The organism is Alteromonas sp. S167, assembly GCF_036864375.1.
Taxonomy (GTDB): domain Bacteria; phylum Pseudomonadota; class Gammaproteobacteria; order Enterobacterales; family Alteromonadaceae; genus Alteromonas.
In genome coordinates this window covers 403,701-519,043 of record NZ_JAZETR010000002.1, presented here as the reverse complement: position 1 = coordinate 519,043, position 115,343 = coordinate 403,701, and the positions used below count along the sequence as shown (strand labels likewise).

Annotated in this window: 103 protein-coding genes (2 of these 103 cut by a window edge); 47 read left to right on the top strand and 56 right to left on the bottom strand. The window is 44.4% G+C overall.

What is annotated here, in order from left to right:
- Positions 1 to 46 carry the 5' portion of an FAD-dependent oxidoreductase gene (locus tag V7R35_RS05505; protein WP_334013711.1) on the bottom strand. It extends 1,370 nt beyond the left edge of the window, so 46 of the gene's 1,416 nt are visible here — the first part of the coding sequence; the start codon lies at positions 44 to 46; the stop codon falls past the left edge of the window.
- A 13-nt stretch (positions 47 to 59) separates the two neighbouring features.
- Positions 60 to 4,526 carry a glutamate synthase large subunit gene (gene gltB / locus V7R35_RS05500; protein ID WP_334013710.1) on the bottom strand — a complete coding sequence of 1,489 codons (4,467 nt, stop codon included), beginning with the start codon at positions 4,524 to 4,526 and terminating at the stop codon, positions 60 to 62.
- Between the two features lie 627 nt (positions 4,527 to 5,153).
- Between gltB and V7R35_RS05495 the strand changes: the two genes are divergently transcribed.
- The 4 genes from V7R35_RS05495 to V7R35_RS05480 all read left to right on the top strand — a co-directional run bounded on the left by V7R35_RS05495 (position 5,154) and on the right by V7R35_RS05480 (position 10,282).
- Positions 5,154 to 5,456 (top strand): hypothetical protein, encoded by a 303-nt coding sequence (locus tag V7R35_RS05495; RefSeq protein ID WP_334013709.1) that lies wholly within the window; start codon positions 5,154 to 5,156, stop codon positions 5,454 to 5,456.
- A gap of 122 nt (positions 5,457 to 5,578) precedes the next feature.
- On the top strand, positions 5,579 to 7,933 hold the full coding sequence (arcB, locus tag V7R35_RS05490; protein ID WP_334013708.1) for an aerobic respiration two-component sensor histidine kinase ArcB: 2,355 nt from the start codon (positions 5,579 to 5,581) through the stop codon (positions 7,931 to 7,933).
- A 136-nt stretch (positions 7,934 to 8,069) separates the two neighbouring features.
- Positions 8,070 to 8,633, top strand: a complete 564-nt coding sequence (locus V7R35_RS05485; RefSeq protein WP_334013707.1) for a PH domain-containing protein — start codon at positions 8,070 to 8,072, stop codon at positions 8,631 to 8,633.
- Positions 8,630 to 10,282 carry a PH domain-containing protein gene (locus tag V7R35_RS05480; protein ID WP_334013706.1) on the top strand — a complete coding sequence of 551 codons (1,653 nt, stop codon included), beginning with the start codon at positions 8,630 to 8,632 and terminating at the stop codon, positions 10,280 to 10,282. The genes V7R35_RS05485 and V7R35_RS05480 overlap by 4 nt, the downstream gene beginning before the upstream one ends.
- Before the next feature lie 44 nt (positions 10,283 to 10,326).
- Here V7R35_RS05480 and V7R35_RS05475 read toward each other — a convergent pair whose 3' ends face one another.
- The 6 genes from V7R35_RS05475 to V7R35_RS05450 form a co-directional block, all read right to left on the bottom strand.
- Positions 10,327 to 11,571: a diguanylate cyclase gene (locus V7R35_RS05475; RefSeq protein ID WP_334013705.1), complete on the bottom strand. Its 1,245-nt coding sequence runs from the start codon at positions 11,569 to 11,571 to the stop codon at positions 10,327 to 10,329.
- A gap of 85 nt (positions 11,572 to 11,656) precedes the next feature.
- Positions 11,657 to 12,838, bottom strand: coding sequence for a 2-methylaconitate cis-trans isomerase PrpF (prpF, locus tag V7R35_RS05470; protein WP_334013704.1), 1,182 nt, complete (start codon positions 12,836 to 12,838; stop codon positions 11,657 to 11,659).
- 625 nt (positions 12,839 to 13,463) lie between these two features.
- On the bottom strand, positions 13,464 to 16,055 hold the full coding sequence (acnD, locus tag V7R35_RS05465; protein ID WP_334013703.1) for a Fe/S-dependent 2-methylisocitrate dehydratase AcnD: 2,592 nt from the start codon (positions 16,053 to 16,055) through the stop codon (positions 13,464 to 13,466).
- An 18-nt stretch (positions 16,056 to 16,073) separates the two neighbouring features.
- A complete protein-coding gene (prpC, locus tag V7R35_RS05460) occupies positions 16,074 to 17,198 on the bottom strand; it encodes a bifunctional 2-methylcitrate synthase/citrate synthase (RefSeq protein ID WP_334013702.1) in 1,125 nt (374 codons plus the stop codon).
- A gap of 252 nt (positions 17,199 to 17,450) precedes the next feature.
- Complete coding sequence (gene prpB / locus V7R35_RS05455) at positions 17,451 to 18,326, bottom strand: methylisocitrate lyase (protein WP_159626627.1); 876 nt, start codon at positions 18,324 to 18,326, stop codon at positions 17,451 to 17,453.
- A gap of 65 nt (positions 18,327 to 18,391) precedes the next feature.
- Entirely contained in the window at positions 18,392 to 19,054 is a 663-nt protein-coding gene (locus V7R35_RS05450; protein WP_334013812.1) for a GntR family transcriptional regulator, read from the bottom strand.
- 701 nt (positions 19,055 to 19,755) lie between these two features.
- On the opposite strand from V7R35_RS05450, the gene V7R35_RS05445 reads away from it, so the two are divergent.
- The 3 genes from V7R35_RS05445 to V7R35_RS05435 all read left to right on the top strand — a co-directional run bounded on the left by V7R35_RS05445 (position 19,756) and on the right by V7R35_RS05435 (position 22,794).
- Complete coding sequence (locus tag V7R35_RS05445; protein ID WP_334013701.1) at positions 19,756 to 22,020, top strand: TonB-dependent receptor; 2,265 nt, start codon at positions 19,756 to 19,758, stop codon at positions 22,018 to 22,020.
- 127 nt (positions 22,021 to 22,147) lie between these two features.
- Positions 22,148 to 22,444: a hypothetical protein gene (locus V7R35_RS05440; protein WP_334013700.1), complete on the top strand. Its 297-nt coding sequence runs from the start codon at positions 22,148 to 22,150 to the stop codon at positions 22,442 to 22,444.
- Between the two features lie 17 nt (positions 22,445 to 22,461).
- Positions 22,462 to 22,794 carry a hypothetical protein gene (locus V7R35_RS05435; protein ID WP_334013699.1) on the top strand — a complete coding sequence of 111 codons (333 nt, stop codon included), beginning with the start codon at positions 22,462 to 22,464 and terminating at the stop codon, positions 22,792 to 22,794.
- Between the two features lie 12 nt (positions 22,795 to 22,806).
- On the opposite strand, the gene V7R35_RS05430 is transcribed toward V7R35_RS05435, so the two are convergent.
- The 10 genes from V7R35_RS05430 to V7R35_RS05385 form a co-directional block, all read right to left on the bottom strand.
- Positions 22,807 to 23,412: a response regulator transcription factor gene (locus V7R35_RS05430; protein ID WP_334013698.1), complete on the bottom strand. Its 606-nt coding sequence runs from the start codon at positions 23,410 to 23,412 to the stop codon at positions 22,807 to 22,809.
- Between the two features lie 26 nt (positions 23,413 to 23,438).
- Positions 23,439 to 24,617: a sensor histidine kinase gene (locus V7R35_RS05425; RefSeq protein ID WP_334013697.1), complete on the bottom strand. Its 1,179-nt coding sequence runs from the start codon at positions 24,615 to 24,617 to the stop codon at positions 23,439 to 23,441.
- A 13-nt stretch (positions 24,618 to 24,630) separates the two neighbouring features.
- Positions 24,631 to 24,960 (bottom strand): DMT family transporter, encoded by a 330-nt coding sequence (locus V7R35_RS05420; protein WP_334013696.1) that lies wholly within the window; start codon positions 24,958 to 24,960, stop codon positions 24,631 to 24,633.
- A 72-nt stretch (positions 24,961 to 25,032) separates the two neighbouring features.
- Positions 25,033 to 25,692 carry a DUF7010 family protein gene (locus V7R35_RS05415; RefSeq protein ID WP_334013695.1) on the bottom strand — a complete coding sequence of 220 codons (660 nt, stop codon included), beginning with the start codon at positions 25,690 to 25,692 and terminating at the stop codon, positions 25,033 to 25,035.
- Positions 25,693 to 25,828: 136 nt separating this feature from the next.
- On the bottom strand, positions 25,829 to 27,238 hold the full coding sequence (locus V7R35_RS05410; RefSeq protein WP_334013694.1) for an MFS transporter: 1,410 nt from the start codon (positions 27,236 to 27,238) through the stop codon (positions 25,829 to 25,831).
- A complete protein-coding gene (locus tag V7R35_RS05405) occupies positions 27,222 to 27,809 on the bottom strand; it encodes a BON domain-containing protein (protein WP_334013693.1) in 588 nt (195 codons plus the stop codon). Before V7R35_RS05405 ends, V7R35_RS05410 begins: the two co-directional genes overlap by 17 nt.
- A gap of 63 nt (positions 27,810 to 27,872) precedes the next feature.
- On the bottom strand, positions 27,873 to 28,469 hold the full coding sequence (locus V7R35_RS05400; protein ID WP_334013692.1) for a phosphoheptose isomerase: 597 nt from the start codon (positions 28,467 to 28,469) through the stop codon (positions 27,873 to 27,875).
- A 37-nt stretch (positions 28,470 to 28,506) separates the two neighbouring features.
- On the bottom strand, positions 28,507 to 29,583 hold the full coding sequence (locus V7R35_RS05395) for a glycosyltransferase family 4 protein (RefSeq protein ID WP_334013691.1): 1,077 nt from the start codon (positions 29,581 to 29,583) through the stop codon (positions 28,507 to 28,509).
- A 139-nt stretch (positions 29,584 to 29,722) separates the two neighbouring features.
- Positions 29,723 to 30,064 carry a YraN family protein gene (locus tag V7R35_RS05390; protein ID WP_334013690.1) on the bottom strand — a complete coding sequence of 114 codons (342 nt, stop codon included), beginning with the start codon at positions 30,062 to 30,064 and terminating at the stop codon, positions 29,723 to 29,725.
- 5 nt (positions 30,065 to 30,069) lie between these two features.
- Complete coding sequence (locus V7R35_RS05385) at positions 30,070 to 32,073, bottom strand: penicillin-binding protein activator (protein ID WP_334013689.1); 2,004 nt, start codon at positions 32,071 to 32,073, stop codon at positions 30,070 to 30,072.
- Positions 32,074 to 32,265: 192 nt separating this feature from the next.
- Between V7R35_RS05385 and rsmI the strand changes: the two genes are divergently transcribed.
- Positions 32,266 to 33,102 (top strand): 16S rRNA (cytidine(1402)-2'-O)-methyltransferase, encoded by an 837-nt coding sequence (rsmI, locus tag V7R35_RS05380; RefSeq protein ID WP_334013687.1) that lies wholly within the window; start codon positions 32,266 to 32,268, stop codon positions 33,100 to 33,102.
- Positions 33,103 to 33,244: 142 nt separating this feature from the next.
- Here the strand turns inward: rsmI and nspC are convergent, their stop codons facing one another.
- The 4 genes from nspC to V7R35_RS05360 all read right to left on the bottom strand — a co-directional run bounded on the left by nspC (position 33,245) and on the right by V7R35_RS05360 (position 37,358).
- Positions 33,245 to 34,375, bottom strand: a complete 1,131-nt coding sequence (gene nspC, locus V7R35_RS05375) for a carboxynorspermidine decarboxylase (RefSeq protein ID WP_334013686.1) — start codon at positions 34,373 to 34,375, stop codon at positions 33,245 to 33,247.
- 135 nt (positions 34,376 to 34,510) lie between these two features.
- Positions 34,511 to 35,713 (bottom strand): saccharopine dehydrogenase family protein, encoded by a 1,203-nt coding sequence (locus V7R35_RS05370; RefSeq protein WP_334013685.1) that lies wholly within the window; start codon positions 35,711 to 35,713, stop codon positions 34,511 to 34,513.
- A gap of 159 nt (positions 35,714 to 35,872) precedes the next feature.
- Positions 35,873 to 36,283 carry a hypothetical protein gene (locus V7R35_RS05365; protein WP_334013684.1) on the bottom strand — a complete coding sequence of 137 codons (411 nt, stop codon included), beginning with the start codon at positions 36,281 to 36,283 and terminating at the stop codon, positions 35,873 to 35,875.
- Positions 36,284 to 36,437: 154 nt separating this feature from the next.
- Positions 36,438 to 37,358, bottom strand: coding sequence for a 1-aminocyclopropane-1-carboxylate deaminase/D-cysteine desulfhydrase (locus tag V7R35_RS05360; RefSeq protein WP_334013683.1), 921 nt, complete (start codon positions 37,356 to 37,358; stop codon positions 36,438 to 36,440).
- A 194-nt stretch (positions 37,359 to 37,552) separates the two neighbouring features.
- On the opposite strand from V7R35_RS05360, the gene V7R35_RS05355 reads away from it, so the two are divergent.
- Together V7R35_RS05355 and V7R35_RS05350 are read left to right on the top strand one after the other, a co-directional pair.
- Positions 37,553 to 38,023 (top strand): chalcone isomerase family protein, encoded by a 471-nt coding sequence (locus V7R35_RS05355; protein ID WP_334013682.1) that lies wholly within the window; start codon positions 37,553 to 37,555, stop codon positions 38,021 to 38,023.
- A gap of 66 nt (positions 38,024 to 38,089) precedes the next feature.
- A complete protein-coding gene (locus V7R35_RS05350) occupies positions 38,090 to 38,641 on the top strand; it encodes a DUF3833 domain-containing protein (RefSeq protein ID WP_334013681.1) in 552 nt (183 codons plus the stop codon).
- Between the two features lie 299 nt (positions 38,642 to 38,940).
- Here V7R35_RS05350 and V7R35_RS05345 read toward each other — a convergent pair whose 3' ends face one another.
- The 3 genes from V7R35_RS05345 to V7R35_RS05335 all read right to left on the bottom strand — a co-directional run bounded on the left by V7R35_RS05345 (position 38,941) and on the right by V7R35_RS05335 (position 40,281).
- Positions 38,941 to 39,252: a hypothetical protein gene (locus tag V7R35_RS05345; RefSeq protein ID WP_334013680.1), complete on the bottom strand. Its 312-nt coding sequence runs from the start codon at positions 39,250 to 39,252 to the stop codon at positions 38,941 to 38,943.
- 182 nt (positions 39,253 to 39,434) lie between these two features.
- Entirely contained in the window at positions 39,435 to 39,779 is a 345-nt protein-coding gene (locus tag V7R35_RS05340; protein WP_334013679.1) for a hypothetical protein, read from the bottom strand.
- A 118-nt stretch (positions 39,780 to 39,897) separates the two neighbouring features.
- Complete coding sequence (locus V7R35_RS05335; protein ID WP_334013678.1) at positions 39,898 to 40,281, bottom strand: hypothetical protein; 384 nt, start codon at positions 40,279 to 40,281, stop codon at positions 39,898 to 39,900.
- 800 nt (positions 40,282 to 41,081) lie between these two features.
- Here V7R35_RS05335 and V7R35_RS05330 point away from each other — a divergent pair.
- On the top strand, positions 41,082 to 42,989 hold the full coding sequence (locus V7R35_RS05330; RefSeq protein WP_334013677.1) for an endonuclease: 1,908 nt from the start codon (positions 41,082 to 41,084) through the stop codon (positions 42,987 to 42,989).
- Between the two features lie 27 nt (positions 42,990 to 43,016).
- On the opposite strand, the gene V7R35_RS05325 is transcribed toward V7R35_RS05330, so the two are convergent.
- From V7R35_RS05325 to aceK, 3 genes are all read right to left on the bottom strand, one after another.
- Positions 43,017 to 44,420 (bottom strand): sensor histidine kinase, encoded by a 1,404-nt coding sequence (locus tag V7R35_RS05325; RefSeq protein ID WP_334013676.1) that lies wholly within the window; start codon positions 44,418 to 44,420, stop codon positions 43,017 to 43,019.
- Positions 44,417 to 45,097 (bottom strand): response regulator transcription factor, encoded by a 681-nt coding sequence (locus V7R35_RS05320; RefSeq protein WP_334013674.1) that lies wholly within the window; start codon positions 45,095 to 45,097, stop codon positions 44,417 to 44,419. Before V7R35_RS05320 ends, V7R35_RS05325 begins: the two co-directional genes overlap by 4 nt.
- A gap of 172 nt (positions 45,098 to 45,269) precedes the next feature.
- A complete protein-coding gene (gene aceK, locus V7R35_RS05315; RefSeq protein ID WP_334013673.1) occupies positions 45,270 to 47,000 on the bottom strand; it encodes a bifunctional isocitrate dehydrogenase kinase/phosphatase in 1,731 nt (576 codons plus the stop codon).
- Between the two features lie 214 nt (positions 47,001 to 47,214).
- Here aceK and V7R35_RS05310 point away from each other — a divergent pair, with 214 nt between their 5' ends.
- The gene (locus V7R35_RS05310) at positions 47,215 to 47,613 is read left to right on the top strand and encodes a response regulator (RefSeq protein WP_334013672.1); all 399 of its coding nucleotides are present in this window, start codon (positions 47,215 to 47,217) and stop codon (positions 47,611 to 47,613) included.
- Positions 47,614 to 47,694: 81 nt separating this feature from the next.
- Here the strand turns inward: V7R35_RS05310 and arsB are convergent, their stop codons facing one another.
- The 5 genes from arsB to V7R35_RS05285 all read right to left on the bottom strand — a co-directional run bounded on the left by arsB (position 47,695) and on the right by V7R35_RS05285 (position 51,333).
- A complete protein-coding gene (gene arsB, locus V7R35_RS05305; RefSeq protein WP_334013671.1) occupies positions 47,695 to 48,708 on the bottom strand; it encodes an ACR3 family arsenite efflux transporter in 1,014 nt (337 codons plus the stop codon).
- Positions 48,709 to 48,719: 11 nt separating this feature from the next.
- Positions 48,720 to 49,469: an arsenical resistance protein ArsH gene (arsH, locus tag V7R35_RS05300; protein WP_438823446.1), complete on the bottom strand. Its 750-nt coding sequence runs from the start codon at positions 49,467 to 49,469 to the stop codon at positions 48,720 to 48,722.
- Complete coding sequence (locus V7R35_RS05295; RefSeq protein ID WP_334013670.1) at positions 49,469 to 49,936, bottom strand: arsenate reductase ArsC; 468 nt, start codon at positions 49,934 to 49,936, stop codon at positions 49,469 to 49,471. Before V7R35_RS05295 ends, arsH begins: the two co-directional genes overlap by 1 nt.
- A 120-nt stretch (positions 49,937 to 50,056) precedes the next feature.
- The gene (locus V7R35_RS05290; protein ID WP_334013669.1) at positions 50,057 to 50,389 is read right to left on the bottom strand and encodes a metalloregulator ArsR/SmtB family transcription factor; all 333 of its coding nucleotides are present in this window, start codon (positions 50,387 to 50,389) and stop codon (positions 50,057 to 50,059) included.
- Positions 50,390 to 50,712: 323 nt separating this feature from the next.
- Positions 50,713 to 51,333, bottom strand: coding sequence for a hypothetical protein (locus V7R35_RS05285; protein WP_334013668.1), 621 nt, complete (start codon positions 51,331 to 51,333; stop codon positions 50,713 to 50,715).
- 139 nt (positions 51,334 to 51,472) lie between these two features.
- Here V7R35_RS05285 and V7R35_RS05280 point away from each other — a divergent pair, with 139 nt between their 5' ends.
- On the top strand, positions 51,473 to 52,342 hold the full coding sequence (locus tag V7R35_RS05280) for an EamA family transporter (RefSeq protein WP_334013667.1): 870 nt from the start codon (positions 51,473 to 51,475) through the stop codon (positions 52,340 to 52,342).
- Positions 52,343 to 52,437: 95 nt separating this feature from the next.
- Here V7R35_RS05280 and V7R35_RS05275 read toward each other — a convergent pair whose 3' ends face one another.
- Complete coding sequence (locus V7R35_RS05275; RefSeq protein WP_334013666.1) at positions 52,438 to 53,226, bottom strand: glycosyltransferase family 25 protein; 789 nt, start codon at positions 53,224 to 53,226, stop codon at positions 52,438 to 52,440.
- A 242-nt stretch (positions 53,227 to 53,468) separates the two neighbouring features.
- Here V7R35_RS05275 and V7R35_RS05270 point away from each other — a divergent pair, with 242 nt between their 5' ends.
- Positions 53,469 to 54,854 (top strand): serine hydrolase domain-containing protein, encoded by a 1,386-nt coding sequence (locus V7R35_RS05270; RefSeq protein WP_334013665.1) that lies wholly within the window; start codon positions 53,469 to 53,471, stop codon positions 54,852 to 54,854.
- A 56-nt stretch (positions 54,855 to 54,910) separates the two neighbouring features.
- Here V7R35_RS05270 and V7R35_RS05265 read toward each other — a convergent pair whose 3' ends face one another.
- Positions 54,911 to 55,687 carry a hypothetical protein gene (locus V7R35_RS05265; protein ID WP_334013664.1) on the bottom strand — a complete coding sequence of 259 codons (777 nt, stop codon included), beginning with the start codon at positions 55,685 to 55,687 and terminating at the stop codon, positions 54,911 to 54,913.
- Between the two features lie 289 nt (positions 55,688 to 55,976).
- Between V7R35_RS05265 and V7R35_RS05260 the strand changes: the two genes are divergently transcribed.
- A complete protein-coding gene (locus V7R35_RS05260) occupies positions 55,977 to 57,212 on the top strand; it encodes a sensor histidine kinase (RefSeq protein WP_334013663.1) in 1,236 nt (411 codons plus the stop codon).
- Positions 57,209 to 57,853, top strand: a complete 645-nt coding sequence (locus tag V7R35_RS05255; protein ID WP_334013662.1) for a response regulator transcription factor — start codon at positions 57,209 to 57,211, stop codon at positions 57,851 to 57,853. The genes V7R35_RS05260 and V7R35_RS05255 overlap by 4 nt, the downstream gene beginning before the upstream one ends.
- 67 nt (positions 57,854 to 57,920) lie before the next feature.
- Here V7R35_RS05255 and V7R35_RS05250 read toward each other — a convergent pair whose 3' ends face one another.
- Together V7R35_RS05250 and V7R35_RS05245 are read right to left on the bottom strand one after the other, a co-directional pair.
- Complete coding sequence (locus V7R35_RS05250; RefSeq protein ID WP_334013661.1) at positions 57,921 to 59,078, bottom strand: S-(hydroxymethyl)glutathione dehydrogenase/class III alcohol dehydrogenase; 1,158 nt, start codon at positions 59,076 to 59,078, stop codon at positions 57,921 to 57,923.
- Between the two features lie 143 nt (positions 59,079 to 59,221).
- Positions 59,222 to 59,410: a hypothetical protein gene (locus V7R35_RS05245; RefSeq protein WP_334013660.1), complete on the bottom strand. Its 189-nt coding sequence runs from the start codon at positions 59,408 to 59,410 to the stop codon at positions 59,222 to 59,224.
- 164 nt (positions 59,411 to 59,574) lie between these two features.
- Between V7R35_RS05245 and V7R35_RS05240 the strand changes: the two genes are divergently transcribed.
- The 5 genes from V7R35_RS05240 to ung all read left to right on the top strand — a co-directional run bounded on the left by V7R35_RS05240 (position 59,575) and on the right by ung (position 66,304).
- Positions 59,575 to 60,453 carry a LysR substrate-binding domain-containing protein gene (locus V7R35_RS05240; protein ID WP_334013658.1) on the top strand — a complete coding sequence of 293 codons (879 nt, stop codon included), beginning with the start codon at positions 59,575 to 59,577 and terminating at the stop codon, positions 60,451 to 60,453.
- Positions 60,454 to 60,746: 293 nt separating this feature from the next.
- A complete protein-coding gene (thrA, locus tag V7R35_RS05235) occupies positions 60,747 to 63,212 on the top strand; it encodes a bifunctional aspartate kinase/homoserine dehydrogenase I (protein ID WP_334013657.1) in 2,466 nt (821 codons plus the stop codon).
- 65 nt (positions 63,213 to 63,277) lie between these two features.
- Positions 63,278 to 64,228: a homoserine kinase gene (gene thrB / locus V7R35_RS05230; protein ID WP_334013656.1), complete on the top strand. Its 951-nt coding sequence runs from the start codon at positions 63,278 to 63,280 to the stop codon at positions 64,226 to 64,228.
- 94 nt (positions 64,229 to 64,322) lie between these two features.
- Positions 64,323 to 65,609, top strand: a complete 1,287-nt coding sequence (thrC, locus tag V7R35_RS05225) for a threonine synthase (protein ID WP_334013655.1) — start codon at positions 64,323 to 64,325, stop codon at positions 65,607 to 65,609.
- A complete protein-coding gene (ung, locus tag V7R35_RS05220) occupies positions 65,606 to 66,304 on the top strand; it encodes a uracil-DNA glycosylase (protein ID WP_334013654.1) in 699 nt (232 codons plus the stop codon). The genes thrC and ung overlap by 4 nt, the downstream gene beginning before the upstream one ends.
- Before the next feature lie 56 nt (positions 66,305 to 66,360).
- Here ung and V7R35_RS05215 read toward each other — a convergent pair whose 3' ends face one another.
- The 3 genes from V7R35_RS05215 to tal all read right to left on the bottom strand — a co-directional run bounded on the left by V7R35_RS05215 (position 66,361) and on the right by tal (position 69,573).
- Positions 66,361 to 66,537, bottom strand: coding sequence for a DUF3545 family protein (locus V7R35_RS05215; protein WP_012519516.1), 177 nt, complete (start codon positions 66,535 to 66,537; stop codon positions 66,361 to 66,363).
- 369 nt (positions 66,538 to 66,906) lie between these two features.
- Positions 66,907 to 68,556 carry a glucose-6-phosphate isomerase gene (pgi, locus tag V7R35_RS05210; RefSeq protein WP_334013653.1) on the bottom strand — a complete coding sequence of 550 codons (1,650 nt, stop codon included), beginning with the start codon at positions 68,554 to 68,556 and terminating at the stop codon, positions 66,907 to 66,909.
- Positions 68,557 to 68,613: 57 nt separating this feature from the next.
- On the bottom strand, positions 68,614 to 69,573 hold the full coding sequence (gene tal / locus V7R35_RS05205) for a transaldolase (RefSeq protein ID WP_334013652.1): 960 nt from the start codon (positions 69,571 to 69,573) through the stop codon (positions 68,614 to 68,616).
- A gap of 326 nt (positions 69,574 to 69,899) precedes the next feature.
- Here tal and yaaA point away from each other — a divergent pair, with 326 nt between their 5' ends.
- Both yaaA and V7R35_RS05195 read left to right on the top strand, forming a co-directional pair.
- On the top strand, positions 69,900 to 70,676 hold the full coding sequence (yaaA, locus tag V7R35_RS05200; protein ID WP_334013651.1) for a peroxide stress protein YaaA: 777 nt from the start codon (positions 69,900 to 69,902) through the stop codon (positions 70,674 to 70,676).
- A 233-nt stretch (positions 70,677 to 70,909) separates the two neighbouring features.
- A complete protein-coding gene (locus V7R35_RS05195; RefSeq protein ID WP_334013650.1) occupies positions 70,910 to 71,263 on the top strand; it encodes an RNA recognition motif domain-containing protein in 354 nt (117 codons plus the stop codon).
- Positions 71,264 to 71,329: 66 nt separating this feature from the next.
- Here the strand turns inward: V7R35_RS05195 and msrA are convergent, their stop codons facing one another.
- Positions 71,330 to 72,046: a peptide-methionine (S)-S-oxide reductase MsrA gene (gene msrA / locus V7R35_RS05190; RefSeq protein WP_334013649.1), complete on the bottom strand. Its 717-nt coding sequence runs from the start codon at positions 72,044 to 72,046 to the stop codon at positions 71,330 to 71,332.
- A 242-nt stretch (positions 72,047 to 72,288) separates the two neighbouring features.
- Between msrA and V7R35_RS05185 the strand changes: the two genes are divergently transcribed.
- The 3 genes from V7R35_RS05185 (at position 72,289) to V7R35_RS05175 (ending at position 75,368) form a co-directional block, all read left to right on the top strand.
- Positions 72,289 to 72,924, top strand: coding sequence for a glutathione S-transferase family protein (locus V7R35_RS05185; protein WP_334013648.1), 636 nt, complete (start codon positions 72,289 to 72,291; stop codon positions 72,922 to 72,924).
- A 77-nt stretch (positions 72,925 to 73,001) separates the two neighbouring features.
- Positions 73,002 to 74,834 carry a DUF885 domain-containing protein gene (locus tag V7R35_RS05180; protein ID WP_334013647.1) on the top strand — a complete coding sequence of 611 codons (1,833 nt, stop codon included), beginning with the start codon at positions 73,002 to 73,004 and terminating at the stop codon, positions 74,832 to 74,834.
- 198 nt (positions 74,835 to 75,032) lie between these two features.
- Positions 75,033 to 75,368 (top strand): VOC family protein, encoded by a 336-nt coding sequence (locus V7R35_RS05175; protein ID WP_334013646.1) that lies wholly within the window; start codon positions 75,033 to 75,035, stop codon positions 75,366 to 75,368.
- On the opposite strand, the gene V7R35_RS05170 is transcribed toward V7R35_RS05175, so the two are convergent.
- From V7R35_RS05170 to V7R35_RS05150, 5 genes are all read right to left on the bottom strand, one after another.
- On the bottom strand, positions 75,365 to 77,386 hold the full coding sequence (locus V7R35_RS05170) for an NADPH-dependent 2,4-dienoyl-CoA reductase (RefSeq protein WP_334013645.1): 2,022 nt from the start codon (positions 77,384 to 77,386) through the stop codon (positions 75,365 to 75,367). The genes V7R35_RS05175 and V7R35_RS05170 overlap by 4 nt on opposite strands.
- Positions 77,387 to 77,618: 232 nt before the next feature.
- The gene (locus tag V7R35_RS05165) at positions 77,619 to 78,059 is read right to left on the bottom strand and encodes a DUF4426 domain-containing protein (RefSeq protein ID WP_334013644.1); all 441 of its coding nucleotides are present in this window, start codon (positions 78,057 to 78,059) and stop codon (positions 77,619 to 77,621) included.
- 125 nt (positions 78,060 to 78,184) lie between these two features.
- Positions 78,185 to 78,721, bottom strand: coding sequence for a YggT family protein (locus V7R35_RS05160; protein ID WP_334013643.1), 537 nt, complete (start codon positions 78,719 to 78,721; stop codon positions 78,185 to 78,187).
- Positions 78,722 to 78,741: 20 nt separating this feature from the next.
- Positions 78,742 to 79,563 (bottom strand): pyrroline-5-carboxylate reductase, encoded by an 822-nt coding sequence (gene proC / locus V7R35_RS05155; protein ID WP_334013642.1) that lies wholly within the window; start codon positions 79,561 to 79,563, stop codon positions 78,742 to 78,744.
- Positions 79,564 to 79,677: 114 nt separating this feature from the next.
- Positions 79,678 to 80,364: a YggS family pyridoxal phosphate-dependent enzyme gene (locus V7R35_RS05150; RefSeq protein WP_334013640.1), complete on the bottom strand. Its 687-nt coding sequence runs from the start codon at positions 80,362 to 80,364 to the stop codon at positions 79,678 to 79,680.
- Between the two features lie 27 nt (positions 80,365 to 80,391).
- Between V7R35_RS05150 and V7R35_RS05145 the strand changes: the two genes are divergently transcribed.
- The 3 genes from V7R35_RS05145 to V7R35_RS05135 are packed head-to-tail and all read left to right on the top strand — an operon-like array spanning position 80,392 to position 82,913.
- Complete coding sequence (locus V7R35_RS05145; RefSeq protein WP_334013639.1) at positions 80,392 to 81,435, top strand: type IV pilus twitching motility protein PilT; 1,044 nt, start codon at positions 80,392 to 80,394, stop codon at positions 81,433 to 81,435.
- Between the two features lie 8 nt (positions 81,436 to 81,443).
- Entirely contained in the window at positions 81,444 to 82,556 is a 1,113-nt protein-coding gene (locus tag V7R35_RS05140; RefSeq protein WP_334013638.1) for a PilT/PilU family type 4a pilus ATPase, read from the top strand.
- Positions 82,557 to 82,592: 36 nt separating this feature from the next.
- A complete protein-coding gene (locus V7R35_RS05135) occupies positions 82,593 to 82,913 on the top strand; it encodes a putative signal transducing protein (RefSeq protein ID WP_334013637.1) in 321 nt (106 codons plus the stop codon).
- A 69-nt stretch (positions 82,914 to 82,982) separates the two neighbouring features.
- On the opposite strand, the gene ruvX is transcribed toward V7R35_RS05135, so the two are convergent.
- The 4 genes from ruvX to V7R35_RS05115 form a co-directional block, all read right to left on the bottom strand.
- Entirely contained in the window at positions 82,983 to 83,414 is a 432-nt protein-coding gene (ruvX, locus tag V7R35_RS05130) for a Holliday junction resolvase RuvX (protein ID WP_334013636.1), read from the bottom strand.
- Entirely contained in the window at positions 83,407 to 84,009 is a 603-nt protein-coding gene (locus tag V7R35_RS05125; protein ID WP_334013634.1) for a YqgE/AlgH family protein, read from the bottom strand. Before V7R35_RS05125 ends, ruvX begins: the two co-directional genes overlap by 8 nt.
- 42 nt (positions 84,010 to 84,051) lie before the next feature.
- Positions 84,052 to 85,005 (bottom strand): glutathione synthase, encoded by a 954-nt coding sequence (gene gshB / locus V7R35_RS05120; RefSeq protein WP_334013633.1) that lies wholly within the window; start codon positions 85,003 to 85,005, stop codon positions 84,052 to 84,054.
- A 131-nt stretch (positions 85,006 to 85,136) separates the two neighbouring features.
- Positions 85,137 to 85,865, bottom strand: coding sequence for a 16S rRNA (uracil(1498)-N(3))-methyltransferase (locus V7R35_RS05115; RefSeq protein WP_334013632.1), 729 nt, complete (start codon positions 85,863 to 85,865; stop codon positions 85,137 to 85,139).
- Positions 85,866 to 86,692: 827 nt separating this feature from the next.
- On the opposite strand from V7R35_RS05115, the gene V7R35_RS05110 reads away from it, so the two are divergent.
- Positions 86,693 to 87,535, top strand: a complete 843-nt coding sequence (locus V7R35_RS05110) for a mechanosensitive ion channel family protein (RefSeq protein ID WP_334013631.1) — start codon at positions 86,693 to 86,695, stop codon at positions 87,533 to 87,535.
- Between the two features lie 86 nt (positions 87,536 to 87,621).
- On the opposite strand, the gene V7R35_RS05105 is transcribed toward V7R35_RS05110, so the two are convergent.
- Positions 87,622 to 88,422: a M48 family metallopeptidase gene (locus V7R35_RS05105; RefSeq protein ID WP_334013630.1), complete on the bottom strand. Its 801-nt coding sequence runs from the start codon at positions 88,420 to 88,422 to the stop codon at positions 87,622 to 87,624.
- 247 nt (positions 88,423 to 88,669) lie between these two features.
- On the opposite strand from V7R35_RS05105, the gene V7R35_RS05100 reads away from it, so the two are divergent.
- The 5 genes from V7R35_RS05100 to prsR all read left to right on the top strand — a co-directional run bounded on the left by V7R35_RS05100 (position 88,670) and on the right by prsR (position 96,250).
- Positions 88,670 to 89,212, top strand: a complete 543-nt coding sequence (locus V7R35_RS05100) for a hypothetical protein (protein ID WP_334013629.1) — start codon at positions 88,670 to 88,672, stop codon at positions 89,210 to 89,212.
- A gap of 242 nt (positions 89,213 to 89,454) precedes the next feature.
- Complete coding sequence (locus tag V7R35_RS05095) at positions 89,455 to 91,257, top strand: choice-of-anchor I family protein (RefSeq protein WP_334013628.1); 1,803 nt, start codon at positions 89,455 to 89,457, stop codon at positions 91,255 to 91,257.
- Positions 91,258 to 91,526: 269 nt separating this feature from the next.
- On the top strand, positions 91,527 to 92,651 hold the full coding sequence (locus tag V7R35_RS05090; protein ID WP_334013627.1) for a beta-ketoacyl-ACP synthase III: 1,125 nt from the start codon (positions 91,527 to 91,529) through the stop codon (positions 92,649 to 92,651).
- Positions 92,652 to 92,773: 122 nt separating this feature from the next.
- Positions 92,774 to 94,837 carry an XrtA/PEP-CTERM system histidine kinase PrsK gene (prsK, locus tag V7R35_RS05085; protein WP_334013626.1) on the top strand — a complete coding sequence of 688 codons (2,064 nt, stop codon included), beginning with the start codon at positions 92,774 to 92,776 and terminating at the stop codon, positions 94,835 to 94,837.
- 51 nt (positions 94,838 to 94,888) lie between these two features.
- On the top strand, positions 94,889 to 96,250 hold the full coding sequence (prsR, locus tag V7R35_RS05080; RefSeq protein WP_334013625.1) for a PEP-CTERM-box response regulator transcription factor: 1,362 nt from the start codon (positions 94,889 to 94,891) through the stop codon (positions 96,248 to 96,250).
- A 57-nt stretch (positions 96,251 to 96,307) separates the two neighbouring features.
- On the opposite strand, the gene V7R35_RS05075 is transcribed toward prsR, so the two are convergent.
- The 4 genes from V7R35_RS05075 to V7R35_RS05060 form a co-directional block, all read right to left on the bottom strand.
- Positions 96,308 to 96,628 carry a GFA family protein gene (locus tag V7R35_RS05075; RefSeq protein WP_334013624.1) on the bottom strand — a complete coding sequence of 107 codons (321 nt, stop codon included), beginning with the start codon at positions 96,626 to 96,628 and terminating at the stop codon, positions 96,308 to 96,310.
- 4 nt (positions 96,629 to 96,632) lie between these two features.
- Positions 96,633 to 98,768 carry a diguanylate cyclase gene (locus V7R35_RS05070; RefSeq protein ID WP_334013623.1) on the bottom strand — a complete coding sequence of 712 codons (2,136 nt, stop codon included), beginning with the start codon at positions 98,766 to 98,768 and terminating at the stop codon, positions 96,633 to 96,635.
- Positions 98,769 to 98,966: 198 nt separating this feature from the next.
- Positions 98,967 to 99,329 carry a ribbon-helix-helix domain-containing protein gene (locus V7R35_RS05065; protein ID WP_334013622.1) on the bottom strand — a complete coding sequence of 121 codons (363 nt, stop codon included), beginning with the start codon at positions 99,327 to 99,329 and terminating at the stop codon, positions 98,967 to 98,969.
- Positions 99,289 to 99,984 (bottom strand): AAA family ATPase, encoded by a 696-nt coding sequence (locus V7R35_RS05060; RefSeq protein WP_334013621.1) that lies wholly within the window; start codon positions 99,982 to 99,984, stop codon positions 99,289 to 99,291. The genes V7R35_RS05065 and V7R35_RS05060 overlap by 41 nt, the downstream gene beginning before the upstream one ends.
- Positions 99,985 to 100,240: 256 nt before the next feature.
- On the opposite strand from V7R35_RS05060, the gene V7R35_RS05055 reads away from it, so the two are divergent.
- From V7R35_RS05055 to V7R35_RS05030, 6 genes are all read left to right on the top strand, one after another.
- Positions 100,241 to 100,981 (top strand): glutathione peroxidase, encoded by a 741-nt coding sequence (locus tag V7R35_RS05055; protein WP_334013620.1) that lies wholly within the window; start codon positions 100,241 to 100,243, stop codon positions 100,979 to 100,981.
- A gap of 113 nt (positions 100,982 to 101,094) precedes the next feature.
- Positions 101,095 to 102,138 carry an alpha/beta hydrolase gene (locus tag V7R35_RS05050; RefSeq protein ID WP_334013810.1) on the top strand — a complete coding sequence of 348 codons (1,044 nt, stop codon included), beginning with the start codon at positions 101,095 to 101,097 and terminating at the stop codon, positions 102,136 to 102,138.
- A 156-nt stretch (positions 102,139 to 102,294) separates the two neighbouring features.
- Positions 102,295 to 102,936, top strand: a complete 642-nt coding sequence (locus V7R35_RS05045) for a hypothetical protein (RefSeq protein WP_334013619.1) — start codon at positions 102,295 to 102,297, stop codon at positions 102,934 to 102,936.
- A gap of 332 nt (positions 102,937 to 103,268) precedes the next feature.
- A complete protein-coding gene (locus V7R35_RS05040) occupies positions 103,269 to 104,504 on the top strand; it encodes a TolC family protein (RefSeq protein ID WP_334013618.1) in 1,236 nt (411 codons plus the stop codon).
- 23 nt (positions 104,505 to 104,527) lie between these two features.
- Positions 104,528 to 106,297, top strand: coding sequence for an efflux RND transporter periplasmic adaptor subunit (locus V7R35_RS05035; RefSeq protein WP_334013617.1), 1,770 nt, complete (start codon positions 104,528 to 104,530; stop codon positions 106,295 to 106,297).
- Complete coding sequence (locus V7R35_RS05030; RefSeq protein WP_334013616.1) at positions 106,290 to 109,490, top strand: efflux RND transporter permease subunit; 3,201 nt, start codon at positions 106,290 to 106,292, stop codon at positions 109,488 to 109,490. Before V7R35_RS05035 ends, V7R35_RS05030 begins: the two co-directional genes overlap by 8 nt.
- 85 nt (positions 109,491 to 109,575) lie before the next feature.
- Here V7R35_RS05030 and V7R35_RS05025 read toward each other — a convergent pair whose 3' ends face one another.
- The gene (locus tag V7R35_RS05025; protein ID WP_334013615.1) at positions 109,576 to 110,790 is read right to left on the bottom strand and encodes a dipeptidase; all 1,215 of its coding nucleotides are present in this window, start codon (positions 110,788 to 110,790) and stop codon (positions 109,576 to 109,578) included.
- 423 nt (positions 110,791 to 111,213) lie between these two features.
- Between V7R35_RS05025 and V7R35_RS05020 the strand changes: the two genes are divergently transcribed.
- The 6 genes from V7R35_RS05020 to V7R35_RS04995 all read left to right on the top strand — a co-directional run.
- A complete protein-coding gene (locus V7R35_RS05020; RefSeq protein ID WP_334013614.1) occupies positions 111,214 to 111,987 on the top strand; it encodes a SapC family protein in 774 nt (257 codons plus the stop codon).
- A 158-nt stretch (positions 111,988 to 112,145) separates the two neighbouring features.
- Positions 112,146 to 112,970 (top strand): porin, encoded by an 825-nt coding sequence (locus V7R35_RS05015; protein ID WP_334013613.1) that lies wholly within the window; start codon positions 112,146 to 112,148, stop codon positions 112,968 to 112,970.
- 363 nt (positions 112,971 to 113,333) lie between these two features.
- Positions 113,334 to 113,792, top strand: a complete 459-nt coding sequence (gene mraZ, locus V7R35_RS05010; protein ID WP_334013612.1) for a division/cell wall cluster transcriptional repressor MraZ — start codon at positions 113,334 to 113,336, stop codon at positions 113,790 to 113,792.
- On the top strand, positions 113,789 to 114,730 hold the full coding sequence (gene rsmH / locus V7R35_RS05005; RefSeq protein ID WP_334013611.1) for a 16S rRNA (cytosine(1402)-N(4))-methyltransferase RsmH: 942 nt from the start codon (positions 113,789 to 113,791) through the stop codon (positions 114,728 to 114,730). Before mraZ ends, rsmH begins: the two co-directional genes overlap by 4 nt.
- A complete protein-coding gene (gene ftsL / locus V7R35_RS05000) occupies positions 114,727 to 115,062 on the top strand; it encodes a cell division protein FtsL (protein WP_334013610.1) in 336 nt (111 codons plus the stop codon). Before rsmH ends, ftsL begins: the two co-directional genes overlap by 4 nt.
- A gap of 23 nt (positions 115,063 to 115,085) precedes the next feature.
- Positions 115,086 to 115,343, top strand: partial view of a penicillin-binding transpeptidase domain-containing protein gene (locus V7R35_RS04995; protein ID WP_334013809.1) — the start only. 1,527 nt of this gene lie beyond the right edge of the window; 258 of the gene's 1,785 nt are visible here — the first part of the coding sequence; its start codon is at positions 115,086 to 115,088; its stop codon lies off the right edge, out of view.

Genomic DNA, 115,343 nt, shown 5'->3' with positions numbered 1-115,343 from the left:
GATCGATACGTTCAACATCGACAAATTGATATACGTTCTTTGCCATAAACTAAATCCTCCTACTGGGCCTGAATGCGTAATTCAGCACTTGAACGACTGATGTGGCCAAGCAAGTTTTTCACATCGCTGGTTTTCGGTTTAATCAACTTGAAGCGTTTCAATGTGTCAGCAAAATTTGTCAGTAACGACAACGAATGCTCACTGCCTGTTTCTTCATAATGTTGATTAATTAAACCACGTAAGTGTTCAGCAAGAATGGCTTTATCTTCTATCGTCATAACATCAACAAGCTCAGCGTTTACACGGTTGTCAAGGTCGTCGCTATCATCCATAAGATAAGCAAACCCACCCGTCATGCCGGCACCAAAGTTAACGCCTACTGAGCCAAGTACAGCCACTATACCGCCTGTCATGTATTCACAGCCGTTGTCACCAATGCCTTCTACTACGGCAATGGCACCAGAGTTACGTACACCAAAGCGCTCGCCAGCTCGGCCTGCAGCAAAAAGTTTGCCGCCCGTTGCGCCATAAAGACAGGTGTTGCCCATAATTGCACTGTCGTGCGCATCAAATGAAACATTGCGCGGCGGGTGGATAACTAGCTTGCCGCCCGTCATACCTTTACCCACGTAGTCATTTGCATCACCTTCAAGGTGCATATGCAAACCACCTGCGTTCCATACACCGAAACTTTGGCCAGCAGTACCGGTAAGCTCTACTTTTATCGGTGTATCTTCAAAGTCGTGGTTACCGTGATATTTCGCAATTTCGCCCGACAATAATGCACCTACAGAACGGTCGGTATTGCGAACCGCATATTTAAGCGTTACAGACTTGCTGTTAGCTACTGCTTGCTGACCGTCTTTCAGCATTTGTGCATTTAACTCACCTTTATCAACAGGCGTGTTAGTGGTTTCAGAGCAGAACAAGCGTGTGTGTTCACCTGCTTGAGGTTGTGCTAGCAGAGGCGACAAATCTAAGCGATTCTGTTTAGCCGTAATGCCATCAAGCACTTTAAGCAATTCAGTGCGACCTACCAAATCGTCGAATTTCTTAATACCTAAAGAGGCCATTAACTCGCGTACTTCTTGTGCAATAAACTTGAAGTAGTTCATTACCATTTCAGGAAGGCCAATGAAGTGGTCGTCGCGCAGTTTCTGATCTTGCGTTGCAACACCAGTTGCGCAGTTGTTTAAGTGACAAATACGAAGGTATTTACAGCCAAGTGCAACCATTGGGCCTGTACCAAAACCGAAGCTTTCAGCACCTAAGATGCCGGCTTTTACTACGTCTAAGCCCGTTTTCAAACCACCGTCGGTTTGTACGCGCACTTTGTGACGCAAGCCGTTTTCGATAAGCGCTTGCTGCGTTTCAGACAAACCAAGTTCGAACGGGCTACCTGCGTATTTAACCGATGTTAATGGGCTTGCACCTGTACCGCCGTCGTAACCTGAAATAGTGATAAGGTCGGCGTAGGCTTTCGCAACGCCTGTGGCAATGGTGCCTACACCTGGCTCAGACACCAGCTTCACAGAAATAAGCGCCGTTGGGTTAACCTGCTTCAAATCGAAAATTAGCTGAGCTAAATCCTCAATTGAATAGATGTCGTGATGTGGTGGCGGAGAAATAAGGGTTACGCCTGGTACAGAGAAACGCAGTTGCGCGATGTACTTGTTCACCTTATCACCCGGCAGCTGACCACCTTCACCAGGTTTTGCGCCTTGTGCTACTTTAATTTGAATAACGCTAGCGTTAACCAAGTAATGCGGTGTAACACCGAAACGACCAGACGCTACTTGCTTAATCTTTGAGTTTTTCTCAGTACCGAATCGAGACGGGTGTTCACCACCTTCTCCCGAGTTAGACTGGCCACCCAAACGATTCATAGCAATAGCCAACGCTTCATGCGCTTCTGGGCTTAGTGCACCAATAGACATTGCTGCGGTATCAAAGCGCGGGAATAGGTTTTCCGCGGGCTCTACTTCGCTAACATCAACTGGGTCGCAGTCTGGATTTAGCGCAAGCAAATCACGAATATGTGCAGGGGCACGCTCGTTGACTAAGTTTGCATACACCTGATAGTCGTCGTAATTACCCGATACAACCGCTTTTTGTAACGTGCTCACTACGTCTGGGTTGTACGCGTGATACTCGCCACCATGAACGTATTTAAGCAAGCCGCCGTGGTCTACAGACTTACGCTTAAGCCATGCTACACGGTTCAAGTTAACCAGGTCTTGCTGGAAGTCGTCAAAGCCGGCGCCTTGAATGCGCGAGGTAACACCGTTAAAGCAAAGCTGCATCACTTCGTTATTAATACCAATCGCTTCAAACAGCTTAGAGCTTCTGTAGCTTGCAACGGTACTGATGCCCATCTTCGACATGATTTTGTACAGACCTTTATTGATACCCTTACGGTAGTTCAACGTGGCCTGCATTGGCGTGATATCAAGCTCACCTTTTTCGCATAGCTGCTCAATAGTTTCATAAGCAAGGAATGGGTAAACGGCGGTAGCACCTAAACCGATAAGCACGGCAAAGTGATGCGGATCGCGTGCACTTGCGGTTTCAACAACAATGTTGGCATCGCAGCGAAGTGATTTTTCAACTAATCGACGCTGTACGGCGCCAACCGCCATTGCCGCAGGTATCACTAAGCGATTTTGCTTAATATTTCTGTCTGACAAAATAACGAACGCGGCGCGTTTATTTTTCACCAGCATTTCAACTTCATTACACACGCGTTCGATGGCTTTCTTTAAGCCTTCTTGCGGTGCATATTGCAATTCAACAATTTCAGAGTAGTAGTTCTCTGGGTTAAATTCGCGAAGCTGTTTAAGGTCGGTATACATTAAAATTGGCGAGTCGAACAATACGCGGTCAGCGTAACCCGAGGTTTCGCTAAATACGTTCTGTTCTCTACCAATACAGGTTGCCAACGACATTACGTGGTTTTCACGTAGAGGGTCAATTGGCGGGTTCGTTACCTGTGCGAACTGCTGACGGAAATAATCATACACCGTACGCTGGCGCGACGACATTACCGCCATTGGCGTATCGTCACCCATAGAACCTACAGCTTCTTGACCGTCTTTTGCTAATACCTTAACAACTTGCTGAATTTCTTCGTAGCTGTAAGCGTGAAGCTTGTGGTAAACCGCCATGGCATCATCATCGAACACACGCTTACCAATAAGCGATGCATCGAGTTGTTCAATGGGTGTTAGGCGACGAATATGTTTATCTAGCCACTCTTTATAAGGGTGACGCTCTTTTAGGTCATCATCTATTTCGTTCGAACGCCAAATTTTGCCCGTGTAAGTATCAACGGCAAGCATTTCGCCAGGACCAACGCGGCCCTTTTCAATAACATCGATTTCTTGGTAATCCCAAATACCGACTTCTGACGCAAGGGTAATAAAACCATTTTTAGTGATAACGTAGCGAGCAGGGCGTAGGCCGTTTCTATCGAGGTTACACGCAACATGACGACCGTTAGTTAATACGATACCGGCAGGGCCGTCCCACGGCTCCATGTGCATCGAGTTAAACTCGTAAAATGCACGTAAGTCGTCATCCATGGTTTTGTTGTTTTGGTACGCTGGCGGCACTAATAAGCGCATAGCACGGAATAAGTCCATGCCGCCCGCTAGAAACAACTCGAGCATGTTATCTAGCGATGAAGAGTCTGAGCCTTCTGTGTTTACAAAAGGTGCAGCGTCTTTTAAATCTGGAATGAGCGGTGTGGCGAATTTTGCAGCACGCGCCATTGCCCAGTCGCGGTTTCCTTTAATGGTATTAATTTCACCATTGTGTGCAAGGAAGCGGAAAGGCTGGGCTAGCGGCCAGCGTGGCAATGTGTTTGTTGAGAAGCGCTGGTGGAACACACAGATAGCACTTTGCATGCGCTCATCAGCTAGGTCATGGTAAAACGCTGGTAAGTCTTTAGGCATTACCAAGCCTTTGTAAATTGTTACAAGGCCAGATAAGCATGCTACGTAGAAATCAGGATCTTCTTCAAGGCGTTTTTCCGCACGACGTCGAATCATATATAAACGACGTTCTAGGTCGCGTTTACGCCATCCTGCAGGTGCGTTTACAAACACCTGTTCTATTTGTGGAACACCCGTGAGGGCAAGTTCGCCAAGTACTGAGCGGTCGACAGGCACTTCGCGCCAACCCACTACTGACAACGTTTCTTTTTCTAGTTCTTCATTAAGTACTTCACGCGCAGTTTGCGCCAGTACAGGGTCCTGATTTAAGAAAATCATGCCCACGCCGTACTTTTTGCTGAGTTTCCAGCCATTTTCGTCGGCAATTGCATGGAAGAACGCATCCGGTTTTTGCAGCAGTAAACCACAGCCATCACCGGTTTTCCCATCGGCGGCAATACCACCACGATGCTGCATACGGTCAAGGCCGTGTATTGCAGTTGTTACCAATTCGTGACTGGCTTCCCCGTGAGTATGAGCAATTAAGCCAAACCCACAGTTGTCCCGGGAATCATTGGGATTATATAAACTCATCTCTTTACTCCTTCAACCTTTTGACTGGGCAAGGTATGCGTTGCATGTAGATGCGCTGAGGTTTGCGTATCACAACATGGTTAGACGTCTATTGTGCCCAAACGCGTTATTGCGTGTGGCCTGCGCCTTTCTTGTCGTTTATTTATTATTAGAGGATTCCAGTCTTTCCGCATTTTTATGCATTATTGCGATGCGGGCCGTACAAAATACCCACATAAAAATTTAAAATCAATCGCTAAAAGAAGAAGTGATCTAGAGAATTAGTATAACCTCTATTAAATTGTTTTAAATCAAAGTCTTATAATCATTAAATCTATTTTGTAAGCAATATGTTATTAAGTTATTAACGAAAAGATGTGTCCTTTATTAAATGATAATCACTCTCAATAAAAATGTCTTGTTGAATAACTATGCTCTTAATTCGGCGTTTTATGTTGTCAATGGTGGGTTGTGATGTATTTTTATTAAAATGTAAAGAACAGGTTCCATAGATCTTTTAATAATAGCCTGCTGTATAAAATTTGCACTAACGTGAAGCTTTGTGAAGTATTCTAAAAAATAATTATGCACGCAAGCTTCACAAACCACACAAAGTGAAATGCGCCAACTGACTAAAAGGACTTGCACATGGCATCTTCCTACGATGAACATGTTTTTACACCAAGGCAATCAAAACGGCATTTATTCAAAAAATCTTGCCCGCCAGCTTATTGTAAAATAGCAACGCTTGGTGTTGCGTCTTTATCGCCTAGAATAGCGCCACATGACTCTGCAGAATTACTTGCCGATAGTATTCGTTTTGGTGAAATACTTTATATTGCCGAACGTCAAGGCGAATGGGTAAAAGTGATGAGTAAGATATCTGGTTGGGTTCCTGCGAGTAGTATTTATGAAGTCAATGAAAAGCGTTTTGGGTTTTCTATAACTTGAGAGAACGAACGCCTTCAAAGGACTATTCATGCGTTAACCTTCATAAATGAGCACTGATGGCCGTTTGTGAATATCTTAAAGCCTGATAGGATACAAATATATTAGGTTTAAGTTAGACATACATGCATTCAGACTCACCCAATGATTCTTGGGCAATTCGCTTTGCTCAGTTTGTTCAACGCTTTGGCACGCTAAAGCTCAGTATCCTTTTTGTTGTTTTGTCGCTGTTCTTCACGCTTGGCGGTTCTTACGTTATTCGCGTAAGCATGGGTAGCCAAGTGCAACCCGACGACTTTATCAGCGCTGTTGTGCTAACAATGCTCTCAGCGCCTTGGGTACTGTACTTTTTTAGTGAACTTATAAAACAGCTTGAAAATTCACGTACCAACTTAAAAGAAGTGGTAAGTCAGCTTGAAAGCCTGCGCGAAGAAGATGTGTTTTTGAATCGAGAACTGCAAAGCAACATTCGTCAGCTTAACCACGAAATTGAGCAAAGAAAGCAAGCACAGGAAGAGCGTGAAGCCTTATTTAAAGACTTAGAAAAAGAAATTCAAGACAAGTCAGAACAAGAAGCGCAAGCGAGGCGCTTATCAACGCTGCTACGCTCTATTATTGATGCGTCGCCTGACCTTATCTACTACCGCAACGAAGAAGGCCGCTTTGCTGGTTGTAACCGTATAGCGGAGCTTATGACAGGAAAAACCGAGCAGGAGCTTCTTGGACTAACGCCGAAAGACGTTTACGAGGAAGACTTGGCTCGCCAAATTGTAGCTAGTGACCACGAAGTACTAGAAAGCAATGCCAGCATTACCGAGGAATTATGGCTGCGCTTCGCCGACGGCAGACGTCGTTACTTCGAAATGAAGCGAGTACCGTTTTTCGATAAAGAAGGTAACCGTTTAGGACTACTATCGTTTGGTCGTGACATGACCGAACGCAAGCAAGCCGAAAATGCAGCGGCAAAAGCCAGCACGGATAAAACGCGTTTTATTGCTACAATTAGCCACGAGTTAAGAACGCCGCTAAACGGAATTGTTGGGTTAAGCCGCATGCTGCGCGATACCGAATTAAGTGACGAACAATTTAGTTGGGTAAGTACGATTTACGCAAGTGCGATAACGCTGGGCAACATTTTCAACGACATTATCGACCTAGATAAACTAGATCGTGACAAACTTGAGCTAAGCCTTAAAACAGTATCGCTAAAAGACTTTACAGAAGAACTTAGCAGTATTATTCGCTTACTAGCAGCAGATAAACAGCTTGAGCTTAAAACAACCATTAACGAGCCTTTACCGCGTTTAGTGGAAGTAGACGGTACTCGTTTACGCCAAATTCTGTGGAACATCTTGTTTAATGCGGTGAAGTTCACGCAAAAAGGGCACGTTAGTTTATCGGTATCGGCAGCAAAGCCTGATGGCGATAAATCGTATGTCACTTTCATTATTGAAGATACAGGTGTAGGTATACCTGAAAGTGAAATCGACAAGATTTTTGCCATGTATTATCAGGTCGACCACCCCGACCATCAGTCGGCAACAGGCACCGGCATTGGGCTGGCCATTTGTAAGCAAATGGTAGATTTGATGAAAGGTGAAATTCATGTTTCAAGTCGAGTAGGCAAAGGTACCCGCTTTGAAATTGTACTACCAGTGCAAATATCGAATAGCCCAATGAAGGTAGCGCAATTAGAAGTTACAGGCTTAAACATTTTGTTAGTTGAAGATATTGAGCTGAATGTAATGGTGGCAAAAGCCCTGCTTGAAAAGCTAGGTCAAAAGGTTGATGTTGCCATGACAGGTCAAGAAGCAATTGATAAAGCCCGTGCTAATCAATACGACCTAATTTTGCTTGATATACAGCTACCTGACATGACGGGCTTCGACGTAGCAAGCACGCTTATTGAAGAAGACCTTGTTATGCAAACGCCTATTGTTGCGCTTACCGCCAACGTTATTAAGAAACGTGACGAGTACTTAGAAAACGGCATGGACGACGTTATTGCTAAGCCAATCAAAAAGTCCCGTGTTATTGAGGTGTTTAATGAACTGTTCCACGCGCCTCCTGCACCACTTGAGGTAGATGGAGAGCTGGACCGCCCTGAGCCCGACAAAACATTAAGTAACATTTTAGACATGGACTTATTGCAGATGTTAGTGGATACCATAGGGGATGAAATGGTGCGTGCTAGCGTAAAAGTGTTCCAAGAGAAGATGCCAGAGTACATGGAGATTTTGCAGCTAAGCTTAAGTGCTGATGAAAAGTCAGATGTATGCTCTGAGGCGCACAAGATTAAAGGTGCAGCAGGCTCAGTTGGCCTAGCTAGAGTTCAACGCATTGCTAATCAGATTCAACAGGGCGATCACCCAACATGGTGGGAGAACGTTCACGATTGGGTTGAAGAGCTACAGATGGCGGTACAGCACGATATGAAGGCACTTCACGATTGGCTGAACGAACAACAAGTTGATGACTAACGCGAAGCCTTGCGTTACAACTTTCGAAGCTTTTTTAAAAAATTTGAAAAACGCTAGCGAAAAAGAGCAATAGAAAAGGGCGTAAGCCCTTTTTTGTTGTTCACTAAAACAGCGTGACAAAATAGGAGCAAAAATAATGCACAACGAAATGATTTCAGAAGGAAGTGCTACGGTGTTCTCTAATAAACACATTCAAACAAGCGAGTTACCTCGGCTTCAAGAATTAGCGTTAACCCCTATTTCAAGACGCTATCGCATAATCAATCTGTCGGCAATAAGCGCAATTGCACTTGTATTGCTATCAATTGTAACCGCACTTCGCTTTCAACCTTTGTTTGAGCTACCCGAAGATTTGGTGTTTGCTTACCCTTTCATCTGCAGTGTAATTTTCGGCTTGGCATTTTTATGGGCCACCTATCATTTTTTCGCAGACACAAAAATTACTTACGCGGTAAGAGAGCAGGATGTCAGTAAGCAGTCTGGGCTTATCTTTCGAAAGCTTTCTTGCCAACCAATATTACGCGTACAGCATGTTGAGTTGAACCGTGGACCTCTTGAACGTTGGGCGGGTCTAGCATCACTTCAGGTGTTCTCGGCGGGTGGTGAGATGTACACCTTCGAAATACCAGGTTTGGAATTAGAGAAAGCGCAGAAAATCAGGCAGTTCATTCTTGATCATAAAGACGTGAGTGCACGATGATGGATGAACCAGCAGCCGCGTTAGACAATGCAACACCTCAAAGTATTGTAAAGGTAGAAACGGGCGATGAATGGCAGCGCTTATCACTTATTGCTATCGTGTATTTTACCGTACGTAACATTATGGGAATGGCGCAGGGGCTTATTTATCTTATTCCTGCGATGGCGGTAACGTTTAACATTCTAGATAACCTACAGTCGCCAAAAACTTATGCTGCTATTGCGGGTGTGTTGTTACTCACATCGCTTAGCGGCGTTGTAAGCTTTTTTATGTATAAGTTCCGTGTGTACAACCAGCATGTTGAAATTCATAATGGTGTGTTCCAGCGTCGCTATACTAACTTGCCGCTGTGGCGTATACAAAATGTAAAAATAGAACTCCCGTTTTACTACCGTCCCTTCGGTTACGCGCTAGTCGTGTTAGACACTGCAGGCAGTGGTAAAGAAGAAGCTAAAATTGTGGCTGTTCCGCTGTCTTATGCTCACGCATTAAAGAAACGCGTTTTGTTTGAGAAAGAAAACCACAACGCCAATGAGCAAAGCACTGACCCAAATTACATTGTAAATGCAGGCTCGGCAGATGCACTGGCGTCGGTGGACACGGTAAAGCGTGATGATGCAGCTTCACAGTTAGACGAAGACCCCAGCGAGGAAGTATTGAATCGTCGTTCTATTGGCGACATTGTAATTCACGGTGTAACCAATAATCGCGTATGGATTATTTTAGGTGCGGCGGCTCCATTCTACGACGATGTGTTTGGTTTTATCTCTGAATGGTTGGCCGAAAAAGGGCTGCAGTTAAATCAAATTGTGGGCGAACAAACCATAGCATGGTGGCAGTTTGGTCTTTATGCCTTTGTGGTGCTTATGATGATAATGGCAGCCATGGCGCTATTAAGCGTTGGTGGTGCATTGTTTACGTTTTACGGCTATACGTTGTCGCGGTCAAACGATCGTTACATTCGTAGAAGTGGCCTTTTGAATAAGCTAGAAGTAAGCATGCGCGCTTCACGCATTCAAATGATTACTGCAAAGCAAGACTGGCTAGATAAGCTGCTAAAGCGCGTTAATTTGTATTTTGAGCAAAACAGTACCGCAGGGCAGCAAATTCAAGAATTGATGTCGCCAAACAAACTCATCGTGCCCTCAGTAACAGAGGCGGAGTCTGTTGCGTTAAGTCGCGAAGTATTCCCACACTGTAATTTTCAGCAGCAAACCTACAAAAGCATCAGCAAGCGCTTTATTTTGTTTTGGCTTGCTGCAGCTTGGGCAGGGCCCTTCTTGCTTGCATTTGTAGTAGGAGCATTAACAGCGCATTTAGATATTATGCTGATATCTACTGCAGGTTTTTGTTTTGTTAGCTTGGTATTAGTACTTCGATGGTGGCGATGGGGAATTGCGTCTGACAATCGCTATATTTACGTAAGAAGAGGGCGAATAGGTGTGGATTACCTGTGCTTCGAGCCTTACAAGGTGCAGCAGGTAATGATAAAGCAAAGCGTATTTATGAAGCGAAAGAAACTTGCCACGATAAAGTTCGTGTTGGCATCTGGTGCGGTTACGGTACCATTCTTACCGGAGGAGTATGTAAATACACTCGCTGATAGCGTGCTGCATGAAGTAGAGTCTACACGTAAATCGTGGATGTAAACGTGTAGGCTATGCCTACGCACTTACACCAACTTGTAAAGATACTACGCAGCGGTTTCGTCGCGAGCGATAATTTGGTCTTTGCCTGCGTGTTTTGCTTTGTATAAACGCGCATCGGCCACTTCAAGCTGTGATTCCAAACATTTATGCTCTTCGGCACATACCCCAATGCTGCACGTGATATTAAATTTGTGGTGAGTAAATGTAGTGTTGCGCACCGCATCCATAAAGGCAGAAAGCGCGGCTAGATACACTTTAGCAGAGCGCACTGATACGACAGTAAACTCTTCACCGCCATAACGCACAATTAAGTCATCTGGGAAGTAATTTTTTAATAGCGCTGCGAACTCTTGGAGTAATACATCGCCGGTCTTATGACCGAGTGTATCGTTCACATTTTTGAAGTTATCTGCATCAATCATCGACACAATCACTTTGTCGCTTGACGTTTTATTAGCGAAAAGTTCGTCGGCTTTTTCATACAAAAAGCGTCGGTTGTAGACTTTGGTAAGCGGGTCAAGGTTTGCTGAGTCGCGAATGGTTTGAATCATTTCTTGTGATTCTAAGTTTTGCATTACTCGGCAGTAAAACTCTTCGTGATAAAACGGCTTTGAAAGAAAATCGTTAGCACCGCTTTTAATAAACTTCGATGTTAATACACTGTCACCTGTGGCAGACAAGCCAATGAAGATTAAGTCCTGCATACGTCTTTCATGACGAATAGCCTTAACTAATTCATAGCCGTCCATATTCGGCATGCGGTGATCAGCAATCACCATTTTAATATCGCGATGCTGCTCTAATTCCTCAAGGGCTTCAAGACCATCGCTTGCTTGGTGCACTTGAAACTGAAATTTACTTAACAGCGAGCAAATGTGATTTCGACTGGTTTTAGAGTCTTCTACTACTAACACTTTAGTGGTGAGGTTTTTACGAAGTCTATCGACTAGTTTAGACACTTGTAGGTAAGAGTAGCGAGATTCTTTGGTGATGTAATCGAGTACGCCTTGGTCGAGCAGCTGAGCACGAGTGAACTCATCGAAGTTCCCCGTTAACACAATGGTAGGCACGTTGTATGACAACGCAAGCTCTACGCTTTCACCGTTGGGGGCATCAGGAAGATTAAGGTCGACAATAGCAGCAAGGTAGTCAGTACCGCTTTCTAGTGCACTTCTAGCCTCTGCAAGGTCTTCGCAAAGGTCGCATGTGAAATGAGGATTATCCTCAATCAGCTTATTAACTATCTTTCTAACAGTGATACTGTCTTCAACTACGAGAACTTTATACATGCGAACTACTCAATTAGCGTGGGCGCTGATGATAACTAAGAATAGACAAAAAAGCCCTCGTTAAGAGGGCTTTTTATACTTATGTTTAAAGTTGTTCCGGCGGGACCCGAACGTTTCCTTCCATAAGTACACGTGCGCTTCTGCTCATTACTGCTTGGTTGATATTCCACTTGTCGTTCTCAAACGCAGCCTTTGCACCTACGCGAAGTGTGCCAGAAGGGTGTCCAAATGTGACTGATTCTCTGTCTTTTCCGCCCGCGGCCAGGTTGACCAAGGTTCCCGGAATAGCTGCTGCTGCAGCAATAGCGACCGCAGCCGTGCCCATCATGGCGTGGTGCAGTTTGCCCATAGACAGCGCTCGCACTAACACATCAATATCTGAACCCAGCACGTCTTTTCCGCTAGAGGCTTTATAGCCCGTTGGCGGGGCAATGAACGCGACCTTAGGAGTATGCTGGCGATTTACGGCTTCGCTTACATCATTAATCAAGCCCATTTGAACCGCACCATGCGCACGAATAGCTTCGAATTTAGCCAAAGCTTCAGAATCGCTGTTTATGTCGTCTTGTAGTTCAGTACCGTTGTAGCCAATGTCTTCAGCGTTAATAAAGATGGTAGGAATGCCTGCGTTAATCATGGTTGCCTGAAGTGAGCCAACCCCCGGTACTTCAAGCGTGTCCACCAAGCGGCCTGTTGGGAAAATAGCACCTTCACCATCGGCTGGGTCAACAAAGGCCACTTCAACCTCTGCGGCAGGAAAGGTAACACCATCTAGTTCAAAATTACCTGTCTCTTGTACCTCACCGTTGGTAATAGGCACTTTTGCGATAATGGCTTTATTGATATTGGCTTGCCAAATATTGACGGTGGCAATGCCGTTTTCAGGAATTTTACTTTTATCAACAAGACCATTGCTAATGGCGAAGGCCCCAACAGCTGCGGTTAGATTTCCGCAGTTACCGCTCCAGTCTACAAAAGGTTTGTCGATAGCAACTTGCCCAAACAAATAATCGACATCGTAACCTTCACGCTCACTTTTACTCAAAATCACGGTTTTGCTGGTACTTGAAGTAGCACCGCCCATACCGTCGGTTTGTTTTCCGTAAGGATCGGGGCTGCCGATAACACGCAAAAGCAATGCATCACGCGCTGGGCCAGGCTTTTGCGCTGCTTCTGGTAAATCGGTTAAGTTAAAAAACACACCTTTACTGGTACCGCCACGCATGTAGGTAGCCGGTACTCGAAGTTGTGGCGCATACTTTGTCATGTTTTTTCCTTTCGTCGGTATGAGTGCGTTGAGACTCCGTTGAAACACGCCGTAAATACATCCTTGTAGGCTCTCGGGGCGCGTCCATGCGCCCCGAAGGTTTCAACGTAGCCTCAACGCTCTCTTCAATTAAAAACCATTTTGTTTGGATAGAGGCAAAATGGGTTGCAATTTGAAACACGCTGTGACCACATCCGTGTACGCTCCCCAGCCGCATCCTTGCGGCTGGAGGGTTTCAAATCACAAACAGCTTCCACCCAAAAGTAATAAACTCTTTCGAGAGGGGAGGTCTAAGCCCCGAAGGTTTCGACGAAGCCTTTACACTCTCTCTAAACTAAAAAAGCTAACAAAGATATAGGGGAGAGATGAGTTAGTTTCTGGACTCTCAACTCGCATGGATGCGAGGTGGGAGCCTACAGGGACGTATTTATGGCGTGCCCTGTGGCTAACTTATCTCCCAGCTAAGTTAACTGATGCAATAATGGCTGAGCTTAAGTGGGGGGAGGTGGATCAGATTCAGGGCCTTCAACTCGCAAGGATGCGAGTTGAGAGCCTACAAGGACGTATTCACGGCGTGCCCTGAAACTGATTCACTTCCTCCCACTAAAAGGTCTTCCTAGCACAATCAGTTAGCTTCAGCTTCCAAGAAGTCCTTGGCGAAGCGCTGTAATACGCCGCCTGCGCTGTAAATAGAGACTTCTTCTGCGGTGTCTAAGCGACAGGTTACCGGTACTTCTAGCTGCTCACCGTTTTGACGGTTAACAACTAATGTAAGCGTTGCACCTGGTGAAGGTTCGCCGCTTACGTTGTACGTTTCTGTACCGTCTAGCTCAAGGGTTTTACGCGTTGTGCCTGGTTTAAACTCAAGCGGTAGCACGCCCATACCAATAAGGTTGGTGCGGTGAATACGCTCAAAGCCTTCAGCTACAATGACTTCAACACCGGCAAGACGTACGCCCTTAGCTGCCCAGTCACGTGATGAACCCTGACCGTAGTCAGCGCCTGCAACAATGATCAATGGCTGTCTGCGGTTCATGTAGGTTTCAATAGCTTCCCACATGCGCATTACTTGGCCTTCAGGCTCAACGCGCGCAAGAGAGCCTTGCTTCACTTCTCCGTTTTCAAGCACCATCTCGTTGAACACTTTCGGGTTCGCAAGGGTAGCGCGTTGCGCGGTTAAGTGATCACCACGGTGCGTGGCGTACGAGTTAAAGTCTTCTTCAGGTAAGCCCATTTTGTGAAGGTATTCACCGGCTGCACTGCTGGCTAGAATGGCGTTTGAAGGCGACAAGTGATCGGTAGTGATGTTGTCACCTAAAATAGCCAGCGGACGCATACCTTTCATGGTGCGCTCGGCATCCATTGCGCCTTCCCAATAGGGTGGGCGGCGAATGTAGGTGCTCATTTCACGCCAGTCATAAAGTGGGTTAATGTCTTTGCCGTAGTCAACGCTTAAGTCGAACATTGGCTCGTACACTTTTCTAAAGTGCTCTGGCTTTACTGACTTCGCTACAATTGCATCAATTTCTTCGTCGCTAGGCCAAATGTCTTTAAGCGTTACTGGGTTGCCGTCTTTGTCGGTACCTAATACGTCTTTTTCAATATCAAAGCGAATAGTACCGGCAATAGCGTACGCTACTACTAGTGGCGGCGATGCCAAGAATGCTTGTTTAGCATAAGGATGAATACGGCCGTCGAAGTTACGGTTACCCGACAATACTGCTGTAGAGTAAAGGTCGCGGTCGATGATTTCTTGCTGAATTTTAGGGTCTAGTGCGCCGCTCATGCCGTTACAGGTAGTGCAAGCAAAAGCTACTACGCCAAAACCTAAATCTTCCAACTCGCTCATTAAGTTAGCTTCTTCAAGGTAAAGCTTAACGGCTTTAGAGCCTGGTGCTAGCGAGCTTTTAACCCACGGCTTGCGGGTTAAACCGCGCTGGTTTGCGTTGCGTGCAAGCAGGCCGGCCGCAATAACATTACGCGGATTAGATGTATTGGTACAGCTGGTGATAGCCGCGATAATAACCGCGCCATCTGGCATTTTGCCTTCTTCTTCGTCCCACTTCGCAGCAATACCGCGAGTTTCTAAGTCGCTGGTAGGCAAGCGAGCGTGAGGGTTAGAAGGGCCTGCCATATTACGACCAACGGCAGAAAGGTCGAACGTAAGCACGCGCTCGTATTCTGCTGTTGCTAAGTCATCTGCCCACAAACCAGTGTGCTTGGCGTATTGCTCGACCAATGCAATTTGCTTTTCTTCACGCCCTGTCAGGCGCAAGTAATCAATGGTTTGCTGGTCAATGTAGAACATGGCGGCAGTGGCGCCGTATTCCGGTGTCATGTTCGAAATGGTTGCGCGGTCGCCCAGTGTCAGGTGCGATGCACCTTCACCATAGAATTCAAGATACGCGGAGACTACGCGCTCTTTACGCAAGAATTCAGTTAATGCTAATACGATGTCGGTCGCGGTAATGCCAGGCTGTGGTTTGCCCGTTAGCTCAACACCTACAATATCAGGCAAACGCATGTAAGACGCACGGCCCAGCATGACGCTTTCCGCTTCAAGGCCGCCAACGCCCACAGCAATTACACCAAGTGCATCAACATGCGGCGTGTGGCTGTCGGTACCTACTAGTGTGTCTGGGAAGGCTACGCCATCGCGAGCTTGAATAACCGGTGACATGCGCTCCAAGTTAATCTGGTGCATAATGCCGTTACCCGGAGGGATAACATCCACGTTTTTAAATGCGGTTTTTGTCCAGTTGATAAAGTGGAAACGGTCATCGTTGCGTCGGTCTTCAATAGCGCGGTTCTTTTCAAACGCGTCTTTTTCAAAACCAGCGTGTTCTACCGCTAGCGAGTGATCCACAATCAGCTGCGTTGGAACTACTGGGTTAACCTTGGCCGGATCGCCGCCTTTTGCTGCAATAGCATCGCGAAGCCCCGCTAAGTCTACCAGTGCCGTTTGGCCCAAGATATCGTGGCAAACCACGCGGGCAGGAAACCATGGAAAGTCTAAGTCGCGCTTGCGGTAAATAAGCTGTTTAAGCGAATCAGTTAGCATTTCAGGCGCGCATTTGCGCACTAAGTTTTCGGCCAGTACACGCGACGTATAAGGCAGCTTAGCGTAGGCGCCTGGTTCAATAGCATCTACCGCTTCACGGGTATCGAAAAAATCGATCCCCGCGTTTGGAAGCGGTTTACGGTAATCAATATTCATAAAACCCCAACCTTAATCTTAAGCGCGTTCGCTAATAGCTGGCACTGGGCGTAGATCTTCGCCTGTGTATTCTGCTGATGGACGGATAATACGGTTGTCAGCGCGCTGTTCCATAACATGTGCCGCCCAACCTGTTAGACGAGACATTACGAAAATTGGCGTAAATAGCGGCGTAGGAATGCCCATAAAGTTGTAAGCAGACGCATGGAAGAAATCGGCGTTACAGAATAGCTTCTTCTCGCGCCACATCACTTCTTCACAACGAACAGACACAGAATAAAGCACGTCGTCGCCCACATCGGCAGCTAGTTTCTCAGACCATTGCTTGATAATTTCGTTACGCGGATCTGACTCAGAGTAAATCGCGTGACCAAAGCCCATGATTTTCTCTTTACGCTCAAGCATGCCCATCATTTTTTCTTCAGCATCATCGGCAGACGTAAAGCCTTCAATCATTTCCATAGCGGCTTCGTTAGCGCCACCGTGAAGTGGGCCGCGAAGTGAACCGATAGCACCGGTTACACAAGAATGCATATCAGATAGGGTTGATGCGCAAACACGTGCAGTAAAAGTAGATGCGTTGAATTCATGCTCTGCATAAAGAATTAGCGAAACATGCATTACTTGCTCGTGCAGTTCACGTGGCTTTTCGCCGTGAAGCATGTGAAGGAAGTGACCACCAATTGAATCGTCATCGGTTTCAACGTCTACGCGCACGCCATCGTGCGAGAAGCGGTACCAGTAACAAATGATGCTAGGGAAACATGCCAACATACGATCTGTCACGTCTTGCTGCTCATCGAAGCTGGTTTCCATTTCAAGGTTACCTAGCATTGAACAGCCCGTGCGCAGTACGTCCATTGGGTGGGCATTTTTTGGAATGCGCTCTAGCACTTCTTTTAGTGCTGTTGGAAGGCCGCGCATGCCGCGAAGCTTGGTTTTATAAGCGTCCAGCTCAGACTGGTTAGGTAGCTTGCCCTTAAGAATAAGGTACGCTACTTCTTCAAATTGACAGTTTTGCGCTAAGTCTTTTACGTCGTAACCACGATACGTTAAACCAGAACCTGATTTACCTACGGTTGATAATGCTGTTTTACCTGCAACTTGGCCGCGTAAACCCGCGCCACTTAACTGTTTAGCCATCTTGTTGTCTCCGGTCTTGTGTAATTTGTAAGGTACTTGAAAGTCTGTTTAAAAAAAGCGAAAGACTCAGCTTCGAGCGGGGTGTGAGGCACCATTGGATCGTGAGCGGTGCGCAGGGCGTTACCACGCCGTGAACCCATCCATGGGGGCTCCGCCTCGGCATCCATGCCTCGGAGGGGTAACGCCCAGCGCACCACCCCCACTCTTTCGGTGCCTCGCACCCCACTCGCTCAAAGCTGAGTCGTGTTAATTCTAATTTTTGCCTTGGGCGAATAGTGCATCTAGTTTTTGCTCGTATTCGTGATAGCCAAGATAATCGTAAAGCTCCATGCGTGTTTGCATGCTGTCCACAACGGCTTTTTGGTCACCGTTTTCAAGTATAGATTTGTACACCATTTCTGCTGCTTTATTCATGGCACGGAATGCACTTAATGGGTAAAGCACCATGTCTGCTCCCCATTCGCCAAGCTCTTCTTTGTTCCATAGTTCGGTTTTGCCGAACTCAGTAATGTTGGCAAGGATAGGTACGTCTAATGCTTCTGAGAATGCACGGTAGTGCTCTTCAGTTTGAACTGCTTCTGCAAATATGCCGTCAGCACCTGCTGCTACGTAGGCTTTTGCACGTTCAATGGCTTTGTCTAAACCTTCTTGTGCGAACGCGTCGGTGCGCGCCATAATAAAAAAGTCTGGGTCAGTTCTGGCGTCAACCGCCGCTTTTATGCGGTCCACCATTTCTTCTGTGCTAACAATTTCTTTATTAGGACGGTGGCCACAGCGTTTTTGGGCTACCTGGTCTTCCATATGCACCGCTGCTGCGCCTGCTTTTTCCATATCGCGAATGGTTTTAGCAATGTTAAATGCGCCGCCCCAGCCCGTGTCGATGTCCACCATTAGCGGTAGGTCACAAGCGCTTGTAATACGTTGTACGTCTGCAATTACGTCGTTAAGTGACGTCATACCCAAATCAGGTAGGCCGTATGATGCATTGGCTACGCCGCCACCAGAAAGGTAAATGGCTTGATGACCAATGGCCTTTGCCATCATGGCGGTATAGGCATTAATAGTGCCTACAATTTGTAGAGGTTTATTGTTCTCTAACGCGGTTCTGAATTTCTTTCCTGCACTCATGATAATCACTCGCTTATTTGAAAGTAGGGTAGAGGTGAATTGAATACAAAGAAGCTGCTATGTGTTTATGCATTATTCAGCTTCTTTTCTATGTTGTTTTTTGAATAAAGAATATGGCGTCGCATTAGCATTTCAGCCAGTTCTTCGTCGCGATTGGCAATGGCGTTTACGATGTGTCGGTGTTCGTCAAACGCAGTGCTAACGCGTGGACCTGCCATACCTAATTGCACGCGGTACATACGCACTAGATGATAAAGCCCGTCAACGAGCACACTGATAAGGTGATCGTTTTTACTGCCAGTTACAATTCGGTAGTGAAAGTCTACATCGCCGGCTTCTTGATAATAGCTATGGCTGTCTTTTACTTTGTCGAAGTGGCTGTCTAACAGTGCTTGCATATCTGCAATCTCTTCGTCAGTCATATACCTGGCGGCCAATCGCGCGGCCATACCTTCTAACGCTTCGCGTACTTGATATAGCTGAATTAGACCTTCGGGTGACAGCGCCACTACGCGTGCGCCCACGTTTGCCTTGCGCTCCACTAAATGACAGGTGGCAAGGCGATTGATTGCTTCCCGAATGACGGCGCGGCTTACTTCGTACTTTGTCGACAATTCCATTTCGCTAAGCTTACTGCCAGCGGGGATTATGCCCTCAACGATATCCTTTCTAAGTTTGAAAAAGGTTTTGTCGGCATTGGTAATGGCTTGTTCGTTATTTGAAAGCACGTCGTCTCGGCCGTTAATTATTAATGTCGACAATATAGGCTTTATTGTTGGTTAACTCAAGTGATCTTGGCTTTATTGTCGACAAAATGCGTTTTTGAGAAGATTAATGCAGGAAAAATTTTGTTTGTGCTTTCAAACTTCCTTTGGTCTAACTACACGTGCGCAGAAATAGAAGGAATATGTGTTTTGTCCGAAGATTTACTGAAGAGTACATGAGTTCAAAAATTGTCCGATTGGTCAGTGGTGGTTTTTTGTGGTTTGAATAGGAGGTGAATTGCATGATTTGAAGTTAAGTAATTAATATTGTTGATTAATTTTTGCTTTTTGGAGGTGTTGTTAATAACGTGTAAAATCTAACCAATTAGTCTAAATATGCAATATTTTTTTAGTGAAAGTGCAATATTTCACTTTCCAAAAAAGAAACATATCGGTATTATGCCCGCCCAGTCTTCAAGCCTAAACTCTACTACTGAGAAATTGAGGGCTGGTAAAGGTCGCTTCCAATTTTAAGAGAAGCAAAATGAAAGTAAGTCTGTAATTTATCATTACAACTTACTTTTTTATTGCCTGAAATCAGCACATAGTACACATGCTACACCTCAAATAATTCCCCAGGTTTAGGTTGCAAAAGCTCCACAGAAGAGCTTGAAGCAATAAGCAAACAGATTAAATACCTAACACTCAAGCAAAGGGGTTACACCATGAAAACCAATACTGACGTGTCTAAGACACTTGCCAGTAAGCTTTCGCCTGTCGCACTTGCAGTAGCGATGACCGTTCCAGCTCTAACTAATGTTGCCATTGCACAAGAAGCTGAAGCAACAGAAGAGCAAAAGTTCGAAGCTATTACCGTTACCGCGACAAAACGCCCTCAAGTAATTTATGAAGTGCCAATTGCCCTAAGTGCATTTGACGGTGACAAACTAGCAGAACAAGGTATTACTGACCTAACAGATGTGGGTAAGTTTGTACCAAACCTTAACGTTACCGGTTTCTCTGCAGGTCACACGTCGTCAGTTAACCCGTTCATTCGTGGTATCGGTCTTCAAGACCACCTTATTACTACTGACCCAGGCGTGAGTGTTTACGTTGATGGTGTATACCTAGGCCGCCAAGTTGGTCAAAACTGGAGCCTAAATAACATCGAGCGTATCGAAGTACTTCGTGGTCCACAGGGTACACTTTACGGTCGTAACTCAATTGGTGGTGCAATTAACATCATCACTAAAGAGCCAGATCAAGGCGACGTAACTAAAGTAAATACTGAATTCGGCACTCGTGGTCGCGTTAAAGCTGACCTTTTCGTAAACCACGGTTTGTCTGATGAGCTTGCGTTCAACATGAACTTATCTTTCAACAAGCGCGACGGCCTTGGCGAGTTCATCAACGTACCAAATGCAGAATACGATGTTGGTGAGACTGAAGATATCTCTGGTCGCGTATCAGTAAAATGGGAGCCATCAAACGACTTCCGCATGGTACTTACTGCTGACGCAAACAACGGTGACGGCGGTCTTCGCCCTTACACAGTACTTATTGACGAAGTGGGTTCTGCACGTTACTTCGGTGGCGGCAACGGCTTAGGCGTTGAGCTACGCAACTCTGACGTTATCCCAGAAGGTTTCGACCGTTACGACAACGCAACGGGAACAGAAGCAGTAACTAGCGTATCAAACGAAGCACGTGGTCTTTCACTTACTACTGAGTGGGATATCAATGAAGATTACACTGCTAAAGTAGTGGCAAGCCAGCGTACATCTAAGTACAAAGCGGGTCTTGATGATGATGGTACAATCTTCTCGCTAGACCAGTTCCCAGAGCGCGGCGAAGCAGATCAAACCTCTGTTGAGCTTCAGCTTAATGGTTACATCAACGAGTATACTGACTTTGTTGCAGGTCTTTACTACTTCAACGAAGAAGGTAGCAACCGTCAGGGCGAAGACTCTAACTTCGACGGTGGTCCAAACCTACTTCAACTTGACCAAGAAACTACGTCAAAAGCGGCATACGTAAACGTACGTCACGACTTTAACGACGAGCTTAGCGTGTCTGGTGGTCTTCGTTACACAGAAGATGAAAAAGATGCATCTGCAAACGTATTTGGCCCACTTGGTACTATTTTCGACTCAAACGATTGGGACGAAGTAACATGGGAAGTAGCAACAAACTACACGTTTGAAAATGGCATGACAGGTTACGCGACTATTCAGTCTGGCTATCAGTCTGGTCAGTACCCAGCGCGCCCTTACTGCCTAATTGGCCAGTTCTTCGGTGCAGGTGGCTTTGATGATATCGATGCAGCACGAGCAGCAGTTCGTGCAAACAACTGTTTCACAGCGTCTGACAACATCACGGCAATTAACTACGAAGTGGGTCTAAAAGGCCGCGTAAACGAATACGTAGACGTAAGTATTGCCGTATTTAACACTGAGTTTGAAGACCTGCCTTACCAAGTAAGCCGCGTAAGCGAAAATGGTTTCGACACAGCAAACTTAGTGGTTGAGCAAACGTCTCGTGGTGTTGAACTAGATACTACGTTTAACTACGGTAACTTCAGCATGATGACCAGCATTGGTTACATGGACGTTGACGTAGAAGAGCAAGCAGGCTTTAGCCCTGTTGCGCCATTAACGCCAGACCTAACGCTAGCTATTGGTCCTCAGTATACATTTGAACTTGACGGTGGTGACTCAATCCGCGTACGTGCAGATTACTCATACCGCTCTGAAATGTACGGCGAGCCAACATCTGCGCCAGAGCGTAATACTGAACTTGATAGCCGTGAGCTAGTGAACTTTGATATTGCGTACACGCCAGCTAACGATGCTTACACCGTAGCGCTATACGGTCGTAACATCTTTGATGAGCGTTACGACAACGCACGTTTGAACACGGGCGACTACGTTCTTCAAATTCTTAGCAACGATGCCAGCGAATTTGGTGTGAGATTCTCAACTGAGTTCTAAGTCGTTAAGTTATTGAAATAATTAAAAAGCCGGTTCACTGTAACCGGCTTTTTTTTGTCTGTTTACCTTGTTTTATAATAAGAATTAGCATAGCTTTAGTAAAAAGAATTTCAAAAACTAGGTACCCATGAAACACTTTCTCGCGCTTAAAACAGCAATCGTCTTACGCTTAGTCGCTTTGATTTTCGCGTGTTTATCGCTTTCTGCATGCTATGTCATTGTCGACATGGACGGTGATACAGGAAGTAATGAAAGCGTAGGCGATGACGATGCGTTTTTGTCTGAAAGTACTATGGGAAGTCGTTGCTCTTATAGCGACTCAGGAAATTTCGGAACATGTCCGATAGCAGGTGTTGAATCGGTCGGTTCAATGTGTACATGCCCTTCTCCTGAAGGACAAATGACGGGTACAGTAGTTAGATAGTGTGATGGAGCAGTAAAATGGGATTGTTTACGGGCTTTAAAAAAGCAAGGTTGGAAAAAAAGTTCATTAAAAACGAATGGGTCATTATTCAGTCGATACCATTTACACAGTTTGAGCAGCTTATTGTTGAACATGTTGACGATGGCTGGGAAATTGAAGACGACTATCTCCGTCTTCAAGCCGATACGCCATTGTGGCAATGCATTTTGAAAAAGGGAACAAGCATATTAACCTGCGTGTGGTCTTCGAAAGTGCAAGGGCAAGTATACGGGCCAGAAAGAGTATTGAACGATCTTGCTAAAACTCTCAACTTGGAAGCCGCCAATACCATCGACAAGGTTTGGTTTTAAGTCAATAAAGCCTTACAACCAACCTTTTTGTCTAGCAATCCTTGCCGCATCGATACGATTAGTTGCGTCTAATTTTGAAATAGCCTCTGATATATAATTTCTCACCGTTCCTTCAGACAAGAACAGCGATTTGGCGATGTCGTGAGTTTTATGGCCTTCCGATGCCAATTTAAGTGCTGCCATTTCTTTTGACGACAGAGGGTTATTGTCGTCTAGCGCCATGATAGCAAGCTCAGGGGAAATCACCTTCTCACCTTTAACCACTTTTCGAATAGCAGCAATAAGGTAGTCGCTATCAGACTCTTTAAGTACAAACCCTTTCACACCAGCATTTAATGCGCGTTTTATATACCCTGGCTTTGCAAATGTTGTCATAAGCATTATATGACTACTAAGCTCTTTCTCGGCAGCGTAATTGGCGATATCAAGCCCCGACGCAAACGGCATTTCAATATCGCTAAGGATTACGTCTGGAGCGCTGTTGGTACTAAGATAGCTTATAGCTTCACGTCCATTGCTACACTTATCCACAACGCTGAAGTCGTCTTCAAGCGAAAGCAGCATGGCTATGGCATCTCGAACAAGTGACTGGTCTTCAGCAATAAGAATGGAAGGCATAACAACGTCCTTTTTGAATAAATGAGTTAAGTTATTGGCAAAGACACTTCGCAACTAAATGCCGCGTTACTATCACATTGAAACTTTAAGCTAGCGCTTATTAATTCAGCTCGCTCACGAATACCGGTTAGGCCATTACCCTCTTTGAGTTTCTTTGCGTTAACCTTGCTTTGAGGGCCTTCTGCGCTATTGTGGCCGCTACTAATGCTATCTGCCCCAAAGTCGCAATAGCGCATAACCACGTTTTTATCATGGCAAGTAACTTCAAGCTTTACATTCTTGCCGTGTGAGTGACGCAGCGTGTTCGTGGTTAGTTCTTTTAAAATTAGTGCTAACTGTGTTTCCTGCGCTGAAGTAAGCAGTGTTTCAACGTTATTCGATATTGAAGAGGTTACGTTAAACTGGTTTTCTTCTAGCAATGCTACGTTTTTGGTAATGTCTTGCTGTAGTGACAGGTGCTTAATATTCGACACCGCATGACGAATATCACTTAATAGAGCTTGAGAAAGTTGGGCAAGGGCTTTTACCTCTTGCTGAGCGAGTTCTACCTGGTCTTTGCTGAGCAGTTTATCTGCAAGCTGTGCTTTAAGTGCTATCGAGCTTAAAGCATGGCCTGCTACGTCGTGAAGATCCCGACCAATTCGCTCTCTTTCCGCAATAGCCGATAATACGCTCATCGACTCTGCATGTTTTGTTTCTTTAAGCTGATAAAGCGTTTCTTTGCGCTCCATGGCGCCAAACCCAAACAACACAATGCTATTTATTGTCGCCGCTAACAAATAAAATCCTTCACCTTTGAATACAAAGTATTGCAGCAGTGCAAGCGAGGTGGCTATTCCTGCAATAAATACAACGCCTTTTTTTAGGCTGTAGTAATAGCCAATAATAAAGCCCACAAAGCCGAAAATAATGGCGCCACCAGGATTTTGAAAGCTGGTAGCATAGCCCAAAATTAGCAAGGCAGATAAATAGTAAGGTAGTGCGTGAAGCGACTGATTTATGGCGCGAATATACAGCGTTACAAATAAGCCATAGCACAGTAATTGAGTTGCTAACGTGCTTAAAGGCAAGGGCAGCGACAGCAAAATAGGCACAAAAAAGAACAGTGAGAAAAACAAGCTGCTGTATGACCAGCGCTTCTTTCTGCCACTGGCAAGCAATGGCATAACGGTATAACTTTCTGCTGCTACATTATTTTTTAACACCGTTATTTCGTCCTTACTGAAATACAACGGCCGACTTGCTTGTGATAAGCAAAGTGCCTGAAATAATTAATATAATACCCAGCACGGCATAGATGTCGAATGTTTGTTTCCAAAATACAACCGATGCGGCGGTAATAAGTGCAATGCCCATTCCTGACCAAATTGCGTAGGCTACGCCTATTCCCATGTGCTTAAGTACATAGGCGAATAGCATGCCTGATATGGCGTAAAACACTATGGCACCGTACCCGAATGCCCACTTCTCCCAACCGTTAGACGCTTTTAGCAACATGGTGGCGGTAACTTCCGTGATTATAGCAACAGTAAGAATAATGTATGTCATGTTAAGGTTCGCTCTTGGGCTATTTTGAAAAGGTGGTTAGCTGTTGATAGCTGTCTTGTTTTACGTGTGTAGTTAAAGGGTTTTGTAACGCTGCTCTAGCGCATAAAGTGATACAACGTATACTGCAACAATGACCGAACTTATGGCTTCAACGCGCGCATCAGGGAATAGGTACCAAGCAGCTACAATTAACACGGTGCGACTAATGGTATGAAAATAGCCAACCCAGTGCTGAATAGCCCACGATAGCGGCATCCACATTAGTCCTGCCAAAATGCCGATGGAAAGAGGTACAGTGGTGTGGTCGATAGCGGCGACAGGGAGAGCAATGGCGAAAACCATCAGGCTCATAATCAGCCCTACAAAAAACAAACGGTCGAAGCTGGTAATCACTTTGTCTTTTGCAAAAAAGCGTTCACCTGTTAAATAAGACAATCCCGCGCCCAAATAGAAGATAGCGCCAGTGCCAATGTAAAGCATCCAAGTGATAACGAGTTCCGAGACAAATGGCGCCGTTAAGCCTATGAACGCCCACACTAAGGTGCCTGCCAGCGGCATTGCAATAAACCTATTTTGTTTAAAAAGAGCGCGTTCTTGTTCTAGCGTAAGTGTTTCGGTAGGTGACGCAGATTGTGCGTTGTGTGAAAAGCGTTGCTCGTTAACGTTTTGCTCAGTGATTTTCTGTTCAAGGATTTTTTGTTCTGTCAGTTTTTGGTCAATAACGTGTGCCATGGTTCTTTCCTTTGCTTGCTTGCGTTTAAATAAGTAAGTATGAAAAGTATGGCTTGTGAAGTGCATTAGGTGTAGTCACAAAGGTCATGACTTTTACATGACAATTGTCACTAAAGGGGTGGGTTAACCAAACTGCTTATGTCTTTTGGGATTTGCGCTTATTCAGAACGCTAATGCCGTCTTCTTTGCTAAGTAACACACTGTCGTAGATGCTTACAAAAGCGACGAAAGCCATAAACCACATACACAGTGCAAATGTAGTCAAATCTGGTGATGACGGTTGTTGATTTAAAATTAATGTGGCTACTGCAATAGAAAGTGCTGAAAGCGTAATGCCTAAGCCTCTATTCATTTGCATTAAAATAGCGCTGAGTGTGTTTGCATCACGCATTTTGCTTGCGGGCACATCGGCAAATGCAATGGTATTCAGCAACGTTAAATGCATAGAGCGCGTTAACCCGTTGAAAAATAAAATGACGGCGATAATGGTAGACGATGTGTTTTGCGATATAAGAGCCAGCGCCACAAAGCCTAACGCTATCAGCATACCATTAGCGATTAACACACGTTTAAAGCCAAACGTGTTCATTATCCATGTGGTTGCTGGCTTTATTGCTAAATTTCCGGCAAATAACCATAACAAAACCGTGCCTGCTTCTACAGGAGAATAACCAAGGCCCAGCTGCAGCATAAGGGGAACAAGAAAAGGGGCGCTACCTAATGCAATACGTACTATTGAACCGCCGTAGACTGAAAGCTTAAAGGTGTTGTACTGCATGGCCTCAAATGAAAATAGCGGTTCGGGCGTTCTTTTTATATGTGCTATGGCTAACAGCATAAGTGAAAAGCCAATGCCAATAACGACGCTGGCATACAGGGCCTTTTCAGTTGCACTGGCAAGAAACTCAATGCCAGCCATAAACAAAGCAAACCCAATGCCGGTTAATAAAAAGCCTTTTAGATCAAATTTACTTACCGGGTTTTTACTATTTCTAAGAAGGTAAAGCGTGGCGACAATGGCCACTATTCCAAGCGGAATGTTCATGTAGAAAATCCATTGCCACGATAAATGTGTGGCAATGTAACCGCCTAGTACTGGGCCTATCAGCGGAGCACTTAAAGCAGGCCAGGTTATAATGGCCACGGTACTGACTAACTTTTCTTTTGGTAAGTCACGTAGTACCACTAACCGCCCTACAGGTACCATCATAGCACCGCCAATTCCCTGCAAAATACGCGCAAAAGTAAATTCGAAAAGGCTAGTGCTTAAGCCACACAAGACCGATGCCAGAGTAAATACCGCGATAGCGGCAATGAATATAGTACGCGCACCAAAGCGGTCGGCTACATAGCCACTTAGGGGAATAAACAGTGTAACGGCAACGAGGTAAGCCGATACCCCAATAGAAAGGTGCGCGGCAGGAACATTAAAGTCGGCTGCAATAACGGGCAACGCAGTAGTAATTATCGTAGCGTCAAGAATTTCCATAAAGAGCGCCCCTGCAACAAGAAGCGCAGTGGCAAACTCTCTATTGAATAATTTCAAAGGCTCGAACTACGCGGGCAACACCGGTGACGTTACGCGCAATGTCTACCGCAGCAGTTGCTTCAAGGTTTGATAAACGTCCCATCAAAAACACTTCTGAATCTTGAACTACCACCTTAACTTGAAGTGCAGGTACACGATCATCAGCCACAATTTTTGCGCGCACCTTCGAGGCTAGCCAAATATCGTTTGCTTGCGTACCTGCGCCAATTGGTTGGGCAATGCGTATTTGATTGTGAATTTTCTTTAGGTATGCCACTTCCTGAGCGCGATTAACCGCTTCGTCAAGCAATGCTTGTGAAGGTGCTTGGCCAGTCAGTAAGGCAACGCCGTTATAAACATCAACTTGCAAGTTAGCTTGTTCTTTTAACGCGTCGCTTTTTGACCATTGATAGGCCACTGCACTGTCGGCGTTTTGATCGTCAAGCTGTGTACCTACAGTTCGTCTGTCATTGGCCACTTTTGCTGCCATTGCTCCGGCGGCACCAACGGCAACTACGCAGCCTTGAAGTGTAACTACGGCAGCTAATAGAAGACCCATTAATGTTGTTTTTCTAGCGCTTATTGTCATCGTGGTTTTAATAACTCGTTATTTTTAATTCTCGTTACATTTATAGCATTCGCGACGTTCAAACTATTCGTCGCCATGATCCGCAGGAAATAAGCTATCGTCGATACATTCACATAAGTTGTGAGTAACCAATAAATGCACCTCTTGAATTCTAGCGGTGCGATTTGAAGGCACGCGAATTTCCACATCGTGTTCGCTTAAAAAGCCAGCCATTTCGCCACCGTCTTTTCCGGTTAGCGCTACTATAGTCATGTCTCGAGAAAGCGCCGCTTCCATTGCCGCAATAACGTTTCTTGAATTACCACTCGTTGAAATAGCCAGCAGAATATCGCCTGGCTGCCCTAAGGCACGCACTTGCTTGGCAAAAATTTCATCAAAGCTGTAGTCGTTAGCAATGGAGGTAAGTGTTGATGTATCAGTACTTAGCGCAATAGCTGGCAAGCTTGGTCGGTCTCGCTCATAACGGTTAAGCATGTTTGACGCATAGTGTTGCGCAATGCTGGCAGAGCCGCCATTACCACAGCTTAATACTTTGTTGCCGCGAATTAATGCGTCAACCATCATGTAAGCGGCCTTCTCTATATGTTCTGGCAGAATTTCTGTAGCCGCTATTTTGGTTTGAATGCTCTCAGTAAAGTTCGCTTTTATTTGTTCTATCATGCGATATCTCTTAGTTTTCGCTATCAGATGCTGTGCGTTATTGAAGCGTGCGGAAGAACTCTACAAGGTTTCTTGCTTCGTCTTCTACTTTAAAGTTTTGCACAACATGCTCTCTTCCCGCTTTACCCATTGCAGCAAGTTTATCCATGTCTGAAAGCAGCAAGTCCACCTTTTCCGTCACAGCCTTCTGATTTTTGGTGGGCACTATGTAGCCGTCAACGCCGGGTCTAATAATGTCTTCCCATGCACCTGCTTGCGTGGCCAACACGGCAGCACCAGCGCTCATGGCTTCTGGAACAGTAAGTCCAAACCCTTCGTTGTAACTCAATGCACTTACCAGTGAAAGTGCGCTAAAAATTTTGGGAATTTGCTCGAAAGGTAATTCACCGGTAAATATGATGCGTTCTGCAAGGCCTGCGCGGTTAACTTTATCTTTTAGCTGGTTAACGAACTCCTGATTACTAGAGGAAATCGCGCCAACAACCACAGCGTTCACATCGGGATATTTGGGAAGAACCTCAATACAGGCTTCAACAAAAAGGTGAACGCCTTTTTGCTCTCTTACTCGCCCTAAAATACCTATGCCGTACTTACCACCATAGCCTAGGCTTTGCCATGCTTCTTGCTTGTTTTCAGCTGGTAGGTAGTTTTTAGTTTGTACGCCGTGCAGATTTATTTTGGCGGGTGGCTTGTTTAAGAATGATGCTGAGCGATTGCTCATAGCAATAACAGCATCCATTCGATTGCTTAACCAAACGGTAAAGCCCGAGCGTTTTCGCTGTGCTGCAGAGCTAAATACAAGCTTTATCTTGGCACCAAATAGATATTTTAGAATAACACCTTGAATCATCTCATCCACACGGCGGGCATGGAAAATACGCCATTTACCGCTGCTAAGCGGCTTTCTACACATTTTCACCACATCCCAAAAAGAAATGACTAGTGAAGGATCTGGAACAAAGTGCTTGCCCATTATTCGCAAATTCATCATGTCTTTTTGTATAGACGTCACTTGCAGCATAGTGGAAGTAACACCAGAGAAGTTTGAGTTTGAATTGCCTACTATTAGCTCAACTTCTTCGCTGCTAGGTAAATTGTTGTTTGGGTGACTCATTGTTTGTGGGAACCTAAGCTATCATCTTCCGATGATAAGTTGTAAATCATAAGATAAAGCGCCAAAAAGTGCTTCTATTAATGCTGAAGCAGTTTACTAGAATATCTGAACGCTACATTCCAATGTACTTTTACGTATTTTAGCCAACGTTTTTTAGCCATTGAAGCTCGTTGCCGTTTATTGCGACTACATCAATTCGCAGAGAGGTCGTCGTCGAATTTACGCTATTATCTAACAAATAGTATTCAAACGCAGCCCGAATTCGCTGTAGTTTTTTCGCCGTAACAAATTCGACAGCGCTGCCATAGTTATTTTGCTTGCGATATTTAACTTCAACGCAAACTATGGTGCTGCCATCTTGCATGACTAAATCTAGTTCGCCGCCACGCGTTCTAAAGTTACGACAATGCAATGTAAGACCTTGTTCCAATAGAAAGTCGCATGCTTTGTCTTCCGCTGCATTCCCTTGCAGTATAGACATGTATTTTACTCCATTAGCATCTGTACTTCTTCATTGCGAATAATGGCTTGAGGCTGTTTTCTTATTACTTCACCTTTGTTATTAACAGAAAGCGTTCCTGTTAAACCGTCGTGAGTTAAGTAGCTCAGCGTATTTAGCGTGCCCAATTTAGGTAGCAGCTGGTAGGCGTCGTAGCCAAATGCAAAAAGTCTTTTTTGCATTGTGTTTTGATTGTCTAAGGCAGTGGCCACTTCTTCAGCCAGTTTTTGCCACGGGTGTGTAGGCATTAACCACGGCATATCAATAAAGTGCACGTTCTGTAAGTCTCGCCATTGATTCTTGCCGCTGTCATATTCTATCGAGCGTGACGTGGCATACACGGGCACTAATTTATCGTCATACGGATTAAGGCTTGCCTCAATAATTGGGTTTAGCAGTTCGGTATCTTGTGGTGATGCAAAAGCCACAATGGCGTCGATATCTCTTCTACTGCGCGGTAGGTTATACACTTCATCATTGGTCATGTATTCAATTTGGTTTATGCGCGCATTGCTTTGAGCCACATCAAGCGCTTGAGTAATGCCTTCTCTAAGCGAGTTGCTATCATTGAATACTACAGATGTTATGTTTGCACGTTGTTTGTTTTCAATACTGTTTAACGCTTTCCAGTGTGCTTTAAAAGTACTGTCCATACGCTGATATAAACTACTTTGCGCCGCTATCACTATTGGCGCTCGATACCCTTTATTGAAAATGAACTCGGCAAGTTGACGTGCTTCATCTTCAGGCGCCAAACCAAAATAATTTAACGACGTTGTGTTTACTAATGCTTCAAGCTGTTCACTTCCGTCATACAGCGCCGACTCTGAAAGTGAATTATTTTTTGAAGTATTACTTTCATTTACCCCAGTGTTACTGCCATTACTATTGGTTTGTAACTTATTAGTATTGAGACTTTCTTCTTCGTCAGGCCTATTTAAAGCCAACATGTTCACACCAAAAGGAAGCGCAGGCGTAAGCTGTTCCACGGTTTCTTTTAGCAGAGGGCCGATAATAAATTTGGTGTCACCAATTTGCTCTACCAGCGTTTCAACACTGGTTTCATTAGTGTCGATAAAACGAAGGCGTGGCTGATCTCTTTCGTTAGAACGCTGCTCTATATCTTGATAGTAGGCGGCCATAATACCGTTTTTTACCACGCTGCCTGTTCGGCCAAGTCGGCCTGATAAAGGCAGTAATACGGCTACGTCAGTGGCCTCGATGTTAGTTACTTGAGTTGCTTCTACTACTTCTTTTGGCAGATGCTGGCTAAGCACATGACCTCGATATACTTGGGTAAACTGACCTAAATTATTTGCCAGAATACGAGGGGTTGATGCGTACTGATGGGTAAGTTCTCGCAGCGTTACAAAAGGCGCAAGCGCAGTATAGCGTTCGCTTATACTTTTTAACTCGTCATTAGGTACGGTTGAAAGCCAAGACCACACCTTTTGTACTTTTTCTTCTTCGGGCAAATCGGTATTTAAAACACTGTTCGCTGCAGCGGCGAAGTCGCCTTTTCTGGTATAAAACTGAGTATAGAGATTTGCTACCAGTGCTTGATTAGTCGCATCTACCGAGACCTTATCAACGAAAGCCAGCAGCTGATCTGCCGATGTGCCTTTTTCGTTGGCATAAACCTGCGCCATTAAAAGCGCATAGTCAGATTGGTTGGCTGTTGGAATGCCGTCTTGCTTTATTTCAAATAAAACTTGCTGTGCAAGGATAGGCTGCTGGTTGTTGAAATAAAGCTGAGCCGCTTCTAAAAGTAGTGCGTTACGTTTAGTTTTGTCGCGTGACTGCTGCCAGATCTGTTTGGCTTCTAGCAGCTTGCGCTCTGGTGTTACATCTTCTTTTACTACCACTACTTCAGCAGGCTGTGTTGTTGCAACAGGCCGCGATGATTGTTTGGCAGTACTTCCGCAACCGAGCATTACTAGCGCAATGGCTGATAGTGTAAATATTTTTCCAGCATGTCCAATGTAACGCACAGTTTCATTCCTTTTACATCAAAGTGGGTCAAGTTTATCGCAACCAGTGTGAAAATCTACGTTTGCAAGCATAATCTGGACTAACGGCGTGGTATACTTGTCGCATATTTTTGATTTTAATACTGTCCTTTTAAGTACCCGTTGTATTGGATGTACTTATTAGAACGTGTTTAAACGAGTGCACAATACCTAATGACTGACATCGCAACCCTTTATATAGTTCCAACGCCTATCGGTAACTTAGACGACATCAGCGCTAGAGCGATTGAAGTATTGCGCGAGGTCAGCTGGATAGCGGCTGAAGATACGCGCCATAGCGCAAGGCTTTTACAGCATTTTAGCATTGGCACAAAAACGCTGTCGCTTCACGAGCATAACGAAGATAAAAGGGCTTCAATGTTGTGCGAAAAGCTCAAAAACGGAGAGGCGGTGGCTTTAATTAGCGATGCGGGTACACCGTTAATTAGCGACCCGGGCTTTATATTAGTTCGACGCTGCCGTGAACAGGGTATTCCAGTTAGTGCACTACCAGGGCCATGTGCCGCTATTACGGCGTTAAGCGCATCTGGACTACCTACCGATAAATTTATTTTCGAGGGCTTCTTGCCGGTAAAAATGCAGGCAAGAGAAAACGCGCTTTCTGCGTTGCTTGATAGAACCTTTACGACTGTTTTCTACGAGGCGCCAAGACGTATTCTGGATACCGTAAGCGATATTCAAAAGGTGTTAGGCGAGCGTCAACTTGTTATTGCTAAAGAACTAACGAAAACGTTTGAAACCTACGTGAGCGGCACGGCGCAAGACGTAATCGATTACTTGCAGGCTGATGCTGCACATCAAAAAGGCGAGTTTGTAGTAATGATTGGGCCGGCTCAAGTCAGTGAGCAGGCAATACCCAGTGAAGCTATGAACTTACTGCATACCCTATGTGAATATATGCCGTTAAAAAAAGCGGCCGCAGTGGTAGCGAGTCATTACGATTTGAAGAAAAACGCGCTTTATCAGGCGGGCCTAGACTCTAAGGAATAGGCTCTAAGGAATAGGCCCTAAGGAATAGACTCGAAGGAATAAATTCCAAGAGCAAAAAAATAAGAAATTAGCTTTAGCGCTAACAGGCTTTAACAGACACAAAAAACCGCCTTTACGGCGGTTTTCTTTTAACCAAAAGTGCTTACGAAAGACGACCTTTGAAGTCTTCGTAGGTAAATTCTCTTACTACTTCAAACTCGCCATTACTGCGTAAAATACCAATAGCAGGGTGTTCAACACCGTTAAAGAATGTGGTTTTCACCATGGTGTAGTGCATCATGTCTTCAAACTGTAAACGATCGCCAGCTTTAAGCGGTGTATCAAACGAGTAGGTGTCGATTACATCGCCGGCTAAACATGAGTTACCGCCCAATTTTACATTGTATGCTTTCTCGTCGGGCATGCCCGCATTAAGCACAGTGGGGCGGTAGGGCATTTCCAGCACATCAGGCATATGTGCTGTGGCGGAAATGTCTAAAATTGCAATATCACCTTCGTTATTTACTACATCAACCACTTCGCAAATAAGCGGCCCGGTTTGCCAAGCCACAGCAGAACCCGGTTCTAAGATTACGTCTAAGTGCGGGTAGCGTGTTTTAAAGTCTTTCAAAGTGGCAATAAGGTGATCAACGTCATAGCCTTCGCGGGTCATCAAGTGCCCCCCGCCCAGGTTTAGCCACTTAAGTTGGCCTAGCCATTTACCGAAACGCGCTTCAATCGCTTTTAGCGTGCGTTCTGTGGCAAAAGAGTCGCATTCACACAGGTTATGGCAGTGAAAGCCTTCAATACCCTCTAAATCAACACCTTCAAGATCGCTTGCTCTTATGCCCAAACGAGAGCCAGGTGCAGCAGGGTCGTATAGCGGCGTATCTGCTTCCTGGTGTTCAGGGTTAATACGCAGCCCTAAGCTTACGTTACTCAGCGCTTCACGATGTGCATGCCATTGAGAAATACTGTTAAACGACAGATGATTTACCAGCGTTGATAACTCCTGTGCGTCAGCTTTCTTGTAGGCGGGTGAATAGGCGTGTACTTCTTTGCCCATCTCTGCAGCGAGTTTGGCCTCCCACACCGAGCTTGCCGTGGCACCGTGTAGATATTGCTTGATGATGTCGAAGCAAGACCACATTGAAAAGCCTTTTAGAGCAAGAATAATACGCGCGCCTGACTGGTCTTGAACGCGTTTCATTAGTTCTAAATTACGGATTAGTTTTGCTTCTTCCAATACATAGCACGGTGAAGGAATATCAGTGCGTAGTGTTAAATCGGTCAATGCAGTAAAGCTCCAAGTAAAGTGTGTTGATAAACGCAATAATAGGGTGTGTTAAAGCGTTACACCAGTGTACTAAATAAAGAAAAAGGGCGCAGAATTAACGCGCCCGTAGTTTCATGTTTATAAGGGCTAGCCTTATTTAGTGAAAGGGCTGCTTTCACATTCAAGCACGTGCCAAGGAAGGCCGTGTTCGTTCAGCATGTCCATGAATGGATCTGGATCGAACTGCTCCATGTTCCAAACACCTGCTTCTTTCCATGTGCCGTTAAGCATAAGCGCCGCGCCAATCATTGCCGGTACACCTGTAGTATAAGATACCGCCTGTGCGCCTACTTCTTCGTTACACTTAGCATGGTCACAGTTGTTGTAAATAAAGATAGTTTTCTCTTTGCCATCTTTAATACCTGTGATGTAGGTACCGATACAGGTCATACCGCTATAACCTTCTGCAAGTGAACCTGGGTTAGGAAGTACCGCTTTCAAAAACTCTAGTGGTACTACTTGCTGGCCTTGGAATTCAACCGGCTCAATGCTGGTCATGCCAATGCCTTCAAGCACGCGTAAATGGTTTAGGTATGCATCGCCAAATGTCATCCAAAAACGTGCGCGCTTAAGGGTTGGGAAGTGTTTTACCAACGACTCTAGCTCTTCGTGGAACATCAGGTAAGACGCACGTACACCGATGTTTTGGTAATCTAAGTCTTCACGAACGCTAAGTGGATCGGTTTCTTTCCACTCACCATTTTCCCAGAATCGACCGCGCTGTGTAATTTCACGAATGTTGATTTCAGGGTTGAAGTTAGTTGCAAATGCCTGACCATGGTCACCGCCATTACAGTCAACGATATCAAGGTAGTGAATTTCGTCGAAGTAATGTTTCGCTGCATAAGCGGTATACACGTTTGTTACACCCGGATCGAAGCCGCTACCAAGAAGCGCCATAATGCCTGCATCTTTGAATTTGTCTTGGTACGCCCACTGCCACGAATATTCAAATTTCGCTTCGTCTTTTGGCTCGTAGTTAGCGGTGTCTAGGTAATCAGTGTTGGTTGCCAAGCACGCGTCCATAATTGGAAGGTCTTGGTAAGGCAACGCTAGGTTAATTACTAGGTCTGGTTTTACTTCGTTAATTAATGCTTCAACTTCTTTTGCGTTATCAGCGTCAAGTGCAAACACGCCTTTCACGCGGTCTTTACCTACTTCTTTTTGAAGCGCTTCACACTTAGAAACCGTGCGGCTTGCAAGGAAAATTTCGTCGAAATGCTGAGGTAAACGTGCACATTTTTTCACGGTTACCGACGCAACACCGCCAGCACCAATAATTAAAACGCGAGACATAATCACTAATCCCTAATTTTGCTAATGAATTTTGGGCTGAATGCTAGCAGACCAAACTGATTTGGCAAGCAAAGACCGTCTGTAGCAGCACAAAAAATTTTAATCGTAACCAATAAATTCGGCGCTGCAGTAGTCTTGCTACCAAGCGTTAAGCGTGTGTTATCGCGTTACCGCGTCAAATGGAGGAGATATCACCACTTTGCCATCTACACGATAGTACGGGTATAGCAGAAGACGTTCCTCATTATTTGGCATTGTCATCGCTATAGCAATGGCATCTAGTGTTTTGCTGTTCTGTGTATTTACGGTAGCTGCATACACCAGAATACTGAAGCTGCTGGTGTCGGTTGTTGTGTCAATAATGCGCCATTGTAGCTGTTCAATAAGCTGCGATTCTGACTTTTTGCTAGTGGTCTCATCGCTAAAAATGCAGCCGACGCGGCCATTTTCATGTACCGCTGCAAAAGGGTAGAATACATCGCTAATGGGCAGCATTAATTCGCAAAGTTGGAGTGCTTTAGATACAAGCTCGTTCAAGGGCGTTGGCAGTGTCACTGGTTTATCTGTCATGGTGTCAGTCCTATGAGTTAGCCTTGCTTCGTTAACACATATTTCTTTTTACGCGCTCACTGACACATTAGTTTAAAGATTCTCAGAATGCCAGATAGACAGCCTGAATAAATACGTCGTCATGCCATTTGTAATGTTTCTCTTTGAGAATTGATTAGCGCGCACCCTGAAGCCCGCCCGTATGCACTATCACAATATTTGCTCCTTGCTTGAAAGTGCCCTTTGAAAGCATGTCTTTAAGCGCCCAAAATAGCTTACCTGAATACACGGGCTCAATGTGAAAAGGCATAGTGCGGTTAAACGTATCGCAAAACTCTCTCAGCTCTGGCGTTACTTTTGCGTAACCTCCAAAATGGTAGCTGTGATTAATGTTCCAGTTCTGTGTAGGATTTGTCTTCATTGAATGTGCGCAATCAGAGAGAGGCAAAAATTGCTCTACTAGATTTTCTAAATAGCCTTCGCCCTTTAGTACACCAATTCCTATAGCGCTTTGTTTCGGTGTGAGCGCCGAGACTATGCCTGATAATGTCGCGCCACTGGCAACCGGCGCCATTATGGTATCAAAAGCTACCGTACTATTTACTTCGCGTACCATCTCTTGAATGCCATAAATGGCAGATGCTTCACTGCCGCCTTCGGGTATAATAAGTGCACTATCAAAACGCCTCTCCAGCTGTGCTAAATAGCTTTCTGTATTTCTCTGTTGGTAGGTTTTTCGGTCTACAAATTCAATGTCTACACCCCATTTAACAAGGTCTTGAAGCATAGGTGATGGCGTTGCACTTTCATGGCCTCTTACCAACGCTGTTAAGGGAATGCCTAGCTCCTTGCTCGCGAAACCTAAAGCATGCAGATGATTTGAATAAGCGCCGCCGAAACTGACGATTTGAGAATGGCTGAATTTTTTCAGCGTATGTTGCAGCTTGCGCCATTTGTTTCCAGAAATCACGCTATGAATGGCGTCATCTCGTTTAACCCACAAGTTAATCTTGTTACTCCCTGGCCATTCGGGCGCAAAGGGTTGGCAAGGCGATGGAAGCGTTAATGTAGCCTCTAACGACAGTAAATCATTCAAAAGTGCGAAAACCTAACTGTGATCAATTGGATATCGGTAGCAGTATAACGTTTATATGGTTTAACAACATCAAACAGAGGTTTGATAAACAAATGCTTTCAACTACACACCCTATGAGTTTCGTGCGTCGTTCGGTTTTTTCAGTATGTGTGGCAGCAGCTACTTTTATTTTTCTATCAATAGGACAATCAAGTATGGCGAATGACGACATTCCCAGCGAGGTGCAAGAAAAGGTTCCAAATGCAAAAGTAGTCGGTGAAAAAATGTTTACTTACTATTTTTGGGATGTGTATCGCGCATCATTGTTTGCTCCAAACGGTGAGTACGAAGAAGGTGGCGTATTTGCTTTGAAACTGAACTACCAACGCGAGCTAGAAGGTAAAAAAATAGCTCAGCGCTCTATTGATGAAATGAAGAAGCAGGCTGATTTGTCGAAAGAAAAGGCTGATAAATGGCTTAACAGTATGGCGTCTATTTTTCCAGATGTATCTGACGGTCATGTGCTTACCGGTATTGCAACTGAAGATGGCATTACAGTGTTTTACTCAAATGGTGAGGAAATTGGCAGCGTAGACGATAGTGAGTTCACCACTAGTTTCTTCAATATTTGGTTAGGTGAAAAAACGTCAGAGCCCAAATTTAGAAAGGCGCTACTTGGTCTGTAACAACATGAGCACTTTTGTAATGCGCTAGAAGCGTATGTTCCAAATTAGATAAAAGGTATGTTCAAAATGAAATTATTTAAGCAAGTAGCAGTAACAGTATTGGGACTAGGGATTAGCCTAATTGGGCTGTCTGGCTGCTCGGTTTCTGTTGAAGGCAATGATTACAAAGCGGTGCAGCCTGCGTTTGATATAGAGCAATTTTTCGATGGCGATGTTAAAGCGTGGGGAATTGTACAAAACCGCTCGGGCGAAGTGGTACAACGGTTTGTTGTTGATATTGCAGGCAAAGTTGAAGGTGACACGCTAACGCTTGATGAGAAATTTGAATACGGTGTTGGTGAGGGCCCAACCGAGCGTGTTTGGACCATTGTAAAACAGTCGGATAACACGTTTGTTGGTAGCGCAACGGATATTGAAGGGCCTGCCAAAGGTACCTCTTATGGCAACGCGTTTAACTTCCATTATGAAATGGATTTACCGGTAGATGACACAACCTATGCGGTTACTTTCGACGACTGGTTTTGGGCTTTCGATGAAAACACCATGATGAACCGTTCGTATATCAGAAAGTTCGGCATTGTAATGGCCGAAGTCACTATTTTTATGCAGAAGCAGTAATAGCGAGCACAGTTTGGACACGCAAGTTTAATGTGAATTACTTTATTAAGCGAAAGGGGGTTAGTGCATCGGCTTAGTTTTTCCTGTTTAAGGTGTTAATTTATGTGGTGTTTTCACTTGAAAGTTTAGGTTTGAACCGAGTAGCGTAAAAACAAGGAAGAGACCTCTAGGAGGAATATTTTAAACTTCTGGCATGTGCCAAAAGCTGACGGTGGTAACGCCCCTTTGAGGGGCAAATAATGCTTGGCTAAAATTTTGAGCCCAGCGACAAAAGCCAAGCTTTATTTGTCCCGCTTAAGTTACTTGTTAGGTTTACTTATACACTTCAATATTGCTTCTTGACTAATGTACATCCATTGGCCATGGAGATCTGCACCAAACGCACCGTGAATATCTGATTGATTTACAGTTAATTGGAAGGATTCTCCACAGAATTTTGAAACTAAAGAGAAAAACTCATTTTTGAATGAATCCTCCCAAGCCTCTTTAACACGAGAAACTATAAATATTTGGTAAGTATCGCTAGCCAATTGATTGACACTTATTCCTTCATATTTTTTGGCTTCTTCATGAGTCGGAATATCTTGACCTACATAATTAATTTCGGGCACGTTGCTTACACTGCAACCTAACAGCAAAAATAGCAGATAGATAAATACGCAATTTTTCATGTAAACCTAACACCCAACTTAGGGGCAATAACACGCAGGCTAAAATGGGAGCGAAGCGACTGAGCCTACGTGTTATTGTCCCAGCGAGCGCCAGCGAAAGGCTACAGTTGATTGTTATGTGTTTATGCGCCCATTTCTGTGGCTAATTCAATTATGCGTTTTGAACCAGTTGGATTTTGACGAAAGTAGTCCCGAAGCTTTCTTATGTTACCCAAACTATCTGAGTAGCAGCCTAGACTTCTTATTGTTTGTAAAGTGTCAAAAATCAGCAAATCTAAACTATCGAATCTACTTTCTTTGCGCTGACGATTAAAATCCATCCGCACTTCCATTAACCTTACCAAGAAGTGTTTGTAGGGATCTACATCTTCCATCCTTTCAACTGAGCATTCTAAATATTCGACTTTGTCAGCTAGCACCAAAGGTGAAAAACAAAATAAAAGTAGCAAGGCAAGATATTTAGTCATATTCGTCCTAAACACATAACACTAAGCTAAGGGGCAAAAGCACAATGCGAAAATGGCGGAGCCGCATTGTGTTTTTGTCCCAGCAGCCTGCGCAGCGGGTTGCGACTTAAGCGTTTTGTTATAAGTCTTGCCTATACAGAGTTGTGATCTCACCATCATCACTTTTAAATTTGAATATTTCATCATTAAGTTCAAGAATCTCGTCGCACCATGATTCACCTACAAATTCTTCGCCTATGTCTGCTTTAGTAATTGTAATACACGACTCGATTTTGAATTTACGGTTTATTTTGTACATTGCTTCGATGTTGTATTTCACTCCATATGTGGTTCCCCAAGAAACTAAAACTCCATCAGGTAGGTATTTGTCATATCCCCAAAAAGTTCTACCACCATCGTCTGAATTCCCCCAAGTGCCAATTAACTTGGACATATCAACTTGAGCTGCAAAAGAGCCAGATGTAAAAAATAAAAGTAACAAATAAAAGCTGTAGATTTTCATGATTCCTCCGTGACTTATAACATCTTATTATGGAGACTTCACTGTAACACGCAGTAGGTTTCACGCAAAAAACTCCACAAATGGTCTGGATATCATACTTTTACAAGACTGATAACGAGAAAATTAAACACCTTTTATGCATATTACTAAGAATTCTCTGTAATAACGGACTCATATTGTAAGCTAATATCTCAAAATCAATGATTTATAGGTTTTAAACGCTTGGATTTGCTGATTACTAAGACTTCTTATTAAACAAATCTAAACTGTGCTCTATTATCGCTAGAACTAAGGCTTACAGCGTATTTTTGAGAGAATCTTTTGTGTGGTTACTGAGAACTCTTATTAATCACATAAGATAAACTGACCAATGCTTCTGTATCTACTGGGCTACAAGTCCATTTATCCAATTTTATGATGCGTGTTTCTGAGACTTCTCAGTAATTACGCAACATCATTTACTGGAGGATTTTCATGACCAATTTAATCGAGCATGGGTTAACGGTTGTTAACTAAAGTCTATTTTGTGTACTCAACAGATAGTCTGTTCTTGGTGTAGCTTTGTTCTTCAGCAAAAATTGAGCAATCTATTACTCAATTCAATAATTCGATCTTTATATCTGTATGTCCCAATCTGTCTATTATTCAGCTTAATTTGAATAAGTTTTTTCTAATGTGGACGATTCAAGCTGTATTAATTTCTTCATAAACCTGTTACAAAGTACAGGCACCATAAATGCGCGATGGATTGTGAATATGCGCATGGAAGCAAAATAACAACAATAAATAAGTAAAATTCCATGCGAATAACACAACAAAAGCAACGCTGGCTAATGCTGCCGGCTTTACTGTCGTGCGCGTCTGTTTTTGCAGCGCCGCCTCAAGGGTATTACGATTCGGTTGATCAAACTAACGCGAGCACGCTTAAAAGCTCGCTGCATCAAATAATCGACGACCATCAACGCTTTCCCTATACCAGTTCGGCAACCGATACCTGGGATATATTGGAAGTGGCCGACCAAGACCCTAACAATGCCAATAACGTAATTACTATTTATAAAAACGAAACGTACACCAAATTTGGCGGCGGTAACTCGTTTTATAATAGAGAGCATAGCTGGCCTAAGTCTTACGGTTTCCCCAAAGATGGCAGCAGCAACTATGCTTACACCGATGCTCACCATTTATTTATTGCCGACAGCGGTTACAACTCGTCTAGAAGTAATAAGCCCTATGCTGAATGTGATGTTGGCTGTGATGAGAAAATTACCATTTTGAACAACGGTCGTGGTGGAAGTAACGCAGATTCGAACTACACAACTGGCTCATTTTCTACCGGTAGCTGGGAAACGTGGAATGGCCGAAAGGGCGATGTGGCTCGCGCAATGATGTACATGGCAGTACGTTATGAGGGCGGTACTCACGGCGTAACTGGTGTGTCTGAGCCGGATTTAAGGCTAACTGATGATCGTGGTCTAATTGCAGCGTCGAATACAGGTGCAAACATCGATGTGGCATACATGGGTCTTAAGAGCGTGCTGTTGAACTGGCATAAAAATGACCCGGTTGACGACTTTGAACGTCGCCATAACGATGCAGTATATTCATTCCAAGGTAACCGAAATCCATTTGTTGATAACCCTGAGTATGTAGCATGTGTTTTTGAAAACGCGTGTTCAGGTGGCTCGGGCGGTGGCTCAGGCTCCAATCCACCTCCAGCATCGAATGGTTCAGTGTGGATCAATGAATTTCACTACGATAATAGTGGAAGCGATGTTGGCGAGTTTGTTGAAATTGCAGGCGTTGCTGGTGTAAACCTTAATGGCTACTCGGTTGTTGCCTACAACGGTAACGGTGGCGGCGCTTATAAAACCATTTCACTTAGCGGTACTATTGCCAATCAAAGCGGTGGTGTTGGCGCGTTAAGCTTTAACGCATCAGGTCTTCAAAATGGTGGGCCAGATGGCTTAGCGCTTGTTGATGCTACTGGCAGCGTACTTCAATTTATTAGCTATGAGGGTTCATTCACAGCTACTGACGGCGCAGCAGCAGGCATGCAGTCTGAAGATATTGGCGTAAGTGAAACGACATCTACTTCTGTTGGTTTCTCGCTTCAACTTTCCGGTGCAGGTGCCCAATATGATCAGTTTTATTGGGTGTCTCCTTCACAGGCGTCACCAGGGCAACTTAATGTTGGTCAAAGCTATACAGGAGCGCCTATTGCTGCCGTGCCTTGGATCAATGAGTTTCACTATGACAACCAAGGTTCTGACAGAAACGAATTCGTGGAAGTAGCAGGTAGTGCAGGAACTGATTTGTCGGGCTGGTCTTTGGTTGCCTACAATGGCGGCAACGGCCAAGCGTACAAAACAGTAAACCTGTCGGGTTCAATAGCAAATCAGCAAAATGGGTTTGGCACGCGTAGCTTCACGTTTAGTGGGCTACAAAATGGTGGTCCAGACGGCATTGCGTTAGTAGACGATACAGGCAATACAGTATTGTTTATTAGCTATGAAGGTACATTTACTGCTTCTAATGGCCCTGCATCAGGTTTGCGATCAACTGATATTGGCGTGTCTGAGAATGGCTCAACATCACGAAATCATTCGCTTCAGTTGAGAGGAACAGGTAGTCAATACAGCGATTTCACCTGGCAATCGGCAAGAACGAATACGTCGAACGGCGTGAATGCTAACCAATCGTTTTAATATGAAAAATGCTGGCGGCTTTTGTCGTCAGCATTTGAAACTAAATACAACGCCTAACCCGCTACCTTTTATAAGCGGGTCATGTACAAACCATATTTTTCCATCGTGTAGTTTTACAATGGCCGACACCAACGACAGGCCAAGCCCGTTTCCTTTGCTGGTGCGACTGCCATCAGCGCGATAGAAGCGGCGCTCTAAACTGGCAATTTCTTGCTCACCCACACCAATACCAGCATCGTTAATGGCTAAAATAATATGCGTTGAGGTTTGCTTTAACTCAACGTCAACCTTGCTATTAACGGGTGAATATTTAATGGCGTTATCTAACACGTTTGCCACCGCTTGGAAGAGTAGGTTCGGATCGCCAACCATATGAACCTGCTGCAGTGTGCTAGACAGTGTGATATCCCTTTCTTCTGCAAGGGGGTGGTACAAATCAACAACGTCATCAACGATAGACGTTATGTTGGTATCACAAAATCCTTCCTTTTTGTTTGTTGTTTCTAGCCCGCTAATACGCAGTAAACTGTTGAACATATTCAACAGGTTGTCGGCTTCATGGGTTGTTTCTTCGCGAAGGTCGTCGTCTTGAATTTTTTCAAGCGTGTTACGTAGTCGTGATAACGGTGTACGTAGGTCGTGGGCAATACTGTCAGTAACGCTTTTTATGTTGTTCACCGAGCTTTCGATAGTGTCGAGCATTTGATTGAAAACATAAGACAGGCTACTCAGGTCGTCCCAGTTACTGTCTATTTCCAATCTCTCTTCTAAACTACCGGTTTTTATAATTTTATCTGCGGTTTGCGACATTCGATTTATTCTATTCACCACATAAACAGCAATGGCAAAGCTAAGAATACTAAGCATGCACAACAGCACAACAATGATCCAGCTGAAGGTTTTACCAAACCACTGAGCACTATAGAGATCGTCAATACCGCGGCCAACGTGTAACATAAAATCGCCAAGCTGTACTTCTCTAAGTAAAGCTTGGCGCAGAGTATCTCGTTCTAGTGTGTCCTTTCGCGTAATAACCAGTTCCACCGTAGCCATAGCGTCCGAGCCGTGTTTCGCTATGACCAAAGGAATACTAGCTAGATTTCCTGTAATAACTTCTTCGTCTTTTGATAGCACCACAAACGCGCGGTTAGTTTCAAATTGAGAAAGCCCGGAGTCGGGCGTGGCTGACGACATGGTGAAAGCGCCACTTTCAATAGCGCTTACTACAGCATTGATACCTAAGGATTTATATAAAGTAGTGAGCGCCTCGACCTTGGCATTAACGGCGGCATTAGATTCGGTAATGAATATATCGCTACTGGTAAGGCGCCAGAAATAAACGATAAGTACGATGGCGATACTGGCGAGCGTGGTAAGCAATGCGCCTACGCGAAAGCTAGAGCTTCGCGTAAAGTCGCGAATTGCAATCATGCAAGATTATCCGCTATTCGATATCCTGTGCCGCGTACAGTTTCAATCAGGGGAACGTTAAATGCCTTATCTACTTTTTGGCGAAGACGACTAATATGCACGTCAATCACATTGGTCTGTGGATCGAAGTGATAATTCCATACTTGCTCAAGCAACATACTGCGAGTAACTACTTTACCTTTATGGCGCAGCAAACACTCTAACAGTTGAAATTCTTTAGACTGCAGGTCTATCTCGGTCTCGCCACGCAACACTTTTCTGTTTACCAAATCGAGTGTTAGGTCGCCTACTTTGATAAGGGTTTTGTCTTCGCTTTCACGGGCGCGGCCCGCAAGCCCTTCAACACGGGCCAGCAATTCTTCAAAAGCAAAAGGTTTGGTGAGGTAATCGTTTGCGCCTGTCCGTAAGCCCTTTACTTTGTCTTCAACTTGGCTTTTTGCACTTAACAACAACACTGGAGTGGTGTTTCCGTTCTCTCGAAGTTTCTCAAGTACAGTAAATCCGTCGAGCTCTGGTAGCATGACATCTAGAATTACAGCATCTAATTCGTTTGACACTGCTTCGCGATAGCCTGCTGCACCATCACCAACGGTAATACACTCATGCCCTTCGCCTAACAGGCCATCGGTGATGTGTGAGGCAACTTTTGGATCATCTTCAACGAGTAGCACTTTCATTTTAACGCTTCTTCTTTCAGTTTTACCTGTCTGAGGCTATGCGCTTGATGCAATCATAAACTTACGAGACCACCGTTAACGCTGCAACCCCTCATTCAAGCGATACACGCTTTCAAGATAAATACGTATTTTTAAGTAGAAAACGATCACTTTCACAATGCGTTAAAAGCGCCTAGTTACGTTCGAAGCGAATGTCGGCATTGTAAGGAGTAAAATGTTGCACGTCGCCGCGTTCACACTTTTTCTGAACCTCGTGCCAATACTCTGGCGTCATCAAATCGCCATGTAACGACTTCAGAATATCCTTAAACTTGCGCTTCCCAACAATAAAGTGCTCGAATTGCTCTGGAAATACGTCGTTTGGCGCTACTGACAACGTATCAATGGCATAAGGGTCATCCGATTTGGGTAACGCCCTGAAGTTACGCTCATTCATTAAGCAAATTTCATCGTAGTCGTAAAAAATGACGCGACCGTGTCGAGTTATGCCGAAGTTTTTATGCAGCATATCGCCAGGAAAAATGTTCGCCATCGCGATTTGTTTGATACAAAGCCCTAGTTCATCCAATGCTCGTGTTATTTTGTCTTCATCGGTTTCAGACTGCAGATACAAGTTGAGTGGCGTCATTTTACGCTCGATATACAAGTGCTTAATGATGAGTTCGGTTTCGGTAAATTCTAAACTTGATGCACAAGTTTCTTTTAGCTCTTCGATAAGCTCTGGCTCTATTCTGTCAAGCGGAAAGCGAAAGTTCACGTACTCATGAGTGTCTGCCATCCTTCCCACACGGTCCGACATTTTTACCAGCTTGTAGCACTCTTTAACGTGGTCTCGCGTAATCTTTTTGCTTTCAGCAAATTCGTCTTTAATTATCTTAAATACAACGCCGTAAGAGGGCAGGTGAAACACCATCATAACTAGCCCTCTAATGCCCGGAGCAGCTTCAAACTTGTCGTTTGACTCGTCCATATGCTGTAAGAAATTACGATAAAACACGGTTTTACCATGTTTGTAATGGCCCATTGCCATATAAAGTTCGAAGTGTTTTTTGTTCGGCAGTAGCTCTTGTAAGAAAGCGGCTACCTCTGCCGGATTTTGTGTATCGGCCATAAAATAGCTGCGAGCAAAACCAAATATAACGCTTAAGTCTTTTCTGTCAGTTAGCAAGGCATCAACGAACATATGTGGTTCGTTATAACGACGCATAGCAATAACAAAAGGCAAAGTTTCATCAGGCATGCAAATACGACCTATCAAGTACGCTGCCTTGCCTCTGAAAAAGGTGGGTTTTAGTATTTCCACGGCTTGAACGCTGGCTAGTTGCGCTTTGTCTAAACGCTTTCGAAGGGCCGACTCAAGGTTTTGCAGATCACGCTCGAAATCTTCAAAGGGAATGTTGTATCGATAAATTTTAAATATCGACTCATACATTTCTCTTACGGTGGTTGTAGTGTCGAAGCTGTTGATGACTTTGTCTCTGTCTTGCCCTGGCAAAAAACATCGGCTAGGCAACACGAACATCATGTCGTTATCTATTTTTCTGTGCTTGAACAACCTACCAATAACAGAGTTGTAAAAGGTTTCTGCAAGTTCAAATTGGGGGTGCCCCTCTAGTTGCACTGCGAAGTTCTTCTTTAAGCTTTGCCAGAAAAAATCAACTTTTTGATGCACATCGGTAATCTGATAAATTTCAGCAACGGCATCAGACAAACTTTGTTCATAAATAGTAATGCGGTCTTTAGAGGCTTGCTGAGTTTCTCGCCAATCGCCTTTTTCAAAACGCTGCTGCGCCCCTCGGGTTATTCGTGAAAACCAACGGTAGCTTTTGTCAAAGTGCGATAAAATAAGATAGGCAACCTTCCTTACTTCGGCTTCATCATGAGAGGTGGGCGAGTTCTGCATTTGTTTTTCCTTTTTTCTGAACTTGTATATCTACCACAAAACGAGAAGATAAAAAGAGAAAAGTGACACAAACTGCTTTCGCTGTTTTTGTGTGCGTTTCGACACAGACTTTAGGGTAATTAATGTAATTAATAGCGTTTTTAGATATTTTCTTAAATTTTTGTTTAGGTTATGCTGGAACTCAAATAACAATAAATAATAAAAGTTCTTTCACATGAGTTTTAATGTTCTTATTTGCGACGATTCTACGCTAGCGCGTAAGATGGCAAAGAGAAGTCTTCCTGACGGGTTTGCGCAAAACACTTACGAAGTCAGTAATGGTATGGATGCCTTAGAAGTATTGGCTCACCACAATATTGATTTACTCTTGCTAGACTTAACCATGCCGGTATTAGACGGTATTGGGGTATTAGAAGAAATAAAGAAACGAAACCTTAAAACCTTCGTTATTGTAATATCTGGTGACATTCAGCCTTTGATGCAAGAAAAAGTAATGTCGTTGGGTGCATTGGGCTTTATTCAAAAGCCAGTTAAGCAAGAAGTTTTATTTGGTGTATTACATCGTTTCGGCTTTGTAGCACCTGAATTTGAGGGCGAAGCCGTAACTGGTTAAAAAGTCTGGCTAAATATAACTGGTTAAAAGTAATGGATTAAAAAGGCAGCACACGGCTGCCTTTTTTGCTATTTAATTACGCTAGTCGAACCAATGACGGGTTTTATTCGCAAACCACACCAGAGATAACATTACGGGTACCTCTACCAACACGCCTACTACCGTTGCCAGTGCAGCACCGCTGTGCAGTCCAAATAATGAAATAGCAACGGCAACAGCCAGTTCAAAGAAATTGGATGTCCCAATCATACATGCCGGCGCGGCAACGTTATGCGGAAGCTTAAGCCTTTTTGCTGCGAAATAGGCAATAGCGAAAATACCGTAGGTTTGAATTAACAGTGGTATGGCAATAAGTACAATATCTTGTGGTTGTGCAAGAATGGTGTTGGCCTGTAAACCAAACAGAATAACAATAGTGAGCAATAAGCCCATTATCGAAAGCGGTTTGCACTGCGAAACAAGTTTATGTACCGCATCAGGGCCTTTTTTATCTAGCTGCTTGCGCGTAATGTAGCCCGCGAATAGCGGTAAAACTACATATAGCATCACTGAAATTAGCAGCGTATCCCAAGGCACAGTAATATCTGTTACGCCCAATAACAAGGCGGTGAGCGGGGCGAAGGCCACTACCATGATTAGGTCGTTTATAGATACTTGAACTAATGTGTAGTTAGCGTCGCCTTTTGTTAGATGACTCCATACAAATACCATAGCAGTACACGGTGCCACACCAAGTAAAATCATACCTGCAATATATTCAGTGGCTGTTTGCGGGTCTACCCAATCTGCAAAAATGCCCTTAAAGAATAACCAGCCAAGAAACGCCATAGTGAAAGGTTTAATTAACCAATTCACTACGAGCGTAAGCACGAGTCCTTTAGGCTTCTTGCCCACGTCTTTGATAGAGCCAAAATCGATTTGCACCATCATTGGGTAAATCATCAACCAAATAAGTACGGCAACCACCAAGTTAACATGTGCATATTCGACATTCGCAATTACTTCAAAGGCACTGGGTGCCACATATCCTAAGCCAACGCCTGCTGCGATACATAGCGCAACCCACACCGACAAATAACGCTCAAAAAATCCCATCGTTGTCTCTCTTAAATTGATTTTTGGTTAACGCGCTTACTCACTTCTTCTGCGCTTTCCACGCGTTCTGAGTAGCGGTTTACAAGGAAATCTTTGTTGTCGCGAGTAAGCAGCGTAAATTTCACCAGTTCTTCAACAACATCTACAATGCGATTGTAATAAGGCGATGGTTTCATGCGCCCATTGTCTTCAAACTCTAGAAATGCTTTTGCTACAGACGACTGATTGGGGATGGTAAGCATGCGCATCCAACGCCCCAGAATTCGCATTTGGTTCACGGCATTGAACGATTGGCTTCCACCGCACACCTGCATAATGGCCAGAGTTTTTCCCTGGGTAGGGCGCATGCCGCCAATGCTTAATGGCACCCAGTCAATCATACTTTTCATAATGCCTGTAATGCTGCCATGGCGTTCAGGCGAGCACCAAATTTGCCCTTCAGACCACATCATTAAATCGCGAAGTTCTTTTACTTTCGGGTGGTGTTCATCTTCTGTATCAGGTTGAGGGAGGCCTTTAGGGTCAAAAATTTTGGCCTCAGCGCCAAAGTATTCAAGTAAACGTGCCGACTCTTCAATAACTAATCGGCTGTACGAGCGCTCGCGAAGTGAGCCGTACAATAAAAGAATACGCGGCTTATGTTGCGAGAATGATGTAGCAAAATCCGCTACCTGTGGGGTATGTAAATTCTCTGGTGATACGTTATCTGAGGGCATGTTTTTACCTTCATTGACGCTTTGGCTTACTGTGGAATCTGTCATTACTGTGCCCCTAGCGTGGCAAGCGCTTGCTTAAGCGCAGCTTTATCCAAATTCTGTTCTGCTAATTCAGCAAGTGCGCTAACGCGTTGCTCAATAATATTCATCGTTTGATTGAATGCGGCGGCTTTTGCTGTGTCATCACCCTCAACTTTAGAAGGGTCTTCAAGACCCCAGTGTACTTTCAGCGACTGCCCAAAATACACGGGGCAGCTTTCACCGGCTGCAGAGTCGCATACGGTTACAACGAGATCTGCTGAATAGTCTTCAAAATCATCCCAAGACTGACTTCTTAAACCCTGAGTGTTGTAGCCTCGCTCCGCTAAATACTTCAAAGACAGTGGGTGAACCTCGCCCTCCGGTTGGCTACCAGCGCTTCGCGCTTCAACATTTCCGTGAGATGCATTTGTAATAGCTTCGCATAGGATGCTGCGACAGCGATTGTGGGTGCAAATATATAGTACTTTCATGATTATCCTTTTTACTATTTACGCGCATTTGCTACGGACATTTACAGTGAATTTGTGCCGTTAAGCGGTGCGTTAGGTAACAGTAATAATTGAGTAAAATGTTTAAGTGATACGAACTATTTAGCAGCTGGTACAGGTTAAGTTTTCCATTGCACTTTCGATATAGTTCGCATTGTGTTTTGCGGTTTGAGATATCACGTCGCTTGCCCATTGCGGAAGGTTAGGGTGAAGGCGATAGTAAACCCATTTTCCTTTACGGGTATCTTGTACCAGTTCGCATTTGCGAAGATCGGCTAAATGGCGTGAGATCTTTGGCTGGCTAAGCTGCAGTGCCTCTGTTAAGTCACATACACACAGCTCGTCCTTCACACTTAGCATAAGCAGTGTTTTTAGCCTTGTATCTTCAGAAAGGCATTTAAAAAACGCAAGTGGAGAAAGCTGACACATCGACATAGTAAAACATATATGAAATTTCGGATGCGAATATCGTATATGTTTTTCCGTATGTGTCAATGACACATCTGAAATTTCATATGTGAATGCAAGTAAGTGTTTGGTTGAATGCGTATTTCGGTAGGAAATTACAGCGGTAAGAAAGTGCAGTGGTAAGAAAATGAATCGGTATTAAAAACGTAGCTAAAAGAAAGACGTGGCAGAAACAAGAAAGGAACACGAACAGTGTTCCTTTTACATGCTCAATGAACTTAGGGAAGAGCTGGTTAAAACATGGCTACGTTAAACATAACTGTTTAAAGAGCTACCACTTTAAAGAGGAGTTAATGCTCATGTTCTATCGGCGCTGCTTGAAATGACATGGCAATATTGGTGTTGTTCAACCTATTGAAGTGCGTGATTACATCGCTCATAAAGGCGTACCATGTAGGGTTAGGATGCCAGATTGCCATTAAGTCACTCTTGGCCTTAGTTTCGCTTTCTCCTAAAACCGCCACTCGATATAAGTAGGTAAAAGAGGCGCCTCGCCAATTCAGCTTGCAGTGTGTAAGCACTTTCTCGTTTTCGGTATCGACTCGCTGCATAAATGCGGCGTAGTTAAGAAAGTTGTTAAGCGAGGGGGCTTCCCAGTCTACAGGTACATTGAAATACGTTAGCGCCACATCTGCCGTGCTATTAATTTCATCTGAACGGTCACCAGGAATAAGGTCGATGACGTGGGTAACGCCTTTATCCTTAAGAAGGGCAAAGTGCGCTGGCTCAGGTAAGCCTGATGACATCATAAATGCGTTATTTTGTTGGTAATTGGAAAGCGTTGAAAGCGATGGCTGCATTTCCTGCAGAGCTGATTCTTCGTGGCTAGTTGCTTTTGAGGTGGTAGAAAACAGCCAGAGTAGCGACAATACAGCAATAAAATTGAATTGATTGCGAACGTAGTTTTGCATAATGCCGTATTCCGAATACTTAATTGTAATATCGTTAAACTATTATGCAGTTGCTTGTCCTGTCAAGCGCGTAGTAGATGTTTGCTTGGTTCTCACTATATACTGCGGTCCATCATTTAATTAGTGCTAACTTATTGCTGTGAAAAATAGATTTCTGCTTGCGGTGCTCGCGGTTTTATTGGCTATGATAGCTATTCAATCGGGCGCATCATTTGCCAAACAACTTTTCCCTATTGCGGGTCCAGAGGGCACAAGTGCGCTGCGCGTATTCTTTGCCGCCGCTATTTTGACCCTAATATTTAAGCCTTGGCGAGCACGCCTTTCACAAACGGGATGGCGAAACGTCATTATCTACGGTATGTGTCTTGGGGCTATGAATCTCGTTTTCTATTTTGCTATTGCCCGAATTCCTCTAGGTGTTGGCGTAGCGTTAGAATTTACAGGGCCTCTTGCCGTTGCGTTTTTCACAGCAAAGAACAAGCGAGATTTTTTGTGGGTACTGCTTGCCGTTGTGGGCATTTGCTTGCTTGCCCCTGATATTGGTACATCAGCAGAAAGCTTAGATCCCGTTGGCGTTGTTCTCGCGCTCATTGCAGGCGCATTTTGGGCTGGTTATATTGTTTTCGGGAATAAAACCGGCAATGAAGGCTCTGGCGGCGTAACGGTAACGCTTGGTATGTTGGTTGCCGCAGCGGGCATAATACCTATTGGAGCAATTAGCCAAGGCGCAGTGTTACTTACTCCATATGCACTTTTGATGGGGCTAGCAGTAGGCGTATTTTCTTCAGCTATTCCCTACACGCTAGAAATGCAGGCAATGCGCAATATGCCCAAGCAAACCTTTAGCATAATGATGAGCATGGAGCCTGCTATCGCGGCAATTGCTGCATTCATCATAATTGACGAGACGTTGACCCTTTCCCAATGGGCAGCGGTAGCGTTAGTGGTAATTGCGACTGCAGGTAGTTCTATGTCTCAAAGGCAAAAACAAGTAGAGACACTGTCTTAAACCGTATGTTGTGTAGCTAATAATGAAAAAAGCCGCCAGAAAAATCAGGCGGCTTTTTTCATTATTAACCATGTTTTGTAGCTACACACCACGGTTTAGTTAAAACTACTAGATATATTGATAGGCCTTTTCACGGCACGGTGGCGATTCATAATTTCATTAACCAAAATCTTCACTTGCCCTGCAATTCTTCGACATTTAAATCGCAACGTTGCAATGCCTTTTACGTGCTTTTTTCCCTGTGAACTAATGTACGACGCAGTGTGTAAAGGGCAGGGCAAACCGTAATGTTGACACCTATCTAACTGGATAAGAGGTGCTGGCTCTACCTGGTAAGCGTTTAGTGAATATTCTGCGTTGATGAATTTGTCTACAATGCCGATTTTGCCTGATTGAACAGCCTTAAGTAGCTTTTTGGCACCGCGAGGCCATAAAATATAGCCCGCTAGGCCCGAACGTCCTTGATAAAGACGTGTGATATTAACATCGTCAATTTGGGTGGTAGGTTGTCTTGCGACCAGCTTTCGTTGATTTTTCCCTCTTGCCTCCAAACTCAAAAAATCGATGTGATCTAAGCGGCTTATGTTATCTAATAATGTTAAAACGTCAGTAGATAAATAAGCGTCATCCTCAAGGATCATCATCGGTTCACCACGTGCTTCAACCATTTCCCACGCTTTTTTGTGATTGAAAAACACAGCAATCTCACAAAAGCTCATTGGTCTTTCCCAACTATCTTTAAAGCGCTCGTAATTTTCTTGATGAGAAGGACAGTCAGCAGAGAGCCTCTCGAACTCTAAGCCTAATTTGCTGAACTGCAGTTTTTGAAAAGCCAATCTATCCTTTGCTCTATCCAGATTGATGATGACCGTTTTAATACTCAAGACAACCTCACAGCTTATTGTTATTGTTGAAGCGTTCTAAAATAATCAACTAGGTTTTTTAGTATCAAAACCTAATACTACATTGCTTTTGCAAAAGAGAAAGCCCCTATCTTTTCAAATCATTAAAACGCCAGTTATCTGTGAGCAGAATAAAAAGTTTTTTGTTCGCTTTCTTTGATTACAACTATTATTTTAACTATTACGCTGAACAGTCAATGTCTCAAAAATAGAATAGGACAAATATGAAAGGGATAATTCATCTGAAATCTTCGGTTTCCTCCGCACTTGCTGCAGTTATGTTTTTTGCGGTTTTCATCGCGCAGCAAGCAATGGCGAATACCGCAAACCCAATGCATGCAACGCTTGATAGCTATTTAGCCTCATTGAGCGACAACGATAAAATGATGACTGCTGTTTACGTAACACTCAATGGCACACCTGTTTATGAGCATTATTCGGGGCTGGCATCGGTTGAAGACAATGTCCCACTATCGGCGCAAACACGGTTTCGTATTGGTTCAATAACAAAAACCTTTACTGCCGTGTTGGTGATGCAGTTAATTGAAGAAGGTAAACTGAAGTTAGAGACGCGATTGTCAACCTTCTTCCCTGAAGTACCCAATGCAGCTGACATTACCATTCAACACTTATTAAGCCATCGCTCAGGAATATTTAATTACACCAACGACCCTGAATACACGGGCTATATGACAACAGCGCTAACACAACAACAGCTGGTGTCGCGTATTCAAGCTTACGACCCACAGTTTAAACCTGGCAGTAAGCACCACTATTCTAATTCTAACTATGCGCTGTTAGGGTTTATTGTTGAATCATTTTACGAAAAACCATTGGCCTTTGTTATTGCTGACAAAATTGCAAAGCCGTTAAAACTTAATGACACCTATTTTGGCAATAGCATTGAGGTTGCTGAGAATGAAGCATCTTCTTATCGCTATAACAGCACGTGGGTAAAGCAACCGGAAACAGATATGAGCGTGCCGCATGGGGCTGGCGCTATCGTGTCTACTGCCAAAGATACCAACCATTTTTTTAATGCGCTGTTTGCAGGAAAATTGATATCGAAGCGTTCATTAAAAGCCATGATGAAGTTAGAAGACGGCTATGGCTTAGGCATGACAGCGGCACCGTTTAACGAAAAGCAGCTGTATGGTCACTTTGGCTCCATTGATGGTTTTGTGTCGGCGGCAGGCTATAACACTAAAGATGGACTAAATATGACGGTATTTAGCAATGCGGTTAACTATAACTTTAACAACGTGCTTATTGCAGTGCTTAGCAGTATGTATGGCTTACCCTTTGATGTACCAGACTTTTCATCAAAAGCGATCGAAGTAGATGAAGCTTCGTTACATGCATTTGAAGGTAAATTTGCAAGTAAACAGCTGCCGATAAAAATCTCGTTTTGGGTGGAGGATGGCAAGCTAATGAGCCAAGGAGAAGGGCAGAACCCATTTCCACTTGAAGCGTATTCTGAAACCGAGTTTCGCTTCGAATTAGCAGGTATTGTTATTAAGTTCGAAAAGCCTGATGGAACGTCCGGTCAATCAAACGCGTTTACACTTCACCAAGGCGGCGGAACATTCGCGTTTTCCCGAGTAAAGTAACTGAAGTGAGAGTTTAGAGCAGCTGAGAGAATACTCAGCTGCTATTTTTGAAGCCATTAGTTTAATTCTGCAGCCTTCGTTTTAACGCTCGCTTTTACGCTTTTTGATTTTCGCTTTTTCGGTTTGTATTTGTTGCTAAGCCAAATGGTAAACGGAACACCTATTAAGCTTGGCAACACCCAGCTGGCAATCTGGAGTGATGGAACCCCTTCAAATAATGTGCGCCCACCGAAAGCGAAAAATGCGGTATAGGCACCAATTCCAGAACCAATAATATGCCCAATATGCTGTGTAACCCACGTGCCGGGAACGATCTCTTTTTGAAATGCGTAGCGCACTATGCCAACCGCATTAAATAGTGCTATGGGCGCAAAAATACAGGTAAGTGTAATGCCATAGGTCACACCTTGATAAAGTGCCACTACTGCCACTACAAATAATAGGATTGGAAGCCACAGGTAGTTAATAGTGCGCAGCTTTGCTATATCTCGCTTAACGGCTAATACAGTTATAGCGTGTCTTATGTTGTTCCATACCAACAAGCTTAACATTAGTAAGAACGTATACTGGCCTCTAAGATGGGCGGTGAAATGTGCGGTGGATTCAAAGTGCTCTGGCACAGTGGGATAAATAGTAAGTGGTGCAATAAGCGCAATGGTTGAACTTATAACGCCACTAATGGATGTAAATAGCATTGCTTTTGCGTAGTAATCACCAAATTGTGAATGCACCTTACCGCCTTTTTTGGTGAGGGTAGGTACCCAGAAAAGAATGAGTGACAGTGCGCCTGCAACGATATGTGCGGCAACAATATAACCGTGAACTGATTGCATTATGTGCTCCTTATTGCAACGTCTGCAATTGAGTAAGTAATGCACTCATAGTGGTGTCTTTTGGAAAAGCGGATAAGTGCCAAAAGTCACCATTTAAAAAATGACTTTTGGCCTATGCATTAATTTACGTTTTTTGGCACAGTACAAAATCACATATTAAAAATATTGCAGTTAAAAACAATGTCGTTAAAAAAGTGCAGTTGATAACTTTCTGTTTTAAGGTGCTGTTTTAGATATGATTTTAACGACGTGCAAGAACGAATACGCTTTTTAGGAAAACAAAAAACAAATGAAAATATCTAAGCCCGCTCATTGGCTGGCACAGCTAGATGTGGAACGTGCATCCGCATGTATTACCTGGATGGTCATTAGCGGTTCAGCACTTTATTTCTTAGAGAAGCATTTCTCGCTTTTGCATTGGCGTACATTATCTGCCGGCTTAATTTTTCTTTTACTGGCCGTTTGTTTTGTCCTGTTAAGCAGTGAAAAACGAAGTAACTCCTCTAACTCATTTAGGCGCTTTGCTTTATTAGTAGTGATGTATGCACTTGCTATAGGCAGTCAGCTTGTAGTGCCGTATTCCTATTTAGCCATTTTCGTCGTTATTTGGTCGGCCATACTTCCCTATTATGTAACGTGGAAGCGTTGCTTGCTCTTATCGGTACCCATTGCAATTCCTACCGCGCTTATTCAGGCAAGCGTGTGGCAAGAGCACCAAGCGGTGTTAACTGGCGCGCTGTTTTGGACGTTTAATTTGTTTGCCATGATCATGTCTAATACCGCTATTAAAGAGGCAAGAGCCCGTGAAGATGCCGACGCATTAAACCGCCAGTTATCCAGTACGCAACAGCTTATGAAACAAGCACTTACGCAGGACGAGCGTTTGCGAATCGCGCGTAACATTCACGATGTGCTTGGTCATCACCTCACCGCACTTACTATTAATTTGCAGGTGGCGTCTAGAAAAGTAAGCATGCTAGAAGAGAAAGAATCGCAAGATATTAAGAAGCATGTTGAGCAGTCGCACAGTATTGCAAAGCTGCTGTTAAGTGACGTTAGAGAAGCGGTGTCGGATATTAGAGAAAATGCAGCTATTAACTTTTCCGAAGCTGTGCATGCCCTCGTTGAAGAATTACCAAGACCAAAGGTAGCGCTTCACATAGATGACAACCTGTCGCTAACCAACGTGAGCATTGCCGATTGCTTATTACGCTGTATGCAAGAAGCGCTTACCAACGTAATTAAACACAGCTCAGCGCCGTTCTTTGTTATATCGCTGCAACAACAAGAGGGTAGCTATTATCTGTGTATGCAAGATAGCCTTGGTCCTAGCGACCCAGAAGTACACTCTCCCAACCTTGAACTTAATCTTGAATCGGCAAACCATATCCATAGTGCTGTAGTTGCCCCCGGCAATGGTTTAAAAGGTATGCAAGAACGTGTATCAGTACTACACGGCCATATTGCTTGGCAGCAAAACAAAGATGGTTTTCGGATAGACATTCAAATACCGGAGGCAGAATGAAAACGCGTCTTGTACTAGTGGAAGATCAAATGTTAGTGCGGGAAGGGATTAAATCGCTTCTTGGTTTAGACGATAGTGTTGAAGTTATTGGCGAATATGAAAACGGTGAGCAGTTCATTGAAAGCGGAAGTGCAACGAATTGCGATGTCATTTTAATGGATATACGCATGCCCAAGCTTTCAGGTATTGAAACCCTTCACGCGCTTGCACAGAGAAACATTGCCACTCCTGTATTAATGCTTACTACGTTTGATGACCATGAACTGGTTAACAATGCAATGAAAGCAGGTGCGAAGGGATATTTATTGAAGGACGTATCATTAGACACGTTAATTGATACCATCGCGCAAATAAAAGAAGGTAAAACGCTTATTCAGCCTGCGGTAACAGAAAAAGTACTTCAAGGTTTAAAAGGGTTAAGCGTTGAGTTTGAGTCGTTTGAAAGCCCTGAACCACTGACTGAAAAAGAGACCGACATATTGCGTTTAATTGCAGCCGGTTATAGCAATAAAGAAATAGCAGACGCCAAGTTTAAATCTACCGGAACCATCAAAAATCAGGTTTCTTCTATCATGGCCAAACTTGGCGTTCGAGACAGAACCAGAGCGGTACTTAAAGCACTAGAGCAGGGGATTTTGTAAATACAAAAAGTAAAAACAAAAAAGGAGAGGCCATGCTTCTCCTTTTTTTATGGGATAAAGAAAGTAATTATTTATCCATATGTACAACAGAGCGAATACTCTCACCATTGTGCATCAAATCAAAGGCGCTATTAATATCACTAAGGCCCATGGTGTGCGTGATAAACTCTTGCAGACCAAAATCGCCATTTAGGTATTGTTCAACAATGCCTGGCAACTGCGAACGACCCTTAACGCCACCAAATGCGGTGCCTCGCCATACGCGGCCTGTTACTAGCTGGAATGGGCGGGTGGAAATTTCTTGTCCAGCACCGGCTACACCAATAATCACTGACTCGCCCCAGCCTTTGTGACAGCACTCAAGGGCAGATCGCATCACGTCGACATTCCCGATGCATTCGAAAGAGAAATCAACGCCGCCGTCTGTCATCTCTACAATTACTTCTTGAATAGGCTTATCGAATTCTTTTGGGTTAACCACGTCGGTTGCACCAAGCTGTTTCGCTAAATCGAATTTACTGTCGTTAATATCAATACCTATAATGCGACCTGCTCCCGCCATGCGTGCACCAATAATGGCAGATAAGCCAATACCGCCCAAGCCGAAAATAGCCACGCTGTCACCAGGCTGCACTTTTGCTGTGTTAAGCACAGCACCCATGCCGGTGGTAACACCGCAACCAAGCAGGCAAACTTCTTCAAGTGGTGCCGACTTATTTACTTTTGCCAATGATATTTCAGGCAGTACGGTGTATTCAGAAAATGTAGAACACCCCATGTAGTGATAAATAGGTTCGCCATCTTTCGAGAAGCGGCTGGTGCCGTCTGGCATTAGGCCTTTGCCTTGGGTTTCGCGCACTGCTTGGCACAAGTTAGTTTTGCCCGATGTACAGAACTTACACTCACCGCATTCTGCAGTGTAAAGTGGAATAACGTGGTCGCCAACTTCTACGCTGGTTACGCCTTCACCCACCATTTCAACAATACCACCGCCTTCATGGCCCAAAATAGAGGGGAACACGCCTTCAGGATCTTCGCCAGACAAGGTGAACGCGTCTGTATGGCAAACGCCAGATGCAACAATGCGAACCAACACTTCGCCTTTTTTCGGCAGCTCTACGTCTACCTCTTCCATTTTTAATGGTTCGCCTGGGCCCCATGCAACCGCAGCTTTTGACTTGATATGTGTTTGGCCGTCTTGCAGCGTATCTTTAAACGATGCCATGCAATAGCTCCTTTATTTTGTGTGTAGGTAATTTTAGAGAACAAAGTATAGGAGGCAGCAGAAATTAGATAAATACAGTTTTAGTAATTCATTTTTTCAAATATGTAATAATAAATGGTGGTTGAAGATAACGTGAACGGTATTCATTGCTGAGTGTGCGCTTTTTCTTTGTGTTGTCGCGGAAGCTTTTCAGCTAATAAAGCGAATAGAATAGAGGTTTGTAGGTAAATTAAATGCGCATTTTCTTCAGGGTTAAAAAGCATGGCATAACCCGCTTCAAGCATAAAAATGACGCAACACACATGCGGTCCATATCGTAAAACCTTTTTCATGCCATTCCCTTATTGATTGGTAAACATTAGAGAATGCTACAGCCAATAAGAGAGACGGAAAACTGTACTGAAGACCGTTTTTTGTATCGCTAAAGTTGATGCTGTAGGTATTGTGAGTGTGCATATACAGCTTCCAAGAAAACATAAAATATTAAGGTGATTGTTTGAAAGTGCTAGAAGGCATTGCAGAGTTCTGTGCTGTTGCAGAGGTGGGTAATTTTACTGGCGCTGCTACTAAGCTAGACACGTCAGTAGCCCAAGTGAGTCGAAAAGTGGCGGCGCTAGAAAAGCTACTGGGCGTAAAGCTACTGCATCGTACTACGCGAAGTGTCTCGCTTACGGAAGCTGGAAAAGTGTATTTTAACCAAGCGCATTTAGCACTAAAACAATTGGAAGACGCGCAGTTGTCAGTCAGTGCGCTTCAGCAGTCGCCACAAGGTTTAATAAAACTAACTGCCCCCGTGGCCTTTGGTGAAGCATTTATAGCACCGCTGCTGAATTCGTTTATGAAAACCTATTCCGGCATTAGTGTGCAGTGTACTTTCACTAACGACAAAATTGATATTGTCGACCAAGGGCTAGATTTGGCTATTCGAATAGGGGCACTTGAAGATTCAACGTTAGTTGCTAAAAAACTTGCGACTCGTCGTTTGTACGTGTGCGCAAGCCCAGGCTATTTTGAAGACAATACGCCTCCAGAAACACTGGAAGCGTTAAAGCATCACGCGTTATTGGTGGGGTCTCAGCCTTACTGGCGTTTCGTTGTTGAAGGCACAGCAAAAACCTTAGCAGTAAAAGGGCGGGTTAGATACAACAGTGGAAATGCGCTTCGAGCGGCGGCGCTCAGTGGGTTAGGTATCGCACAGTTACCCGGTTTTTATGTGCATAACGACCTAAAAAGTGGAAATTTGATAGAGGTACTACCAGCATACAAAGACAAGCAAGAAGCGATTTGGGCAGTCTTCCCTTCTAACCGCAATGTTGCGCCGAAAATACGTTTACTTATTGATTATCTTGCTAAATACATACTTGATGATAAGTAGAAGTAAGACAAAATTACCTGTTTTGTACCTTGATAAGCAATATTTTGCTTTTAATGTTTCATTTTCTGCAACACTGTGTGGTGAAAACTGCGGTTGACAGATAGACGTCTATACGGCAAATTGCATACATGAAAAAGATTCTACGCACTGGCACCACAATGATGTTTATTACCACCTTGAATAGGGCGGTCGGTGGCTAGTGCAAGTAAGCAAAAGACAACGAAAGCCCGCCTAACACAGAGCGGGCTTTTTTTTACTCACGTTTTAGCATGCGAAACCTTAAGGAGCAGCATATGAAAGTCTTAAAGTTTGGGGGTTCTTCTCTTGCCGATGCACCGCGCTATATGCGCGTGATGGAAATTAGCACGGCGACCCACCAAACCGACGGTGCTGCGGTTGTGCTGTCTGCCCCGAAAGGGGTAACGAATGCGCTATCACTACTGTGTGAACAAGCGGCCGCTGGTGACGATTTCCAACCTCTTTTCAATAAGCTTAACGACACGGTTACAGGTATTGCCAATCACCTAAACGAAACCCTTACAGGTTTTGCATATGATACCGTTGTTGCTTTTATCAATGATCATCTAAGCTTGCTTAAGCAGCACCTAGAAGGAATAAAGCTTCTTGGTGTGGCACCAGACAACGTGTCGGCGGGAATATTAAGTATTGGTGAGTACATCTCAGTCACACTTTTCAGCGAAATCTTATCTGCTAAAGGCGTGGCAAACCGTATTATCGACCCTGTGAAATACGTACTTGCCGAAGGCGACTATCTAGATAGCATTGCAGACGTAGCGTTAAGTAAAGCGCGATTCTCTGATGTACCGAATGACGGTAGTGAGCTGCTTGTTATGCCAGGCTTTGTTGCAGCAAATGAACAAGGTGAAAAGGTAACACTTGGGCGCAACGGTTCAGATTATTCAGCTGCCATTCTGGCTGCCTGTATTGATGCTAGCTGTTGTGAGATTTGGACAGACGTAGATGGTGTGTACAACGCCGATCCTAATCAGGTTGAGGGTGCCGTTTTACTTGATAAGTTAACGTATCAGGAGGCCATGGAGCTTTCTTACTTTGGTGCGAAAGTACTTCACCCTAAAACCATTGGCCCTATTGCGCAGCACCATATACCTTGCTTAATTCGCAACACGCTAAACCCCGCTGCGCCCGGTACGCTTATCAGTAATGAAAAAAGCGAAAAGTGGACGTCGGTAAAAGGCATTTCGCAGCTAGATAACGTAACTATGTTTAACGTTGCAGGCCCGGGCCTTAAAGGCATGGTTGGCATGGCAAGCCGTGTGTTTGAAGTAATGTCTAATGCGAATATCTCAATTAGTCTAATTACACAGTCATCGTCTGAATATTCAATTAGTTTTTGTATTCAAAGCAAAGACGCAAATCGCGCACTTACGCTTCTAGAAGATGCCTTTGCGCTTGAGTTACAAAACCAACTGCTCGACCCCATTGAAGTAAGGCACGACCTTGCCATTGTTACCCTTGTCGGCGACGGAATGCGCCAGGCAAAAGGGTTGGCAGCGCGTTTCTTTAACTCGTTAGCACAGGCCCGTGTGAACAATGTTGCTATTGCGCAAGGTTCGTCTGAGCGTTCAATTTCAACAGTTATAGAAAGCAAGCGTGCTAAGAAAGCCGTTAAAGTAATTCATCAGAATTTTTTCTCTGACCGCCATACCATCGACGTATTCCTAGTAGGGTGTGGCAATGTGGGCACTGAATTACTAGGTCAAATTGCTAAGCAGCAAGATGAGTTGTTAAAGCGCAATGTTCAGCTTCGTGTTTATGGTATTGCGAATAGCCGTAAGCTGTTGCTTAACAGTCAGGGCATAGATTTAAGTAGCGACTGGAAAGCAGCGCTAGATTCTGCCAGCGAAATGCTGAGCGTAGAGCGCCTTCATCAGTTTTCGAATGACAACAGTTTAGTGAACCCTGTTATTGTTGATTGTACTAGCCATGAAGCGATAGCGTCGCAGTATGTTGATATGATGGAAAATGGCTTTCACGTAGTAACGCCAAATAAAAAAGCAAATACCAGCGAAATGGCTTACTACAAGAAGCTTCGCAGAACAGCGCAGAACACTAACCGCCAGTACCTTTACGAGACGACGGTTGGTGCGGGTCTTCCGGTAATTGATAACTTGCAAAAGCTTTTCAGCGCAGGTGATGTACTGCATCGTTTTGAAGGTATTTTATCCGGCAGCTTGTCTTATGTGTTTGGCAAGCTGGAAGAGGGCATGAGTTTGTCTGAGGCTACACAAACCGCCAAGGATAACGGTTTTACTGAGCCTGACCCTCGCGATGACTTAAGTGGTATGGATGTAGCGAGGAAGCTGCTTATTATGGCAAGAGAGGCCGACTTGGCACTAGAACTTAGTGATATTGAAATAGAGTCGGTGTTACCAGTAGGGTTTGCTGAAGACTGCTCTATTGATGAGTTTATGCGTCAATTACCACAGTTAGATGCAGACTTTGCTGAAAAGGTGAAGTCTGCTCAGGCAGAAGGAAAAGTGCTTCGCTACATTGGTAGTATTGAAGATGGCAAATGCAAGGTGAGCATTCAGGCGGTGCCGGCAAGTAACCCGCTGTCACAGGTAAAAGATGGCGAAAACGCACTGGCTATAAATAGCGACTACTACAACCCTATTCCATACGTTATTCGTGGATATGGTGCAGGTGGTACGGTAACCGCGGCGGGTGTATTCGCCGATATTCTTCGTACAATGCCGTGGAAACAAATGGCGCACTAAGCGCTTATTTAACAGATTTATATAGCAGTTTAATGCAGTAGTTAAAAATAATAGGTAGCGCAGTAATGAAAGCACTAAAGGCCTATGCGCCTGCATCTATCGGAAATGTCAGCCTTGGCTTTGACGTACTGGGCGCAGCGCTTGCCCCAGTTGACGGGAGCAAGCTTGGTGACGAAGTTGAAATACAGGCCGCAGATACATTTTCACTAGAGGTTACCGGCCCGTTCGCGCACAAACTGCCCGGTGATCTAAGCAGTAACATTGTTACTAAGTGCTACCATTTCTTTTGCGAAGAAATGCAAAAGGCTGGCAGGGCCGCATCGCCAGTTGCACTTACGCTGCATAAGAACTTACCCATCGGTAGCGGTTTAGGTTCAAGCGCTAGCTCTATTGTTGCGGCATTTACTGCCCTTAATGCGTATTTCGATAATCCCTTCGATAAAGACACGCTTTTAACTATGATGGGCGAGCTTGAAGGGCAAATAAGCGGAAGCGTGCACTACGACAATGTTGCGCCATGTTACTTAGGTGGTATGACGTTAATGACGGGAGCGCCCAGCCCTTTAACGCTGTCGCTGCCGCTGAATGATGACTGGTATTATGCCATTTGTTATTCAGGAATAAGCGTTTCAACGGCAGCGGCGCGCGACATTCTGCCCAAGCAGGTAGACATGGCTACTGCACTGACGTTTGGCCGTCAGTTAGGCGTATTTGTGCATGCATTACATGCAAAAGACTTCGCGCTTGCGGCATCGGTAATGAATGATGTTATTGCCGAACCTTATCGCAAGTCTTTGCTACCGGGTTTTGACGAAGCACGCGCATTCAGTGAGAAAGTGGGTGCGTTAGCATTTGGTATTTCGGGGTCAGGGCCTACCGTTTTCGCGGTATGCTCATCGAAAGCGCAGGCCGAAGAAGTGTCGGCATACCTTTCAAAGCACTATGTGCAAAACGAGGATGGCTTTAGCCACGTGTGCCAAATACCAAAAGCAGGTACGCAGGTGGCTGTGCAATAAAGCACTTATCAATGCGAAAGTGAGAAACGTAAAAAAATATAGAAAGGCTTAAGCAATGCCATGCTTACAGACCGAGTAAAAAGGGTAACAGCAAGTGGAATTAGTAAATTTAAAAGATTCATCAGACACGGCAAGCTTTGCTGAAGCAGTAAAGCGTGGTTTAGGTAAAAACCAAGGTTTGTACTTTCCAGAGCATATTCCAACGCTTAGCGATATAGATGCCTTGCTAGAAAAGCCTTTTGTTGAGCGCAGTATTGAAGTACTTCGAGCTTTAATAGGTGACGAGCTAAATGATGGTGAATTAGACGCCATTGTAAAATCGGCATTTGCTTTCGGTGCGCCAGTAGAACAAGTTACCGACAACGTATATTCACTTGAACTATTTCACGGCCCAACCCTCGCCTTTAAAGACTTTGGTGGCCGCTTTATGGCGCAAACTTTGTCGCGTATTAGTGAAGGGAAGCCCATCACCATTCTTACTGCAACGTCAGGTGATACAGGCGCAGCGGTAGCGCATGCTTTTCACGGTATTGATAACATCAACGTAGTAATTTTGTTTCCTAAGGGCAAAATAAGCGCGCTACAAGAGAAACTGTTCACCACCCTTGGTGGCAATATTCATACTGTTGCCATTGAATCTGACTTTGATGCTTGCCAGGCGTTGGTTAAAACCGCATTTGACGATCCTGATGTGCGAGAAGGGCTGCATTTAAACTCAGCAAACTCAATTAATATAAGCCGACTGTTAGCGCAAGTATGTTACTACTTTGAAGCGTTTAGTCAGTTGCCAAAAGATAAACGCGATCAGCTTGTGGTGTCTGTACCAAGCGGTAACTTTGGTAATTTAACGGCGGGCATGATAGCCAAAGCGTTAGGCCTGCCAATTAAACGTTTCATAGCAGCAACCAATTTAAACGACACGGTTCCTCGCTATTTAAAAACTGGCGAATGGGCACCAAAATCAACCGTAGCTACAATGTCTAATGCTATGGATGTAAGTCAACCGAACAATTGGCCGAGAATAGAAGCACTTATAGAGCGTGGCTACATCGACAAAGCATGTTTAAAAGGCGAAATGGTTGATGAGGAATATACACAACTAGCTATGCGTCAATTAGCGCAGCACGGCTATGTAAGTGAGCCTCACGCCGCCATCGCATATCGTGCAGTAAGCCACGATTTAGAAGATGGTGAAATAGGCTTGTTCCTTGGAACAGCGCACCCTGCGAAATTTAGAGAAACTGTTGAAAACGTGCTTGGAAACCCTATTAGCCTACCCAAAGCGTTGGCCGATGTGGCGGGCGAGGACAGCTTGGCGGTAGACCTTCCTGCTTCGTATGACGCGCTTAAGCAGCACATGATGGAACTGCTGAAAGCATGAGTCTAAATGAGACAATGGAAGAAGGTAGTGGTGAAGTAGTAACATGGCAAGATGCGCTTGGCGAAGAAAAGCAGCAAGCGTATTTTGTTGATTTACTTGCGCGAATAGAGGCAGAGCGCGCAGGGGGAAAAACTATTTATCCGCCTAAAAGTGACGTATTTAATGCACTGTCTTTAACGCCACTTAATGAAGTTAAAGTCGTTATTCTTGGGCAAGACCCTTACCACGGTCCTAACCAAGCCCATGGTTTGGCGTTTTCTGTATTACCCGGGGTAAAAGTACCGCCTTCACTAGTCAATATATACAAAGAGCTAGCCGAAGATATTGAAGGGTTCAACATACCTGAACACGGTACATTAACCGCTTGGGCACAGCAGGGCGTGTTGTTATTAAATACGGTATTAACTGTAGAGCAGGGCAATGCAAACAGTCACGCTAAGTGGGGCTGGGAGCGCTTTACAGATAAAGTAATATCGGCTGTAAACGCACACTGTGAAAACGTTGTGTTTTTACTTTGGGGTGGACACGCACAAAAGAAGGGCAAACACATTAATCGTGAAAAACATCACGTGATAAGTGGTCCGCACCCGTCACCGCTTTCTGCCTATCGCGGTTTTTTTGGCTGTAAGCACTTTAGCCAAACTAACGCTTACCTGTCAGCAACTGGACAAACGCCCATAAACTGGCAAGTATAACGTTCGTAAGGCCTAGAAAGTAAAAAGGCTGCCTGAGTGTTCAGGCAGCCTTCTTGTTATCTTTCCAGTGTTTCTAGCTCATACTCGAACCCACAATCGAGTTCGGCAAGTTCTTTTTCTAATTTGTAGCGATCTTGTAGCGCTTCGATTTCTCTCCACTTACGTTTTTTGCTTTTGGTTTTAGCTGGGCTTGCTTCGATGTCTAACATGGCAAATAGATCTGACTTATCCACTGGGATCTCCTTTTTATACCACTACAACTAATACAGAGCTTTTTATAAATTTCCCTCTGTACAATTTTGTATCACAGCCGCCACTAAAATAAAATAGTTAAATTTACCTTTTATTAACAAATTGTGACGATATGATGACAAAGGCAAGGTATTAGCAGGGTGTTCAGTCTATAAACAAAAATGCTATGTAATTGATAGTATTTGTATTGTTTGTGAACAAAATTGTGTTGTGTGTTAGTAAATGCAGTCTGTCGTTATGCGCTTAATTAACATCAACATAAAAAAAACGGCCATCTTTAATTTGTTTAAAAGATGACCGTTCAGTTTGTTTTTGCACCAAATGAGCAAATTTAATTTGCCTCAAATTCCTTATTTTGGTGCATTCGCTGCTCTGAATTTAGCAATCAATTGTTGAGTAGAAGCGTCAAAGCTGTCTTTGTCTGCTTCACCTTGAATGCCTGCAAGCACTTGGTTTCCTAGTACTTTACCTAACTCAACGCCCCATTGGTCGAAAGAGTTTAGGTTCCAGATAACACCCTGAACGAATACCTTATGCTCATACATTGCAACCAGCGCGCCAAGAATTTTTGGCGTTAGGCTATCGAATAAAAATGTATTACTAGGCTTGTTACCAGGCATAGTTTTGTGCGCAGCAAGGCGCTTGCGCTCAGCATCATCAAACCCTTTTCCTTCAAGGTCTGCATAACATTCCTCGAAGGTTTTACCTTGCATTAGTGCCTGTGTTTGACCAAAGCAGTTAGATGCAAGCATGGCGTGGTGCGTGTCGTCTTGGTTTGGCACATTAAGTGGCAGCATAAAATCAGCAGGTATAACGCCAGAGCCTTGGTGAATTAGCTGGTGGAAACTATGTTGACCGTTGGTACCTTCACTTCCCCAAATGATAGGGCCGGTAGGATAGTCTACGTTATCGCCATCTTGGGTCACTTCTTTGCCGTTACTTTCCATATCAAGCTGTTGCACGTATGCAGGTAGGCCGCGCAGATAGTGATAGTAAGGTAAAAGTACGTGAGATTGTGCATCAAAGAAACTACGATACCACACACCCAAAACGGCAAGTAACACAGGCATGTTTTGTTCAAGCGGTGCGGTAGTGAAATGCGTATCCATTTCAAACGCGCCTTCTAGCAAGCCTTTAAAATTCTCAAAACCCAGTGCCAGTGAAATGGGTAGACCAATAGCAGACCACAGTGAATAGCGGCCACCCACCCAGTCCCACATTGGAAATATATTGTCAGCGTCAATACCAAATTCAGTAGCGGCTTTAACGTTCGACGACACCGCAACGAAGTGTTTTGCAATATCGCTTTGTGTGCCACCTGACTTCAAGAACCAGTCTTTCGCTGTCATTGTGTTTTGCAGCGTTTCTTGTGTAGAAAACGATTTTGAAGACATAACTACCAATGTTTCTTCAAAATCTACGCTAGAAAGCACATCGTGGATATGGCAGCCATCAACGTTTGCTACAAAGTGCACTTTAACGCTATCAACCGTGTGCGGCTTAAGTGCCTCGGTCATTATTTTGGGGCCAAGGAAAGAGCCTCCAATACCAATTGCCACAATGTGTTTAATTGGTTTACCCGTATAACCTTTATGCTCGCCGTTATGTACAGAAGCGGTAAACGCTTCTATTTTGTCTAACGTTGCGCGTACCTCTGGCATAACATCTTCGCCATCAACCACAACCTTGCGATCAGAAAAGTTGCGAAGCGCGGTATGAAGTACAGCGCGGCCTTCTGTTGAGTTAATCTGCTCGCCTGCGAACATGGCATCGCGTAGCCCTTCAACGTTACACGCACGTGCAAGGTTAAACAAACCGTCCAACGCGTCTTTTGAAACACGGTTTTTGGAGTAATCTAAGTAGATTCCACACGCCTCAAGCTGCATTTCGTCAGCGCGATTTGGATTATCTGCAAACCAGTCACGCATGTGTGCAGTTTTAATAGACTGCGCAATCTCGCCCAGCTTTTTATATTCTGGTAATGACGTTAAAACACTCATGGTGCAATTCTTTCCTTCTGCTTTTGGGTTTAGAAGCTTCGAATAATTCGCTTGCGCTTATGCGCTAAGCTTTTCGCGAAGCATTACTTCAAGCTTGTCTTGGTCTGCAGCGAAGTTTCTAATACCTTCTGATAGCTTTTCAGTGGCCATGGCATCTTGGTTCATTTCCCAGCGGAATTGGCTTTCAGTTAAGCGCTCGCCAGGAGTTTTAGTTGCACCATTGTCTTTTAATTTAACTTCAAGCTCGCCCGTTTCGTTAGCAAGCTCTTCTAAAAGGGCTGGGCTAATAGTAAGACGGTCGCAACCTGCTAAAGCCTGAATTTCACCGATGTTTCTAAAGCTTGCGCCCATAACAACCGTCTTATAACCGTGCTCTTTGTAGAAGTTATAAATTTTAGTTACTGATACTACACCTGGATCTTCGTCAGATGCGTAAGACTCTTTACCTGTAGCCTTTTTGTACCAATCAAGAATACGGCCTACGAAAGGAGAGATAAGGTATACGCCGGCTTCTGCACACGCTTGTGCTTGAGCAAAACTGAAAAGAAGCGTTAAGTTACACTGAATGCCTTTTTTCTCTAGCTCTTCAGCAGCCTGAATGCCTTCCCACGTAGACGCAATCTTAATAAGAATACGTGACTTATCGATGCCAGCATCTTGATATAGCTGAACTAAACGTTCTGCTTTTTCAATTGTTGCGGCTTTGTCGAAAGAAAGGCGCGCATCAACTTCGGTAGAAATACGACCTGGAATAGTACCTGAAATCTCTTTGCCAATTGCGACGGCAAGTTTATCAGCAGCATCTGTAAGTTGTTGATCTGCATCGTTAGACTGCAGCTTAGCCCAAGCAACTGCGTCGTCGATAAGGCTAGCGTACTGAGGAAGGCTAGCGGCTTTTAGCAATAGTGAAGGGTTAGTAGTAGCGTCTACAGGTTGATACTTTTTAATTGCATCAATGTCGCCGGTATCTGCAACAACGGTAGTAATATCACGTAATGAAGCTAGCTGATTGCTCATAGTTCTCTCTATTCTTTATTTCAGTAATTTTTTCAATTTCTACATTCTAGTGCAGGTTGCACCAGAAGCTTTGGATAGCGCGCCTTAAATGCTCGCTTTTATTGTTGGTTCGCTACTGCGTTGTAGGGTTGCGCAGCTTGATAGGATCATTCATATCTGGAATGCCCTATTTATACCAAACCCACCCAAGTTATGGAATGGTACACAGGCAAAATAACTGCTAATCGGATTTCTCTGTTAAGCCAATTTATGTCTTTCTTATGCCATTTTGATGTTTGAATCGTATCAAGTGGTACAATAGCGCCGTACCGAACTAAGGAGTTGAAATGTTAGTTGTAGTTTCCCCAGCAAAAAATCTCGATTTTGAAAGCAGCATACCAGTAAGCGACTTTTCCCAACCTGCTATGCTTGAAGACACCGATCGTTTAATGGAAGTATGTAGAACGCTATCTCCTGCAGACTTGTCTTCATTAATGAAAATAAGTGACAAACTGGCTACGCTTAACGCCAATCGATTTGCTGAGTTTACTACACCATTTACTACCGATAATGCGCGCCAAGCTATGTATGCGTTCAATGGCGATGTATATACAGGGCTGGACGCCTACACGTTAAGTGAAGACTCGGTAGCGTATGCACAAAACCATTTAAGAATATTATCTGGATTGTACGGTCTTCTGCGCCCGCTTGATTTAATGCAAGCATACCGTTTAGAGATGGGCACAAAGCTAGCGAACCCTGATGGTAAAGATCTTTACGCATTTTGGGACGATCGCATTACGCAAGTGCTGAATGATGCAATGGAAGAGCAAGGCGATAACGTTTTGGTGAACCTAGCGTCGAATGAATACTTTAAAGCGGTTAAGAAAAAGCAGCTTAACGGTATGGTAATTACGCCAACATTCAAAGACTGCAAAAACGGACAATATAAAATCATAAGCTTCTTCGCCAAAAAAGCGCGCGGCCTAATGGCGCGATATATTATCGAAAATCGTGTTGAAGATGTTGAAGGATTGAAAGCGTTCGACGTAGACGGTTATGTGTTCAGCGAAGAGCAAAGCTCGTCAACAGAATTGGTTTTTCTTAGAAACCAAGAAGCGTAGCTTGAACGCAAATCGCTGTTCTGGCAATAACGTTAAACTGCCCATGTGTTTGCCTCAGAAAATTCTGAGGCAAACACCATTAATAATACATTAGCGAGCTATATATTTTCCGTGTGACAGATGTGCAGTGTGCTAAACTTCCTGTGGTAAGTGTATTGTGATGCAGCACGATTTAAGTGCTACACACTCGCTTAATTCACCACACACTATCTACAACATAGCGGAATTACCCATTGAGCATACTCGTTCGTAACCTACCTAAAATCTTTGTTAAAGACGACCTTGAAGACCTATTTTTTGAATTCGGTACTATCGTTTCGTGCGACCTTGTAATGGACGACACGACGGGTATGTCGAAAGGGGTTGGTTTTGTTGAAATGAGCAGCCAAGACGAAACCGATAACGCCATAAAAGCATTAAATGCGAAAGTAATAAACGGTAAAAAAATTCGCGTTAAGTGGTCGAATCAGGAGAAGAAACAAGCTGCTGTCGCCGAGCTTGAACCTGCTGCAACCAGAGAAATACCTGGCGACGTTTGGGCAAACGCACCAGGCGCGGCAAATAAGCCTAGCGACGAAGGCGAATAGGTTTTCGCCTTCAATACGCCATGTTTGGCTGGTGGCTCTACGTTTTTAACTTCCAGCTTTTAACTCTTAGCCCTTAGTTTTTGGGCCCCAAATTTCTTCTAAACGCTGGTCACGACCACAGTTCCAACGATAAAACTTATAGCGAACGGGGCTTTTTTTGTAAAAGTCCTGATGACCTATTTCTTTTCCTTTAATAGGGTAAAACGTAGAAGCCGGTAAAATGGGCGTCACTACTGTCTTGTCGGGAAATTGTTCTACAACGGCGCGTTTAGTTGCTTCTGCGATTTTACGCTCTTGTTCGTTTGCCACGAATATGGCGCTTAGGTAACTTGGGCCTTTATCACAAAACTGACCCCTGTCATCAAAAGGGTCGATGTTTACCCAGTAATGATCGAGAATATCTTTGTACGAAAGCTTATCGCCATTGTAGGTAATTTTAACCGCTTCATAATGGCCTTTATGGTTTCCGTTATAGGTAGGGTTTGGGGCTGTTCCGCCAGTAAAGCCAGAAACTACGTCGGTAACACCCTCTAGCTTTTCAAAATCTGCTTCCATGCACCAAAAGCAGCCACCTGCCAGCACCGCTTCATCTGCAATCGCTTGCGGTGAAAAAAATGAGGTTAAGAGCGATGAAGATAGTGCGGTGATAAGCAACGCCGATGCGGATGCCGATACTGATAATTGCCTAGCGTTTAACTGCTTATTACTTGAGGCTTTTTGCTTCAAAAACGCTAAAGAGCGCGTAGACGCGCTGGTAAGATATTTAACGACAACTGATTTCATTATTTATCCTTTCGTGTGCAGGCCAATTGGCTTACCTTTTACTGAGAGTTAAGCGTCTGATATTTCTATACGGTTCATGATAAAAGACCGGGTTACATCGCAAATTATTCCTACCAATAGCAATAAGCCCTAAAACATGGGCTAGACGCTAGCTACGAAAAAAATGGTAACAAACTCTTTGTGGCACTTTTTGCCTATTCGTCTTACAGTTAGGTCACATTGAAATAGTAAAGAGCAAGGGTATGTATACACTTTACGGCTATCCGAAAACGCGCTCAGTTCGCGTAGCTTGGGCCTTAGAAGAGCTTGGTTTACCTTACGAGTACAGCGTTGTTGATTTAAAGGCTGGCCAGCATTTAACTGAAGAATTCAAAACTATTAGTGCTGCTTCAAAAATTCCTGCTTTAGACACGCCAGAAGGCATACTTACTGAATCGGCTGCTATTGTCACGTTTCTTGCCGAGCGTCACGGAATGCATGAATTTATTCCAGAACCAGGCAGTTTTGCGCGCGCAAAATACGAAGAAATGATGGTGTTTTTAACAAACGAGTTAGAACAGCCTATCTGGAATATTGCCAAGCATTCTTTTGCTCTACCTGAAGCGCAACGTATACCTGCTATGCGAGAAACTGGCGCGTGGGAATTTCAGCGGGCGTTAAAGGTATTCTCAACAATGTTGGGTAATAACGAATTTGTATGCGGCAACATGTTTACTATGGCTGACGTTATTGCTGGGCATATTTTGGCGTGGGCGAAGGGTGCAAAACAAGAAATACCGCATGACAACGTAAAAGCTTACGCCGAGCGAGTGCTTGCAAGAGAAGCTTACGAAAAGGCGTGGCGCGGTGAAATGGCACACCTGCCTCCACAAGAATAAATTAGATATAAACGTTTCATAACAAATACAAAATAACGACAGAGAGCTTTTAAAAAGCTCATTTCAAAGGAAATAAAATGAAAGCATTCAAAACACTTATGTTAAGTGGTGCAGTGGCGTTAGCACTGGGAACGGGAAGCTTTATAGCGCACGCACACAATCATGCAGAGGCCGAAACAACCGTAAAAAAAGTATCTGAAACAGAGCACGATAAGTTGTTTGCCATATTTGCTGCCGCCGATGAGCGCAATATTGCATTAAACCCAGTAATGGCAATTTTTCGCGGTGATATGCGTTTTGCTGACAGACTAGGCGACTTCTTGACAGATTCACACGCACTGGCGAGCAAAACTGCGGTGCAGCTTAATTTGTCTGAATTGAAACAAATCGACAGAAGTAAGCTAAGCGATACTGACAAGCTGGCTTACGATGTATTTAAGTATAATCAAGAACGCTCGCTTAAAATGTCAACTGATGAAATATCGGCGTTAACGGAAGTGCGTCCAGTTAATCATTTCAGTGGTTTTCATACGTTCTACCCATCGTTTGCAAGCGGAAAGGGCGCAGCACCTTTTAAGACTATCGAAGACTACGAAAATAACCTTTCACGCCATAAAGACTATATCGCTATATCTGAGCGCGCTATTGGTAAATTCCGTGAAGGTATGGAGTCGGGTGTACTTGAGACTAAGTTGACTATCGACCGCGTTATCAAACAGTTTGATACACAGTTAGCTATTCCAATTAAAGAGTCGCAATTCTGGGGGCCTATTAACATGTTCCCAGAAGAATTTTCAGACCAAGAAAAAGCACGCTTAACCGCTGATTATGAAAAAGCAACGCAAGACATTTACGATGCGACTACACGCATGCGTGACTTCTTACGTGACGAGTACTTGCCTGTAGCACGGGAAAGCATTGGCCTTAGCGATATGAAAGGCGGCGCAAAGCTCTATCAGTTAATGGTTGAAGGTTCTACAACGCTGCCAATGACGCCAGATGAACTGCATAACTTAGGCCTTAAAGAAGTTAAGCGTATTAAAAACGATATGCTTGAGATAAAAGACGAAGTTAAGTTTGAAGGCACGTTGAACGAGTTTTTCGACTATGTGCGCACCGACCCGCAGTTTAAGCCTGAAAGTCGCGAAGCACTTACCGAAAGTTACTATCGCATTGGTCGTGAGGTTGACGAGAAAATTGACCAATACTTCTCGCTATTGCCAAAGTCTGAGCTTGAGATTAAACCTTACGACCCTGCCATTGAGCAGTTTAGTGCAGGTGGCTCTTATCAACCGGGTACACCTGACGGCTCACGTCCAGGTACGTTCTACTTTAACGCTTACGACTTACCAAGCCGTTTAACTACCGGTAATGTAACGTTGTATCTTCATGAAGGTGCGCCGGGTCATCACTTCCAAGTAAGTTTGGCACAAGAAAACGAAGCGCTGCCATCGTTTATGCGTTTTAGTTTCTTACCTGCGTTTGGAGAAGGTTGGGCTCTGTATTCAGAAACCTTGGGTTACGAAATGGGCTTTTTTGATAACCCATGGAATCGCTATGGTACGCTGCAAGACGAACAGCTGCGTGCAATGCGTTTAGTGGTTGATACGGGCATTCATGCGAAAGGTTGGACACGCGAGCAAGCCATCGACTTTATGCTTGATAATTCAGGTATGACGCGTACAGAAGTGGTTGCGGAAGTAGAGCGTTACATCGCTATACCTTCACAAGCGTTATCGTACAAAGTAGGTGCACTTAAAATCCAAGAGCTTCGTGCACGCGCCGAGAAAGCATTGGGCGAACAGTTTGATATTCGTGAATTCCACGCGCAAATATTAAACACGGGCGGTATACCAATGGCTATCTTGGAACAAAAAATTGACCGTTGGATTGCAAGCCAAAAAAGCTAACGTTTAAAGGTAAACAAAAGCGACATTTTCAGTTTAGCCATAGCGCTAACATAGCAATAAAGAGCCAGTAAGTGGTCACTACTTCTGGCTTTTTTGTTTTTGCGATTAATTGCAGTGATATTGTCATAGTAGTTCACTACAGTAGCATTTGAACATTAATTGCACATATCTGTATTGTTTGCACGGGGAGACAATAACGTGTCACTAGGGTTATTTTCGTTAAGTTTATCAGTTAAAGATATTGTTAAATCTAAAGCATTTTATGAAGCGCTGGGCTTTGAAGCTATGCCGTCTTGTGGCTCTATTGAAGACAAATGGCTAATGATGAAAAGCGGCAACACCATGATTGGTTTATTTGAAGGCATGTTTGAAGACAACATTATGACCTTTAACCCAGATGACGTGCGTGCGCTTCAAGCTAAATTTGTAGAGCAAAATATTGCCATTGAAGTGCCTGTGAAAGGCGATAGCGGCCCCGGTCATCTTGTGGTTAAAGATCCAGACGGCAACGCTATCATGTTTGATCAGTTTTAAATTTTAGCCGCCAGCTCAGCACCTTGTCGAATAGCGCGTTTAGCATCAAGTTCTGCTGCTACATCTGCACCACCAATAATATGTACCGTCATACCAGCCTCTTCTAGAGGCTGTTGTAGCGGCTTGAAAGGCTCTTGGCCAGCACACACTATCACGTTATCAACAGGCAGCACTTTTGGGGTGTCGTTAATCAACACGTGCAGGCCTTCGTCATCTACTTTTTCATAGCTTACACCATTTATCATTTGTACGTTGTGGTGCTTAAGTGACTGACGGTGGATCCAGCCGGTGGTTTTACCCAGCCCTTTACCTACTTTAGACGTTTTACGCTGTAGTAAGTACACTTCACGGGAAGAAGGTTCAATATGCTTTTCTTTTAACGCACCTGGCGTGGTGTACTCGGTATCTATGCCCCAATGTGCCAACCATTTCTCTTTGTTTTCTGCCAAACTTTCGTGCTCAACCAAAAACTCGGCTACGTCAAATCCAATGCCGCCAGCGCCAATAATGGCGACTTTCTGGCCTACAGGTTTATGGTCGCGAAGTACCTCAAGGTAACTCATTACTTTTGGATGGTCGTGCCCTTCTATAGTAAGTTCGCGAGGCTTAATACCCGTTGCTAGCACAACATCATCAAACCCTTGGCTTTTGAGGGCATCGGCGGTTACTTCGGTGTTGAGGTGTACGTTAACGCCTGTGCGCTCCAATTGGTTTTTAAAATAGCGTAGCGTTTCGTAAAACTCTTCTTTGCCAGGCACTTGTTTAGCGTAATTGAACTGCCCACCAAGCTCCGACGCTTTGTCGAACAAATGCACTTCATGGCCACGGTCAGCTGCGTACATTGAAAATGCGAGCCCGGCAGGGCCAGCGCCCACAACAGCCAGTTTCTTTTTGGTTGTGGTGGGCGTAAAAGTAAGTTCCGTTTCATAGCAGGCTTGCGGGTTAACCAAACAACTTGCGCGTTTTTGCTCAAACGCGTGATCTAAGCAAGCTTGGTTACACGCAATACAGGTATTGATAAGCGCAGATTCATTGCGCATAGCTTTAGTCACAAAGTGAGCATCGGCAAGGAAAGGGCGCGCCATTGATACCATGTCGGCATGACCTTCTGACAGCACAGACTCTGCTACCTCAGGCGTGTTGATACGGTTTGTGGTAACTAGTGGTAGCGACACTTCTTTTTTCATGCGCTTGGTTATCCACGTAAAAGCCGCGCGTGGTACCGATGTAGAAATGGTAGGTACTCTTGCTTCATGCCAACCAATACCGGTATTAATTAGCGTTGCGCCTGCTTTTTCAATTTCTTTTGCTAAGTAAACCACTTCATCCCATTCAGCGCCGCCTTCAACTAAATCTAGCATAGACAGGCGATAGATAATAATGAAGTTAGTACCCACTTTCTCACGTATGCCTTTCACTATCTCTACTGCTAGGCGAGCGCGGTTTTCTAAACTGCCACCCCATTCATCAGTGCGGAGGTTGGTACGCTTACAGAAAAACTGATTAATTAAATAGCCTTCCGAGCCCATTACTTCAACGCCGTCGTACCCTGCTTTTTGCGCAAGGCTAGCACAGCGAATGTAGTCTTTGATGGTGCCTCGTACGCCACGCGATGAAAGCTCACGAGGTTTAAAAGGCGTTATTGGCGACTTCATCGGTGAAGCAGATACAGCAAGAGGGTGATACCCGTAGCGGCCAGAATGCAGAATTTGCATACATATTTTGCCACCTTCTGCATGCACCGCGTCGGTAATGACCTTGTGTTTCTTAGCGTGTGCTGAGCGAGTCATGCGGCCTGCAAACGGTGCAACCCACCCTGAAATGTTGGGGCTAATACCACCGGTAACAATTAGGCCAACGCCGCCTTTTGCGCGCTCGGCGTAAAACGCTGCAAGCTTACTAAACCCACCTTTCTCTTCTTCAAGGCCTAAGTGCATCGAACCCATTAGCGTTCTATTGCGCAGAGTGGTGAAACCAAGGTCTAACGGTTCAAGTAGATGTGGGAAAGGGGTAGCCATGAGTCACTCTCTTTTTAATTTTTTTATTTTTACGAATAATAGGGCACATGTGAGCAAGTTAACTTGCCCGACCAGTTGGAATAATTATTTACTACGGTACGTCGTTGGTAAAGCAAAGTATCTATTTTTTTGAATAAAACCGTTAGCAAATAAAAAAGGCCATACAACAGTATGACCTTTTCCCATGATGATATTCTTAGGTGTCGTATATGACAGCAGTTAGATAGCAGGACTATTCGTCCACATACATTTTCTGCTGGAATTTTAGTGTTTGTTGGCTGTTGCCTTTTTTCACATCTATTTCGAAACGGAAGGTTTCTTGGTCGCGAAATGGCAAAGAAGCCAAGTAGTAAATAGCGTCGCCATCTTCCACCTTTTTGAAGGTAAGCTTGCGCGTATTACCCAGTAAATTTCTAGCAACGCCAGACACATCCGCACGCTGTGCTTTGGTCGTGTTTTTGTCTAACACCGATATATTTACCAGTGCGTTAAACTTACTTCGCACAATACCGTAACGAGCCGCTACTTCAGGCGTAAGAAACGGTGTACCCACCACCATGTAATGTACGTCCCATTCACCCAATGTTTTCTTTTGCTCGGCAAGTGCGCCACTGCTTATTATCGACAAAAGCACCGTCGCAAATGTTAACCACACTGCATTTAATTTTTTCATATCCACTTACTCTTTTACCTACGTAATTACTCATGCAATTACACATGCAATTACTTATGCATACCCCGGGCTCTGTGCACGACGAGCTTGCGGCTGTCGTGCATGAGCTATTGCCTTTACCTTAATTACATAGGAACAAAGTCTTGGATCAGCAGCTGTAAAAACTGTAATGCAATGATGGCAATCAGTACTGATAAGTCTAGGCCACCTAATGGTGGAATAACTCTGCGGATAGGTGCTAAGAATGGCTCGGTTAGCTGATGCAGCACATAGTCTACCGGAGAACGCCCCTGTGATACCCAGCTTAATATTGCGCGCAACAATAGAACCCAGAACATTAATGAAAGGGTTTCTTTTATTACGCCCATTACCGATAAAATGGCAATGCCAATGGGGTTTAAGTTGCCACCAAACATCAGCCCTAACGTAATGAGCTTAAGTGCGCATACGGCAACGGCTAATACGAAGGTGGCAGTGTCGAAGCGTCCAATAGAAGGAATAACACGGCGCAACGGGCCAACAATAGGGTGGGTTGCTTTTACTACAAATTGACTTAATGGGTTGTAGAAGTCGGCCTGCACCATTTGAAGCCAAAGGCGCAGTATCACCACCATTAAGTAAAGGCTGAATAAGGTATCAACCAAAAATACCGTTGCGTTCATGTTTTGAATTTCCTAAAACGTTAAAGCTGTTTTGCCATTTCTTCGGCGCGGGCCACAGCAGCTCGCATCGATTTACTTACAATGTCTTTCAACCCTTGGTCGATAAACGTGTTAACCGCTTCAGCTGTGGTACCGCCCTTTGATGTAACTTGGGCGCGAAGCTCACTTAATTCAAGGTCAGGGTTGTTACAAACCATTTCCGCCGCGCCTAACATGGCTTGTTGCACCATAAGCCGCGATTGCGCTTTATCAAAGCCCATGTTCATGGCTTCTTCTTGCATATTTTGAAGGAATAAGAAGAAATAAGCAGGGCTGCTGCCCGCTGCAGCGATTACGCCATTAATGCCATCTTCTTGGTCTACCCAAACGGTCTCGCCAACGCTATTCATTACGTCATCTACATACTGACGGTCAGACTGTGACACTGTGCTATCGGCATACATACCTGACATGCCTTTGCCCAACAAACTAGGTGTGTTTGGCATAATACGCACTACAGGGTATTCGCCACCCAGCATTTCTTGTAAACGAGATACAGGCAGACCCGCAGCAATGCTCAAGAAAAGCTTGCCCGACAAATCGTTGCTTTTTTGAAGTTCAGCACACATGTCGCCCATAATTTGGGGTTTTACTGCAAGCACAATGGCATCAGCAAACTGGCATGCTTCATCATTTGACTGTGTGGTGTGTATTCCGAACTCGGCTTTTAAACCATCAAGTTTGGGGGTAGACGGGTTAGCTGCCAAAATATTTTCTTTGGCATAACCTGATTTAATTAAACCACTGATGATGCTGCGGCTCATGTTACCCGCGCCAATAAATGCTAATTTTTTCTGTTGCATGTAAATCCTCTATGTTGATGTTCATGAATGTGTAGCGCGCAAGACTTAAGTTCTGTGCTTCACTCAAGCTTTCTACTTGGCTTCAGCGCAGCCAACGATTTTCGAAACCGTTGCCTAATTTCGCTTACCAAATATAGCAGTACCAATACGCACCATAGTTGAACCGTTTTCTATGGCTTCAACCATATCGCCACTCATTCCTACGGATAGGGTATCAAAATTGCTCAGCGATGTGTGGTAATGGTCGAATAATTCCTTTAGCTTACCGAAAGTACGCTGTTGTTCTTCTTCAGTAGGGTTAGCTTTTGGAATCGCCATTAACCCGCGAAGCATTAGCTTGTCTTGTGACTGAATAAACGATACCAGTTCATCTAACGCTTCTGGCTTTACGCCTGACTTACTGTCTTCATCGTCAATGTTTAACTGAATACACACATTTAAAGGAGCTAGGTTGTCTGGTCTTTGGTCATTTAGCCTGCGCGCTATTTTTTCTCTATCGACAGACTGCACCCAGTCAAAATGCTCAGCAACCACCTTGGTTTTGTTCGACTGAATGGGCCCTATCATATGCCATTCAATATCTGATAGATGAGCAAGTTCTTTCGTCTTTTCAACACCTTCCTGAACGTAGTTTTCACCAAACAATCGTTGTCCTGCGTTATACGCATCCATAATATCCGATACGGGTTTTGTTTTGCTAACTGCTAGCAATTTAACGGAATTTGGTGGACGATGTGCATTGGTAGCGGCTTGTTGGATTCCTTTTCGTGCGGAATTTAGTCTTTCTGCTATTGTTTGCATTATTCACCTTGTTTTGGAGAAGTGATTGTGGATATTACCGAACTTTTAGCCTTCAGTGTTAAGAATAACGCCTCTGATTTGCACTTATCAGCAGGCTTGCCGCCCATTATTCGCGTTGACGGCGAAATGCGAAAACTCAACGTACCGGCCCTCGACCATAAGCAAGTACACGCCCTCGTTTACGAAATCATGAACGACATGCAGCGTAAGGAATACGAAGAGAATCTTGAAACCGATTTCTCTTTTGAAGTAAGTGGTTTGTCTCGCTTCCGTGTAAACGCCTTCGTTCAAAACCGCGGTGCTGCGGCGGTATTGCGTACTATCCCAAGCAATGTTCTTACTCTTGATGATTTGGGCGCGCCGGAAATTTTCAAAGATATTATAAACCAGCCTACGGGCATTGTATTGGTAACCGGTGCTACTGGTTCTGGTAAAAGTACGACACTTGCAGCCATGGTAGATCATATCAATTCGCATAAACGTGAGCACATTCTTACCATTGAAGACCCTATTGAATTCGTTCACGAGAACAAACTTAGTTTGGTGAACCAACGTGAAGTGCACCGCGATACGCATTCTTTTAACAATGCGCTACGTTCAGCGCTGCGTGAAGACCCCGATGTTATTCTGGTAGGTGAGCTACGTGACTTAGAAACTATCCGCCTTGCTATTTCAGCGGCAGAAACCGGTCACCTTGTGTTTGGTACGCTTCACACTAACTCGGCACCTAAAACTATCGACCGTATTATTGATGTATTCCCAGCTGAAGAAAAAGCCATGGTGCGCTCGATGTTATCTGAATCATTACGCGCTGTAATTTCGCAAACCCTGCTTAAGAAAGTAGGTGGTGGGCGTGTTGCTGCTCATGAAATTATGGTGGGTATTCCTGCTATCAGAAACCTTATTCGTGAAGACAAAGTGCCGCAAATGTACTCGGTTATTCAAACGGGGCAGGCGCACGGTATGCAAACTATGGATCAGTGCCTACAGCGTTTAGTGGCTATGGGCGTTATTACTAAACAAGACGCTGCTGAAAAGTCTATTGATAAACAAGCCATGAACAGCCTGTAGGAGCGACAATGCTAGATTCTCTTCTCCAAAAAATGGTCGACAACAATGCCTCTGACTTGTTCGTTACGGCAGGCTTTCCCGTAAGTGCAAAAATAAACGGTAAGCTTACGCCCATTTCCGATGGCGCAACGTCTGAAGAGGCGTCGCTTTCGCTAGTGCACGAAGCTATGACTGAAAAGCAGCAGCAAGAGTTTCACAACTCTAAAGAGTGTAACTTCGCTATTGTGCGCGAGGGTATCGGTCGCTTTCGTTGCTCTGCGTTTTGGCAGCGCGATCAGGCTGGTATGGTGGTGCGTAGAATTGTTACCGAAATACCCAAAGCAGATGACTTAGGGCTACCGCCTGTTTTAAAAGATATCATTATGGCAAAACGCGGACTGGTGCTGTTTGTAGGTGGTACGGGTACGGGTAAATCAACGTCATTAGCTGCGCTGATAGGGCATAGAAATCAGAACTCTCATGGTCATATTCTTACCATTGAAGACCCCATCGAGTTTGTTCACGAGCACAAGAATTGTGTAATTACACAGCGCGAGGTGGGTATTGATACTCAGTCTTTCGACGATGCACTAAAAAGCTCATTACGACAGGCGCCTGACGTTATTCTTATTGGTGAAATTCGCTCTATGGAAACCATGGAATACGCCATGTCATTTGCCGATACAGGTCATTTGTGTGTGGCTACGCTTCACGCCAATAACGCAAACCAAGCTATAGAGCGTATTATGCACTTGGCACCGAAAGATCAGCACGACAAGCTTCGTTTCGATTTAAGTTTGAACATTCGCGCTATTGTGGCGCAGCAACTGGTTCCTACACCAGATGGAAAAGGCCGTGTAGCTGCCATAGAAATTTTGCTGAACTCGCCTTTAGTACGCGACCTTATTCAGCGAAACGAAATTGGCGCGCTTAAAGAAGCGATGAAAAAAGGTAAAGAGCAGGGCATGCAAAGCTTTGATATGGCGCTGTACGATTTGTACAAAGAGGGCAGAATTGACATGGACCAAGCGCTGCATCACGCCGACTCACCTAACGACTTACGCCTAATGATTAAACTAGATAAAAGTGATGGTTCTAGTTTGGGTACGTTGTCGAATGTGTCTATTGATATGGACGATTGATTACCCTTTATAACTAGGTTGTTTCAGGGGCATTATTTGAAAAAGCTATTTTCTTCGCAAGATGCATTCGAGCTGCAGGCAGTGCGCAGTGAATTAGACGCACTGTCTATTCCGTATATGGTTAAAAACGAATTTGCCAGCGGTGCCATTGGCGAACTGCCTTGGCAAGACTCTCAAGTAGAGCTTTGGCTGGTAGATGAGTCGTGGTATGCACGGGCATCAAAAGTGGTTGAAGCCCTCATTCAGAAGGCGAGTGACGGTAAAGCATCATCAGATGTTGACTGGTTTTGTCAGCACTGTGGCGAAGAAAATGGCGGTTCGTTCGAGATATGCTGGAGCTGCAATGAAGCAAAATAATTCAAGAAACGCGAGGTAGAAAGACGTCGTAGTTGAATCCAAAAACATCCCCAAACACCAGCTCTGAGACTACTCGTATTGACTCTCGTTCCAGCTCGCAAAGATAACGCACGCCGAAACGCTATCCACTTTATCTTTTGTGAGCTTCTTATAACCACCTAATTCAAAAAGCATGGCTTTAGCGTCGGTGGTAGTAAGTCGCTCGTCGCATACTTCAACGGCTACACGAAATCGACCATGTAAGCGATTAGCAAACTTTCGTGCGCGCTGCGTCATTTCCTGTTCGGTGCCATCCATGTTCAAAGGTAGCCCTACCACAACAACGTGTGGCTGCCATTCGTCATACAGCTTTTCAATGAGCGACCAGTCAGGAATGCCATCTCGCGCTTTAATGGCGGCAAGTGGCGACGCTGTTCCCGTGATCTCTTGCCCTACCGCAACACCAATGCTTTTTGTGCCGAAGTCGAATGCTAATACTGTGCGACTTCCCTGTTCAGGCATGACCAGCTCCAGGAGCAAGCTGCCACACATCAACACCAAGCTTATTTACTGTCGCCTGCCACTTTTTGTGCATTGGGGTTCGAAACAAGATTTCTTCATCGGCTTCAATGGTTAGCCACGCGTTTTCCTGCATTTCCTTTTCAAGCTGGCCTGCGGTCCAGCCTGCGTAGCCAAGTGCAATTAATACGTCTTCTGGGCCTTCGTCTTTACCGATGGCAGTAAGGATATCTTTGGATGTGGTAACCATTACATTCGGCGCCAATTTTAAACTGGATGCCCACGATTTTTGTTCAGCGTCTTGCGATGTGTCTTTTACGGTGTTTTGCGGAGAATGCAGTACAAAGCCGCGCTCTTGATTTACTGGTCCGCCAGCAAGCACAATTTGTTCGGCTTTGTCTTCAGACACGGTAAGATCTTTGTCGGTCTGTTCTAACAGCTGTTTCACATTCATTGTAGAAGGCTGGTTCACCACAATCCCCATAGCGCCTTCGGCATTGTGTTCACATACGTAAATTAATGATCGAGAAAAGTAAGGATCGTCCAAGCTTGGCATGGCAACCAAGAAGTGATTCTGTAAACTTTTCATTTCTGTCATAGTGCTTTTCTCAATGTATCGCTAAGGTAGCCTCAGCGTATGTTATTTACTGGCTAAACGTTTTTCGATAGCGTCGAACAGTGCACCCATAATATCAACGTCGAATGCCGCTTCTATCTCACGCACGCAGGTGGGGCTGGTAATATTAATTTCAGTAATTTTGTTACCAATAACGTCAAGACCTACAAACATAATGTTGTTAGCCTTGAGGGTTGGTGCAATAGCCTCAGCAAGCGCACGGTCGCTATCTGAAATGGGTTGAGGGCGACCGGTACCGCCTGCCGCCAGGTTACCTCGTGTTTCGCCCTTAGTAGGCAAACGAGCAAGGCAGTAAGGCATTACTTCGCCATCAACAATAAGTACGCGCTTGTCGCCGTCTTTAATTTCAGGCAAATACTCTTGAACCATCATATAGCGCGTGCCAAGCTTGGTCAGCGTTTCAATGATTACGCCCAAGTTATTGCCGTCAGGTTTCACGCGAAAAATAGATGCGCCACCCATGCCATCTAGGGGCTTACAAATAATGTCTTGGTGCTTGGCGTGGAATTCGCGAATAAGGGGCTGATTATTCGACACCAATGTGCTTGGAATATGTTCTGGGAAGTAGCTTGTGAACAACTTCTCGTTGTAATCACGCAAGGCCTGTGGATTATTGACTACCAAAGCTCCTGCATCCTGCGCTAATGACAGCATTTGCGTTGCGTATAAAAACTCGCTGTCAAAAGGCGGGTCCTTTCGCATAAGAAGTACATCAATATCACCTAAATGGACAATGGCTTCGTCTTCTATGGAGTAAAAGTCGGACGGTTGGTCTTTTACTGTCACGGTTTTAGCAATCCCCATAGGCTTACCATTATCAAAGAATAAGTCTTTTAATTCGAAGTAAACCACTTTTGCACCGCGGCGTTGCGCTTCAAGCATCATTGCGAAACTGGTGTCTTTATGCGGTTTAATATCCGCGATTGGGTCCATTATTACGCCAACGGTATATTGCATTGTGTTCTCACTTCGGAATGTGGGTAAGGCATAGCGCGGTTTCGCGCATTTATTAACTATAGTTGATATGTTGGGGCATAAAAGCCCCAGTTCAAGCGTATTTTTGTTGCATGATTGCGCAAGCTTGGGTTTTATAAATCGCCATGCTGCGCTTGAAGAATACTTAAACTTGTAATGGCGGCCGTTTCGGTTCGTAAAATACGAGGGCCTAAACTTGTCGACTGATAGCCGTTTTCATTGGCAAGGTGAATTTCAGCTTCTGACAAGCCTCCCTCTGGGCCAATTAACAAGCGGTAGCCTTGCGCGTTGTAAGGTTGACGAGCAAGGCTTTGCTCGGCCCCTGGCGCTAAAACGAGACGTGTTGTGGTAGTAGAGCTGGCAAGCCACTGATTTAGTGAGACGGGCGCGTTCAACGTAGGAAGATAGTTTCTACCGCTTTGTTCACAAGCTCCAATAATGATTTTTTGCCACTGCTGCAGCTTCTTTTCCCAGCGAGCTTCATCTAGTTTTACCGTGCAGCGCTCGGTAATAATTGGTGTAATTTCAGTAACGCCAAGTTCAACGCTTTTCTGTAACACCGTGTCCATTCTATCGCCCTTCGACACGCCTTGACCGAGGTGTAAGTGAAGTGGAGATTCCTTTGCGATTGAAAGGCAGGCGTCTGCCTCAACGATGACTTTCTTGCGCTGAATACTGATAATTTGGGCGCTATACTCGTTTCCGTCACCATTAAAAAGCACAATTGGACGGTTGGGCTTTAAACGAAGCACAGTAGCAATATGATGGCCTGCATCATCTGTTAGCGTGAATTCTTGTTCTAGCGGAATAGGGTTGGGGTAATAAACTCGAGGTATGCGCATGCCAAACAGTATAGAAAGATTTGGGCCTTATGATACTTGTCACTTAACGTATGTTGCAACGCTGATTTGCATTGCGAGCAGAGAAGTGATGTTGAAATGGCGATGTAGAAGTTAACAAAACCGCATAAACCATTGCGGGCAAATAGAAATGGTGTAGCTACAAATACAAATATCCGAAAGCACCTACACCATATTAAGCGGTATTTAGTTTACGGCGCCTTCTTCGGTGCGCGCATACTTCGTGTGCCTACCTTTATCTGTGCGTAAAGAGTACAAAAATAGACACAAAACAACTGAAAACAATGTGATGAGTAGCAACATGTGTGAGTCCTTTACTTTACATCGTATGCTAAAGCTCTTCGAAACCTAGTGCGCTTTGTTCCTGCTTTTTACATAAGCATTTGTTGAGTTGCGCGGTCTCGACGTACGACTTTAGTTTACTATTTTTTGTTTAAAAAAGCACCAATAAAAATAGCTTGTAGTTCTTACACTTCCGGTAAAAATTCCGAAAACACAAAGCTTACCAAGCCCATTAAAATTCGAGGAAAGTATCCACCGATTTAGTGACATTGATATTACAACTCAATAAAAATATCGCTACCGAAAAAGGGTGTTACTACCCATACGTAAGTATGCGAAAAATCGAATAAACTGAAATGTAAAATGCAGATCTATTAGGCTTTTGGATAAAAAGTACATAATTCGGCGCTTGCTCTATTGGTGTAAATTAAAATACCTGATACGGTATTCATACATTTACATATGCCCTTGTGCATGTGCGTTATGCAGCGTAGTACGTTGGCTTGGAAAATAATAAGGAACACATTGTGGAAGAAAAATTATCGCTTTTTTCAGCAAGTAACATTGAAGGCTATATTAATGATTATGCTATTCCATGGGGCATAAACATCGCTATGGCGATTGCCATTTATGTTATTGGTAGACTTGTTGTTGGCTTTCTACTATCAGTATTCAGACGCTTGATGGCAAAGTCGAAATACGACAACATGCTGGTAGATTTCTTAGAGTCTATTCTAAGCGCCATTTTAATGCTGTTCGTTATTGTGGCATCGCTTGATCAGCTAGGCGTAGATACCACATCACTCGTTGCTATTTTAGGTGCCGCTGGTCTCGCTATTGGTTTGTCACTACAAGACTCGCTGAAAAACTTCGCTGCAGGTGTAATGCTTCTTGTGTTTAAGCCATTCAAAGCAGGTGATTTTGTGGAAGCGGCTGGTACAGCAGGCTCTGTCAAGAAAATTGGTATTTTCACTTCTATTTTGAACACGCCTGACAACAAAGAAATTATTGTCCCTAACGGCAAAATTTATAGCGACAACATTACCAACTACTCAGCCAAAGACACGCGCCGTGTTGATATGGTTGTGGGTATTGGTTACGACGCAGACTTATTAAAAGCCAAAACCATTCTTCAAGAAATGGTAAAAGAAGATAAGCGTATTCTTGATGAACCAGCGCCAACGGTAGCGGTTTCTGAACTGGCTGACAGTAGCGTTAATTTTGTGGTTCGCCCATGGGTGAATTCTCCTGATTTTTGGGCGGTTAAGTGGGACTTTACCGAGAAGGTGAAACTGCGTTTCGACGAAGAAGGCATTTCTATTCCATTCCCACAAATGGATGTTCACTTGCACAAAGCAGACAGTGAGTAAGCTGTATTGCATCAAACAGAAAGCAAAAAAACGCCGCTAAATGCGGCGTTTTTGTGTTTAAAAGGCAATCGTAATCGTTTGAAAGGTTAGCGCGTACAACTAGGACGGGATGACGCTGCCTGGTAGTCTGCATAAGCGGCTTGCATGTTGGCTTGTAAGTTGTCGATACGTGTTTGCGGAGCCGGGTGAGTAGACAAGAATTCCATTGGTCTTTCACCACCACTTGCCGCGTCCATGTTTTGCCATAAATTAACAGACTGTCTTGGATCAAAGCCTGACTTAGCCATTAATTGAAGACCAATCACGTCGGCTTCCGATTCATGTGTTCTACTAAATGGCAGCTGAACACCTACCTGCATACCAAGACCAATGGCTGCCATGATAGGCCCTGATTGAGGTACTTCATTAGCCGCAAGCACTTGGCCTACAGCTTGTGAGCCCACGTTAATCAGCGTTGATTGCGACATGCGCTCGTTACCGTGCTCGGCAATAACATGACCTACTTCATGGCCTATAATGGCGGCCAGCTGATGCTGATTTTCAGCAACATTTAATATACCGGTATAAACACCAATTTTACCGCCAGGCAGGGCAAACGCATTGATTTGTTCATCGTCAAAAACTACCACTTCCCATTCGCCGCTAAATACGGTGGAGGGTACCTGTGCTGTTATGGCATCCGCTACACATTGTACGTAGTCGTTACTTACAGATTTGTTCGAAATTTTTAGTTCTTCTTTCATACCCGTAAATGCCTGGCTGCCCATTTGAGCCAGCTGGTCTTCTGAGTACAGTAAAACTTGATTGCGGCCAGTTGGCGACGTTGCGCATGCGGTTAGTGTAAGCACCGCTGCAATAACTGCCGATGTTGTGAATTTCAATTTCATGTAGGTTCCTTATCGTCTTTACTCGCCATGGGCTATCCGAATATTGCTATATAACTGCTACTTAATAGCTAGTACTTTTAACAGAACTGGGCGTTAATTAAAATATTGTTGTATTGCTAGTTTATCACCATGGTGAATTCGAATGCACGATTAAGCTTGCGCACGGCTTTGTTTGTATTTGGTTAAGGTAACGTTCATCTACACTAAACTACATTGAAGCAGTCGGGCTTTTTACTGGAATACTATTATGACTGTTTCTCTATCTTCAGCGGCACTTTCCGCGGTACCTTCTTGTGTGTCTTTAGCGGTGCGTTTCACACACTTTTGTTCTGTCTTTTCTCGTCCTACGAAGGTCAAACTACTGGGTTTAAGTGGCCTTATGTTGTTAATGAGCGGCTGCACCTCGGTAGGTGAAATATCTAACCAACAGCGAAATCAATTCGTTACTACGTTTTACGCTACCGTTGCCGATGTTAGGCCTATTCAGTTTGAATCTCACGCGCAAGAGGCAGCAGCTATGGGCGCTGTAGAAGGTGCACTTTTCAACTTTGGTGACGACGACATGCTGTTTTCCGCGCTTTTCGGTGCCGTTTTCAGCGGTATGGCGGTATCGCTTTTCGAAGGCGATTTAAATGGCTTAGAAGTGGGCTTAGAAGCGGTTGATGGTGATTACGTGATTGTAACAACAGAACAAGACAACCTAATGGTTGGAGATTGTGTGAGTGTGCGAGTAGGTAGCGAAGTGGAGATGTACCACGTGTCGCCCTTAAACTGTTCTAGCGACATCTGATTTCGTTCCTTAATTACTAAAACACTTTAACTATCAGACAGTTTCTTAACGCTTTGCCAAATTAATTTTTGTGTCATAAACTGGGGCTAATTTATACATAGAAGTTAGATGATTTTTCTGGTGTACTGGGTATAGATGCGTCAGCAGCATTTGTAAATGCTTACGAAAATAAAGTGGTATAAACAATAGTTGCCGCATAGACGCCATAAGAAAGTACGACACAAATACAAAAAGGAAATAAAATGGCAGTGCGTAATAAGTTTAAGTATGGGTTACTTGCATTTTTGGTTTCGGCGTCTCTTGCCGGCTGTGGTCTTGATGGTGACGATGGAGTACAAGGTGAGACTGGTGCACAAGGCCCTCAAGGGGAGCAAGGCGAAGCAGGTGAAAACGGTGCAGACGGTACCGATGCATCTGTTGGTATTGCAATGGACGTTGTGGGTCGTGCATTTTTAGGTAATTCTGCCGCAGCTGAAATTGTTCAGTATCATGCTGCTACTACCACTATTTACGCAACCAACGGCGACACGAATACCATTTCAATTATTCCAGCTGCTGGTGTTTCAACAGCCACAATGGCTGACCCAATTAATACTACTACGCTTACGCCAACTAGTCTTAGCTTACCAGCAGATATAAATGGCGTTGCGCTTGGCAGCCTTACCAGCATTGCTATTAGTGGTGACCTAATGGCCGTAGCCGTACCGGCAGCGGTAGCAACGGACAACGGTTATGTGCTTTTCTATAGCGGTCTAGATTCATCTGCACCTGCTTTCCTAGATTCTGTTGAAGTTGGCGCACTACCAGACATGGTTACTTTCACACCTGACGGTGGCAAGGTCTTAGTGGCAAACGAAGGTGAACCTTCTGGCGACTACACCATTGACCCAGTTGGTTCTGTTACCGTAATCAACATTCTTGCAAGCGGTGAGCCTGAAGAAACAGGCACAACGGTTGGCTTTACTGCATTCAACGGTTCGCAAGCTGACTTAATGGCGCAGGGCATGATGTTCCCTAATCCTTCTGGTCGCACAATTAACGGTACTGCCATTGCTACAACGGTAGCGCAGGACCTTGAACCTGAATACATTACAGCAACAAATGATGTTGCTTACGTAAGCCTTCAAGAAAATAACGGCCTTGCAGTAATTGACTTAGAAGAGCTAACTGTTGATGTTGTAGGCCTTGGCACCAAATCATGGGCTGGTCTTAACATTGATGTTCAAGAAAACGGTTCGGTAAGTTTCGGTCAATACACTGGTTTATATGGTGTATATCAGCCAGATACCATTGCTAACTTCACTTGGAAAGATGCAACGTTCGTAGTAACTGCAAACGAAGGTGATGCGCGTGAGTACTTCTTTGCTGCAGCAGATGCAACAGCGTGTACTGCAGCGGGTGGTCTTGAGTTTGATGCTGATGACGGCTGCTTAGCGTATACCGACGAAGTACGAGTATCAGATCTTACAGCTGAAGCTAATTCTGAACTTGCTATGCTGCAAGCTACTGGCGAAGCCGACGATTTACGCGTTACTACAGCCATGGGCGATATGAATGGCGACGGTGAATTTGACGCGGCGTATGCTTACGGTGCTCGTTCATTTACTATCTGGGATCAAAACGGCCTAGTGGTATACGATTCAGGTGATGACTTTGAGCGTATCACGGCATCTGTTCACGGCGAACTGTTTAACAACGGTGATGACGAAAACGTAGGCGACTCGCGTTCAGAAAATAAAGGTCCAGAGCCAGAAGCGCTGACAGTGGGTCAAGTGGGCGACCGTACGTATGCCTTTATCGGCACAGAACGTATGGGCGGTATCTTTGTATACGACGTTACTAATCCTTACGATGTGCAGTTCTCAGAGTATGTGATTAACCGTGACCTAACGGAAGGCCTTACAGCTGACAACGTAATTGGCGACCTAGCACCAGAGAGCCTAGTGTTCGTAAGTGCTGAAGACAGCCCAAGCGGCGTGCCACTTCTTATCGTGGGTAATGAAGTTAGCGGTACCGTTACCGTATGGCAAATTAACCAGCTGTAATTGAATCGTTCACCTACGTTAGGTGATTCGTAGTCTAAAAGCCTCGCAATTGTGCGGGGCTTTTTACGTTTTAGTCCACGTGATTGTGCGCTAATAGTTACAGCGCAATCTGTTTTGAGGTAAGCTATGACGCATAATACGGGGATATAGAGTTAAGCTCTTGTATCTCTGACAGATAAAATTTATACAGCAATGCATCGCGCGGTATTTGCCTGAACGCTTTTTCTTTGTATGCAGGTGGGTTGCTGAAAGGAAAAAAGAGAACGGTTATGTCTCATCAAGTTGTTATTAGTGGTGTGGGTGTATGGCACCCTCAAGAGAGTATTACCAACGAAGAGCTTGTAAATAGCTACAATGCTTACGTTGACGCATTTAACAATGAAAACCAATTAAAAATAGAGGCTGGCGAAATCAGCGCTATGCCATACTCTAGCGCAGAGTTTGTCGAAAAAGCATCGGGCATTAAAAGCCGTTATATCTATAAAAAAGAAGGTGCGTTAGACATTGCGCGAATGAAGCCAAAGATTGAGCCTAGGGCTGACGATGAGCTTTCACATCAAGCCGAAATTGCCGTTGAGGCAGCTAAACTTGCACTAGCGTCTGCGAATCTTGAAGGCAGCGACATTGATGCCGTTATTGTGTCATGTGCCTACACACAGCGTGCCTATCCAGCTATTGCTATAGAAGTGCAAGAAGCACTGAACATTGAAGGTTTTGGTTTCGACATGCTGGTGGCTTGTTCGGCTGCCACATTTGGTATGCATCGCGCCTATGAAATGCTCTGTGCTGGCAACGCCAAGCGCGTGTTGGTAATAAACCCAGAGCTGGTGTCACCACAAATTAATTACACCGATAGAGACAGCCACTTTATCTTCGGCGATGTGTCTACCGCTACCGTGCTGGAGTTAGCTGAAACAGCAAAAGGTGACCATGTGTATGATGTGTTGAGCACAAAGGCACTGACTAAATTCTCAAATAATATTCGCTCTAATTTTGGTTACATGACACGCGCTGAAGACGTTGACCCATATGGACCAGATAAGCTATTTCATCAGGCTGGACGCAAAGTATTTAAAGAAGTGTGTCCTTTGGCAGCAGCGCACATAGAATCACACCTAGCAAGTCACAATATAACCCCTGAAGGCGTTAAGCGTTGGTGGTTACACCAAGCCAATATCAATATGAATACGTTGATTTGCAAACGCTTATTGGGGCGTGAAGCAAACCGTGAAGAAGCACCTATTGTGCTTGATGAGTTTGCGAACACAGCATCAGCTGGCTCGGTCATTGCTTTTGGTCTAAATCACAAAGACTTGGTTTCTGGTGATGTTGGCGTGTTGTGCTCGTTTGGTGCGGGTTACTCCATAGGGTCTTTGGTTATTCGCAAGCGCTAAGTAAGTGTAAACACGGCGCGCTTTGTGTATTTCGCCGAAGAAAGTTCGCGTTATACACTAAGCGTGGTGAATAACACTGCATTAAGCCGCCCAATTAAAAACACTATAAGGGTGAGAAAGGGATGATTTCAGATATAGGCTATACACTTAATAGCCTAGCGCATTTGGTGCTGTTACTGCTATTGCTTACCGTAAGAAAGCCCGGTGTGGCAAAGCACTTGTTGGTATTAGCAACTGCTGCAACCTTTGTTTGGTCATCAAGCCTTATCACCTTCTTATTTGGCCCCATTGCCCTTACCGGCCTGTTAAGTGCCGATATACTCAAGCAATTGGCATGGCTGCTTTTCTTAGCTGCCTGTATTCAAACCAGCTTTAAAAGCTTTTCTGACGTTATTAAACGTCCTGCCACTTTAATTATTTTAGCACCTGCTGTTGCCGCACTACTGGCGCCCTATTTGTTAGCGGTGAACCCCGCGTGGAGCTTCTTAGCGTTAATTGTATTGTCGCTTGAAGTGCTGGTGCTGCTTGAGGTTGTCTACCGCCAAGCGGGCAGGGAGCAGTGGGCATTCAAACCGCTCATTATTTATCTTGGCGCTACTAACCTATTTGAATTCGTGACTTATGCCAATGCCACAATGGTGAATCAGGTTGAAATAGGTTACATCGCTGCACGTGGCTATATCTATTTCTTACTTATGCCTCTTTTGGTTATTTCTATCCGCCGTATTCAAAACTGGGGCATTGATATATTTATCTCTCGCGATGTGGTGCTTCACAGTTCATTACTGTTAGTGGCGGGTGGATATCTGTTTGTTATGGCTATTGTAGGATACGCCATCAATTATCTTGGCGGTAATTGGGGAGCAACAGTACAGATTATCCTTGTGGTCATGTCGTTCGCACTGCTTGCAACGGTGTTCTTGTCTACCGCTTTTAGAACTAAAATTAAAATATTCATCACTAAACATTTCTTCGCTAATCAGTTCGACTATCGAGTAGAGTGGGTAAAGCTGACACAGTGGCTTACACGCACAGGAGGCAGTACTTCAGATGTCTATCATACGGGCCTTACTGGCATGCTAAACGCCATACAGTATGAGTCTGGTGAACTGTACAAAATGACAAACGATGGTTTCGAGCAAGTAGCTAAAGAGCAGCCGTCAGCAGACGCAGGCAATGAAAGTAATAAAGGTGATGAAGGCAATAAAGAGAACAACTTCGCTATTTTACATGCCCTTGCACAGTACAGTGGTAACAACGGTTGGATTATTGATACCGATGCATACCAAGTAAAGCCGTTCGATTACGATGGGCTAAAGCTGGATAGAAACTCGCTAAAACACTATGGTTATCAACTTTTCGTGCCCTTCACAAAAGACGGCGGCCTATGGGGCTTTGCTGTTTTGGCATCGGGTGATAAAGAGAAAAGAAACTTAAATTGGGAATTAAAGGACTACCTAACCGCGGTATCAGAACAAGTGGGTACGTATGTTCAACACTACGAAGCTGCACAAGTGGTTGCCGAAAATGCACAGTTTGCAGCGTTTAATCGCATGTCGGCGTTTGTACTGCACGACCTTAAAAACGTGCTTGCGCAGGTAGATTTAATTCTTGCTAATGCCCAGCAGCACAAACACAACCCCGAATTTATTGAAGACACCTTTGAAACCCTTGAGCATACTAAAGCCAGAATGGAAAAAATGCTTAAGCAGCTTACCGACAAAAAAGCAGTAGAAGAGGGCGTTAACGATGATTTTTTACTCTCTGAAATTGCAGATGACGTGGTGACGAAAAGGTGTGGCGGCTTGGCGCCCATACCAACGGTTCACGTGCTTAGCGAGTCGTCGGTAGTTGTAGATAAAGACAAAGTAGCAAACGTGCTGTATCACTTAATAAGTAATGCGCAACAGGCCACCGACGATAGCGGGAGCGTTGATGTTGTGGTTACCACTGATAATCACAATAATGCGCAGCTAGTAATGATTGAAGACACGGGTATTGGAATGGATAAAACGTTTATTGAAGAGCGCCTTTTCAAGCCATTTGATACCACCAAAGGCAATGCCGGTATGGGTATTGGTGCCTACGACGCGAAAACCTACATTGAATCAATAGGTGGAAAGCTAGTAGTGCAAAGCGAGCCAGGCAAAGGGAGCTGTTTTACACTGCACTTTCCGTTAGGATAGTAGGGCGTAATTTCCAGTGCTATGGAAGAAGTTAATAGATAGGACGAAAAAATGACTGATACCGTTTTGGTAGTAGACGATGATTTAGGTATCCAAAAACAACTAAAATGGAGCCTAACCGATTACAACGTTGTGTTTGCAGACGATCACACTTCAGCCATTGCTCAGTTGCGTCGATTCGAGCCCAAGGTAGTTACGCTAGATTTAGGCCTACCGCCAGACCCTGCTAATGCATCTGAAGGCCTTCGTATACTTCACGATATTATTTCGCTTGCCCCTCGCACAAAGGTAATTGTAGTAACGGGGAATAACGACAAACAAAATGCCCTTAAGGCAATTGATTTTGGCGCTTATGATTTCTATCAAAAGCCAATAGATTCCGACACTATAAAGCTATTGGTAAACCGTGCATTAAACCTTGCAAAGTTAGAACATGAAAATACGGTACTTGCGCGCACACGTCAGGGCATGTCGCGCATAGTAGGTAATAGTGAAGCCATTCAAAAAGTAGTGCGTCGTGCTGAAAAAATTGCCAATACCGACATTAGCACGTTGCTACTTGGCGAGAGTGGTACGGGTAAAGAAGTGTTTGCGCGCAGCATTCACGAGCATAGCCCAAGAAAAGACAAGCCATTTGTTGCCATTAACTGTGCGTCTATTCCCGAAAACTTGCTAGAAAGTGAGCTATTTGGTTACGAGAAAGGCGCGTTTACTGGCGCGAATAAAACCACGCTAGGTAAAATTGAAACAGCGCAGGGCGGAACCCTATTCTTAGACGAAATTGGTGATATGCCTATTGGTCTTCAAGCAAAAATGCTGCGCTTCTTACAAGAGCGTGTTATCGAGCGTGTGGGCGGTCGTAATGAGATCCCGGTGGATATTCGCGTTATCTGCGCTACGCACCGTAATTTGCAAAATATGGTTGCCGAAGAGACCTTCCGTGAAGATTTGTATTATCGTGTGGGTGAAATGCCGATTATGATCCCGCCGCTTCGTGACCGCGACCAAGATATTATCTTATTGGCGCGCACGTTCTTGAATATCTATCGAGAAGAATTTAAAGCCAAGGCAAAAAGTTTCTCAGAGTCTGCCGTAAATGCCATGCTAGCGCACAAATGGCCGGGTAACATTCGAGAAATGCAGAACAAGCTGAAGTCTGCAGTAATTATGGCTGAAGGCACAGTTATTCAGCCGGATGATTTAGGGCTTATGCCAGTGGATGCCGCGGACGAACCTGAAACACTCAATCTTCGAGAGGTACGTGAAATTGCTGAAAGTCGCGCAATTCGCAAAGCGTATCTCAAAGCAGAAAAAAATATGTCACGTACTGCTGAATTACTTGGTGTTACGCGTCCTACGCTGTATTCGCTAATCGACAAATATCACATGGAAGATATTAAAAGTTCAGACTAGCGTTAAGCTCATATCTTTAACCACACCTTTACTTACAACCGAACCCTATCGCCAGTTTTAAAATACAAATTGGCGATGAGGTTCAATGCGTACGTCATGACCCGTGAATACCACGTCTACACGAACGCTTCTGTCACTTCTTTTCTCGGTAAACAATGTACTGCCGCAGACATTGCAAACATGATGCGTGTCGCCGCAGGCCTCGTTAAGTTTCGCTAGCGCAGATGGTGATGCGTCTACGAAAAGTTTATCTTTGTCGACATCGATGCTAAACGCTCGATTATCGCTGTTGCTAAGGGTCTCGTAATCAGTATCAAACTCATCAATATGGTCAACTTCAAACTGCACAGCGCCACAGCTACAGGTACCTTTATACATTCTGCTACTCCTCAGGGTTCTCCGGCCACGTAATACTTGCTATGTTGTTAAACGAGGTCACAATTCTTGAACTTGGAAAGTTAAACTTGTTATCTAATGCTGTTCTGTTTTTGCCTTGATCATCATACGTTTCGACAACGCCTATCCAGCCATTTCGCCCCGAAAGTTTGGCGGCATAAAGGGCGTAATCGACTACGGCAAATGTGTGTGCCCATACCTCATCAAAGTTTTCACTGCCGTTTGATGAAGGCGGTAACAAAGAAAAACCTACGCTACAGGTTATGGATATCGGGTCATTCAAACCTACATCAAAGGCAGAGGTGGCTACCATTTCTCTGCAACGCTCAGCAAGTTCGGGAAGCTCTTCACGGTTGGATTGACGACAAACCACTAAGAATTCTTCGCCACCCCAGCGGATAATAAGGTCGGTCTGCCTAAATACATTTTTGAGAATTTGGGCAAAGGCCGACAGTACCTTGTCTCCTGCAATATGACCGTAGTCGTCGTTGATGCGTTTGAAATGATCGATATCGACAAGTAGGCACAGTAAATCTGCTTTTTCTGAACTGGTGTTACCTTGTTGCTTGGCGGCGAACTGGCTTCTTTTTACTTCACCAGGTAGCTGAGATTCTAGGTAATGACGATTATAAAGCCCCGTTAATGGGTCGCGCAGACTAACTTCTTCCAGTGTTTTATAAGCTTGTTCAAGCTCGCTATTTTTCTCTTGTAGGCTAAGGGTCTGCTGCCTTACCTCTCGACGCAGAAGTATGGTTTGCTCGCGCTGCTTGTAGCGGCTCCACACCAAAAATAACAGCAGTAAGCTAGCAAGTGAAATACTCCAAAATAGAGTGGTTTGAAGGCGTTGACGTTCAGCTTGCGCCAGCGCGAGCTGTTTAGATTCTTGAAGTTTCTCTAAGGTTCTAGACTGGCGTACCAATTCTATTTCAGCTTGAAGACCTTCGATGGCATTTTTGTTTTGAGAGTCGAGCATCGCTTCGCGAAGCTGTTGAATTACCGACTGTATATCTAACGCTTTTTTAAATTCACCTAACGACACATAGGCACTTAATTGTATAGACAAAAAGCTTAACTGTTCACGCAGCTGCCTGTTTTTTCGGGCATCCACTGTACCTATTCGCGCGTGATAAAGCGCTTGTTTAAAGTTTTGTTCTTTCATGTGTGCTTCAGCTAAGGCAAGACGACTTTCTCTCACTAACTTAGCTTGACCTGAAGAATTGGCAAAGCTCATTGCCTCTTGCAGTAGCGCTCTACCTTTAACAATGTCACCATTTTCAACAAGTGCTTTGCCCATTAATAAACGAGCTTGAGCAATAGCGCTGTCATCGTTAGCTGCAAGCAAAAGTTCTAAGCCGCCAGAAATCGACTTCATTGCCAGTTCATTGGAACCGCTTTTTAATTGAAGGGCACCAATGCGAGTTTTAATAATGCCTAAAAGGCGTTTATCGTTTAGTGGGCTTACCGCATCAAAAGCGTCTTGGTAGTAGGTCTGTGCTAGCGTTGTTTGGTTAAGCAGGGAATAAATATCCCCAATTCTTAACAGACAATTGCTTGTTTGGTTGATGTCATTTACATCTCTAAAGTAGTTAAGTGCCTCTTTAAGCGGTTCAAGCGCTATTTCTATCTCATCTTGGGCTTGGTGCAATATGCCAAGTTCAAGCTGTAGCTTGGCTTTTAGCTCTCGGTTGCGCTCTATTTGCGCAATAGACATGGCGCGTCTTACAAAGGAAAATGCAGAGGTATAGTGTGTTAGCTGGCGCTCGGCAATACCTAAATACAGAAGTGCAGATGCCATATTCTGAAGGTCGCCCTCTTGTGTGTAGCGCTCTAGGGCTGCATTAAATAAGGCTTTTGATGCTTCAAAACGAGACGCTTTCTGTAGGCGAACGCCTAAGTTGAAAAACAGATCGGCAGACACATCGTTTTTTTGAAGCGCTTGTTCAAGTAGCAGTAATGCTTTGCTTTCAGCAGTGTCGTACTGCTTAGTGGCAAGCAAGTGGTTTATGTCGTCAATTGGTGTGTTGCCAACGTCTTGAGCACGCGCCGCTGGAGCACATACTAGCAAGCAATAAACCAGCACACACCCTAGTATCTTCAACGTATGCACTCCCTTAGACCCCATCAAATCCATATCTCCATATAGTGACTTATGCCAAGCATACCTGCGGCAAAGTGTTAAACACTTTGACCTTGATCATAATGATACGTTTTCGTAATTGAAGAATAAAACGTTGAAAGCGCGTATTTAGTTTTATACGTGGGTTTATAAATTGATTAGGAAGTTCCGTCTTCCTATATCTGCCTAGGCAATCAGGGCTATTCAGTCCTGATTTAGTAATGCGGTGTGGTCTTGTATCCACTCTCGAATAAGCGCCGATTTAGCCTTGCCGGTTTGTGCTGAGAGAACGGAGAGTTTCTCTATACACTCTGGGGTAAGCGTAAATGTTGCATGGCGCATACCCTGTGTGCGCTGAGGCTTTTTAATTGGCACCACTTTGTCTATCGATGAAGTTGTGCCGTGACGCGTTTTTTCTAAATTAATGTTTGGATTATTAGCGTTCGTTTTGTGCGAGCCTTTACTTTTGCCTTGTGCATAAAGTAGAGCATCATCAATAAACGCTTCTACCGAGCGAAGCGACGGTCTAGCTGACGGCTTCGACTTTTTGAGGTTGAGTAAACTCATAAGCGTCCTCCACTTTGCCCGCTAACAGCTCTTCAAATAGCGTACGAATTTCGTGTGCCGCCTTGCCCTCTGGCTCGCTTTCAATAACCGATTTACCTGATTCTTCCGAATCGTCGTACATATTTCGGCTAAATGTCACTGAATTTAAAACGGGAATACCAAATGAACGGCATACCTCTTTGGCTTCTAGAATTCGGCTGGCCAAACTTGGCAATGATGGGCATTGCGTAATGACAAATGCAGCATTCATTTTAGGGTTTACCATTTTGCAGGTAGACAGAATGTCTTCCATGTGAGGAACCGTTTTTAGATCGCGACGTTTTGGGCGCAAAGGAATAAGAATATGGTCGGCTACTGCCATTGAAGAGCGAAGCGCTAGGTTGTCTTGTCCACCACAATCAATAACAACATAGTCGTAGTATTGGCGAAGGCTAAGTAGTTCGTTGCGTATTTTGCCGTATAACTGAACGCAGTTTATTTCCGCTAGCCGAGGGTTTGCTTTACGCTCTTGGATCCAGTCAGATGTCGTTCGCTGAGGATCACAATCAACCATTAATACCTTTGCCCCTTTTTCGGTGCGAAGATACACAGCGATATTTTGTGCCAAACAGCTTTTTCCGCTGCCACCTTTCTCACCACCCACTAAAATGATCATGGCGTTAGTCCTCGATTGTTACTATCACAAAGCTATATAAAGCAATAAAAACACCGCAAAAGTGGAAAAATGAAAGCGCCACTGCTGCAGATTACTGCTAATAAGCATAGGCAGCAGACGGTGAAGGTTCAGCATCAAAATTGATATTAACGAATGCTCAGTGATACCTATTGATTTGTTGTCTTACTCAATCTAGTCTCTAATTAATTGCGTATAACACTTGAAATTAACGTTACATAACAGTGCAGAGGTCACTATGTCAGCAAGTCGATTTACGTCCAAAGAAGGGCAAACCGTTCCTAAGGTGTCATTCCCGTGTCGTGAGGGTGAAGCGTGGGTAACGAAAACCACGGAAGAAATTTTTTCAGGCCGAAATGTCGTGGTTTTCTCATTGCCAGGTGCGTTTACACCAACCTGTTCATCAACCCATTTGCCACGATACAACGCGTTGGCGAATAAGTTTGCTAAGCACGGTATTGATGAAATTGTTTGCGTGTCGGTTAACGATACATTTGTGATGAACGCATGGGCCGCCGATCAAGAAGCCAGCAATATTACCGTTATTCCAGATGGAAACGGGGAATTTACTGATGGTATGGGAATGCTGGTTGATAAAGCGGAGCTAGGCTTTGGTAAGCGCAGCTGGCGTTACTCAATGCTGGTAAAAGACGGTGTTGTAGAGAAAATGTTTATTGAGCCAGATGTAGAAGGCGACCCCTTCGAAGTGTCTGATGCTGATACCATGCTTGCGTATATCGCGCCTGATGAAGAAGCAAAAGCGCCTGTGTCGCTGATTACTAAACCTGGATGCCCGTTCTGTGCAAAAGCGAAAAAGCTGCTTGAAGAAAAAGAATACGATTATGAAGAAATCGTTCTAGGTAAAGATGCTTCATTAACCAGTTTAACTGCTATTTCTGGCAGAGAAACTGTGCCGCAAGTATTCATTGGCGGCAAGCATATAGGTGGTTCAGACGACCTAGAAGCGTATTTTAGTTAAGCAAAGTAGATGTAATACAAGTACTTTTTACAGGCGGGAGCATGTTATCATGGTCCCGTTTTTTATTTTGGCGACGCCTACGGAGACTCACGGTGCAATTTAAGTTTGTTGTTATGCTTGTCACGCTGCTTACCTCGCTTGTTCTAATAAACCCTGCATTGGCGAAGATTAGTGATACAAAAGCCTCAAATACTGCATTTAAGGCCTTCTATGAAAAAGAATGGGGCCAAGTTCAGCCTTGCCGAGAAACCGCTTTGAATAAATTTGGCGTGTGTAGCAATGTACTTCGTAACGAAGGCAATGCACCGTTTATTTTAAATAATAAAACCAGCGACAAAGTGGCTGTGCTGGTACACGGTCTTAGCGACTCTCCGTTTTTTATGCGCGCAATAGCCGATATTTTGTTTGAGCAAGGTTTTACCGTTGTAGTACCGCTTCTACCGGGGCACGGAAAGCGTGATGCCGATGATGATATGTCCGATTGGGATTTGGCAGAGCGTTGGCAGGTACATGTTGATGAAGTGATTAGTCTTGCTGACAGCATGGGAGATACCCTTATTGTAGGCGGGTTCTCAACGGGCGGTGCATTATCGGTAGAGCACTATTTAAGCCAGTTAGGTGAGGGCAATAGTGAAAGTAACAGCAATAATATCGACGGCTTGATGTTATTCTCTGGTGCGCTTGCTTTATCTGAAAACGCGGAAGGTATGTCGCGTATTTGGGGCATTAAGTTACTGGCGCGCATTATCGATGGTACTTATGAAACACATGGGCCAAACCCTTATAAATACCCAAACGTGGCAGGGCTTTCAGGGTTAGAATTAATGGATTTAATCAACACTATTCGCGATAAATTCGAAGAAGGAAAGCGTATTGACGTTCCGGTATTTGCTGCCCATTCTCAAGCAGACGTTACAACGCCAATTAGCGGTATAGAAAACCTTATGCAATACAGCGAGGGCAACAACACCTTCTTCGTTATTGATGAATCGTATGCGCTTTGTCATGCCGATGTAGTGGTAAACCCGCCGTTATTAAAAGCGATGAACTTCAACACCGGTATGGTAAATCAACAGGAAGAGTGCGCAGTACCGCAAGCCAACCCTTTGTTTTCAACAATGGCGATGATGTTACGCGAATATGTGAAACAGTTTTAGTTTGAAATACAGGGCTGTTGAACGTTATTAAAGATGCCCAAAAGCATTTACTTGAAAATAAAGCTTTTATGGTAACCGTGTTTCAGCCTTTACGGCCTTAATTGTGTATGGCTTTCATAGCTTTACTGAATACAACGTAGGCGTTATGCTACAACAATGAAAAGTGTATTAGTTAACCAATACAGCAGCTCTTATGAAGGCCTTTTAGATAAGAAATTGGGCCAAAAGCTCGGTTATAGGTCAGGTCGCAAATCAGAAAAAATGCCAAATGGTTTTATGGCATGGCTTGTGTGCGCGTTATTGTTGCTAAACCTTTTCCAAACTACGTTTGCAAATGCGGCAATGACGCATTCTCACCACGCTGAAGCTAATTCCATCAATCACGATGCGCTGCTAGTTCACAACGATAAAAGCGTAGCGCTAAGTGCAGCCCAGGCTGGCGTTACTGATAAAGAAGAAGCCCATTGCCATTCTCAAATGTTAGAAGGAGATAGTACTCCTTCAAATATGGCAACGAGTGTGGCGCGTTATAATTATGAGCGTATTGTTGTTTACAGTGGCGACCACAGCGATGATCACAAGAAGGGTCACAGCGTTGATATGAGCAGTGAATGTTGCGGTGAAGACTGCCAATGTTCAACACAGCACTGTTTTGGAAGCAATGTTGCGCTGCTTCACCCAGTTATTTTTACCACTGCGTCGCCTTTACGCACTATGGCATTAACAGCCGCTATTGGTGTGCGTATGCACACAACATCTTCTCAGTTCCGACCACCTAAAAATCTTCTCACAGCCTAAATCTATCTAAAAATCGCTCGATTTAAAGCACACTCGGCATTTTGCTGTGTGACTACTTCAAATTTGAGCAGAAGTTTGGTTCAAAATCGTTGTGTCATATTGCCCAGATAGCACAGCGTAAAGTGAGTAAGAAAATGACATTTTCATCAACTGCCATTTCAAATATCGGTCGTACGGTTTCGTTTTTCATGATGCTTGTTATGTCGACCTTTGCAGACGCTTAGACAGTACTTGAGGAGCAATCAGGTACAAAGCGCGCACCTGAACAATCAGCCGCAGCTTCTCTACCAACAGCCACAGCGCTACCGTCAGTCTCAGCGCTGTCACTAGATATGGCTCTGCAGCTTGCGCTTGCGAACGACCCTATGTCAGAGGGCTTTCGTTTTAAACAAGAGGCGTTTGAACGAGAGGGAAAGGCGGCAACGTATTGGGACAACCCCCAGTTGGCCACCTCAATTCAGAATTTGCCAACCGATGGTTTCAGGTTCAATCAAGAGCCGATGACACAGGTTAAAATAGGCGTAAAACAAGCGCTTCCAAGAGGTAATGTAAATGAATTAAACCAGCAGAAATTTTATGCTATGGGTGTGTCAGTGTCGATGGCAAACAAAGCACGCGCTGCATGGATTAAAAAGCAAGTTGGTGATGATTGGCTAAATTGGTATTTGGCACATGAGCGCACGTCGATATTGAGCAAAGAGCGGCAACTTTTAACGCAGCTTCTTGATTTTACCGAGTCTCGATATGGTCAAGCATTTCGCGATGCGCAGCAGCAAGACATTTTACAAGTACGCCTAGCCTTGTTGTCTTTAGAGGATAAATTTACTGCTGCACTACAGCAACAAGAAGAAGCAAAAGCAAAACTATCACAATGGTTTGGGGCGCCGTTGACAGGTCATTTATCGCCTGCTGCAGATGCCTCGCTTTCTTCGTTGACTTTTGGGTACGAAACAAGTGCCAAAGCATTGCTACATGAGCTATCTGTGCGTGAACCCTTCACATTATTGCAAGCACATCCAGAAGCTATGCAAATCAAATTAGAGTCAGAAGCAGAAGATGTCTCGTTAAAAATTGCTCGGGAACAGACTAAGCCACAGTGGGCTATTGAGGCAAGCTATGGCTACCGAGATGACGCGCCAGGCGGTATGAGCCGCGCCGACTTTGTCTCGATTGGCGTGCAGGTAGATTTGCCATTTTTAACGCAGCCGAAACAAGACGAGCGTATAGGGGCTGCAGCAGCACGCTTAAACGCTAAAAAGACGGACTTTCGATTAAAGGTAAATGCACTGGCGGCACAGGCAGAAACCTTCAAGCACCGGCTTTCATCGTTGTCACAGCGAGAGGCTTTGTACACAAATGGCCTTATTGATGAGGTAGCGCAGTTGGCGCAAAGCCTTCTAACCGCTTATACCGCTGATAACGGGAATTTTACTAACGTTATTAACGCCAATATCCAGCAGATAAGAGTGGAAGAAGAACTACTTCGAATAGAAGTTGAACAAGCGAAAACACGCAATGCGCTAGCGTACTTGTACCTTCCTTCTATTGATGCGCTTAACAAGCAATAGATGGTATGGATGAGGATATAAACATGACAAAACAAGACAAAAAGCAGTTAACCGAAAATGGCGCATCCCAAAGTCGTTCATCTAGCCATCATTCAACTAACCAAACTTCTGGGACAGAAAGCGGTAAAGCACTCATTTCTGGCAATTTATCTGGCATAGCGCTTGGTATAGTTCTTGGCATGCTGATAAGCGCGCTTTTATGGTGGCTTTTTGCGGGTTCAACAGGTGCCCTTCATGATTCTGGTGAGCAGAGTGATGCAAAGCAGCCACTGTATTGGGTTGCACCTATGGATGATAGCTACAGGCGAGATAAGCCAGGTAAGTCTCCAATGGGAATGGACTTAGTGCCGGTATACGAGGATAACGCTATGTCCGGTATGCAGCATGGCAACATGATGTCTGCAGGCACCGTGATGATTGCACCTAATGTGCAGCAAAATATGGGTGTAAGAACCCAAAAGGTGCGTGTTGGCTATTTAAATAGCACCATAAGCGTAACGGGTAATGTTGCTTATAACGAAGACACTATTGTTCATATTCATCCAAGAGTAGAAGGCTGGATAGACAGTTTGTTTATCAAGTCACAAGGTGATGAGGTGAAGCAAGGCCAAGCCTTATACACGCTTTATTCTCCAGAACTTGTGAGTGCTCAAGAAGAGTTCTTATTGGCCTTAAAGCGCAATGATAAAAAGCTTATTGCGGGGGCGCGAGCGCGCTTAAGGGCTTTAGATTTATCAAATGCATTTATTGAAACGTTACAGCAAACACAAAAAGTGTCACAGACCGTTACTTTTTATGCTGAACGAAGTGGTGTGGTAGAAGCATTGACCATACGGGAGGGCTTCTTTGTGAAGCCGGGCACTACCATTATGAGTATTGCCAAGCTTGACAGCGTCTGGGTGATTGCCGATGTGCCAGAAACATTTGTTCAGCGCATTAATTTACATGACGGTGTTGAAGTGTCGTTAGGTTTTTCGCCCGACCAAAGATGGCAAAGTCATATTGACTACATTTACCCTTCGCTTGACCCCGTTACGCGCACCTTGAAAGTACGGGTACCTGTTAGTAACGACAGTTCGCTTTTAAAGCCCAATATGTTCGCCAACGTAAAAATTACGCCGCGTGAAAACCGCCCATCTTTATTGGTACCCAAAAGCGCCGTTATCCGCACAGCGACAAGTACTCGCGTAGTTGTGACTGATAACACGGGGCATTTTAAGTCGATAGCTGTGGTTTTGGGAGGTAGCGACAAGCGGTATTTTGAAGTTACTGATGGGCTGCTTCCAAACGACATAATAGTGGTTTCAGCGCAGTTCCTAATCGACTCTGAATCGTCTAAAGATAGCGATCTTATGCGAATGTCTGAACCTGACAATCAAGCAACTACAACGGGTAAGATAGTTGCGTTACCCGAAAGCTCGCAGGCTAGCTCCATTGATAATCAGCGAAGCAAAATAACTATCGCCAGAGGGCCTATTGAAAAATGGGGAAGAGGGCCCGCAACCATGGATTTTGTGTTGTCACCTCATATTGATTTGTCATCATTTTCTGTTGGAGACGACATTGTGTTTACGTTTGTTACAGGCAACGACTTTACTGTTGTTCAGTTAAAGCCTGCGAATGAAGTAGGCGCTTCAAGCCTCTCACATGGCTCGCATTCTCATGATTTACATAATTCTCATTCCCAGACTGGGCATATGCAAAGTCATGAGCATCATCAAGACGCTGATGAAGACAAAGGCATGGACAATATGGAGCACATGGAGCACATGGAGCACATGAACCATGATTGAGTCAGTTATTCGATGGTCGGTGCAAAACCGTGTATTTGTGCTGCTTCTTGCGCTAATGCTAACGATGGGCGGAATATGGTCGGTTAAGCAAACGCCTATTGATGCTATTCCCGACTTGTCTGATGTACAGGTTATTGTAAAGGTAAATTACCCAGGGCAATCACCACAAGTGGTTGAAGACCAAGTCACCTTTCCACTTACATCTGCACTTATGTCGGTACCTGGCGCACAAACTGTGCGTGGCTATTCGTTTTTCGGCGATGCCTATGTATACGTTATTTTCGACGATAGTACAGATATATATTGGGCGCGAAGTCGAGTTCTTGAATACTTAAGTCAGGTGGCGCCTGAACTTCCCGAGGGGGTTACTCCACAGCTTGGGCCAGACGCCACAGGCGTTGGCTGGGTGTACATTTACGCCCTTGAAAACGGTAGTGCGCTTACCGGCAATTCAAAAACTAATACAAACAGTCCGCTTGATAATGGCGAGCTGCGGGCACTGCAAGATTGGTTCTTGAAGTACGAGTTACAATCGGTAGAAGGGGTTGCCGAAGTGGCGAGTGTGGGCGGTATGGTTAAGCAATACCAAGTAGTGCTTGACCCTGAAAAACTCAAAATATTCGGCTTGCTGCCTTCGCAAATTGAAACTGCCCTTACACGAGGTAATCGAGCCACTGGCGCGTCTGTTATTGAAATGGCGGAAGCCGAGTACATGGTTACGGCAGAAACTTATATTCAGAGCGTTGAAGAAATTGAGAGCTTGCCCACAGGGGTATTAAACAACGGCATAAGTGTGACTATTGGCGATGTGGCAAATGTTATTGAAAGCCCGCTAATGCGAAGAGGTGTTGCCGAGCTGAACGGTAATGGCGAAACGGTGGGCGGCATTATTGTTATGCGATATGGCGAAAATGCGAAAGCTACCATTGATGCAGTAAAAGCTAAGTTAGCGTCATTACAATCAAGTTTACCAGATGGCGTAAATATTGTGCCCGTTTACGATCGCTCAACGCTAATTAATAACGCCGTTGAGACATTGTTTGAAAAGCTTGTTGAAGAGCTACTTGTGGTTGGTGCAGTATGCCTGCTCTTTTTGTTTCACGTGCGCTCGTCGCTGGTGGCAATGATTAGCCTACCGGTGGGTATATTAGCTGCTTTTATTGTAATGAAACTTCAGGGGCTTAATGCGAACATTATGTCGCTTGGCGGTATCGCAATTGCTATTGGTGCAATGGTAGATGGCGCTATTGTGGTGGTGGAGAATCTGCATAAGCATTTGCACATAATTGAAAAGCAAGCGCAGAGACATTCGATTTCCTCAACCCAGCGATGGAATGCGGTGGTGAAATCGACCGCGGAAGTAGGCCCAGCTCTCTTTTTCTCATTGTTGATAATCACCGTGTCGTTCATTCCAGTTTTTACACTTGAAGCGCAGGAGGGCAGGCTTTTTGCGCCTTTGGCATATACGAAAACTTACGCTATGGCGGCAGCCGCAGCCCTTTCAATAACGCTGGTGCCGGTGTTGGCAGGTTACTTTGTTAGAGGGGCAATACGTTCGGAAAAACAAAACCCCATTAACAAAGGGCTGAATGCCATTTATACCCCGCTATTAACCAAGGTACTTCATTACCCCAAAACCACGCTAAGTGCAGCTTTTGTGCTTTTGTTGTCAATGTTTTGGCCTGCCAGCCAATTGGGTAGCGAGTTCATGCCAGAGCTGGACGAAGGCGACCTTATGTACATGCCAACTACCTATCCCAGTATTTCTATTGGTAAGGCGCGAGAACTCCTTCAACAAACCGACAAATTAATCGCTACGTTGCCTGAAGTGCAAAATGTATTTGGCAAAGTTGGTCGAGCTGAAACCGCTACCGATCCCGCACCATTAACAATGATTGAAACCTTCATTCAGCTTAAACCTAAGTCGCAATGGCGAGAAGGAATGACAACCGATAAGCTGAAAGAGGAACTGAATAATTTGGTGAAGTTTCCCGGTGTAACAAACGCATGGGTGATGCCAATTAAAACCCGTATCGACATGTTAGCTACAGGCATTAAAACGCCGGTAGGCCTCAAAATTGCTGGTCCTGATCTTAGCCGTATTGAAGCCATTGGCAAAAATATAGAGGTACTGCTAGCGAATGTTGAAAATACTGCGTCGGTGTACGCTGAGCGTGTAGTAGGTGGTCGCTATATTAATATAGACGTAAATCGCGAAAAGGTTATGCAGTACGGGCTAGATGTAGATGCTGTTCATAGCATTATAGGTACATCGGTTGGTGGAAAAGCGGTAACGCAGTCAGTTGAGGGGCGCGAGCGTTTCCCTATTAGCTTGCGTTTTCCTGAACAGTATCGGAACTCACCAGAGGCTTTAGCGGCATTACCCATTGTTACGCCCAGTGGTGCTTATATAACGTTATCAGATGTGGCGACAATTCGCATAGAGCAGGGCCCCGCAGGTATTAAAAGCGAGAATGCGCGCTTAAATGGCTGGGTTTTTATCGACGTTGAGTCTGATGGCGTAGGCGGTATAGATTTGGGAGGCTACGTTGCTAAGGCGCAAGCATACCTTAACGACAATCTGAATTTACCTGCAGGCTATTCACTTACATGGGCAGGTCAGTTTACTTATCTTGAAAGGGCAAAGGCTAAGCTTTCAGTGGTGATACCCATTACATTGGCCATTATCTGTCTACTGCTTTACATGGCATTTAAACGACTACGCGATGTTGCCCTAATTCTCGTTACTTTGCCGCTGTCACTGGTAGGTAGCGCGTGGCTGCTATATGCCATGAATTTTAACTTATCGGTAGCGGTGGGCGTTGGTTTTATTGCGCTGGCAGGAGTAGCCGTTGAAATAGGGGTAATCATGTTGGTGTATTTAAACCAGCATGTGTCAGATAAACTAAGGGATGAAGAATCGCAAGCCGAAAGTGGTGATGCAAGATTTCAGCGTATCAAAGAGGCTGTTGTTGATGCCGCAACTGCCCGATTGCGCCCTGTTATGATGACGTCGCTATCGATAATAATAGGTTTGTTACCTGTGCTTTATGCAACAGGAACGGGCAGCGAAGTGATGCAGAGAATTGCTGCGCCAATGGTAGGCGGTATGGCCAGTGCACTACTGTTAACGTTATTTGTGCTTCCTGCTGCGTTTTTCTTAATGGTTAGGCGTTCCTCTATGACGAGTTAAAAACAAAAAGCGCGATAGTGAGTAGCCACTATCGCGCTTTTTTCGTCCTTTTTTTTTCAACAAGCCTTTAGTTTTTCAAAAGGTCTTAGTGTGCAGCAGCGTAGTCTTCTACCTGTTGCCACACGCGCAGTAAGTTACCGCTTAAAATCTTTTTGATATCACTTTCGCTGTAGTTTCTGTCCAATAACCCTTGAACTAAGTTGGGGAAGCTAGCCACGTCTTTAAGTCCTATGGGAAGCGAATCACCTACACCGTCGTAATCTGAACCAATACCTACATGCTCAACGCCAACCAGTGACACAACGTGATCAATATGATCTAGCACTTCATCAAGAGTTGAATAAGGATAAGGGACCTTTTTACGGTATTCTTCTTCAAAGTTTTCAAGCTTGGGGCTGTCTTCCCCTTCTTTTTTAATTAACGCTTTTCTTGCGTTGGTTAGCCCTGTGCGCCATCGCCCCGCCTCTTTAGACACAAAGCTAGATCCAAAGTTAATCATGATAACGCCGCCATTTTCGCCGAGCTTTTTAATCATGTCGTCGTCCATATTGCGTTCGAAGCCTGGCGTAAATCGACGAAGCGACGAGTGCGATGCAATAACAGGTGTGTTGGTAAGTTCAATAACTTGGTAAAAGGCATCGTCTGAAACGTGTGAAATATCCAGCATTATGCCGATATTGTTCATTTCGCCAACCAGCGATTTACCAAAAGGACTTAACCCTTTCCATTTACGACGCAAATCGTAAGACGAATCTGAAATATGATTGGCTTGGCTATGTGCAAGGGTAATGTACCGAATGCCACGCTCGTAAAAAGCCGTTAAATTAGCTAAATCACCTTGAATAGGCGAGCCATTTTCCATTCCCATTGGCAGTGAAATAATGCCTTGTTCAAAATGGGCTTTTACCTCGCTAGGGCTTTTCGCAATCGCGAATTTATCAGGCGCTCTTGCAACAATCGCTTCTACCGAATCAATGAGTTCGTGAGCTAGTTGCGTCGACTCTGGTGAATTATCAAGGCTGGCAGGAACATAGATACTCATAAAAGGGGCATTTAGCCCGCCTTTCACTGCTCGAGGGTAGTCAAAGTCACCACCGTCGGTAGCTTTTGTTACATCAACCCATTGTTCTTTCACGCGATAGGGAACGTCAATGTGGCCGTCTACAATGATAGTTTGCTGCGCAATATCAACGGCCTTATCCGACGCCGTGTAAGTAGGTGAATTGGCGGCAGTGCTGTGAGCACTGAACAGGGCCGCCAGCGCAAATGCACAAGCAGAAAGTGGGAAACGCCCCTTCATAGTAAAAGTCCTTATTAATAAATTCATGTCGCAAGCTTCACAATACTGCGTTGCTTGTAACGAAAAGGTGTACTGCAGAGCTTAGAGATTAATGCATATTGCTTGTTGCTACAACGAGTGAAAAAGTAAGCTAAGCGCTTTGTTTTGTACAAATATTCGTCTTTCAGTAGTGGCTAGTGTTGATATTGGTTATTTTTAGAGCGCTTGTTGTCGTTTACTTAAAGTTTACATTGCAATAAAAATTTAAAACTTGGTATGGTCTAGTTTGCGTGACTTCATTGCACGAATGCGTAATACTCCTGTGCGCTCTGCCAATAACGAGATGACCAAGATGCATCCGCGGAGCCTAGATAAATTTTCATTGATATCCGTCCTTCTCGCAAATTTTACGGGTATCGCAATAAACAAGTATGAGAAATAAATATGGCTATTAATTTTGTACCGCTAGACAAAGAAAAACATAAAGACCTTAAAATTGCGGTAAACACATCGTTCAGCTTCGCAAAAAATACTCACCTTGCTGCTGCAACTATCCGTGAATTCGCACAGCTTGCTGCTACTATGCCGCTAGTTTTCATTGATGACCAAGTATCTAAGCGTCACCACGTAGTCACTATGCTAGGTATGGAACAGGGTCAAAACCTTTTCCTTACTGGTGACAGCTGGAAGGGCCCTCATGTACCAATGAATATCCTTCGCTACCCGTTTGACGTACGTCCAGACGGTGAGAAGTTAGGTGTATACATTGACGAAAACACCGACCTAGTGTCTGACGAAGGCCAGCCATTATTCACTGAAGAAGGTGAAGCAAGCGAGTTCCTAGCAAACCGTCAAAAGTTCCTAGCTGACCTAGCTAACAGCGAAATGCTAACACAGCGTTTTGTTGCGAAAGTAGTAGAGCTTGACCTACTAGACCCAATTCAAATTCGCCTAACATACCAAGACGGTACACAGCGTAACGTTACTGGCATGCAAAGCATTAACGAGAAGAAACTACTAGAACTTCCTGAAGAGCAAGTACTTGAGCTTCACAAAGCTGGTTTCCTTGGCGCGATTTACGCGGTAATGATGTCAGTTGGTCAGCTTAACCGTTTAGTTGAGCTTTCAAACGATACCGAAAACCCAATTCGCAGCATGCAACTTTCTGCTGTTAAAGCAGATGAGCAAGCAGCAAGTGAAGCAGCGCCAAGCGCATAATTCACACATTGAATTGCTTCAAAAGCCCGCGTTTTGCGGGCTTTTTTGTGCATAATGTAACCTATTCATTTTTCATTAGTTTCTGTTCAGAATTCGTTAAGTTTCATTCGTATATCTTTAGCCTTGTTTCCAACACACTTTATTTCAAGGACAAAGACATGGATATCAAAAACAGCCCCTTAAAAGCATCGTTAACTGTAGCAGCAATGGCCGTGGCGTCGCTTTTAACAGCATCATTCGCACAGGCAAATACACAAAACGAAGTTCAAGTGCGTGCTATTGATTTTGAAGGAATAGATGACACGCTTTACGGCGGTTCTTTTACTCGCTATACAAGTACGCTTAAAGGGAATAGCGGTGCCTACCTAATTAACCCTTACCTACAGCGAGTGTCTAGCTTTTCGGGTGGATATAACAATATCGACGGCACAGATATCTTCACTCTTGGCACCACGCTATATCTAAATAAAGAATGGATGATGTCAATTGATGGAACCTACGCAGAGTTCGATTACGACTTTGGCGATTCAGACAGCACAGATATTGATGTAAAAGTGGGGTATAACCTGTCGCGCGAATGGCAGGTGGGTGCAGGGTTCCTTTATTCTGAGCAAAACTTTAACGGCATTATAGATGGTGAACGCTTCAGCGGCCGCGAAAACGATAACGCCATTCTTGCATTTACTCGTTATACCACCGTAGGTAAAGCAGGAACAGGTTGGGACCTGTTAGCAGAATACATTAGTGACGACGCAGATGTTATTCGTGGTTCAGCCCGTTACTTCTTCAATCCAGGGCTAAGCGTTGCTGGTACCTATGCACACATTAATGCGCCGGGTGGCTTTGAGAACGGTAACGAGATTGGTGTTGAAGTAGATTACTGGCTAAACGAACAATTCTCTGTAAAAGCGGGCTACCAAAGACAAGTAGACAGCGATATTGATGCCGATGTGTTGAGTTTAGGTGCTACTTATCGTTTTTAATGCACCAAATGGTGAGTAGTAATACAAAGGCAAGCTTAAGCTTGCCTTTTTTATGCTTCATAAAAGTACTTCAACCGCTGTTCGTCGATTAATTTTCACTTCTTATTAAGCAATCACGTTTTTATCGCCCTTTTTTTACACGCTTAATCATAGACTTCCTTCAACTACTGTATATCTAAACAGTTTGAAGCCAGTAAATACGGGGCCTTCACCGCATTTTTCTACTTGACAGTGGGGATCATTGGTACCTAAACTGTATCTCAGTGGGTAAATGTGGCGAATTGTGGATCAAGTCATCATCACTTTGCAGATTAGTACTCAAATAATAAGAAAACCAAGAGCAAAAAATAAAAGGCTAGGGGAATGTTCCGCGGCGCTAACGCAATCAATCTGGATACTAAAGGCAGACTGGCAATACCTACGAAGTATCGTCAGTCGCTGCTGGATGATTGCCAGGGACAACTTGTCTGCACAGTAGATACACAACAAAGTTGTTTGCTACTTTACCCACTTCCCGAATGGGAAGAGATTGAGCTTAAGCTCATTAAACTTTCTAGTATGATCCCAGCTGAGCGCAGAATGCAGCGTTTATTGCTGGGCCATGCTTCTGAAGGTGAAATGGATAAAAGCGGGCGAATTCTCATTCCTACTCCTCTGCGTGCACACGCAAAACTATCAAAAGAAGTCATGTTGGTTGGTCAGTTAAACAAGTTCGAAATTTGGGATGCCGATGAATGGGCACAACAAATTGAGGTTGATATCGATACCGAACGCAAAGGCGAATTTGAACTTACCGAACGATTACAGGACTTCTCGCTATGACACAGCCCAGCGAATTAAAACACATTTCAGTATTGCTTGACGAGTGCATTGAAGCATTGGCAATCAAGCATAATGGCATATATGTTGATGCAACGTTCGGAAGGGGCGGCCATTCGGCGCATATTCTTAATTCACTGGGTGAAGACGGCCAGTTAATTGCATTCGACCGCGATCCTCAGGCAATTAAAGCCGCTGAACGTTTTGCCGACGACAAACGTTTTCGCATTATCCACTCGCCGTTTGGCGATATGGCAGAAGAACTTGAGTCGTTAGGTCTAACGGGCAAAATCGACGGTGTGTTAATGGATTTAGGCGTGTCATCGCCTCAGCTTGACGACGCAGAGCGCGGGTTTAGCTTTTTGCGTGACGGTCCGCTGGATATGCGCATGGACACGTCCCGCGGTCAAAGCGCTGCACAGTGGCTAGCAAGTGCTGAAGAGCAAGATATTGCACAAGTAATTAAAGAGTTTGGCGAAGAAAAGTTCGGCAAACGTATTGCGCACGCCATCGTGAATACGCGCGAAGAAACACCTATCACGCGTACAGCGCAGTTAGCCAAAATTATTGATGAAGCGGTGCCAGTAAAAGACAAGTTTAAACATCCGGCAACCCGTGCATTTCAGGGCATTCGCATTTATATCAATGCCGAGCTTGAACAGCTTCGCGTTGGTTTAAAAGCGGCTACACAGGTTTTAGCCAAAGACGGGCGACTAGCCGTTATCTCGTTTCATTCACTAGAAGACCGTTTAGTTAAGCGCTTTATTAAAGAGCAAAGTAAAGGAAAGGTGGTGCCGCATAACCTTCCTATTACACAGGCAGAAATTGATGCAGATAAAGTCCTTAAAGCGCTAGGTAAAGCTATTAAACCCTCTGAACAGGAGATCGCGAACAATGTTCGCTCTCGCAGTTCCGTGCTACGTGTGGCAGAGAAGTTATGACCAAACGTACGCCAGACAAAGCAGGAACAAATTTTAATCTTCTGCTGATAATTGTTTCAGATTTGACCCGCAACAAGTTGCGGGTTTTGTTGTATTTAATGGTTATCGTATCGGCTATGTCAGTTATTCTCAGCAGCCATCACAATCGACAGCAAGTTATTGCCCTTGAAGACCTCATGCAAGAGAAAGACGAGCTTGATGTTGAATGGCGAAACTTAGTGCTTGAACAGCGTGCGCTTACAGAGCACAACCGCATTGAAACCCTTGTAGAAAAGCAGCTTGGCATGTATCGCCCAACCGCCGATGACGAAGTGGTAGTGAGGCTAAAATGAGTGCTGTTGAATCGTCTCAATCAATGAATAGCCCACGCCAGCGCAATAGTTCTGGTCGCAAAGGCAAATCTGGTGCAAAGCAAAATGTAACCCCTAGCTTGGTGCACTGGCGTTTTGTAGTAGTGCTTGTTGTGATAATGGCGGTTTTTGGCGTGCTAGCGTCACGGGCGGCTTACATTCAGGTTATTGAACCCGACGAGCTAATTCAGCAAGGCGACAGCCGAACACTGCGTACCCGCAATATGCCCACTTACCGAGGCCTTATTACCGATCGCAACGGT

Bases quoted from the DNA above. Each gene is read 5' to 3' on its own strand.
- gltB (WP_334013710.1), bottom strand. From the start codon at position 4,526: ATGAGTTTATATAATCCCAATGATTCCCGGGACAACTGTGGGTTTGGC.
- V7R35_RS05495 (WP_334013709.1), top strand. From the start codon at position 5,154: ATGGCATCTTCCTACGATGAACATGTTTTTACACCAAGGCAATCAAAA.
- arcB (WP_334013708.1), top strand. From the start codon at position 5,579: ATGCATTCAGACTCACCCAATGATTCTTGGGCAATTCGCTTTGCTCAG.
- V7R35_RS05485 (WP_334013707.1), top strand. From the start codon at position 8,070: ATGCACAACGAAATGATTTCAGAAGGAAGTGCTACGGTGTTCTCTAAT.
- V7R35_RS05480 (WP_334013706.1), top strand. From the start codon at position 8,630: ATGATGGATGAACCAGCAGCCGCGTTAGACAATGCAACACCTCAAAGT.
- V7R35_RS05475 (WP_334013705.1), bottom strand. From the start codon at position 11,571: ATGTATAAAGTTCTCGTAGTTGAAGACAGTATCACTGTTAGAAAGATA.
- prpF (WP_334013704.1), bottom strand. From the start codon at position 12,838: ATGACAAAGTATGCGCCACAACTTCGAGTACCGGCTACCTACATGCGT.
- acnD (WP_334013703.1), bottom strand. From the start codon at position 16,055: ATGAATATTGATTACCGTAAACCGCTTCCAAACGCGGGGATCGATTTT.
- prpC (WP_334013702.1), bottom strand. From the start codon at position 17,198: ATGGCTAAACAGTTAAGTGGCGCGGGTTTACGCGGCCAAGTTGCAGGT.
- prpB (WP_159626627.1), bottom strand. From the start codon at position 18,326: ATGAGTGCAGGAAAGAAATTCAGAACCGCGTTAGAGAACAATAAACCT.
- V7R35_RS05445 (WP_334013701.1), top strand. From the start codon at position 19,756: ATGAAAACCAATACTGACGTGTCTAAGACACTTGCCAGTAAGCTTTCG.
- V7R35_RS05440 (WP_334013700.1), top strand. From the start codon at position 22,148: ATGAAACACTTTCTCGCGCTTAAAACAGCAATCGTCTTACGCTTAGTC.
- V7R35_RS05435 (WP_334013699.1), top strand. From the start codon at position 22,462: ATGGGATTGTTTACGGGCTTTAAAAAAGCAAGGTTGGAAAAAAAGTTC.
- V7R35_RS05430 (WP_334013698.1), bottom strand. From the start codon at position 23,412: ATGCCTTCCATTCTTATTGCTGAAGACCAGTCACTTGTTCGAGATGCC.
- V7R35_RS05420 (WP_334013696.1), bottom strand. From the start codon at position 24,960: ATGACATACATTATTCTTACTGTTGCTATAATCACGGAAGTTACCGCC.
- V7R35_RS05415 (WP_334013695.1), bottom strand. From the start codon at position 25,692: ATGGCACACGTTATTGACCAAAAACTGACAGAACAAAAAATCCTTGAA.
- V7R35_RS05405 (WP_334013693.1), bottom strand. From the start codon at position 27,809: ATGACAATAAGCGCTAGAAAAACAACATTAATGGGTCTTCTATTAGCT.
- V7R35_RS05400 (WP_334013692.1), bottom strand. From the start codon at position 28,469: ATGATAGAACAAATAAAAGCGAACTTTACTGAGAGCATTCAAACCAAA.
- V7R35_RS05395 (WP_334013691.1), bottom strand. From the start codon at position 29,583: ATGAGTCACCCAAACAACAATTTACCTAGCAGCGAAGAAGTTGAGCTA.
- V7R35_RS05390 (WP_334013690.1), bottom strand. From the start codon at position 30,064: ATGTCTATACTGCAAGGGAATGCAGCGGAAGACAAAGCATGCGACTTT.
- rsmI (WP_334013687.1), top strand. From the start codon at position 32,266: ATGACTGACATCGCAACCCTTTATATAGTTCCAACGCCTATCGGTAAC.
- V7R35_RS05370 (WP_334013685.1), bottom strand. From the start codon at position 35,713: ATGTCTCGCGTTTTAATTATTGGTGCTGGCGGTGTTGCGTCGGTAACC.
- V7R35_RS05365 (WP_334013684.1), bottom strand. From the start codon at position 36,283: ATGACAGATAAACCAGTGACACTGCCAACGCCCTTGAACGAGCTTGTA.
- V7R35_RS05355 (WP_334013682.1), top strand. From the start codon at position 37,553: ATGGCGAATGACGACATTCCCAGCGAGGTGCAAGAAAAGGTTCCAAAT.
- V7R35_RS05350 (WP_334013681.1), top strand. From the start codon at position 38,090: ATGAAATTATTTAAGCAAGTAGCAGTAACAGTATTGGGACTAGGGATT.
- V7R35_RS05340 (WP_334013679.1), bottom strand. From the start codon at position 39,779: ATGACTAAATATCTTGCCTTGCTACTTTTATTTTGTTTTTCACCTTTG.
- V7R35_RS05335 (WP_334013678.1), bottom strand. From the start codon at position 40,281: ATGAAAATCTACAGCTTTTATTTGTTACTTTTATTTTTTACATCTGGC.
- V7R35_RS05330 (WP_334013677.1), top strand. From the start codon at position 41,082: ATGCGAATAACACAACAAAAGCAACGCTGGCTAATGCTGCCGGCTTTA.
- V7R35_RS05325 (WP_334013676.1), bottom strand. From the start codon at position 44,420: ATGATTGCAATTCGCGACTTTACGCGAAGCTCTAGCTTTCGCGTAGGC.
- V7R35_RS05320 (WP_334013674.1), bottom strand. From the start codon at position 45,097: ATGAAAGTGCTACTCGTTGAAGATGATCCAAAAGTTGCCTCACACATC.
- aceK (WP_334013673.1), bottom strand. From the start codon at position 47,000: ATGCAGAACTCGCCCACCTCTCATGATGAAGCCGAAGTAAGGAAGGTT.
- V7R35_RS05310 (WP_334013672.1), top strand. From the start codon at position 47,215: ATGAGTTTTAATGTTCTTATTTGCGACGATTCTACGCTAGCGCGTAAG.
- arsB (WP_334013671.1), bottom strand. From the start codon at position 48,708: ATGGGATTTTTTGAGCGTTATTTGTCGGTGTGGGTTGCGCTATGTATC.
- arsH (WP_438823446.1), bottom strand. From the start codon at position 49,469: ATGACAGATTCCACAGTAAGCCAAAGCGTCAATGAAGGTAAAAACATG.
- V7R35_RS05295 (WP_334013670.1), bottom strand. From the start codon at position 49,936: ATGAAAGTACTATATATTTGCACCCACAATCGCTGTCGCAGCATCCTA.
- V7R35_RS05290 (WP_334013669.1), bottom strand. From the start codon at position 50,389: ATGTCGATGTGTCAGCTTTCTCCACTTGCGTTTTTTAAATGCCTTTCT.
- V7R35_RS05285 (WP_334013668.1), bottom strand. From the start codon at position 51,333: ATGCAAAACTACGTTCGCAATCAATTCAATTTTATTGCTGTATTGTCG.
- V7R35_RS05270 (WP_334013665.1), top strand. From the start codon at position 53,469: ATGAAAGGGATAATTCATCTGAAATCTTCGGTTTCCTCCGCACTTGCT.
- V7R35_RS05265 (WP_334013664.1), bottom strand. From the start codon at position 55,687: ATGCAATCAGTTCACGGTTATATTGTTGCCGCACATATCGTTGCAGGC.
- V7R35_RS05260 (WP_334013663.1), top strand. From the start codon at position 55,977: ATGAAAATATCTAAGCCCGCTCATTGGCTGGCACAGCTAGATGTGGAA.
- V7R35_RS05255 (WP_334013662.1), top strand. From the start codon at position 57,209: ATGAAAACGCGTCTTGTACTAGTGGAAGATCAAATGTTAGTGCGGGAA.
- V7R35_RS05250 (WP_334013661.1), bottom strand. From the start codon at position 59,078: ATGGCATCGTTTAAAGATACGCTGCAAGACGGCCAAACACATATCAAG.
- V7R35_RS05245 (WP_334013660.1), bottom strand. From the start codon at position 59,410: ATGAAAAAGGTTTTACGATATGGACCGCATGTGTGTTGCGTCATTTTT.
- thrA (WP_334013657.1), top strand. From the start codon at position 60,747: ATGAAAGTCTTAAAGTTTGGGGGTTCTTCTCTTGCCGATGCACCGCGC.
- thrB (WP_334013656.1), top strand. From the start codon at position 63,278: ATGAAAGCACTAAAGGCCTATGCGCCTGCATCTATCGGAAATGTCAGC.
- ung (WP_334013654.1), top strand. From the start codon at position 65,606: ATGAGTCTAAATGAGACAATGGAAGAAGGTAGTGGTGAAGTAGTAACA.
- pgi (WP_334013653.1), bottom strand. From the start codon at position 68,556: ATGAGTGTTTTAACGTCATTACCAGAATATAAAAAGCTGGGCGAGATT.
- tal (WP_334013652.1), bottom strand. From the start codon at position 69,573: ATGAGCAATCAGCTAGCTTCATTACGTGATATTACTACCGTTGTTGCA.
- yaaA (WP_334013651.1), top strand. From the start codon at position 69,900: ATGTTAGTTGTAGTTTCCCCAGCAAAAAATCTCGATTTTGAAAGCAGC.
- msrA (WP_334013649.1), bottom strand. From the start codon at position 72,046: ATGAAATCAGTTGTCGTTAAATATCTTACCAGCGCGTCTACGCGCTCT.
- V7R35_RS05185 (WP_334013648.1), top strand. From the start codon at position 72,289: ATGTATACACTTTACGGCTATCCGAAAACGCGCTCAGTTCGCGTAGCT.
- V7R35_RS05180 (WP_334013647.1), top strand. From the start codon at position 73,002: ATGAAAGCATTCAAAACACTTATGTTAAGTGGTGCAGTGGCGTTAGCA.
- V7R35_RS05170 (WP_334013645.1), bottom strand. From the start codon at position 77,386: ATGGCTACCCCTTTCCCACATCTACTTGAACCGTTAGACCTTGGTTTC.
- V7R35_RS05165 (WP_334013644.1), bottom strand. From the start codon at position 78,059: ATGAAAAAATTAAATGCAGTGTGGTTAACATTTGCGACGGTGCTTTTG.
- V7R35_RS05160 (WP_334013643.1), bottom strand. From the start codon at position 78,721: ATGAACGCAACGGTATTTTTGGTTGATACCTTATTCAGCCTTTACTTA.
- proC (WP_334013642.1), bottom strand. From the start codon at position 79,563: ATGCAACAGAAAAAATTAGCATTTATTGGCGCGGGTAACATGAGCCGC.
- V7R35_RS05150 (WP_334013640.1), bottom strand. From the start codon at position 80,364: ATGCAAACAATAGCAGAAAGACTAAATTCCGCACGAAAAGGAATCCAA.
- V7R35_RS05140 (WP_334013638.1), top strand. From the start codon at position 81,444: ATGCTAGATTCTCTTCTCCAAAAAATGGTCGACAACAATGCCTCTGAC.
- ruvX (WP_334013636.1), bottom strand. From the start codon at position 83,414: ATGCCTGAACAGGGAAGTCGCACAGTATTAGCATTCGACTTCGGCACA.
- V7R35_RS05125 (WP_334013634.1), bottom strand. From the start codon at position 84,009: ATGACAGAAATGAAAAGTTTACAGAATCACTTCTTGGTTGCCATGCCA.
- gshB (WP_334013633.1), bottom strand. From the start codon at position 85,005: ATGCAATATACCGTTGGCGTAATAATGGACCCAATCGCGGATATTAAA.
- V7R35_RS05115 (WP_334013632.1), bottom strand. From the start codon at position 85,865: ATGCGCATACCTCGAGTTTATTACCCCAACCCTATTCCGCTAGAACAA.
- V7R35_RS05105 (WP_334013630.1), bottom strand. From the start codon at position 88,422: ATGAAATTGAAATTCACAACATCGGCAGTTATTGCAGCGGTGCTTACA.
- V7R35_RS05100 (WP_334013629.1), top strand. From the start codon at position 88,670: ATGACTGTTTCTCTATCTTCAGCGGCACTTTCCGCGGTACCTTCTTGT.
- V7R35_RS05095 (WP_334013628.1), top strand. From the start codon at position 89,455: ATGGCAGTGCGTAATAAGTTTAAGTATGGGTTACTTGCATTTTTGGTT.
- V7R35_RS05090 (WP_334013627.1), top strand. From the start codon at position 91,527: ATGTCTCATCAAGTTGTTATTAGTGGTGTGGGTGTATGGCACCCTCAA.
- prsK (WP_334013626.1), top strand. From the start codon at position 92,774: ATGATTTCAGATATAGGCTATACACTTAATAGCCTAGCGCATTTGGTG.
- prsR (WP_334013625.1), top strand. From the start codon at position 94,889: ATGACTGATACCGTTTTGGTAGTAGACGATGATTTAGGTATCCAAAAA.
- V7R35_RS05075 (WP_334013624.1), bottom strand. From the start codon at position 96,628: ATGTATAAAGGTACCTGTAGCTGTGGCGCTGTGCAGTTTGAAGTTGAC.
- V7R35_RS05070 (WP_334013623.1), bottom strand. From the start codon at position 98,768: ATGGGGTCTAAGGGAGTGCATACGTTGAAGATACTAGGGTGTGTGCTG.
- V7R35_RS05065 (WP_334013622.1), bottom strand. From the start codon at position 99,329: ATGAGTTTACTCAACCTCAAAAAGTCGAAGCCGTCAGCTAGACCGTCG.
- V7R35_RS05060 (WP_334013621.1), bottom strand. From the start codon at position 99,984: ATGATCATTTTAGTGGGTGGTGAGAAAGGTGGCAGCGGAAAAAGCTGT.
- V7R35_RS05055 (WP_334013620.1), top strand. From the start codon at position 100,241: ATGTCAGCAAGTCGATTTACGTCCAAAGAAGGGCAAACCGTTCCTAAG.
- V7R35_RS05050 (WP_334013810.1), top strand. From the start codon at position 101,095: ATGCTTGTCACGCTGCTTACCTCGCTTGTTCTAATAAACCCTGCATTG.
- V7R35_RS05045 (WP_334013619.1), top strand. From the start codon at position 102,295: ATGAAAAGTGTATTAGTTAACCAATACAGCAGCTCTTATGAAGGCCTT.
- V7R35_RS05040 (WP_334013618.1), top strand. From the start codon at position 103,269: ATGGCTCTGCAGCTTGCGCTTGCGAACGACCCTATGTCAGAGGGCTTT.
- V7R35_RS05035 (WP_334013617.1), top strand. From the start codon at position 104,528: ATGACAAAACAAGACAAAAAGCAGTTAACCGAAAATGGCGCATCCCAA.
- V7R35_RS05030 (WP_334013616.1), top strand. From the start codon at position 106,290: ATGATTGAGTCAGTTATTCGATGGTCGGTGCAAAACCGTGTATTTGTG.
- V7R35_RS05025 (WP_334013615.1), bottom strand. From the start codon at position 110,790: ATGAAGGGGCGTTTCCCACTTTCTGCTTGTGCATTTGCGCTGGCGGCC.
- V7R35_RS05020 (WP_334013614.1), top strand. From the start codon at position 111,214: ATGGCTATTAATTTTGTACCGCTAGACAAAGAAAAACATAAAGACCTT.
- V7R35_RS05015 (WP_334013613.1), top strand. From the start codon at position 112,146: ATGGATATCAAAAACAGCCCCTTAAAAGCATCGTTAACTGTAGCAGCA.
- mraZ (WP_334013612.1), top strand. From the start codon at position 113,334: ATGTTCCGCGGCGCTAACGCAATCAATCTGGATACTAAAGGCAGACTG.
- rsmH (WP_334013611.1), top strand. From the start codon at position 113,789: ATGACACAGCCCAGCGAATTAAAACACATTTCAGTATTGCTTGACGAG.
- ftsL (WP_334013610.1), top strand. From the start codon at position 114,727: ATGACCAAACGTACGCCAGACAAAGCAGGAACAAATTTTAATCTTCTG.